Genomic DNA, 115,343 nt, shown 5'->3' on the forward strand with positions numbered 1-115,343 from the left:
AATTCCGCCATAACTTTGGTCAGCGCTGCCGTCAATGTGGTTTTGCCGTGGTCAACGTGTCCGATGGTGCCGACGTTAACGTGTGGCTTGCTACGGGAAAATTTCTCTTTGGCCATGTGAATAAACCTTTAAAAACATTCAAATATCTGGAGCCCATAACCGGATTTGAACCGGTGACCTCTTCCTTACCAAGGAAGTGCTCTACCTACTGAGCTATATGGGCAGCGTCACAGAATTCTTTTTTGGAGCGGGTGATGGGAATCGAACCCACGTGATCAGCTTGGAAGGCTGGAGTTCTACCATTGAACTACACCCGCAGAACTTCAAAAAAAGTTGGTGGAGAGGGGAGGATTCGAACCTCCGAAGGCAGAGCCGGCAGATTTACAGTCTGATCCCTTTGGCCGCTCGGGAACCTCTCCGATAACGAGTTAGTCGCACATTATCTTTTATTAAAAACACCCTGTCAAGAAAAGATTAAGCAGATAACCTAAAAAAACCAGTCCTATGCATTAATCCTGTTCATTACCGCGTCGATTTCGCCCGCCGCCAATTGCGGCACAAAATCTAGCCCGGTTTTGATCGCAGCATCCAGCAAATCCGATTCCTGCCTTGACGGCGCGGACAACACAAATTCAGCAACCGCCTTCCCTGCTGGAGGCCTACCTATTCCCAATCGCAAACGATAGAAATCTTTCGTACCCAAATGCGCAATGATGTCGCGCAAACCGTTATGACCGGCATGACCACCGTCTTTCTTCAACTTGACGACGCCCGGATTGAAATCAAGCTCGTCATGCACAACCAGCAATTGCTCCGGCTGTAATTTATAATACTTCAGCAGCGCACCAACCGACTGACCGCTTCGATTCATAAAGGTCGCCGGCTTCAGCAGCAAGAGTTTTTCGGACGCGACCTTACACTCTGCAACCTCACCAAAAAACCGGGCCACCTCCGTGAACGCCACCCCGCACTCGCGCGCAAGATAATCCACAAACAAAAACCCGGCATTGTGCCGGGTCTTCTCGTATTGCCGCCCTGGATTTCCCAAACCAACAACAAGCTTTATCACTTTTTCAATCAGACAGCCGATTCGTCTTGACCTGCTTTACCAGCCATCATCGACACAACCGGCAAGTCATGCTCGGGACCTTGAGCCAACGCCACAATCTCGACGCCCGCAGGCAATACGAGATCCGAAAGATGAATCGACCCCCCAACATCCAGCTTAGCCAGATCAACCGCTATAAACTCAGGCAATACACCCGGCAAGCACGAAACTTCTACATCAACCAGGGAATGCGCCGCAACGCCGCCTTTTTTGCCGCCAACAGAGGTGCTTTCGTTGATGAAATGCAACGGAACATGCACCTTGATTGCTTCGGACATGCTAACTCTCATGAAATCGAGATGCATGACCTGGAATTTTGCCGGATTACGCTGCACGCCCTTCAAAACCGCTTTTTCGGTTTTACCATCAATCGTGACATCGAGAATATGAGAGTAAACCGCCTCATGCTCAAGATGCTTGATCACTTCATTATGATTCAAAACCAGCATTTGCGGGTCTTGATGACCACCGTATATCACCGCCGGCACACTGCCCTGGCGACGCACATTTCTTGCCGCGTTTTTTCCCGACTGCCCACGAGCCTGAGCAACAAATTCAAATACGTTAGACATTTTTCTTAACCCCGCGCTTCAACGCGCAAAACTTTATTCTATCAATCGACATACAGCGAACTGACCGACTCACCGACCGCAATGCGCCTGATCGTTTCAGCTAATAACTCGGCGACGCTAAGCTGCCTGATTCTCCCCAGCGCCTCAGCCTCGGGCCGCAAAGGAATCGTATCGGTCACCACCAACTCATCCAGGACTGAGCGCTCGAGATTCGAGATAGCCGCCCCCGACAACACGGCATGCGTACAATACGCAACCACCTTGATTGCGCCATGGTCTTTCAACGCCTTCGCCGCATGACACAAGGTGCCCGCCGTATCAACAAGATCATCGACCAGAACACAACTGCGCCCATCAACATCGCCAATGATGTGCATCACCTCGGAGACATTGGCTTTCGGTCTGCGCTTGTCGATGATCGCCAGATCCGCATCATCGAGCCTTTTGGCTAACGCCCGCGCTCTTACAACCCCACCAACATCGGGCGACACCACCATCAATCTATGATATTTCTGTCGCCATACATCACCCAACAAAATCGGCGAGGCATACACATTATCAACAGGAATATCAAAAAAACCTTGAATCTGGTCAGCATGCAAATCGACTGTCAACAAACGATGCGCACCCGCCTGCTCGATCATTTTCGCAACCAGCTTCGCGGTGATCGGCACCCGCGCCGAGCGAGTCCGCCTGTCCTGCCTGGCGTAGCCGTAATAAGGGATCACCGCAGTGATTCTTGATGCCGACGCCCGCTTCAACGCGTCGATCATCACCAACAACTCCATCAAGTTTTCATTATTCGGCGAACAGGTCGGCTGGATAACAAAAACATCCTTGCCGCGGACGTTTTCTCCAATTTCGACAGCGACCTCTCCGTCGCTAAATCGACCCACGCTCGCCAAACCGAGCCGCATATTGAGCTTTCTTACAATACCTTCTGATAAAGCCAGATTGGCATTTCCGGAAAACACCATCATTGCGGATTCATTCATTTTTTATCACTCCTAAAATGAACTCGACTTGATGCGGGAAAATGGCTGGGTCGCAAGGATTCGAACCTTGGTATGCGGGGATCAAAACCCCGTGCCTTACCGCTTGGCGACGACCCAATAATTATGAAATATTTTTTACAGCCCGCAGCTTCGCATACAAAGGAGACTCATTAAGCCCCTTGACCAAATAGCATTGCCATTTGCCTGCAAGCGCCTGATATGCGCTTTTCGCGGACTGCTCCGAATTAAACTGCGCAAACACACAAGCCCCTGTCCCTGTCAGCCTGCCTTGCGCAAATTCGGACAAAGCAATCAAAGCTTCCCCAACTGCTTTATAACGCCGACCCACAACATCTAGACAATCGTTTTGACATTGCCCGGCGATAAAGTCGGCCATTTTGATTGATTTACTATCTCGTGTCAAGTTTTTATCCGAAAAAATTTCTCCGGTATTCACATGGCAATCCGGACGGATTACGACAGTCCAGCATTCAGGCACTCGAATCGGCTCCAGCAGCTCGCCAACACCCTCGCCCCAGGCTGCCTGACCGAACACAAAGACCGGCACATCGGCGCCCAACCGTAAGCCAAGATGCATCAACCGCTTTATCGGCAGACCTAGCCCCCATAAATGATTCAGCGCCACCAACGTCGTTGCAGCGTCCGAACTACCGCCACCTAATCCGCCACCCATCGGCAATTTTTTTTCGACTTCGATCGCAACCCCTCCTGCATAACCGGTCTCAGCTTTTAGCAATCGCGCCGCCCTCACCGTCAAATCATCCGATTCCGCCACGCCTGGCAGCGTTCGAAAAAGACTGACCCGATCTTCACAGATCGGATGAAAAGTGATCCAGTCGCACAAATCGATGAACTGAAATACCGTCTGCAACAGATGATAGCCATCGGCGCGTCGCCCGATGATACGCAACATCAAATTCAATTTTGCCGGCGCGGGCCATTTCTCCGCCCATGCCGACAAATTAGTGTGCATTTCTGCCATTGAGAGTCCATTGATCGATGATCAGTTTTAATTTGACTCGGTCATTCGCGACCGACATTTTACGCGGCAACAGCAACTGTCCGACCGGCTGCATTGCCTGGAACGCAACCGTCCAGCCTGACTGCTTGAAGCCGCTATCGGCGTCTTCCACATCCTGACCGGGCTCAGGCAGACCGAGCACCCAGTAACGTAGCGAAGCGACCGGCACAAACACGCCCAATTGCCGATTGATGAAACCCTCGGGATCGCCAGACGACTCGACCTTGCCGTCGCCCTGCGCCACCGTGACGACATTGCCGGCCAGATGAATCATGACAGCCCCCTGCCCCAACGGCCCCGACAACTTGATTTGTTCGTCATCACGCTGATGCGCCCAGGCCAGATCGGCAGTCCAGGAATCGCGCTCGCCCGTCAATGCAACCCGGCCTTCCAACGACCACGGCTCCAGGCGATATAGCTCCTGATTTATAGCTTTTGAATAAGATATTTCGGGCGGAACCGCAGTGAATAGAGCACAGCCCGGCAGTGCGGCCGCTAACGCCGCGCAAAGCAGCCATTTTGCTTTTTCCTGCACCCGCGCGAACCCTTTCCATCCAACATCGGAAGAGCAATAGATTTCGTTCTGCATCATCAATACGCGATCAGGCCGATCATTCCGCGCGGTTCAATATTCTTTGCTTGAAATCGAGCAAATATTCGTCATCCGGCGCAGCCTTAATAGCTTTGTCGAACAACTGTCTCGCCTCGTCTTTTCTCCCCAAGGCCCAGAGCACTTCGGCGATATGTGCAGCAATCTCGTTTTCTCTCTGTTTCGCATAAGCCCGCTGCAGATACTCTAAGGCTTTTTGAGCATGACCCTGCTTGAACAACAGCCATCCGTAGCTATCCAGAATAACCGGCTCATTAGGCTGCAGTCTCAAAGCATGCAGCAAATATTTCTCGGCTTCGTCCAGACGCGCTGGAAAACTCAACAGCGTATAACCAAGCGCATTTAGCGCTTCCGGATTATCCGGGGATTGCGCGAGAATTTTTTTCAGATCGGACTCCAGCACATCCAGTTTGTCGATCCGCTCGGCGAGCAATGCACGAGTGTAGAGTAACTCCTTGCTGTCCGGCTGCTCAGAAAGCGCCGCAGTCAGGACATCATAGGCTTCTTGATAATGTTTCTGCTGATTCAGCAATTCCGCCTTCATCAGCGTAATACGGATCCTTTCCTTTGGAAAACTGTCTTGCATAGACTCCAAACGCGAAATAGCTTCATCATACTGCTTGTCATGCGCGAGCAGATTGACCGCGGCGACGCCCGCCTCGAAATTGAAAGGCTCCGCTCTAACCTGATCATACCAGTTCAGTGCTTTTTTAATGTTATCGCGCTTTTCCTCCAGCTTGCCGAGGTAAAACCTAGCCTGCTCCCGCCATTCGTTTTCATCAAGCAGTTTCTTCAAAATCCTTTCGGCTTCGTTGTCCCGATCCAACTGCATATCCACCAGAGCCAACGCGAGCCAGCTTTCAAAATCCTTCGGATCTTTTTCAACCAGTGCTTGATAGACCTTGCCTGCCTCATCGTACTCACCGGTCTTGATCAACAGCTGCGTCAGCATTTTGCTGATTTTTTGATTGTCTGGATATTTCAGATGGACGTTGCGCAACAAGCCAACCGCTTTCGGCAAATCGCCAGACAATACCGCAATCTGCGCCTGGAAAGCCAACGCCTTGTCCCAATCAGGCTGAAATTTCAACGCCTGCTCGACCTTTTTTTCGGCAAGATCCTGATTTTTCATCTGCATCGCGATGATCGACTGGAGATAATAAATGATCGCCTGATCCGGTTTCTTGACCGACAACGCTTCCAGCGAGTCGTAAACGACCGGCAGCTTGCCTTCGCTTTGGAGTGCGTTTGCAATTTCCAGCACCGCGCTCTCGAAACCGGCCGGATCGCTGTCCAAAATTGCGGCCAGATGTTCCTGCGTTTTTTGTTGGTCCCCATCCTTCAAGCTGGTCAATACCGCGAGTTTTCTCGCGGTAAGATTCCGCGGCTCCTTTTTTAGCCATAACGCCAGCGACTTTTTTAATTTTTTCGCATCCTTCAGATACATCGCGATCATCGCCGCCCTTTCGGCAGGCTTCGGATCCTTGACCCGCTTAGCCGCTTCGATATAACCTTCATAGGCCAGTTCGTACTGCCCGCGCTGACCGGCAATCTCCGCCGACATCAGCATAAACAGTACGTCCTGGTCGATTTCTGTTTTCGCCTCGCTTTGTTTCGGGAGTTCTTTTTTGATCGACTGAGCGGAAGCTGCCGGCGTCACGGGCTCTTGCGGTTTTTCTGGCGAGCTGGCGCAACCATTGAGTAGAATAAGGGCTAACACCGCAAACAATCTAAAAATTAACACAAAAACGTCCTATAATTCGTCAGGCCTAAGATTATAAGGAAAATCGGATGATTCACGCATCTAAATTTATTCCTATCGGCTCAAGTAAAATACGCTAATCACATCTGCATAGACACACGAATGAATGTAAAGCTCAATCCGGCAGCCGCCGTTTGAAATTATCGATAAAACCATGACGCTTCTTGCCGTAGGACTCAATTACAATACCGCCCCGCTTGCGGTCCGCGAACGCCTGGCTTTCCCTACCGAAATACTGGATTCGGCCTTACAGGAACTGGCGCGCCTCCAAGAAATCCGTGAAGTGGCAATCCTGTCTACCTGCAACCGCACCGAGTTTTATTGCACGACCGATTCGCCGGACGGGCAGATATTGGTCGATTGGGTCGCCAGCAGCCGAGATATCCGCCCCGCCGACTTCGCGCCGTATTTATATTGCCATACCGACACCCAATTAATCCGCCACATGTTCCGCGTCGCCAGCGGACTGGATTCGATGATTCTTGGCGAACCGCAGATTCTCGGACAAATGAAAACCGCCTATCAGGCCGCGCTCGAAGCCGGCACGATAGGCAAACAACTCGGCAAGCTGTTTCAATCGACCTTCAGTGCAGCGAAGAAAGTCCGCACCGACACTGCGATCGGCTCGAGCCCGGTTTCGGTCGCCTTTGCCGCAGTGCAAATGGCGCAGCAGATTTTCGACAGCCTCAGCGATCAAACCGCGCTGTTGATCGGCGCCGGCGAAACCATCGAACTGACCGCCCGACACCTGACACAGCAAGGCATCGGGCGCATCATCATCGCGAACCGCACCTATGATAAGGCGCATACGTTGGCGATGCAATTCAACGGCTTTGCGATCGCCTTATCGGAACTGCCGAATCATCTGGAAGAAGCCGACATCGTGATCTCCTCGACCGCCAGCCAATTGCCTATCCTCGGCAAAGGCCGTGTCGAGAGTGCACTGAAAAAACGCAAACACAAACCGATGTTCATGGTCGATCTAGCCGTGCCGCGCGACATCGAAGCGGAAGTCGAACAACTCCGGGACGTTTACCTTTACACCGTTGACGATCTGAAAAACACGATCGATCAAAACATGAATTCTCGCCGCCAGGCCGCCGAGCAAGCCGAGGAGATCATCGACACGCAGGTCGGCAATTTTCTGGCCTGGTTGCGCGCGCAAGGCGCCCAGACGACGATTCAGGATTATCGCCGGCAGGCAGAACAGATTAGAGAAGAAGCTTTGCAAAAAGCGCTCGCCATGTTAAAAAATGGCGCGCCGCCCGAAGAAGCATTGAACCGGTTGGCCCATAGCTTGACTAACAAGCTGATTCATACTCCGAGCGCGCAAATAAGAGCCGCTGCCGAAAACGAAAGACACGACCTGATCGCCGCGGCTCGCGAAATTCTGAAATTACAACACTCTCAATGAAAGACTCCATCAAACTCAAACTGGAAAATCTAAGCGAACGTTACGAAGAAATCGCCTCCCTCCTCTCCCAACCAGAAGTTCAAAACAATCAAAAGCAGCAGCGCTCATTGAGCCAGGAATACGCACAGATCGGCCCCCTGGTCGATTGCTTTCGGCGTTATGAACAGGCCCAAACGCAGCGCCAATCCGCCCAGGACATGGCCAATGACAGCGACCCGGAACTGCGCGAGATGGCTCGCGAGGAAATCCGCGACGCGGAGGCGCTGATCGAAGCACTCGAACACGAACTGCAGATCCTGTTGCTGCCGAAGGATCCGAACGATAACCGCAATATCTTTCTCGAAGTACGCGCCGGCACCGGCGGCGATGAAGCGGCAATTTTTTCCGGCGATCTTTCCCGCATGTATCAGCGCTATGCCGAACGCAAGGGCTGGCAAACCGAAGTGATCAGCGAAAACCCCGGCGAGCATGGCGGCTATAAAGAAATCATCCTGCGCGTCTCCGGGCGCGACGTATATTCGCAATTGAAATTCGAATCCGGCACACACCGGGTACAGCGCGTTCCCGAAACCGAATCGCAAGGCCGCATCCATACCTCGGCCTGCACGGTCGCGATCATGCCCGAAATCGATGAAGTCGATGCGATCGATATCAATCCGGCCGACCTACGTATCGACACCTACCGCTCGTCGGGCGCCGGCGGTCAGCACGTCAACAAAACCGAATCGGCGATCCGGATTACCCATATTCCGACCGGCGTAGTGGTCGAATGCCAGGACGAACGTTCGCAGCACAAAAACCGCGCCCGCGCAATGTCGCTGCTGCAATCGCGGCTGCTTGCCGCGGAGCAGGAAAAGCAAAGTTCCGAACAGGCCAGAGCGCGCAAATTGCAGGTCGGCTCAGGCGACCGCTCCGAGCGCATCCGCACCTACAACTACCCGCAAGGCCGCCTGACAGACCACCGCATCAACTTGACCCTTTACAAACTCGACGACATCATGGAAGGCGGTCTCGAACAAGTCGTACAGCCACTGATCAGCGAGCATCAAGCGGAACTTCTGACCCAACTGGGCGAAGACTAAGCCGGATGACCACGATAGCAACGTTACTCAGGGATGCGGTCGCCATACTCGCTGCCGGTTCCGACTCGGCCGCGCTCGATGCGGAAATCCTGCTGAGCCTCGCGCTGGACAAGCCCAGGTCATATCTTCGCGCCTGGCCGGACCGAGAGCCGGTGGCGGATCAAATCGAGCGTTTCAATGCGTTGCTTCAGCAACGGCATCAAGGTGCGCCGATCGCCTATCTGACCGGACGCCGCGAATTCTGGTCGCGCGACTTTCAGGTTACCCCCGACGTGCTGATTCCGCGCCCCGAAACCGAACTCCTGATCGAAATCAGCCTGACCCTGCTTCCGAAAGATCAACCGGCGAAACTCATCGACCTCGGCACCGGCTCAGGCATCATTGCGATCACGCTGGCCAAGGAGTTGCCGAATGCCGAAGTGACCGCGACCGATTTGAGCCTAGCCGCGCTGAAGATCGCCAAACACAATGCATCAGAACATCAAGCCGATCGTATTCGCTTCATTCATAGCAACTGGTTCGCCTCGGCGCCGCCGGAAAAATTCGATCTAGTAATCAGCAATCCGCCTTATATCGCCGAAAACGACAGCCACCTCGATCAGGGCGATTTGCGCTTCGAACCCAGATCCGCGCTAACCGCGCCGCACCAGGGCCTCGCCGACATTCAAACGCTTGCAAGCGACGCCCGTCCTTACCTGAAAACCGGCGGCCATCTCCTGGTCGAACACGGTTACGATCAGGAACACGCCGTGCAGTCGATTTTTCGGAATTTGGGTTATGATAGCGTGCAAACTTATAAAGATTTGTCCGGGCGGCCCCGGGCAACGTATGGAAGAAATCGATAGGCGAAAGGCAAAAAGCTGAAGCAATATCCCTTTCGCCTTGTCCCTTTCACCTTTAGCTTGAATTCGCCATGCACGCACAAGAAGAAATCCACATCCCGCGCAAACTCGCCCAACAATTACTGCACATCGCCCAAAACTCTCCTGACGCCGAAATTTGCGGACTGGTCGGAGGCAAAAACGGCGTCCCGACGACCTGCTATCCGGTCTCAAATGTTGCCGATCACCCCGAACAGCGCTTTCTGCTCGACGCCAAACAGCAAATCGCCGCGATGGCCGCAATGCGCGATCAGGACGAACAACTCTTTGCGATCTATCATTCGCACCCGGCCGCACCCGCGCGCCCATCATCGACAGACCTCGAACAGGCGGCCTATCCCGAAGCGCTGTATCTGATCATTTCATTGAATACCAAAGGCATACTCGAAATGCGCGGCTTCAAAATCGCCGCGAAGAACGCGACAGAAATCCCCTTGACGCTAAGCGAAAATTAGCCGGACAGCCAATTCTAATTCGTCAAATTTTGCCACTCACGCCAGGAACAAGCATTCCGCAGCATGTTTGATTTCTACACGAACTTTTAGATTCACAAAGAAGGGCATGGAGGAAATCAAGCAACCTTTAAGTCCTTCCTAACTGCCCTTATTACTGCGCCAGATCGAAAACAGCAGCCAGAGGCCGCCGAGAAAGGCGAAGATGTAACCAAAGAACCCCAAAACCGGCAGGCTGAGGATTGCGTTTTCGCCTTTGACGGTCATGATGATCGAGGTGCCGATGATCAGCGCGGCGGTCACGATGCCCATCGTCAGCCGGCTGATCGCCACGTCGATCTTGTCGACATACTGGCCGATACCTTTCACGTTGATATCGACCTGGATCGCGCCTTTCCGGGAGGCTCTGAGCAACTGGTGCAGTTCTTTCGGAAATGCGGACAACAGATCGACGATGCCGATCAGATTGCGCCAGCCGCGCTTTGCCATCACATCCGGCCGGTAGCGGTCCGCCATCAATTGTTGCAGATAGGGCGCGGCAAACACCAGCGTATTGAAATCCGGATCGAGATGGCGGCCGAAACCGTCGAGCGTGACATAGGCCTTGATCAATAACGCCAGATCCGGCGGCAGCGTCAAATTGTGATCGCGCAGGATCGCCAAAAGATCGCCCAGCATCATTTGCAGACTTAAGTCCTTCAGTGAACGCGAACTGTATTGATCGACAAACGCGTCGATTTCGATCGCCAGAGCCTGCTCATCGGTCTTGATCACTCCGGACCAGTCCTCGAGAATTTCGACGACTTTCATCGGCATCCGGTTGACCATGCCGTATAAAAACGTAATCACCTGTCCGCGACGTTCTTCGGTCAGCCGTCCCATCATGCCGAAGTCGATGAAGGCAAGCCGGTTATCCGGCAGATAAAACACATTCCCGGGGTGAGGGTCGGCATGAAAAAAACCGTCTTCCATGATCATTTTCAATACGGCCTTGGCCCCGCGTTCGGCGAGCAATTTTCTGTCCAATCCGGCCCGATCCAAAGCAGCCAGATCCCGGCCTGGAATACCCTCGATATATTCCTGCACATTCAGCCGTTCGCCGGTCAATTCCCAATGGATGGCGGCAATTTTGATGTCCTGGTTGGCGGCCAAATTGCCGGCAACCCGTTCGGCGTGGCGGCCTTCCGCGGCAAAATCGAGCTCGCCCCGGAGCGATTGCGAAAACTGCCGAAAAATCTCGCGCGGATGATAGCGGCGGAGTTCCGGCACATCGGTCTCGATCACTTCGACGACCCGATTCAACAGCCTCAAATCGGCCTCGATGATACGGCGAATGCCGGGCCGGCGAATCTTCAGGATTACCGGGGTGCCGTCCTTAAGAATGGCCCGATGCACTTGCGCCAAGGAGGCTGCGGCCAGCGGCTCACGGTCGATAGCCAGGAAGATTTCGTCAATATCGCCGCCGATGTCTTCCTGCAACTGCGGAATCAATTCGTCGAATGGAAGCGACGGCACTTCATCCAGCAACTTTTCGAATTCCGCGATATAAGGCGGCGGAAACAGATCCATCCTGGTAGCGAGAATCTGCCCCATCTTGATGAAGGTCGGCCCGAGATCCTCCAGCACGCGCCGTACCCGGTGCGGGGTATCGAGAACCGCATATTCCTCGACGCGTTGCCAATGCAAGGTTTTGCCGAGGCGTTCCAGCGCGCGCCCGACGCCGAGCGCATGCACGAGCCCTCCGAAACCGTAACGGATCAGCACCGTCGCAACATCCTGAGCCCGGCTTAAGTCCTTGGCCGCATTGATCAATTCCCACAACATGGATTTATGTTTTAATCTCTATTTCTATTTGCGAGGCTTTTCAGGATTGAGGCTCTCGGCGATCCCCGCCAAAAACCCGGAGGCTATTTTCGCCAGCGCCGAAGTCGTTACCGCTGCGCCGGTCATCACGGCTTGTTGTCCGGAAATCCTGAGATTATCGAGGCCCTCCAGAATGATTTGGCTTTGCTTTCCGACCGCCGTGCCGTTCGCCCGTGCATGGGAGAGAAAATCCCTGGCTATTTTGGATGCGGTCTCATTGCTGTGCCGGCCAACCGTTTCGATCGTATCGAGAAACAATCCCTCCAGGCTTTTCAAATCTTCGGCCGCCCGCTTGAAATCGTGGCTGGAAAACTCATCCACATTCGCCGCCGCCTCCTCGATCGCCAGTTTGGAGGCTTCGGCGGTTTTTGTCAGGGCGTCGTCCAGCGCCTCGGTCGATTGTTTGAATGCGTGTTTGGCCGGATCGTAGTGATGGCTCAAGCCGTCGCTCATGCCTTTCAGCACGGATTCCATCACGTCCTTGATGTTGTCGATATCCAGCGTCCGTTCGGTCAAAGCCTTCAGCGTAATGCTTCTAACCCGTTCGTAAATGTCGACTCCGGATTCGACAGTCTCACGGACTTCTTTTTCAACTTGCTGCATCGTATCGTTCATGGCGTATCTCTCTGCTAATCGAAAAATGGAAAATTATTGTCATGATTAGAAATGGCCTTTTCAGCAAGGTTCCGCGGCAAAGGCAGGTGTCAACTTCTCACGCCTGGAGCCCGGCTGTAACTATCGAGCAGATTCAGATAATTTGAGCGCTCGAAAATGCCGGGATTCGCGCAGCGTTGCTTGCTCAGTTGTCCCTTCAGTTCATGCAGCGATGCTACTTCATGCCGGATCAGCCAATCCCGCAAGCCGTTTTTGATCGTGCCGAGATAGGCCGGTCCGTGCTCAAGCAAGACCGAGCACAATTGCGTCGCGTCCGCACCCGCCAGGATCAGCTTCAACGAATCCTCGACGGTGCGCACGCCGCTGGTCGTCGCGATCGACAGTTTGACCTTGCCGTACAACAGCGCGACCCAACGCAATGACAATTGGCTATCGGCGGAACGCGACCATTGCAACTGCGAAGTGACTTGCATATTATCCAGATCGATATCGGGCTGATAAAAACGATTGAACAGCACGACACCATCGGCTCCGGCCTGTTCGAGCCGCTTCACGAAATGCGCGAGACCGGTAAAATATGGCGACAATTTCATCGCGATCGGTATGGAGACCTGCCGGCGCAGTTCGCTTAAAAGCTCCAGATAACGCGCCTCGATCTCGACGCCGGATTCGTCAATGTCGGCGCTCAGATAATATACATTCAATTCGAGCGCATCGGCGCCGGCCTCCTGCAGCGCTTTGCCGTGTTCGACCCAGCCGTCCAGCGACACGCCGTTCAGACTCGCGATCACCGGAATGGTCAACGACTGTTTGAGCCTGGCCAATTGCTCCAGATACTGGTCGAGACCGTGCTGGTAGCCGCTGTCGACAGGCAAAAAGCTGTCGGCCTCGACATGCCCGATGCTTTGGTTAATCAGAAACCGGGCCGCTGTTTCTTCCTGCTGCCGCAGCTCTTCCTCGAACAATGAATACATCACGATCGCTCCGGCCCCCGCATCTTCGAGCTTCTTTGCCGAATCGAGACTGCGCGACAGGGGCGAGGCCGAGGCGACCAGGGGACAGGTCAGTTTCAGGCCCAGATAGTCGGTGCTTAAATCAATGCCGCTCATGCTTTTTCTCCTGGGTTTGCGGGCTTGCCGGCCGCATGGCTTGGCGCATCCCCCGTCTTCGTGAAAACCTTATCCGCGAGTTCGCGGTAATGGCGGTAGCGCGCGTTCACGTCCTGCTGCGATTGCTGCAAGAATCGTTCCGAATCTTCCGGATGGGTCCGACTGAGCAGGCTGAAGCGCGCCTCGGTCAGCGCATAATCGCGGAACGGCAGCGACGGTTTCTGGCTGTCGAGCTGCAACGGATTATTGCCTTCCCGCTCCCGGCGCGGATCGTAGCGGAGCAGCGGCCAATGCCCGCTGCGCACCGCCATGTCCTGCTGGCGGAGATTGTTCGACAAATCGACGCCGTGCGCGATGCAGGGACTGTAGGCGATGATCAGCGAGGTGCCCGAATACGACTCGGCTTCCAGGAACGCGCGCAGGGTTTGCGTATCCTTCGCGCCATAGGCGACCTGCGCGACATAGACCTGTTCATAATCAATCGCCAGCCGCGCCAGGTCTTTCTTCGGAGTCGATTTGCCGCCGGCCGCAAACTTCGCGATCGCGCCGCGCGGCGTCGCTTTCGACATCTGGCCGCCGGTATTCGAATACACCTCGGTATCGAGCAGCAGGATGTTCACGTCGCGTCCGGACGCGAGCACATGATCAAGGCCGCCGTAGCCGATGTCGTAGCCCCAGCCGTCGCCGCCGATGATCCAGACGCTGCGTTTGACCAGCGTATCGGCGACGCCGAGCAGACGCGCCGCGGCATCGTTGTTTAGCGCTTTCAATCGTTCCTTCAATACTGCAACCCGCGCGCGCTGTTCGTAAATCCCCGCCTCGCCGCTCTGATCGGCGTTCAAGATCGCGTCGGTCAGCTCCGCGCCGATCTCGCCCCGGAAACCTACCAGCAACTCCTCCGCATATTCCTTCTGCTTGTCGATCGCGATCCGCATGCCGAGACCGAATTCGGCATTGTCCTCGAACAGGGAATTCGCCCAGGCCGGCCCCCTGCCCTCGCTATTCCGGCTCCACGGCGTGGTCGGAAGATTGCCTCCGTAAATCGACGAACAGCCGGTCGCATTCGCGACCACCATCCGGTCGCCGAACAGTTGCGTCGCGAGCCTGATGTAAGGCGTTTCGCCGCAGCCGGCGCAGGCGCTCGGAAACTCGAACAGAGGACGCAGATGCATCGCCTCCGGAATCTTGTTGTGATGCAGCGCGCCGCGCTCGAAATCCCGGATGCTCTCGAAAAACCGCCAGTTGACGCTTTCCTGTTCGCGCAGCGGCGGCTGCGGGGCCATGTTGACCGCCTTGCGCTCCGGCTTCAAAGGATCGCGGATCGGACAGACGTCCACGCACAGGCTGCAACCGGTGCAATCCTCCGGCGAGACCTGATAGCTGATCAACAGATTCTCGAACGCTTTGCTCTTGACCGGCACCCATTTGAACGTCTGAGGTGCGTCTTTGACCTGTTCCGGTGCAAAAACCTTGCTGCGGATCACGCTGTGCGGGCAGACGAACACGCATTTGCCGCACTGCGTGCAGAGGTCGCTTTCCCAGACCGGAATTTCGAGCGCCAGATTGCGTTTGTCCCAAACCGAGGTCGCGGTCGGAAAGGTACCGTCGGCCGTTAAAAAGCTGACCGGCACCGCATCGCCCCGGCCGGCGATGATTTCGCCGGTCACATTTTTGATGAACTCGGGAGCGTAGTCCGGCACCGGAGTAGGGATTTCGAGTTGGCTGGTAGCGTCGCCCGGCACCGCAATGCGGTGCAGATTGGCCAGCGCCGCGTCGATCGCGTTCAGATTAGCCGTGAGTATCCGTTGGCCGGCCTTCTGATAGGTTTTTTGCACGGCCGCCTTGATCGCGGCAATTGCCTCATCCTTCGGAATGATCTCGATCAACGCGAAAAAACAGACTTGCATGATCGTGTTGATCAGGCGCCCGAGTCCTGAAGCCTCGGCGATCGCATACGCATCGATCGTATAAAACGCGATCTTTTTCTCGATCATCGCGGCCTGCATCGACCGCGGCAGCGACGACCAGACCTGACCGGCGGGCAGCGGCGAATTAAGCAAAAATACGCTGTCCGTAGCAGCCTTGTCGAGCATCCGGTAACGCTCCAGAAACACCGACTGATGGCAGGCGACAAAACCGGCCTCGTCGTTGCCGATCAGGTAAGTCGACCGGATTTTTTGTTTGCCGAAGCGCAGATGCGACACGGTCACCGCTCCGGATTTGCGCGAGTCGTAAACGAAATAGCCCTGCGCGTAACCCTGCGTCTTGTCGCCGATGATCTTGATCGAATTCTTGTTCGCGCTGACCGTGCCGTCGCTGCCCAATCCGTAAAACAGCGCGTTGACCGCCTGTTTCGAGATGTCAGTGCGGAAACTTGCATCCCATGGCAAACTGGTATGACTGACATCGTCATCGATGCCGATCGTAAACTGATTTTTCGGCTGCGGATTGTCAAGTTCGTCGAAAACGGCCTTGGCCATGCCGGGCGTGAATTCTTTCGACGACAGTCCGTAACGGCCGCCGATCACTTTCGGCAAAGTGGCGAAGCGTGGCTCGGCACTCATCGCATTTTGTGCGAGCGCGGTCAGTATGTCCTTATACAAAGGCTCACCGTCCGCACCGGCTTCCTTGGTGCGGTCCAACACAGCAATACCGCGCAGCGTCTTCGGCATTGCTTCCAGCAAGGCCTCGGCACAGAAAGGCCGAAACAGCCGGACTTTGATCAGGCCAATTTTTTCGCCGCGCGCCACGAGATGCTCGACCGTTTCCTCGACCGTTTCGCAGCCCGAACCGATCAGGATGATCGCCTTTTCGGCGTCTTCGCGGCCGACATATTCGAAAAGCCGGTAGCGGCGGCCGGTCAATTCTGCAAAGCGGTCCATCGCGTCCTGAACGATGCCGGGCATCGCTTGATAGTAAGGGTTGACCGTTTCGCGCGCCTGGAAATAGATGTCCGGGTTCTGCGTCGAACCGCGCAGAACCGGATGCTCCGGGGACAAGGCTCGCCGCCGGTGCGCCTCGATCAATTGATCATCGATCAGCGCACGCACCGTTTCCAGAGCTATCGGCTCGATGCTGACGATTTCATGCGAGGTCCGAAAGCCGTCGAAAAAATGTACGATAGGTATCCGCGCCGCCAGCGTCGCGACCTGTGCGATCAGCGCGAAATCCTGCGCTTCCTGCACCGAATTGGACGCCAGAAACGCAAAACCGGTGGATCTGGCGGCCATCACATCGCTGTGATCGCCAAAGATCGACAGCGCCTGGCTCGCCAGCGACCTGGCCGCGACATGGAACACCGCCGGAGTCAGTTCCCCGGCGATTTTGTACATGTTCGGAATCATCAACAACAAGCCTTGCGACGCGGTGAACGTGGTTGCCAGCGCGCCGTTCTGCAGGGCGCCATGTATAGCGCCGGCCGCTCCCGCTTCGCTCTGCATTTCGATGATGCTCGGCGTCGTGCCCCAAAGATTCTTGCGCCGCTCGGACGCCCACTTGTCTGCCAATTCGCCCATCGGCGACGCCGGCGTTATCGGATAAATCGCAATTACTTCACTGGTCAAATACGCGATCGTGGCGGCGGCTTCGTTACCGTCGATCGTGGTTTTGGTCTTTTGCATACACATTACCTGATCATCATAAAGGCCTTGACTACCCAATTCCACATCGATTGTACTCTAAATGCCCTGACTCGGCTTTCGATAAATCAAGAGCCAGGCGTCTTGCCTGAAGTAGGCTGAGGTGTTTTTCGATACGGTCATGAAAAATGGTAGAATGGCCGGTTCTTTCTTTAGATTTCATCCGAACGCTTAATGACCACTGTCTCCAAACTGGCTGTCGAATCACTGAAGCTGCATATCGATCTGACCGGCGTCGACCTACAGGCATCGTCTGTGCGGCATGCGCCGATACTGGGGCAAGCCCGGGCACAATCGGCGCTCGAGTTCGGCGTCGCGATGACTCGTCACGGCTATAATATTTATGTAATGGGCGAGCCGGGCCTTGGTCGACTGTCGATGATCAGCCAGCATCTGGACGCGCTCGCCGAAAAGCAACCGGCCCCGTCGTCCTATGCCTATGCCGATAATTTTCAGAATCCGCGCGAGCCGGTCGCGATCGAATTGCCTCCGGAATATGGCGCGACATTCAGCGCTGACATCGAACAATTGATTGACAATCTGCTCGCGACCTTCCCGGCCGCCTTCGAAGGCCCGACTTATCAACAAAAAAAGACCGCAATCGAGCGCCATTTCAACCAGTATTACAACAATGCGATCGATCTTGTCGATCAGAAAGCGCTGTCGATGAGCATTGCGCTGTTCCGGGAAAGCGAACAGATTTCGTTCGCGCCGATCCGCGACAACAAAGCGCTCGACGACAATCAGTTCACGCAATTGCCGCAGGCCGAACGCGACATCTTTCACAAGCAGGTCGAGGAGCTTGAGGAATATTTGAGCGATGTGCTGCTCGAATTGCCGCAATGGCGGAGGGCGCTGGTCGAAAAGATCAAGCAGCTCGATAACGACACGATCAGTCAGGCGATTGAGCCGTTGTTCGCCGAACTGAACAACAAATACCAAAATATCGATGATGTGATCACTTATCTCGCCGAAATCGACAAAAATCTGCGCAGCACGATTCCCGAATATCTGATGCCGGGACGGACGGTTGATCCCCGCGAATTTGCGAATCGGAAGCTGGTGCTAACCGAACTCTATGCGCCGAATATCCTAGTCGACAACAAGATCGAACACGGCGCGCCGGTCATTCACGAACCGCATCCGATCTATCAAAACCTGTTCGGACGTATCGAGTATGTCAGCGAACAGGGCACGCTAGTCACTAATTATCGGCGTATCTGCGCGGGCTCCTTGCACCGGGCGAACGGCGGCTATCTGATTCTCGATGCGGAAAAAATGCTGAACTACCCATTCGTCTGGGAAGGTTTGAAACGCGCACTGCAGGCGGGAAAAATCGAAATCGAATCACCCTATTCGGATATTGGCATCAATACAATTACCCTGAAGCCGGAAGTGATTCCGCTGAATGTGAAGGTGATTCTGGTCGGTTCCCGGCACATCTATTATCTGCTCGAGGAACTGGACAGCGAATTCAACGAAATGTTTAGAATCCTGGCCGATTTCGACAGTTACATTGCGCGCGATGCCAGCACAATGCAGCAGTTCGCTCTGTTAATGAACCGTCATGCGAGGGATTCCGGCGCGAAACCGTTGACCCGGACCGCGATCGAAGCGTTGATCGAACACAGCTGCCGACTGGCCGAAAATCAGCATCACTTTTCCGCGCACATCACCGATTCGCTCGACATCATCGGCGAGGCGAATCTATTCAGCATGAAGGCGAATCTTGACCGCATCGACCGAGCACAGATCGAACAAGCGCTGGCCGCGCGCGAATTCCGTAATGGCCGCATCGCCGAGATCATGCTCGAAGAAATGCTCGACGGCACGATCCTGATCGATACCGAAGGCGAAGCGATCGGCAAGATCAACGGTCTGACCGTGCTCGAAATCGGCGGCAGCAGCTTCGGCGCGCCGGCGCGGATCACCACGACCGTGTATCCGGGCTCGCGCGGCATCGTCGATATCGAAGGCGAAGCGGAACTCGGCCTGGCGATCCACTCGAAAGGCGTGATGATCCTGACCGGCTATCTCGGCCATACCTACGCGCAACAGTTTCCGCTGGCGATTTCGGCCAGCATCGCGATCGAGCAGTCCTACGGTGAAATCGACGGCGATAGCGCCTCGCTGGCCGAACTGTGCTGCCTGATTTCGGCACTGACCCGCACGCCGATCAAACAGTCGTTTGCATTGACCGGTTCGATCAATCAATACGGCGAGGTGCAGGCGATCGGCGGCGTGAACGAAAAAATCGAGGGTTATTTCAGGCTTTGCAAGGCGCGCGGCCTGGACGGCCATCATGCGGTGATCATTCCCGCCGCTAACAAACGCAACCTGATGCTGAAGCAGGACGTGATCGATGCGGTCGCGCAAGGATTGTTTGCCATTTATGCGGTGTCGAGCGTCGATGAAACGCTCGAATTACTGACCGGCCAACTGGCCGGCACGGTCGATCATGACGGTAATTATCCGGAAAACAGCATTAACGCCAAAGCCATTTCCATGTTGAAGGAAATTTCGGATATGGCGAATGCCGATGAGGAGAAGGGCGAAGGTGCCTAGTAGTAAGAAGGGCGAGCCAACGCCCCCCTTTTCATTTAAATTTTGGCTCGCATTTGATAAGGCGCTTCATAGTCATTGTGATACAAAAACTGTAAACCGGCGTCTACATTGCGATCGATGAAGCCGCCATTCAAATCCCACAACACAGTCACTTGCGTACATTTTTGCGGATGCACGCGAATCTGCAAATAATCGGACAGCAGCCAAATCATGTAGAGACCGGCGCCGTTTTCCCTGGCTTCAATACCTTCTTCCATCGCCTGCGCCAAACTCTTGAAAAAAATGCCGGGCGTCAAGGTTCCCCAATAATCGGTAATCATTAGCCCGAGAATATCGCCGCCCCGCGCGACATCAACACTGATTTCCTCAAATGTCGACAATTCCCTCGCTTCGCCTTTAGCATAATATGGCATTCCGCTGCTGTCGCGGGGCGCCGAGTACAAGCTGTTTTCGATCATTTCGTCCAGCACGGCCAACAAGGCGTCGAGAATATCGTTCGACAGATTATCCTTTTCCCTAAGCCAGGCATAAACGGATTCGGCAACGGAAGTATCGTGATCGGTATGTTTCAATTCGAAATGTCGATATTCGGACTTGCCGGGCATCAGCGCATACAAATCGTCATCGAGCGATTCGTTATGCTGGTTCAAAAGACGGTTCCAGCCCAGCTTATTACAAAACTCGTTATGCCGAGGCAGAATCCGGCAAATACGATCCTGATCAAAGTGTCCGGGAAAACCGGAATAACCGTCTTCAGTAAAAAATGCAATGGTGTCCTTCGCCGCCTGGGCAACCGGACTCTCGCTGCGGCAGTACAGGGATTCCGGCATACGAATAATATTGCCGGCTTCGCTGTTTCCGATGCCGCGATTCAGCGGATCATCCCCAGCCGCCAGGACTTCTTCCGACATCCGGGCGTTGAATTGCAGCACTTTGGCGGCAGGCCGTTCCCCAGCCGGCTTGCGCTCGAAAGCCTCAGACGCGGTGATCAGAAACATGGCCGGCTTTCCGGAGGCGGGCTCTTCGATCACCGTCATTTCCCACACCATAGGCATTTTTTTACCTGAAGAAACCAACATGGGCGCTTCGATTTGAGCCCGCGTACCGATCGCGCCTGACATCATGCCGTTAAACAGCGTCTGCAATTCATGCCGCCGATCGGCCGGAATAAAACGCTCAAAAAAACCGCAGCCCTTGATTTCGTCGCCGCCCCAGCCGCTATGCAGTTCGGCATGGCGATTCGCCAGCACCACGTTGCCGTCCGCATCCAGACCGAAAATATGGACCTGCGCGGTATCGATCACCTTGTCCGCCAGAATTTTTTCCTGCCGCATTCGCAATGCGCTTTCCTGCAATTGTTTCAGTAACGGCTGCAACAACAAGACGCCGATCATCACCAAGGAACCGAGCGAAACGGCAAACATCCAGTGCTGTTTGTTCGCGGTATCGCCGAGCATGGATTCGCTTTGCCGCAGATGTAGCGAACCGACGCTGCGCATTTCCTGCAACAAACGAGGAGACAAAGAGTCAAGCAATTGACTCAGCTCAGGATGGTGACTGCTCAATTGCTGTGCCGGGATCTTTTGCAGCTTTTTGGCGGCCGCGGTATAGTCCTTCAGCAGCGTATCCAAGGACTTGTTCCGATTCGCGCCCGGTGCGGCATGCGCCTGTTCCAACCGGTCGAGGCCGCCGAGAATCTTTTCGTCGCTGGCAAACGCGGCATTACTGTCATCCGCGATGGCTTTCCTGATCAAACCCAGGTTGATCGTCTGAACGGTTTCCGCTTGTTCAGCGCTCGCTTTAACCCGCGCCAGATTGCCTTGCTGATCGCGAATCCCGAAGGCCATCATCAAATAAGCGATGGTCACCGCTCCGCCCAACACATACAGCACCTGCATGGAATGTTGCAGCAATCGGCCGGGAACTCGTCGAAAAATGTCTTGCATCGGGTTTTCTCCAGTCATGTGTTATCGTCCCCACGTATAGAATGATTCGCCGGTTTATCCGGTTCTCCGCACGGATAGCCCGGCATGACCAGCACAGGATGCTTTTTTCAACACACTAAATATGCTTGCCCTGCCGAAAAACCTAAAGAAATTCTCGAGCTTTTTATTCAACGAATAGCAGGGAAGCAACGTGTGTCAAAAGGGCGGATGAATTCGAGCATCACTGCGTGACTGATAACAAAGATAACGCAAAATAATGTTTTTGCATGAACTTGACGGAAGCCGTGCAAATCAGCGATGGAAAAGGCGACTCCGTGCAGGGCAACATTGTCGACGCAATGCTGCCGCAGAGAAAGGGCAAAAAGCTATGTTTTCAATACATTATGGGTGATGCGCGGTATGTCCGGCATGCCTCAGACAGCCTTACCTACTGCAAATAATGTTTTGGTAATGCGAACTATTGCATACAATTGATGCATCAGAGGTTGCGGAAAATTATCGGTTGCCGACGTCGAATGACTCGTAACAGGTTAGAGCCTGGCCATGCCATCGCCCGCATGCAAGCGAATAAGATAAGAGGCATAGTTAGGAGATGCCGCTTAATAAACGCCCCGTTTAAATGATCTGAGCCGCATCAGCCGATTGTCGGGAGTGCTTCTGCCTACATGCCTCAGCCTGCCTGAGGCTAGGCGCGCGATCTACATATTTTGAATATTGTTGACCAAATCGCCAAAATAGGCGATCAACTGGTGCAGATAAGCGATCATCTCGTTTACCCACGCCTGCATCATCAGATAGTGATTGTGATGCTTGAAATGTTGGTCCAGATAAAAACCAAGCCCACGGTAGAAGGTGTTGATGCCCATCACCACCATGATCATCGCCGCGGCCTTGTACATTAGGCCGCGGATGTTCGCCTTGATCTTGCCGAAGGCGAGGCTGATGAACAACATCATCGGCAGGGTGCCGGCGCCGAACGCGAGCATCAGCGAGCCGCCTTCGAGAACGCTCGCCGCGGTGGTCGCCTTGACCGCCATTGCAAAGGTCAATGGGCATGGCATCATGCCGTTCAACACACCAGCCAACATCGCGCCGCCTAGCGGGCCTTGTTGCCTGGAGGTTGCATAGCCTTTGCGCAGCCATTGCGCGGGCAGCAAGCGAATCGAGCCCTGCCAGGGCAGCCAGCCCAGAATGCCGAAGGCGAGGCCGATCACCACGATGCCGATCAGCATCTGCAAGATGCTCTGGATTTTGCCGAACAGGCCGCCGGACACCAGCACGAACCCGAGCAGCGCGGCGGTGACGCCTATCAGGCCATAGACCGAGATGCGCGAAACCTGATACATCAGATACGGCCAATACGAGCGCTGCTTGCCCGAATTCATGAAATAGCCGGACACCAGCGCGCCGCACATGCCGAGGCAATGGCCGCTGCCCAAAAAGCCGGCGATGAAGGCAAGCGTGTAATCGAAGCCGCCGGCCGCGTAGGCGACCTCGGCCATGCCGTGCATCGCGTCATGCCCCATCGCCGCATGGTCCATCATTGAATGATCCATCTTGAAATCCTATTTTTTACTCAAGCGCAATGAATTCAGGATCACCGACAGCGAACTCAAGGCCATCGCGGCGGAGGCGATCATCGGATTCAGCTTGCCGACCGCGGCGACCGGTATCGCGACGGTGTTGTAGCCGAAGGCCCAGAACAGATTCTGTTTGATGATGCGGATCGTATCGGAGCTCAACTCGATCGCATCGGTCACTTTGGTGATGTCACCCTGAGTCAGCGTCATGTCGGCGGACTCGATCGCAATGTCGGTGCCGCTGCCGATCGCAAAGCCGACATTGGCGGCAGCCAGGGCCGGCGCGTCATTGATGCCGTCGCCAATCATGCCGACCTGTTTCCCTTCCGCCTGCAGGCGCTGGATGATCGCGAGTTTCTCTTCCGGCTTCGCATTGGCGATCACGTCGAGGATACCGACCCTCGCGGCAATGAACTGCGCGGTTTTCTCGGTGTCGCCGGTCGCCATCACGGTCTCGACGCCGAGCCGGTGCAGGCGGGCGATCGCCTCGGCCGCATTCTTCCTCGGCTGGTCGGCAATACCGAACACCGCCGCCTCTTTTTGATTGACCGCCATATAAACCGGCGTCTTGCCCTGTTCGGCGAAGTCACCGGCCGCGGTTTCCAAATTCCGCACGTCGATGTCGCGCTGGCGCATCCAGGCCAGATTGCCGAGCAGCAGGGATTTGCCGTCGACTTCGGCTTCGATGCCGCGGCCCGGTTCACTGTAGAAATGCGAACATTCCTTGATTTCGATGCCCTGCCCGCGCGCATACTCGACAATCGCCCTGCCGAGAAAATGTTCGGAATTGTGCTCGGCCGAGGAGGCCAGCATCACAATTTTTTCCTCGCCCAGCATCGAGACTTTCAGCAGATCGCTGACTTGCGGCTTGCCTTCGGTGATCGTGCCGGTTTTGTCGAATACGATCACGTTCAGCTTCGCCGCAATTTCGAGGCTTTCGCCGTTGCGGATATAAATGCCCTTCTTCGCGGCCTGACCGGTGCCGACCATGATTGACGCCGGGGTCGCGAGGCCCAGTGCGCACGGGCAGGCGATCAACAGCACGGTGATCGCATTGCCGAGCGCGAAACCGAACGGCGCGCCCAGCGCCATCCAGCCGGCAAAGGTCAACCCGGCAATGGCCATCACCGAGGGCACGAACACCGCGGAAATCTGATCGACCTGTTTCTGGATCGGCAGTTTGGTCGATTGCGCCTGATCGACCATGTGCACGATGCCGGCCAGCACCGTATCCATCCCGACCGCGGTCGCGCGGACGCGGAGTACACCGTTGCCGTTCACGCAGCCGCCGATTAACTTATGACCGATATCCTTGATCACCGGCATGCTTTCTCCGGTCACCATCGATTCATCGACAGACGAAATGCCTTGCACAACCTCGCCGTCGGTCGGAATCCGCTCGCCCGGCCGCACCAATAATATGTCGCCGACCTGCACACTTTCGACATCGACAATGAATTCCTGGTCGTCGCGGATCAGTGTCGCGGTCTGCGGCTGCAGATCGACCAGTTGCCGGATTGCTTCGCCGGCCTTGCCCTTGGCCCTTTCTTCGAGATAACGGCCGAGCAGCACGAACACAATGATCGCGGCGGCCGCTTCAAAATACATGTGGCCGCGGCGTCTGAGGAATGACGATAAACTGAAGGTATAAGCCGCCCCGACGCCGAGCGCGATCAGCGTATCCATGTTCGCGGCCTTGTGCCTGGCTAGCCTCAGCGCCTTGTCAAAAAACGGTTTGCCGGCGCCGAATACGACCGGCGTCGCGAGCAAAAACTGCAGCCAGTGCAACGGCCGCGACCTCGCCATGCCCATGCCCAGCACGATCACCGGCGTACTGAGCACGGCCGACCACCCGAACCGCCGCCAGGCCGACCGGATTCGCACTTGTTCCTTTTCGATCAGTTTCTTGCGCTGCGACAAGGTATCCATCGCATAGGCTTTGTAGCCTAGGCTGGCAATCTTCGCCGAGACTTCGTCCCGGTTCAATTGCCCCTGCACAGTCAGGGTTTCGGTCGCAAAATTGACGCTGGCTTGTTTGACCTTGGGATCACGATTGAACACCATTTCGAGCAGTAGCGCGCAGGATGCGCAGGTCATGCCTTCGATTGCGAGATCGACGTCCTGAACTCCGCCCGAAAAATCGACTTTTGTACGAGGACTTCCGGACTGCGGCCTGCTAGAGAGATTGCCGAGCACCGCATCCAGCATCAACAGCAGATTCGCCTTCGGCAGGCGATTCGGATCGAACTCGATCACGACCGAACCGAGCGCGGGCGTGGAACGCACCCGTTTGATTTCGACGCGTTTTTTGAGCAGAATTTCAAGAATGTAAGATCGCTCATCGTCCTTTTTCAGCATCGGCGCCACGACGCGGACCCGCCTTTGCAGTTGATGCAGCAATTGAAAATGTCGGTAAGCCGGCGATGCGTTATCGCTCATGAGTCTTTCCTGTACCAATGCATTCAGGGTTACGTTCGAACAGCGTCGGTTACTTCGGCCGGCGCGAACGCATCAACAAATAAATCATATAAGACACCGCCAACCATTCGTAGCGGTATTTGAACGGCCTGGGAATCCACTCCTTGGTGATGTGATCCCAATGCAGCCTGATCAGAAAAAGCACCAAAATGTCATTCAAAAAATCGATGGCCATCTTTTCCGGATCATTGAAGAATTTGCCCGGTTTGGCGAGCCCTTTGCCGACGATCTTCGCCGCCTGCAAAGTTTCCTTCGCATCGTCGTATTTGCGGCTGAACCAGCGGGAGACCTTTAAATTTTTGAATCGGTTTTTGACGCGTTGTTTGGCAAGCCGCACCGCTTTCGGTTTGGCTTCCGCAAGCGCTTGCTTCTCCAGTTCGCCGACAATCCGGAATAACAATTTGCACAGGCTTTTAAAATCGTGCACCGTTTCCTGATAACGGATAGCCAGTTTTTTCTGGCTTCGATAGACCTGAACGCGGTAAACACCGTCCGCAGCCAACAGCCGTCCCGTCAACGCTTCCGCTATCTGTTCGTTACAAAACGCGGAAGGTATTTCAAAACGCACGTGCTCTGCTCCCCGATAGCGTAATACAAACTCTTTTTGAATAGCCATAAGTCAAAAAACACTCGGATGAGACAAAAACGGGTGATTCCCGAATCAACGGAAATCACCCGCCCCTGCAAAAATAAGGGAAAAGAAAAGCCCTGCGGCGCGTCAGCTTTCTTCCTTGGTCTCCGCAACGATGTCTTCCAGATTTTCTTTTTGCTGCAATACAAAATCCTTGCCGGAATCGATCGCCTTGTTGGCGCTCGCGATGATCTGTTTGCGGTATTTGTACACACAAACACCGGCAACCACGCCGGCTCCAAACACCAAAACGGGGTATTTCGCTAACTTACTCATCAATTTTGCTCCTGTATGAACGGTGACGGAAGCCATAGAGCCTTTCATAATTTCCCGGCCCATGGTGTCCTTAACTTTACTCATTTCCTTCATCATGCCTTTGCCATGTACGTGCGTCATAACAGCACTCCTCTTTATCATTGAATCCAATATATTCGCCAACAGGCAAATGCCCCGCGGCACCCAATGGTGCCGCGGGCGTCAACTTCGCCAAAAATCTGTTTATTAGGGATACGGACCGGGTTAGAAAAATTTCCCGAATTCAGGAACCTGTGTTTGTACGCGCTTTACGGAAACCATCTGCTAAAGCCTCTTCGGCCGAATTCCAGTCCAAAATTTTCGAACGCACGCACGAATAATACGTAACTCAATCGTTTCGATCCGCCTCATCGACAACACTAAGCACCACATCTTCATGCAGCATCTGATAGATACCCATGCAGCCTTCGCAACAAAACTCCTTGTCGCCTTCCTTGGTGCGCACCTTGAAACCTGGGGTCAACACAGGCAATCCGCAAAGATCGCAAGCCTTATCGATTCCGCTCATATCAATATCGATTTACTATAGGGTAAGAAAATGCTACTAAACTCGGCAGCCAGACGCAATGCATTACTGAAAAAATTAGCCGAAATAAAAAGAGCCCGATTCGCAGAACCTTTGCGGTGTGCGAATCGGGCAGAAACGACAATGAAGAGTAGTGAAAAATCTATGGTGCGGGACAAAGCTAAAAATAAATTGCGGTTTGATTCGCCAAGCTCCGTCGAGCAATCATTCACCCTGCAACCGAGTATTATTGCGGCACCGCTCATCCGCGGACGATTTTAGCCGCCTCGCATTAGGCGGCTAGGGCCAGCCGCCTTTGCTTCAGCCTTAGCTTCTGATCGCCTGGTGGCCGGCTTTCATCACCGCCATTCTGAGCGCGCCGGTCAGGCTCGCACCCAACCCGATGCGGGTCGCCAAGGCCGGAATTAGAATCATCGACGCCAACGCGAGACCGGTTCCCAACAGCAAGGCGCCGTTATTGCCGGAGGTTTTTGTGTTTTCGGACTGTGCTAATTGTTGACTCATTGTTGTGACCTCATCAAGAGTAATGCTGCTTCGCCAAATCTATAAATGCAGAATCAGTGCCAAAACACCAAAAGAGTCTTCAAATTTTGAAGGCGTTTGTCCATAACCCGCTGAAATGTGTGGTTTAGCTGGCGTTGGACTCAATCTGGCTAGCGCAATCCTGAATGACAGGCCGCTTCCGTCATCCGAATATCTACGCAAATCCCTTCCATTTTTTCGCTAATAAGTGATTTGACATATTTCAAATGTGTTAAATAACATAGTTTAATTAATAGGTGAACTCGCGGGCGATATGCTCCTTGCAGTTCAGGCAATCAGCCTCACCTTAGCAAAGCCGCCGTTTTGGGTCCGCAGGTTAGTCACCTGCCCTTGATAAATCCGCGCGGACACGCCGAGAATCCTATCACGATAGGCAAACAGCCGATAATCGGTCTTGAAAGCCTGCTGATCTTCGCCCAACGTCAACGAAGGCGGAATCCGCTGCTGAATCAATATATCATCGAGAACGAGTTCGGCCAGCTTATGTTTGGTCAGCTTTTCGCCGACATAGACGCCCCGGCTCGCATAGCCGGTCTCTGGCTTGAAAACCCATTGTTTGCGCGTGCGCCAGGCTTCCTCGGGCGTCAACGATGCCAGCAAACGGGTTTCCGGTACCGTCTCCGCCAAGATCGAGAGTTCCGCTTCCGGGAGCCCAAAGTCGCGCATGATCGCAGGCTGACACCACAGCATCATCCGCCGCTTGTCGGCCAGCAAACCGTATGCACGGGGATTCGGGCTCAGGCACACCCGCCCCTTCAGATAGGCCGCGCGGATGTTTTCGACCGCAGGGGATTCCAGATAAAAGTCGCAGTGGCGGTTATAAATCATCTCGATGCGCTTGCCGGCGAAATAAAGCCCGCCATCTTTAGCTTCAATCTCCGCGGGATCGGCGATCACCGCATCGATACCCGCTTTTTTGAACAAAGCGGCAAAAACCTGCATTTCGGAATTGAGCGGCTGCTCGGCTGGGTTCTCGTCGAGAATCGCAAGGGTTTCGGGGCGCGCCGAGGGATCGTTCAGGTAGCGCGCATAGTCGTCGAAAAAGGTTTTGAGCAGCTTCGAACCCAGACGGCCGGAAAATTCGGTCGCTTCGATATCATGGCTCAAGTTGGCATACCAAATGCCGCCGGCATTGGTATTCACTTCGATTAGCTTCGGCCCGGCCTCGGCCAGATGAAAATCGTAACCCATCATCACCGCATGATGACCGGGGTTGAAACGCGCGCTGGCCGGCAACACACTCTCCAGATGCCCCTGATAAGCGGGATTTTCGCTCAACTTGTGCAATAGGCGAGCGACCCGGATCATGCGCCGTAAATCCCGGCAAGACAAATCGGCGGAATAGGGGCTAACAGGAGGAGATGATGGATTCATTGCCCTCTCGGCAGGATGGAGGAATTGACAAACAACAAAGGCGCGCATTCTACCGAAAATGCGGGGATGAGTTTGGAAAAAGCTTCTTTCTCGTCATCCTGCAAACTGAAACTCACTGTCGCCATAATAGACTCTCTATCTGTTGAAACCTTCAGAAAATTATTGGCTCTGACTGGAATATCGCAATCGATTCAAGCACTATTGACAAGCCGTTGCCGAATTTTTACACCTTTTTTATTTTTGATTGCGTACGCTATTCTGCAACCAAACCGCTCGATCCTGGGATAACTGTTTACTGCTGAGTCCCGATATTGATCGGTTAAGAGGAACTACGGAAACCCACGAGGCCACGTAGCTTTGCAAACCGTACTGATCTTAAGAGGACTTGTATGGACATTATTTTTATCTTGCTCAGCGCAGGGTTTTTCCTGCTGACCGGTGCATTGGTCTACGCCTTCGAAAAATTACGGAGTTCGTCATGAGCTGGCTTTATTTCCTGAGTGCAAGCATCGCGCTGGTGATTTTCTTTTATCTTGTTTTTGCGTTGTTTTTCCCGGAGAAATTCTGATGACAAACAATGGCTTTTTACAAATCGCGGTATATCTCGTCACTTTGCTGGTGCTGGCGAAACCGCTCGGTTGGTACATGGCCCGCATTTACCAGGGCAAGCCGATGGGACCGATACGCTGGCTATTACCGATCGAAAAACTGATCTACCGACTTACCGGCGTCAAGCAAGAGCAGGATATGCGCTGGACCGAATACGCCGCCGCCCTGCTGGTTTTCAATCTTCTCGGCCTGCTGGCCGTGTTCGCATCGCAAAGACTGCAATCGTATTTGCCGCTCAATCCACAGCATTTGCCGGCAGTCAGCCCGGATTCGTCTTTCAACACCGCGGTCAGTTTTGCGACCAACACCAACTGGCAAGGCTACGGCGGTGAAACGACGATGAGCTATCTGACCCAGATGCTCGGGCTGACCGTGCAAAATTTCGTCTCGGCGGCAACCGGCATGGCGGTATTGGTCGCTCTGATTCGCGGTTTCATCCGGCGCAATTCGGATACGATCGGCAATTTCTGGGTCGATATGACTCGCAGTACACTGTACATTCTGATGCCGATGTCGCTGCTTTTGGCTTTGGCTCTGGTCGGGCAAGGCGTCGTGCAGACTTTCAGCCCCTATCAAAGCGTCGCATTGACCGAAGCGGTCAGCTATGAACAGCCCAAAAAAGACGGCTACGGGCAACCGGCGCTCGATGCCGCGGGCCACGCTGTCTCCGAAAAAATCATGGTGCATGAACAAACGCTGGCGCTCGGCCCTGCGGCCTCGCAAGTGGCGATCAAACAGCTCGGCACCAACGGCGGCGGCTTTTTCAACGCGAACTCGGCGCATCCCTTCGAAAATCCGACGCCACTTTCCAATTTCCTCGAAATGCTGGCGATTTTGCTGATTCCGTCCGCGCTTTGCTACACCTTCGGTATGATGGTCGGCGATACCCGGCAGGGTTGGGCAATTCTGGCGGTGATGACGATCATTTTTATCGCGCTGGTTTTCGCAACGGTAGCCGCCGAACAGCGCGGCAATCCGCTCCTGACGTCTCTCGGCGCGGATCAGGATCCTTCGGCCGCACAAGCCGGCGGCAACATGGAAGGCAAGGAAGCCCGCTTCGGCATCGTCAATTCGGCGCTGTGGGCGGTCGCGACGACGTCGGCTTCGAACGGTTCGGTCAATGCGATGCACGATTCCTTCACGCCGCTCGGCGGTATGATACCGATGTGGTTGATGCAGCTTGGCGAAGTGATTTACGGCGGCGTCGGCTCCGGTCTCTATGGCATGATCGTATTTGCGATCGTTGCGGTGTTCGTGGCCGGCTTGATGATCGGCCGCACGCCGGAATATTTGGGCAAAAAAATCGAAGCCTATGAGATGAAAATGGCCGCGGTCGCAATCCTGATTCCGCCGCTGATGGCATTGGGTGGCACGGCCGCCGCGGTGATGATCGATGCCGGCAGAAGTTCGATCTTCAATCACGGAGCGCATGGCCTCAGCGAGGTGCTTTATGCGTTTTCCTCGGCCGGCAACAACAACGGCAGCGCTTTCGGCGGGCTATCCGCGAATACGCCTTTTTACAACGTCATGTTGAGCTTAGCGATGCTGTTTGCACGCTACTGGCTGATCGTGCCGGTGTTAGCGATCGCAGGCTCGCTGGCCGCGAAAAAGATCGTGCCGATCAGCCCCGGCACCTTGCCGACGCACACGCCGCTGTTTGTGGCGCTGCTGATCGGCACTGTATTGATGGTCGGCGCATTGACCTTCGTTCCCGCATTGGCGTTGGGGCCGATCGTCGAACACCTGCAAATGACAAAATGATTGTTGGGAGAATTTGATGCGTAAAAAATCCGTTTCCACTTCGTTATTCGATCGGCAGATTTTATCAGGCGCGCTGCTCGATGCGTTCCGTAAACTTACTCCCCGACAACAAGTCAAAAATCCGGTGATGTTCGTCGTTTATATCGGCAGTCTGTTGACGACTTTTTTATGGATACAAGCCCTGAGAGGCCAAAGTGAAGTCGAGCCGGCCTTCACCCTGGCGATCGCCTTATGGCTCTGGTTCACGGTCTTGTTCGCCAATTTCGCCGAAGCGGTGGCCGAAGGCCGCAGTAAAGCCCAGGCGGCGTTTCTCCGTAGCGCCAAACGCGACATCGCCGCGAAAAAGCTCGACGAACCGCGTTATGGCGCCAATTACAGCAAGATTGCCGGCTCGACGTTGCGCCGCGGTGATATTGTGCTGGTCGAAGCCGGCGATTTCATTCCCGGCGACGGCGATGTGATCGAAGGCGTTGCCTCGGTCGATGAAAGCGCGATCACCGGCGAAAGCGCGCCGGTGATCCGCGAGTCCGGCGGCGATTTCAGTTCAGTGACCGGCGGCACCCGCGTATTGTCGGACTGGCTGGTCGTCATGATCACCGTCAATCCGGGCGAAACCTTCCTGGACCGGATGATTTCGATGGTCGAAAGCGCCAAACGCCAGAAAACTCCGAACGAAATCGCCCTGACAATCCTCTTGGTCGCCTTGACGTTGGTATTTCTGCTCGCGACCGTAACCCTGCTGCCGTTCTCACTGTATAGCGTCGAAAGCGCCGGTTTCGGCAAGCCGATTTCAATCACCGTGTTGATCGCGCTGCTGGTGTGCCTGATTCCGACCACGATCGGCGGCCTATTGTCCGCGATCGGCGTCGCCGGCATCGGTCGGATGATGCAGAAGAACGTAATCGCAACTTCGGGCCGCGCGGTCGAGGCTGCCGGCGATGTGGATGTCTTGCTATTGGACAAAACCGGCACAATAACGTTAGGTAATCGACAAGCTTCAGCCTTCATTCCAATCAAAGGCGTGAATGAGAAGAATTTGGCTGATGCCGCGCAATTGGCTTCACTCGCCGACGAAACGCCGGAAGGACGCAGCATCGTGATCCTCGCGAAACAGAAATTCGGTTTTCGCGAGCGCGACGTGCATGCATTGGGCGCGACTTTCGTCCATTTCAGCGCCCAGACGCGGATGAGCGGCGTCAACCTGGAAGCGCGGCAGATCCGCAAAGGCGCGGCCGATGCGATCCGCGCCTATGTCGAAGAACAGGGCGGCAAGTTTCCTCAGGAAATCCAAACGCAGGTCAATGATGTCGCGCGCCGCGGCAGCACCCCGCTGGTTGTCGCTGAAGGCGCGCTCGCGCTGGGCGTGATCGAACTGAAAGACATCGTCAAAGGAGGTATCAAGGAACGCTTTGCGGAACTGCGCCAGATGGGCATCAAAACGATCATGATCACTGGCGACAACCGCCTGACCGCTGCCGCGATCGCGGCCGAGGCGGGCGTCGACGATTTTCTCGCCGAAGCGACGCCGGAAGCCAAGCTCAAGCTAATCCGCGAGCATCAGGCTGACGGCCGCCTGGTCGCGATGACCGGCGACGGCACCAACGATGCGCCCGCCCTTGCCCAGGCCGACGTGGCCGTGGCCATGAACAGCGGCACTCAGGCGGCCAAGGAAGCCGGGAATATGGTCGATCTGGATTCGAATCCGACCAAGCTAATCGAAATCGTCGAAACCGGCAAGCAAATGCTGATGACGCGCGGCGCGCTGACTACGTTCAGCATTGCGAACGACGTGGCGAAATATTTTGCGATCATTCCGGCTGCTTTTGCGACGACTTATCCGGCGCTGAACGTCTTGAACGTGATGAATCTTGCGACGCCGGACAGCGCAATTCTGTCGGCGGTGATTTTCAATGCTCTGATCATCATCGCGCTGATTCCTCTGGCTTTAAAAGGCATCAGTTACAAACCGGTCGGCGCCGCCATGCTGCTGCAAAACAATTTGCTGATTTACGGCGTCGGCGGACTGATCGTGCCATTCATCGGCATCAAGGCAATTGATTTGATTCTGGTCGGACTGGGGCTGGTATAAAGCCGCTGATGACTGGCAATTGTTGTAGTTTCGTAGGATAGTCGCGTCTTGATGGGTTTCGCTATCGCTCTGCCCATCCTACGCTATATCAAACATTAGGAGTAGAACATGTTTAAAGTTATCAAACCGGCAGCGATGATGTTGGTCATGTTGACCTTGCTGACCGGCGTCATTTATCCCGCGCTGGTAACGGGCCTCGCGCAAGTGCTGTTTCCCGGCCAGGCTAACGGCAGCATTATCCGGAATAGCCAGGGTAAAGCGTCCGGTTCGGCGTTGATCGGACAGCCGTTCAACAACAGCAAATATTTCTGGAGTCGGCCTTCGACTACCGCCCCTTATCCTTATAATGCAGGCGCTTCGAGCGGATCCAACCTGGGGCCGACCAACCCTGCCCTGGCGGAAGCCGTTAAAGCCAGAATCGAAGCTTTCCAGGCGGCCGATCCGGACAACAAATCCCCAATTCCGATTGATCTGATCACTGCTTCCGGCAGCGGACTGGACCCCCACATCAGTCCGGCGGCGGCTGAGTATCAAGTCAATCGTATCGCCAAAGCCCGCCATATCGATCCTGATAAATTGCGGGAAATGGTACGGTCGCATACCGAAGGTCGGCAATGGGGTTTTCTCGGAGAACGGCGGGTCAACGTGCTCGCATTGAATCTGGCTTTGGATACCATCCGGTAGAGAATGGGTTCCGCGATGAAATTTTCCCTCTACTTGATAATTCTAACCGTCTTTTGCGGAAATGTCGGCGCGGATACTCCCGATAGCCGACGCTACGTGCTGCCGCCCAGTAAAGTGCACATCGAATCATGCGAGCGAGGCGCTCTAACTTTGCATCCGGGCATGATTGAGGTACAACGCGAACTGCATTCCGACGGAAATTTTTGGATGCTTTATCAAATCTCCGTGCATGACGGCTCGGAATGGATTGTATTATGCGATTTGGCAAGCGGAAAAATCATCCGCGATGAACAAGAGTTCAGTGACGACTCTCCGCTCGAAAAAGAACCGGTTCAGTAATGTTGAAATCATGTTAAATTCGAAAGTAAGAGGCTGAATGATGGAAGACAAGACAAGAAAAAAATTTTATGTTTTTTTGCCCTGGGGACTGACTCTTGCTATCTTGGTGGCATTCTCGCTATTGCTGTTTGGCTATTATGGCGGGAATTTCAATCCTTTCGAGACGCAGTTTAAAAAGGTTAATTTGTTGTCCACGATGAAGATTCATCTCCTCGAGGCCGTTGAGGCCGAGAAGAACGCGGTACTTGCCATTACCGATGAGGCATCAGAAGATTTCGCCGCTCAAGCTCGCCAGGCCACCGATCGCGTAGAAACCAGTCGGCAGCAAATCGAATCTCTCATTCACCTGGAGAAACTCCCCCGAGAGACAGGGATGGTAAATGAGTTCAATTCTTGCTGGTCGCAATTTAAAAAATTAGATAAAACAATTCTGGACCTTGCCATTCAAAATACCAATCTTAAGGCACAGAAGATCTCCGCGACGCAATGCGCTCAAGAAATGGAGCGTTTTGAAGAGAGCTTGAATCGCCTCATCCACTTGAACATGCACGGCAACCAGTGTAACAAGGCTGTCATGCTCTCCTATGAAGCACTCACTGCCGGCCTGAAAGTCTTCGCTCTGCACAAGATCCATATTGAAGAGTCTGACGATCAAGCGATGGATCAAATCGAGCAACGCATCAAATCTTATGACGAATCCGCCGGCAAGGCCCTAGGGTCTCTTCATAGTCTTGCCGGCCTCAGTAATGTTGAAGACCTTCAGGCTGCAGAGACTGCATACGTACGATTTATGGATTTAACCCGAGAGGTTTTAAGGCTTTCTCGGATGAATACGAATATCAAGTCAGCCGAGCTATCCTTGGGGAAAAAAAGATTGATTGCTTCACAATGCCTAGAGATCCTCACCACTTTCCAGAAGACGGTCCAACCTCAGGGTGATTATTCACTCCCTCGTTCGAAAAAAAAGATGATTGAATAATTATATTTTTTACTCATTAAAATGTCTTTGTTGTATAAATAAAGACCAACACATTAATTTTATTGAAAGTTCTCAAAAATTGACATAAGAAATTACTTAATAAGATCAATCTGTTACCTATTTATGCAACAAAGTCCTTCAGACTGAATCCATGGAAAATCCGCAATTGAACTTTGTGTTTCCGGAGACCTCCATCAATCCTTCGATGGTGATGAACTGCATCGCCTACAAACACGGCAAACGCCTTGGCACAATCACGCTCGAAGCAATCAGCGACGTGCTGGCCGAGGACGGTACCTTTGTCTGGCTGGGACTTCGCGAAGCCGATAAGGCCTTGCTGGCAAAAATTCAAAAAGAGTTCGATTTGCACGAACTGGCCATCGAAGACGCATGTTCGGCGCATCAACGGCCGAAACTGGAGGAATACGGCGACTCCCTGTTCCTGGTTTTGCAAACCGCGCAACTGACCGAGGACAGCGGGGTTGCATTCGGCGAAACTCACTTATTCGTGGGCGCGCGTTTTTTGGTTTCGGTGCGCCACTCGTCGTCCTTGAGTTATGCGAAAGTGCGCGAGCGCTGCGAGCATATGCCCGAGCAGTTGAATAAGGGTCCCGGTTTTGCGCTTTACGCGCTGATGGATTTCATTGTCGATCATTATCTACCGGTAGTGCAAGGCCTGGAGCAGCGTCTCGATCAATTGGAATCTGATATTTTCGATAAGGATTTTCGTAACGAAACCTTCGCACAGCTCTATGAACTGAAACGCGATTTACTGTTGCTGCGCGGCGCGACCTTGCCCTGGCTGGACATCTGCAGCGAGTTGATGCGTTTTCACACGCACATCATCCCGAAAGACACGCGCTTTTATTTCCGCGACGTACACGACCACGCGCAGCGCATCCACCAGGCCGTCGAGGGCATGCGCGAAATGCTCAACGATGCGATGCAGGTACATTTGACGATGGCGACGGTGCGCCAGAACGAAGTGGTCAAGAGGCTGGCCGGCTGGGGCGCGATCCTGGCGGTCCCTACGATGGTGTTCAGCTTATACGGAATGAATTTCAAACATATGCCGGAACTCGACTGGCGCTATGCCTACCCGGCAACGCTCGGTATCGTGATAGTCGGCTGTATTTGGCTGCATCGCCGCCTAAAAAGTATCGGCTGGTTGTAAGGCCCAAGGATGTCAAGCGTCGCACGCCCCGATCCCGATGAACTCTTGGCCCGCGTCGAGAAGGAACAAGCGAAGTCCCGGCGCGGGCACTTGAAAATCTTTTTCGGCGCCGCGGCGGGCGTCGGCAAAACCTTTGCGATGCTACAGGCGGCGCACGAAAGGCGCGCGGAAAATCTCGACGTGATCGTCGGTCTGGTCGAAACGCACGGACGAGCGGAAACCAAGGCTTTGTTGGAGGAGTTGGAGGTGCTTCCGCCCAAGCAAATCGAGTACCGCGGCACCGTGCTGCGCGAATTCGATCTGGACGCGGCGCTGAAACGGCGGCCATCGATCATTCTGGTCGATGAACTCGCGCACACCAATGCGCCCGGATCGCGGCATCCGAAACGCTGGCAGGACATCGAGGAATTGCTCGACGCCGGCATCGATGTTTATACCGCGCTTAACGTGCAGCATCTCGAAAGCCTGAACGACGACATCGGCCAGATTGCCGGCATCCGGATATGGGAGACCGTCCCCGATACGGTTTTCGAGGAGGCCGACGAGGTCGAGCTGGTCGATCTGCCGCCCGACGAATTGCTGCTAAGGCTACGGGAAGGCAAGGTTTATCTGCCGCAGCAGGCGCAGGAAGCGATTCGGAATTTTTTCCGAAAGGGCAATTTGATCGCGCTCAGGGAACTGGCCCTTCGCCAGACCGCGCACCGGGTCGATGCGCAGATGCTCGATTACCGCGAAGACAATGCGATTCGCGAGGTCTGGCAGGTCAGCGAGCGGATTCTGGTCTGTATCGGCCCGAACACCCTGGCCGAACGCCTAGTCCGGGCCGGCAAGCGCTTTGCGGTCAGTCTGCGCGCCGATTGGATCGTCGTTTATGTCGAAACGCCCGAATTGCAGCGTTTGCCCACCGAAAAGCGTGATGCGGTGCTGCGCGTTTTACGCACTGCGGAACAGCTTGGCGCGGAAACCACAACGCTGAGTTCGCCGAACCTGAGCGAAGCAATCATCAAATTCTCCAGCGAACGCAACGTGACCAAGATCATGATGGGCAAACCGTCCCGCCGAGGCTGGCGACGCTTTGTGCTGGGCTCGGTCGTCGATACCTTGATCGTCGAGGCGCACAATATCAATATTTATTTGCTGGGCAGCCCGCACCCCCACCGGGAAGAGGAGGAAAAACTGCAACTGACCACGCGCCGCAAAGAGGTGTTGCCGGGTTTGCTGCAACGTTCGAAGACACGCAAAAAGGGCTATTATCTCGGCTATTGTTGGGCGGTCGGCGTGACCTTGATCTGCGCGGTGCTCGCCCGGCTGATGCACGGGAGTTTCGAACAATCGAACCTGGCGATGATTTTCCTGCTGGGCGTCGCGCTGATCGCGGCACGATTTGGACGCGGGCCTTCGGTCCTTGCATCGGTCCTCGGGGTGCTGGTGTTCGATTTTTTCTTCGTGACCCCCTTTCACAGCTTTGCGGTCTCGGACACCCAATATCTGGTTACACTCAGCGCGATGCTGATCGTCGCGATGCTGATTAGCAATCTGACCGCGAATGTCCGTTCCCAGGCCAAGGTCGCCGCACACCGCGAGCGGCGGGCCGCGGTACTGTATGCGATGAGCAAGGATCTGGCCGCGGCAGAGAGCGAGGCGGAGATCGTGCGCACCGCGGTACGCCACATGCACGTCGAATTCGGCAGCCGCAACGCGATACTTTTCCCGGACGCGAACGGACGCATAATCTATCCGAATGAACGAAGCATTCCAGAGTCGCTTGCAGGCGCCGATCTCAGCGTCGCGCAATGGGTCTTCGATCATAACGAAATGGCTGGACAAGGCACGACGACCTTGCCCGGCACGAAGGCGATCTATTTTCCGATCGATGCCGGCAACACAATGCTGGGCGTATTGGTGCTGGAGCCGGTCAATCTGCGCCGGGTATTTCTGCCCGAGCAGCAAAAACTGCTCGATACTTTTTTACGGTTGATCGCCCAGGCGCTGAGCCGCATTAGACTGGCGGATCAGGCAAAGACGGTGCAATTGCAAATCGAAACCGAGGGCCTTCGCAATTCGCTGCTCAGTTCTATCTCGCATGACCTCCGCACGCCCTTGGCGACGATCGTCGGTTCCGCGAGCACTCTCGCGGAAGACGACGGCAGCCTCAAAGCCGAGGATAAAATCGAATTGAGCCGCGCGATTTATGACGAAGCGCGGCGCATGTCGAATCTGGTCAGCAATATTCTCGACATGGCACGGCTAGATGCCGGTATGATTCAGTTACACAAGGAATGGTATCCACTGGAAGAGATTATCGGCACCGTGTTGACCCGGTTCGGCAATCGGACCAGTGACCGTCAGGTCAAGGTGACTTTGCCGCCCGGCATTCCAATGATTTATGTCGATGCGGTGATGATCGAACAGGTGCTGACGAATCTTTTAGAGAACGCGCTGCGCTATACGCCGGCCGGTAGTCCGTTGGAAATTACGGCTGAAATGTCCGCCGATTGGGTCGAAATTTCGCTCGCAGACCGCGGACCGGGCATTCCGGCAGGGCTCGAAAACCGACTGTTCGAAAAATTTTATCGGTTGCGCGAGGAGACTGCGCAAAGCGGCGTCGGTTTGGGTCTTGCGATTTGCCTCGCGATCGTCGCGGTGCATGGCGGCTCGATCCGGGCGCATAACCGTGCCGGCGGCGGCGCGATTTTTTCGTTCCTATTGCCGCACGAGCATCAGCCCCCGGAAATTGTACATGAAGAATAAATTGTTATGCTAAGCCCTTATCCATCATGACCGCGCTAAAACCCAAAATCATCGTGATCGAGGACGACCCGCCGATCCGCCGTTTTCTACGCACCGCACTCGACACGCACGGCTTCGAAATTTTTGAGGCCGCAACCGGAAAGCAGGGCGTGGTCGAAGCGAATATTCGCAAGGCCGATCTGATCATACTCGATCTGGGACTGCCGGACATGGACGGCGTGAGCGTTGTGAAGGCGGTCCGCGCCTGGTCCGAAATGCCGATCATCGTACTGTCGGCGCGCAGCGCCGAAGCACACAAGATCGAGGCGCTCGATGCCGGCGCGGACGACTACCTGACCAAACCATTCGGCCTCGGCGAATTGCTGGCACGCATACGCGTCGCGCTACGCCATGCTTCAATCCCGCCCGAACAAACCGAGGCCGGCGTGTTCATGACCGGCAATCTCAGTGTCGATTTAATCAATCGCCGGGTTTATAACGGCGACCAGGAAATTCACCTGACGCCGATTCAATATCGGCTGCTGACCGTGCTGATCAAACATGCCGGCAAGATATTGACGCATCGACAAATTTTAAAGGAAGTCTGGGGGCCGAACAGCATCGAAAGCCCGCACTATCTGCGGATTTATATGAGTCAGCTTAGGCACAAGCTCGAAACCGACCCGGCGCAGCCCAAATATCTATTGACCGAATCCGGTGTCGGTTACTGGTTGAAAGTTTAGAATCCGCCGGCAAACTCGCCTTTTTCGATTAAGAATATCGGAAAAAGCGAACTTCAATTATCGCCGGATTTGATAGGCAGCAGGGTTTTACCCTGATGCTCTATCTGTCTGGCCGTCTGGATGATCTTCTGGCGGTGCTTGTACGCATAGATACCCACCGCCATGCCGAGACCAAACACCACCAGCGGATAGCGCGCGACGCGGTGAATCACCTCGGTGGCGATCTGGGTGCCGACCGTGATCAACCCCAATTTAATCAAGGCGTCGGTTTTCGTGCCGAAATCTTCTTCAGTCAAAATCTCTGTTTCGTTGTGCTCGCTTTGCATGCGGTTTCCGTATGTTTCAAAAAATATCCCCAAAGCCGATGCGAGCACGAATCGCTGAGATTCTCCGCTCGCGGATCTCTACCGAACAGTTTATTCAGCAAGCCGCTTGAGATGCGCCAGAAAGTCCTCGCCGTCCATATAGCCGATAACTCGGAGTGATTTTCTTTCCCGCTGATCCGGCCCGAAAAACAGGATCGCGGGCGGGCCGACCAGCTCAAAGCGCCCGAGCAGATCCCGAGCCGCCGAGCCCTCCTCAGTCACATCGGCCTGCACCAGCACCATGGTCGACAGCGCCGCCCGCACACTGGGATCGGTAAACGTCGTGTTCTGCATCTCCAGACAGGATACACACCAGTCGGCATGAAAATCAAGCATCAACCATTGGTCTTTCCGCTCGGCCTCAGCAAGACGTTGCCGCAAATCGGCCGCGGTCTCGACTTTTTGGTAAGGCAAGGGTTCGGCCTGGCAGGCAACCGCGGCATTGCACAATACTTCCAGATAATCACGTTGCGACTTGGTCGCAATCCCGGCCAACAGCAAAACCGTATAGGTTAACGCGATGAAACCGGTAATCTTCCAAAGCTTTTTCCAACCCAGATATATGAGCGGAATAATCATCAGCAAGCCCCACAAAACCAGCATGACCGAGGTCGGCAAGATACGCCCGAGCAGCCAGACCGCAACGGCCAAAAGCCCTACGCCGAAGACCGTCTTCGTGACGTGTAGCCAGGCGCCGGAGCGCGGCAGCAATTTGCCGGCCGATGTGCCGATCAGTAGCAACGGCAGACCCATACCCAAACCCAGCGCAAACAGCGCCAAGCCGCCCAGCAGCGCATCGCCGGACTGGCCGATATAGATCAGCGCGCCGGCCAAGGGCGCGGTCACGCACGGCCCGATCGTCAGCGCCGACAGTATGCCCATCATCGCAGCGCTCAGCCAGTTGCCGCGCCGTTGCCGGGAACTGATCGAAGTGATTCGGGACTGGACGAAGGACGGGACCTGCAGGTTGAACAGTCCGAACATCGACAGCGCTAACAGCGCAAAGAGTCCGCTCGTACCGATCAGTATCCAGGGCTGCTGGAAAAAGGCTTGCAGATTTTGCCCGAACAGCCCGGCCAATATCCCGAAAACCGTATAAGTCAGCGCGGACGCGAGCACATAACATAAGGACAGCGAGAAGGCCCGCCGCGTGGTCGATTCCGCGCCGTCGCCGATCACGATGCCGGATATGATCGGAATCATCGGAAAAACGCAGGGAGTAAACGCCAGCAGCAGGCCAAAACCGAGAAAGCTCGGCAGAATTAGCCAGAATGAATGTCTAGCCAACAATCCCGCGATCCGATCCGGCTCCGCGACATCCGTCGGTTGCGCCGCGAGCGGAGCGGTCATGTCAGCGCCAGACTTGGCGGCCTCCGGCAAATCGAAGGTAACGGTCTTCCAAATCGGTAAATAACAGACGCGGCCTTCGGCGCAGCCTTGATAGCGCAGATCGATCACCAATCGGTTTGTCTTGGCGTCCAGGCGGCGGAGAGGCAACTGGGCAGTCACTCTTCCCCGGTAGATTTCGACATCGCCGAAAAATGTGTCCTGCTTGTCATCGCCTTTCGGCAACACCGGCGTTCCCGCCTCAATGCCGGCGGTTTGCGAGACAAATTTGACCTTATCCCGATACAGATAATAGCCATCGGCAATGGACCAGGAGAACGTCAGTGTCTCGGAGTTTTTGACCGCATAAGTCAATTCAAAAGCCGCATCGGGATCGAGCAATCCCGCCTCACCGACCGCGAATACCGCGCTTACCGGCCAAAGCCAGAGACAGCAAAGCAAAATCGTAAAACCGATGCTGCAACTTTGCTTTTCAATCCATGCGTTCATCGGCGAAGTGTGATTCCTATTAACATCTGTGTGAACGAGGCGGAGGGAAAATGTTCCAGTGAAGGGGATGAGCCTGGGACAAATGCCGCATATAAAGTGCTTCGGTAAACAGGAACAAATCAGTCACTCCCAGCAGCTTAACCATCGCGGATTTTTGTCTGAGGCTACCTTGCTCGGCTCCTTCGCGAATCAAGGTCTGCACGATGAGCAAGCTCAGATCGAGAACCTCAGTGCTCGAGCGATAAAAAAATAACCTTGAAATTCGCATTTCTCAATGATCACGACGGCTGACGTCAAAGTCTTTTTTGCATCGGAAAATCACGGAATGCGGACACTTTATAGAATCCTGCTGCCTGGCCATTTCTGCGTTGAGTTTATTAACCATAGTTGCCGTAAGATATGAACAGTTTTACTTCGGCAGACTCAAATAATCGAAGTTCCAAACAATATGAAATGCTTGATTTATACCATTCATTTTAAGCCGTGTCGGACATGCTTTTCATGCCCGATTTTTTTATTTTTTTGATATACCAACAACTTTGGGATTCGGCTACTGACTTTGTTGACTTGAATGCAGCCAATGAAAATTGCTCCAAAGCAGTCACCGGCGATAGTTTAACTGAGTTATGCTGACTGCTAGAATTCGACCCATAGCCGCCGGTCACACCGTTTGACTGGGACGGCAGCTATTTAGCCCAAACCGGCCTCAAAAGAAATCCTTACAAATCAGAAAATTGTTATGGGTAAATAGTTTTTAGTGATCAGCCATACACGCCAGTGCGCAAACAAGGGTGTTTGACGGCATGATAGCAACTTGACGATACACCGTCATACCATTAACCGCTCATGCGTTGTAGCTTATACGTTTCGCCTGGTATTTCTAAATCAATGCCTATTCCAGCAACAAAACGGTTCATACAATTGACGATAGCGCATAGGCTAACCGAATCGAGAAGAGCTTGTTCGTCCCATCCGACATCGAATATTCTCTGCGCATCGGTTTGGGTAATTTGATCAGGTGTGAGGGTCAATTTTTTGATGTAATGGAGAAGCGGCTTCAATTTCTCATCGACATTGGCACCGCTAATATCGGTTTGTAATTGATCGAAGATGGCTTCATCAATACCTGATTCTACTGCTTTTTCTTTGTGCGCTTTATAGAACAATTCGCACTGGTTCAATCTCGATATATAAGCGATAATCAGCACACGCATTTCTTTGCTGAGGGGTGAAAAACCGCTCTTGATGTCTTCCAGTAGTTTGAACAGCAAAATTCCACGGCGAGGATATTTTGCCAACATACCGCCGAAGCTGGTAAGGTTAGGGCTTGAGGGTAAGTATGACATGCTATCTCCATAAGGGATTCATTTCCACGAAAATTTGTTTTAAGCAAGCACCGATGCGGAATTGACTCATCCGTGTTCTGCTTTTTCGTTATGGCGTTTTATATCTTCAGTTGCTGTTCAGTTCGTACATTTACAACGAGTCCGGTAGCGACTAATGCAAACAAGCCTGAGCCGAGAAAAGCTAGATCGTAATTACCCAGTGAGCTGTGTAGATAACCCGCCGAGTAAGAAGCCAATGCCGCACCCAGTTGATGGGCGCAGCAGACCCAGCCGAACACCACCCCGACATTGTGTTTGCCGAACAGATCGGCGGTCAGTGCCGAGGTCGCCGGCACCGTGGAGAGCCAGTTCAAACCATAAACCACTGAAAACAGCATCAGCTGTTCGGTGGACTCGACATAGGGCAGCGCCATCAGCGACAGGCCGCGCAAGACATAATAAATCGCCAACAGCCTTCGTTTGTCGAAGCGGTCGCAAAGCCAGCCGGAGAATAGGGTGCCGATGATGTCAGCCGCCCCCATCAAACCCAGCGATACCGCCATCGTCATTTCTGTGAAACCATGCTCGATGCCGTGCGGAATCAGATGGGTCTGGAATAGACCGGACGTGGTGAAACCGCAAATCGCGAAACTGCCGGCCAATATCCAAAACTGGGGTTGACCCAGGGCGGCATGCATCGGACAAGGGTCTGCCGACACAGGCTTTGTCTCTTCTCCCACAGCACCGTAGGCACGCAACCTTTTTAGGATAGGTTCGTCAGCGAGTAAATAGGCCGAGAGCGGCAACACCAGCAATCCCAACAGTCCCGCCAACAGCAGAAGGGCCGGCCGCCAGCCGAAGTCGATGTTGATCTGCATTACCAGCGGCGTGAAAATCAGCTGCCCCGAGGAGAACGCCGCGCCAAGAATGCCTAGCGCCAATCCGCGCTGCTCCCGAAACCAGCGGTTGATCAAGGCCGAACCCAGCACGATTGAAGTTCCCCCGGAACCGATGCCGGCGATTACTCCCCACAGTAGATACCACTGCCAAAGTTCGCTCATGACCGTGCAGGCCCCGGCGGCCAGCGCCAGCAACGCAATGCTGGCCAAACAAACGCGCTTAGGTCCGTAGAGGTCCATCCAACGGCCCAGCCACGGCGAGGACACCCCGAACAGCAGCAGATTCACCGCTACCGCACCGCTGATTGCATCCCGTCCCCAACCAAACTCTCTTTCCAGTGCCAGCATCAAAATGCCGGGCACCGACCTCAGCGCGGCAGCCACAAACAGACACGCAAAGGTCGCCGCCAACACAATCCAGGCATAATGCAAACGGTGTGGAACGGAACGTGTCACCCCTTGCCTCATGTCGGATTTATTCCGCATCTTCAATCTGATCCAGCAGCGCGATCAGCCGCGTCACGCCTTGCAGCAGGATGCCGCCTACGCCCAGCGCGAACCAGACGCCGATCACGAAGCCCCAGTGAATCGGCGCCGCGAAGAACTCCTCCCTGAACCAGAAGGTGTGCCCCCATTCGTTGAAACCGACGCTGACCAGGATCATGAACGGGCCGAACACCGCGAGCGTCAATGGCAGCGAGATGCCTTTGGCATACAGCGGCAGCCGGGTTCTGGCATACAACCAAGCACAGCCGCCCAGGATCACATACAACGGAAAATTGAAGTAAAACTCGATGATGTGGTTGGCAGTGAACGGCGTATCCCGAATCGCCACCTGATGCCAGGAATTGTCCTGTTCGGCAAAATAGCTGCCGGCCCAATACACCGCAAAGGTGTAGATACTGATCCACATCGTCAGCACGAAATAACGGCGTATCTCTTCCTTGGGCTCCAGCCGGTCAAGTTGCTTGTCGCGCGTGAACCATAAATAGGCCCACAGTCCGGTCATTACCACCGCGATCACCGCGAGTTCAATATAAAACAACCGCATCCAGTACTGCTCGAACGCCGGCTCGGTAGAATCGAGCCCAGCTGAAACCGCAAAAGCGCCCTGATACAGGCGCAAGCCGATATACATGACGGTCAGCGCGCCGAAAGTTTTCAGGTATCTCGGCAAATCCTGCAAATACCAGGGCAGCGGATGGGCGTTTTCTGTCGCCGAGGCGATGTGTTCGGATGTAGTAGCCATGATGTACTCCTAAATAATTAACTGAATTTGGGGATGACAGCGGCGGAAATGCTGGAGATATAGCGTTTACCCAGCAAGTCGTCGTAAAGAAACAGCAGTCCGCCGATGCGGCTGTCGGCATCACGAATCAGGCCGTCGAGTTTCTCCGATTCCCAGGCCGCATCGTGGGCGACGAAGGTCAACACGCGCTGTTCGCCGGGTTGAACTGACTGCTTGTCGTCGATGTTCAGGCCGGCAGTCGTTATCGCGTCACCGTCCGGTTTGTGCCTTGCTGCGGGTAGCTCAGGATTGATGAAATGGACGTTGCCGGTGGAAAATTCGCCAATCCGCACTGCACTTTGGCTGCGGTTGTCGATTTTGATCTGCAATACCATGGCGCGTTGCGCCACGTTATATTCGGCTTTCAAGGCGTCAACATTGACCGTACCGGCATTGACCTGGGCAGGCAGCGGCAGAATCTGATCCAGTCCGGCTTGCAACGGGATGGTGTCCGGGTAGCGATTGATCTCCATCGCATTGAAAGCCAGCACCAGGACAGGCACGCCGACGAGCACCGCCTTGGCGATCAGCTTATCGTTGGTAGTGATCAGTTCGTGTTCCAGGCCTGCCTCCAGCATCCGGTAACGGCTGATGAATAACGGCCGGCGCACCCACCACAGCAGCCAAGCAGTGGCCAGCACGCCCCAGAACAGATGCCAGAACACGCCATTGCCAAAACCGAAGCTTTCCATGTCGATGATTTCGCCGTGGATGGTTTTAACCGTGTTATTAAAGTCAGCCGCTTCGCCGCCGATTTCCAGCCAGGCGCCCGGGCCCATGACTTGGCCGGCGTCCTTCAAATTGAAGAAGGGATGGATGTGGTAACGGCCCGGTAAACGCCCTTTCAGCACAACCTTGAACTCATAGTCGCCGCCCGGCTGCAAGGCCACCGAATTGGTCCAGGGCTTGCCGTTCAGGTAGCGCTCGGTGCGGATCAGCACCGGCCCGGGTGTGGAAATATTCAGAAAGGTCGCTTCCGGCTTGGGTACGCTGACAGGCCAGTCCTCGGCGACATGAAACTTGCCGCTGACGCTGACTTCTTCGTTAACGTTGAATTTTTGCGTGGACCATTGCACGTCATACCACTGTATCGTACGCATCCTAATGAACGGTTCCAGGGCTTTTTCGCCGTGCGCCAACGCCGCAGGCATCTCCAGCACGAACAGCGCGCCTATCCACAACATGGCGATGAGCCAAGGCTTGATGAGGGTTTTCATAGTAGATTCTCCTTAGATTTTAGCCAGGTAACGCACGGTGGCGAACCACTTGCCGATATACCACCACAGTACATACATCAACGAACACAGCAACGCCGAACAGAACGCCGCCAGAGGCGCCGCGTATTGACCGTAAGTGCGCAGCGTGCCGCGTTCGATGATCCGCAGGTATTCCGGCATGCCGGTGCGGATGTATTGAAAACCGAACAAATCGGCGACGGTCAATTGGCTATTGGCGTATTCGACCGGTTGATGGAACATGGCGAATATCGGCCAGTTGCTGGGATAGAACAACAACGCAAACGCCGCGCCGCCAAAGATTGCGGTGATGGTCAGACTGTTGCTCAGCATCAACATTGCATCGAGCACCATCGCGCCGGGCAGCATCGTGGCCGGCAGCACCATGTTGATCGGGAAAAAGTTCCAATAGTGATAGGCGAAGATGCGTGCTATCCAGGTTCCGATTAATAAGGCGGCGACACACAAGGTCGCGCCGAGCGGTAAACGGAATTCATCCCACAGTACGGCCTGCACCGCCGCCGGAAAGGTGATGCCCATCAACGGCGTGACCAACGGCCACCATTGCCGATCCTTCCAGTCCACCCAGAAGTCCCAGTCGCCGACGGTCAGCGCGAAATGCAAATGAAACGAGCCTATGAATAAAAACAGGGCCAGAACCAGGATCAAATAATCGTAGGCGCGGGCGAGCCTGGCTTTCTCGCCTCGGTACGGTTTGAAGGACGCGATTGGAATCTGTGCGGACATGAAAGTTCTCCTCGATGAAATCGTGATAATCGGTATGAGTTTTTCCGGACAAGCCGGGCGCGTCGCCCACATTAGATCGGTCCGTGGGGGGGGGGAATCCTAGTCGCTGGGGCGTGACGACGCGCTCGGTGGATACGATAGGTAAAAACAGCCGGGCTGTGAAATGTATAAATTTCATCGCACCATCAAGACTGTTCATGTCGCAATCGACTGAAATTAGTTACCATGTAGCAACCTTTGATAGCGGTAATCGACACATGGCTAATCTGCGTAGTTTTGATTTGAACCTTTTGCTGGCTTTCGACCTACTGATGCGGGAGCGCAATGTCACCCGTGCCGCAGAACAGATGTTCGTTACCCAGTCAGCGATGAGCCATATCCTGCACCGCTTGCGTCAGCAATTCGACGATCCGCTGCTGGTAAAAACGCCGACGGGTATGCAACCGACGGTGAGAGCATTGGCGCTGGTAGAGCCGGTGCACGCCTTGCTGCTGGAAATGGAGCGGCTGCTGGAACTTCCGCAAGACTTTGATCCTGCGGCCAGCCAGCGCCGCTTTAGCTTGGCAGCCACCGATTACATGGAGTTTTTGCTGTTACCGGATCTCTCGCGACTGATCGAGCAAGCCGCGCCCGGTATCGACATTCATGTCAAACGCACGGAATCGGCGTTTCCAATGGCGCAACTGGAAAACGGTAGTCTGGATGTGGTGCTGGGGTTTGCTTCGGTGCTGGAACCGCCGACACATCTATGCTGCGAATATCTATTCAGCGATCGGATGGCTTGCGTATTGCGCCATCAGCATCCACGAATCCACGGCGCGCCGTCGTTACAGGAGTATCTGACGGCATCACATATGTTGATCTCGCGCACCGGCAGTCAGCTTGGGGCGGTAGACGCCAAACTGACTGAACTGGGCTTGGAACGCCACATTAAGCTGATTGTGCCGCATTTTCTGTCAGCGCCGTTGATCGTCGCCCAGACCGACATGATTTTGTCGCTGCCGTACCGGATCGCCGCCCAGTTCAAGACGTTTGCGGCCCTGGACATTGTGCCGGTCCCAATCGACCTGCCGGATTACGATCTGGTGATGATATGGCATCCGCTGCGAGAAAAAGATCCGGCCCATTGCTGGCTGCGTGAGCAGATCGCTTTAATAGGCCGGAATATAGACTCGAACGAGGTGTTGATTTAACGCCCGGGCAGGCCGGCGGCCAAGGCCTTGACCTGCAATAGATAATACGGCGGCTTCGCCTGGGCGTCGCCGCCGTTCAGCGCCGCTGAGCGATGCAGGCGGTTGACCACAGCGTACAATCGGCCGTCGGGACCGAAACTGAATGAATCCACCCAGGACAATCTCGGGCATTGGGCCAATTGTCGGTAACTGCGGTTCGGGTTTATCACACCAATGGCGTTATTGGCTAGGTCGCCCAGGTAGATATTGTTGTCGTGGTCAATGCTGATGCCGTCCGAGATGGGTTTATCGCTGTAGCGCTCGACCCGGCCTGCCAATGCCTGGGTGGTCAAGGTCTCGTTGACCAAATCGGCCGCTTTGATCCTATAAAGACTGTGGCCGTGCATCGGGCCGAAATACACCCATTCGTTATTTAAGTCTTCGGTGATCGGATTGACGCCGATATGTGGCCTGACCAGATTGCCGGAGGTGGTCTTGATCTGTACCGGCACGTTGTCGATGATTAGATCGACAGGCTCCGGTATCACGCTAGTATGACCCTCAAGTACCCGCCGCGCAGCGCCGGTCGACAGATTGACGACAATCAGCGCCGCATTGCTACCACCGGCCGGATCGCTGATGAAGGCATGATTGCGGGCAGCGTCCAGAGCAAAATCGTTGACAAAAGCATCCTTAGGGGCAATTGGTCCGGGTAGGTAGATTAAGCGCTGCAGTTTATCGGTTTGGGTATTCCAGCCGACCAGCTTGGGCGTGACACCGCTGCGCATCCCGTTATCCAGCATCCAAACGACACCATTGGAATCCGAGCGTATGCCCAACACCGAGTCCAGTTTTAACGCCGACCTCGAATCGGCCGCCGCCAACTCCTGGTTGGGAAAAGGCACCAGCTTTTGATTCTTGTACTCGACTACCGTGTATTGCGGCTGATAAAACTGATGCAGGCTCATTACGATTCGGCCGCTAGGCGTGGCGGTCACATTGCCAGGCCCCTTATCCAGATTGGCCAAGATCTCGAAATTGGAATTGCCGTCGGCCATCGCCCGGCAAGCCACCAGTAGCAAGATGGCGCTAAATTTGGTTAAACGATTCATTGTAATCCCCGTCAATTGGTTGAATTCCAGCACACCATACTGGATCAATGCCGAGGTGTTAAATGATGTTTATTAATGGTGTCATTTACAAAATTTATGAACGGTGGATAGCCGTTAAGCAGGGGTTACTGAAGGGGCGGAAGAGAATGACTTTATTACTGTCCGCTCAGTACCATGGACCGGACCCTCAGCGATTTTATATTTGGTTGCTGTGACTGTCTCAAAATGGCCGACTTCTACCGATGAATAATGCCAATCACCAATGACCGCTTTACGCAGGCGACAGGTGACTGATTGCGTTATTTTGAGTGGCGGCTTTGAACCAGAATTCCAACGAAACTGCCACGCGATTCTGAATGTACATCAGCAACCGGTTCCACAACCGCTTGAATTCCCGGATCAAGCGATCATATTCGGATACTGCCGTCGGCGTCCCCTCAGCGGCGCCAGCCGTTGTAGTCGGTTTTGACGTAGGCGTGGCGTCCACGACGATAAAGGTTCCCGGTATCATGCCCATCCAGCAACTCCAGGACACTACGCCGGCTTCCGGCGGCGTGAATTCGATCACCTGTTTCCCGGGTTTCAATTTGATCCTGAGATCATATTGAGGAACGATGATCTCCTTATTGCATTCGTTCAATTGTTTGCCGTCGATCACCCATTTGACCGGAATGCCTTTGCGTAAGGTAAAACGATTCGGCGAAAAACCGGTTTTCAACACATCCATCGTAATTATTTGTTCGGTCGCTAAAGCCTGCGTTTCGGATGCCACCGGCGCCAACTTCTGCGCCACGCGCGCGACCAGCGTATTAAAATCGATGCCGGTACCGGTCACCGCCAGCCCCCGGTTCACCATGATCGCCCCCAGAATCATCACGATCACGCCCGAAACCTTCAGCAGTTTTGGCGTCAGATTAGCCGACAACAAACTGGTCAGAAAACCGAAGCTCATCAGCAGCGGCAAGGTGCCGACGCCGAAAAAAAACAGAATCGTCGCCCCTTCCAACCAACTGCCGGTGCCGGCGGCCATTACATACATCGCCTGCAGCGGACCGCAAATGATCATCAGGCCGTTTAACAGCCCGATGATGAACGGATTGCTGTGCTTGCGGTATTCCTTGCCGACGAAACGCATCAAAAACGCCGGCGCCTTGATTTGAAAATGGCCGAGCGCCGGAAACACTTCGAGCATGTGGAGACCGAACAGGATCAGAAAAATACCCGCCGCCACGCCGATTACGCCCTGCGTAAACGGCGTAAAAGCAATGACCGCGCCGAAGGCACCAAATAACCCGCCGATCAGCGTATAGGACAGCGTCTTGCCGATTCCGTACAAGAAATGCGTGCCGTAGGATTGATGTCCCTTGGCGGCGGTTTTGGCGGTATAGCTTAGAATCAGCGGACCGCACATGCCGACGCAGTGGAAACTGGTCAAAAAACCGATCAGCATAAGCAATCCATAACTGATATCGCGGCCGAGTTTCGGCATCTCGGCATGAGCCATGAACCAACTGTCGAGCCAAAGGATAAAGCCGATACCGAACAATGCCAGCGTGACCGCGGTGATTTTTTTCGCGATTTTGCCAATACGGCCCGGTCCCGAATCGGTTTGGCGAGAATCGGCGCTGTGCTTGATGGCCATCGTTATACCCGTTATCGAAGAGAGATTTTGAAGCGGCGGGCCAGCTAATAGGCTATTTCATCATACCTTTTGTTGTCGGCGCAATTGAACGTTTGCACCGCATCGATGTCTTCCGACTTAATATTTACGACCTTAATATTTACGACATCAATAGGCTTTTTTAGCCCTGTATGAAATGACGCATCAGTGTGGAGTTTACCGGCAAGCCTGGCGGCGCTCCGGCTTTTTTACATATAATTCTATTGCTGAAAATGATGACTCAATTAACCACAAACATGAATCATGAAATGACCAAACCAAAATCGGACGACGCATCAAGCCCGACGCCACAGGCCGACATGATCGCCAAAGGCGTAGCAACCGGCGTCATCGTATCGACCATCATTCATACCGGCCGCGGCATTGTCGGCGCGATGAGCAGAACCCCGATCATCATGTTCGGTCTGGGCGTCGTGACCGGCTATTTCGCGCACAAATACCGCAAGGAAATCATCTCGGTATCCCACCGCGCGGCCATAGAAAGCGGAAATTTTGTGTTACGGCAGAAAGACCATCTGCACGACCTGATCACGGAAGACAGGTAAGATGCCGATGCGCCCCAAAATTTGCACTAAGCATTTGGTTATCAATAACTTCGCAAACCCCCCATATTGTCGGGCATGCATGGCGTACTTTCTTGGCTAACCGCTCAGGATAACTTTGGAAATAGTACGCGATGCGTACCCCACAACAGCCATTAACACAATGCCGGCGACGCGCCGCATGGGAATGTGGTTTAGTTCGATTTCGGCCGTGTTGAATTCGCTGCGTCTACAACGGAGAGGATAGAATCGGATAAAGTCATTTTCGAAAAAACGACTCAGCTCAGGTTTCGCTGCGCATGAGTGATGCGACCGAGCAAACGGTTGGTAGAAATCCACGACATATGACAGGGACATTTTTCCATCCCCCATACACAAAAAACCCAGCCGTTAAGCTGGGTTTTTTGGCATATCCGGTCAGTTTTATTACAAACTTACTGATATTTATTACAAACCTACAGAGGTTGAAGAGCTTGGTCTTTGCTTTTCGCCATCTTGAGGATCCAAGCAGCCAGTCAAACCAACAATCGTCAGAGTCAGAGCCAGAAGTGCTAAAACTTTCTTCATAATAATATCCTCCACAAGGGATCAAGTTATTTTTATAGTGAGTGCGCTCAAAAAGAGCACCCGGATTTTATACCATGACTTACTAATTGATGCAATAAAACAAACCGAACGCTCGCTCAATAATTAGAGCGAAACGCTAGAAGAAGAGCTTGGTCTTTGTTTTTCGCCGTCTTGCGGATCCAAGCAACCAGTCAGACCAACAACCATCAGAGCCAGAGCCAAAACTGAAAGAACTTTTTTCATAATAATATCCTCCAAAAATGTTTACATTATTTTTATGTATGCGCCCATAAAAGCACTCGTAATTTATACCATGCCATCGGCGATCAAGCAATAAAAAATAGATTTTTGCGATACCGGCATCATATATCGTTGATATTGTTTTGAATTTCTATAGAGATAGCACCGTTTCGCCATGTGGCGATACCGACATCGCTCCACGGAGCGGAGAAATTCTTGTGCAGTTGATCATCAACCCAATGCGTTGGCGCATCGATTTTTTTCATCTTGATATGGAAAACTGTGTGATCGAGCCGCAAACCGATTTGTTGCCCCCAAAACGCGGTCACTTTCATAATGAATTTCTTCAGCCGCGTTTCGTTGATCGTCGGCGTCACCGCGATGTTCGCCCACATCGAATGCACGCGACCCCAGTTCGGCGCCAGCAACCTGCCCTGCTCGTTCACGAACGGCAGCCATTGCTCGCGGCCCTCTGAGTCGGTATAAGTAATCGCGATAATCCGGTCGTAACCGGCAAAATGATCGTGCAGATACAGCGCATGCGGCGCGATACCAAGAAAAAGCTGCGACACCGAGATCAGCTCGTTGCTGCCCTGGATCACGGCCGCCAACGCCGGATTCTCGGGTTTGTTCAACTTGAAGCGGTACAGAATGCCGTAATGAATCGTGCTGTTCAATTGCAGCAGGATGATCGCGACCAGGATTTTCGCCAGCTTGCGCGCAAAGGCTTTCGGCTTTTGCTGAGCATACAGCTCGAATACGCGATGGTAATACGTCAGATCCGGCAAAGGTTCCGCGCTGACGCAGTCGGCGGTACAAGCCACGCGCGCGCGATTATCGGCGATTTGCCGGTATTTTTTCGCGGCCAGATGATAGATGCCCGGCATTTTCAGCGCCAAGCCCAGAGGGCTGAGGTAACGCATCTTGATCAGTATCTGGATATAAGTGTCCAGCCCGGCGTAGAGCCGGTTGTTCCGGTCCAGCGCATAGAGATCGGTCAATAGCACCTCCTGGCTCAACGCGTTTAGCGCCGGGTACTGTCCCGCATTGTCCTGCGCGCCTTTGAAGTCGATGCAGCGGAAAATATCGAAATGATTCAGGATCAGCACGGTCCGGTTGCAGAGCGGGCACAGCTGGTCATAAAACACGGTCAACAGAGGCTCTCCGGCCGTCACGATCCGGCCGATCCTGCGCCACCAACTGAACGGCACCAGCAGCGTGTAAAAGATCAGCATGCCCATCCCGAACGGATAGATGTTCAACGACAGCGTGATGCCGAGGTGCAGGCCGATGCCGGCGAACAGATAAACCGGGCGCAAGCGGCTCCGGTTGAAGAAGAACAAAAACGTGAACTGGAAAACCAGGATCGTATAACCGATCGCCTTGACCAGAGCTTCCTGATTCAGCAACCACGACATATCCAGCGCGGATACATAATAAGGCTGCGTCGAAGGCAGCCAGGAGCCCAAACCGTTGCGCCAATGTTCGGCAAACAGCTTATGAATCGCCGAATCGAAATACAAAAAGCCAAGGCAGACCACGACCGGCAGGTAATAGGCCAACGCCGAAACCATAGGTTTAGTGTAACTGCGGTAATGCCGAAACGGTGTGCTGAGCTTATAGCGCAGCGCGTCGATCGCAAACGCGCGGTCACCCGGCATGAACAGCAGGAAGAAATTGGCGCCGGTCATGAACATGTCGAAACCGCCGTCAAAATCGCGTTGCATCGGCGTGAAATTGACGAACACGATCCAGAACAGATAATTTGCCAACAGCGAAAACCGATAGCGGTAGCCGATCGCGACAAAAAAAGCGACCAATGCCCAAAGGCCGAGAAAAAACGGGATCGTCGGAAATTCGACATCGATATAGGGGATCGGATCGAAAATCAAATGATTAAAATAAATTAAAAACAGAACTTCCTGAAGCGTAACCAAGCCGTAAAAAAACCGGAATAAGCCGATGCCGGTCGCGGGAACCTGCTTGGCGTGCAGGCGATTAATCAGCGAGAGAACAAATTGAAACATGCGGATGATAGGATTGATCGAAACAACCCGCTACAATGCCAAGAATTGATCGAAACATCAAGTCCACAATAAAAGAAAGGTTATCAAAGAGAGCGAAATATAAGGATTAGTCAACAGCTCAGGTAAGGACATCGCCGCAATAAGCATATTCAAAACAGCACCGGAGCGTGTCAATGAAAAAGATATTGGTCACCGGCGCGACCGGACAAATCGGATCGGAATTAACGCTGGTCCTGAGGGATCAATACGGCGCGGAAAACGTGATCGCAGCCGCCTACAATCGGCGGTCGTCCACCGAGTTGCCGGAATCGGGGCCTTTTTACGGGATCGATGTACGCGATACCGATAGCATCGAACAGATCGTCGCCGATCATCGTTGCGATACGATCTTTCATCTCGCCGCGCTGTTGTCCGCGGTCGCCGAAGATAGGCCGCAGGAAGCCTGGGACATTAACATGAACGGCCTGATCAATGTGCTGGAAGCCTCCAGAAAGCACCGGTGCTCGGTGTTTTTTCCGAGTTCGATCGGCGCTTTCGGTCCCGGCACGCCGGCAAATGATACGCCGCAGGACACGATGCAGCGGCCGACCACGATTTACGGCATCACCAAGGTGTCCGGCGAACTGCTATGCGACTATTATTACCGCCGCTTCGGCGTCGATACGCGCGGCCTACGTTATCCGGGGCTGATTTCGAGCAAGGTGCTGCCGGGTGGAGGTTCGACCGATTATGCGGTCGAAATTTTTTATGCGGCCTTAACCGCCCGGCATTACGACTGTTTTTTGAGCGCCGAAACGCAACTGGACATGATGTACATGCCGGATGCGATCGACGCCGCGATCCGGCTGATGAACGCGGACAACAACACCCTGCGCCACCGCAATGCCTTCAATGTAACCGCAATGAGTTTCACCCCTGCGAAGCTCGCGGCCGAAATCCAAAAGCATATTCCCGACTTCACGATCGCTTATGCGATCGATCCGGTGCGCCAGGCCATCGCGTCCTCCTGGCCCAGGCACATGGACGACAGCGCCGCCCGCGCCGAATGGGGCTGGCAACCGCGCTTCGACCTCGCGGCGATGGTCCGGGATATGCTTGAAAAAATCGCGGTCAAAATACAAAACGGTTAACCGGAGGTCAATATGTCGCTGACAAAAATTGAAACGCTGCTGCACGCTAAAGTCAATCAACTACAACTTCAGGGCATCGGCAAGGGGCACGAGAAAGTGGTGGCCGGTATCCTGCCGGCGGCGGAAGGTTTCGGGCCGCGTTATTTGCTGGAAGGTTTCGGCAATAGTCCATATCTGCGCATGAATTCGAATGCCTATCTGGGCCTTGGACTCGATCGACGCGTGATCCGCGCCGAGGCCGAAGCGGTCGAAACCTTCGGCGCGGGCCCCGGCGCGGTTCGCTTCATCAGCGGCACCTACCGTCCCCATGTCGAGCTTGAAAAAAGGCTGGCCGAATTTCACAGCCGCGACGCCGCGATGCTGTTCAGCGCAGCCTATGCGACGATGCTCGGCGTGCTGCCGCAGTTGATCGCGGAGGATACGCTCGTGGTCAGCGATGCCTTGAATCATAACTGCATCATCAACGCGATCCGGCTCGCCCAACCGGCCCGCAAGGAAGTGTTCGCGCACGGCGATCTCGTCGCGCTGGACAAAATCCTGGCCGCTTATCGCGGCCAGGTCAAGCGTGTCTGCGTGGTCGTCGATGGTGTCTTCAGCATGCGCGGCGATCATGCGGAACTCGGCAAAATCGGCGCGATTTGCGGCAACTATGATGAGTCTTATGAGCAAGGCGTCATCACGCTGGTCGATGATTCGCACGGCGTCGGCGCTCTCGGCAGGACCGGGCGCGGAACCGAGGAAGTCGCCGGAGGCAAGGCCGACATCTTAGTCGGCACGCTCGGCAAGGCTTTTGGGGTGAACGGCGGCTATGTCGTCTCCAGCGCGGCTGTTATAGCTTATCTTAGGGAAAGCGCGCCGTTATACATCTATTCGAATCCGATCACGCCCGGCGAAGCGGCGGCGGCTCTGTCCGCCTTGCAGATCGTCGACAGCCGGGAAGGCGTTAATCTGTTGGAAAGATTGCGCGGATTGAGCCTCCGCCTCAGGTCCGGCCTAGAGCGCTTAGGCTTTGAGACCCTGCCTGGCGAACATCCGATTGTGCCGATTTTGATCCGCGACACCGGCAAAACCTCCGCCCTGGTCGAGCATTTGTTTGCGCACAAGATTCTGGCGACCGGCCTGAATTATCCGGTGGTCCCCAAAGGCGAGCAGGAAATCAGGCTGCAGGTTTCCGCCAATCATACCGAAAAGGATTTGGACTATTTGCTGGAGTGCTTGGCGAAATTCAAATACTGACCCTGCCGAGTTGATTTAATCGCTCAAACAACAAACGGATGCGGCAACATATTGTTACGATCGATTGCGTCGTATAATTGAAATAAATTTCTCGCTAACTTGCCGTTCCAGAATGGCTCGATTAACATTGCCTGCAGGGTTAGCTCAATCAACATCAACTGCTCCAAATTTAAAAGCGGACAAGATCCATGAAACCATTTTGCAAACCGGGCGTTTTCGGCAGTTTCTCGGTTAAACCAGCGAAAATCCACAATTTTTGTCTGATCTCGGCGCTGACGGTGCTGGTCGGATGCGCGGCCACGTCCGTCTCCGAACTGAACGATTCGAAAGCGACGGCCGGCTACGATCCGAAAGACACCGACAAGCTGTTCGTGGTCGATTGCCTGTTGCCGGGACAGGTACGCAAGCTCGGCGCGCGGGCGATGTATTTGACCGCGCGGCGGCCAATCCAGACCACCGCGGGCGATTGCGAAATGCGCGGCGGCGAATATGTCGCATATGACCGCGCGAATGCTGCGTCGTCGTTGAAGATCTGGTTGCCGCAGGCGCAGCAGGGCGATCCGGAGGCGCAGGTCAAGGTTGGCGAAATTTATGAAAAAGGACTCGGCGGCATGGCCGACCCCAAGCTGGCCGCAGAGTGGTATTTGAAAGCGGCCGAGAAAGGCAATTCGCAGGCACAGATCAACTTGGGCTATCTGTACGAAAAAGGCCTCGGCGTCAAACAGGACAAGGCGACCGCATTGAACTGGTACCGCAAGGCATCGGGACTGGCCAACTCCGATTTGCAATTTTCCAGCGTCATCGAGGCCAACTACCAGCAGCAATTGACGCAATTGCGCGAAGAATCGCAAGGCTACAAGGAAGAGGCGGAAAATCTGCGAACTCAACTGGACGCCACTCGACAACAATTAACCGAACAAAAGCAGCAATCGCGAACGATCGAAAGGCAACTCGACGAAACCCGCAACCGATTGAATCAGGAAAAAGGTAAGGCTAGCCGCAACGAAGGTCTCATCGAATCGCTGCAACAGGAAGTCGAGACCAAAAAGTCGCATCTAAAAAACCAGCAACAGCAGGTCTCCCAACTCGAAAAACAATTGAAAGCCGAAGAGCGGCAACTTAAGAGCCAGCCGAAATCGCAAGTGATTGCACGTCAGGAGCCGAAACAGGCGCCCGCCACAGAAGAATCCGAGCCGGTCGAAGAGTCTCAAGTCAATACTTCAGAGAATAATCTGGCCGAAATGGAAGCGCGCCTGAAAACGCTCGAAAGCCAATATCAGGCCAGTTCCGCGCAAATCAACATGGAGGTCAATACGATCGAGGAGAAAGCCAAACAGGCAAGCAGCACGCAGGAAAAACTCGCTGTCGAGACCTTGCGTACCAAATTGTCCGACTCCAAGAGCCATCTGCTCGCGCAGGGCGGACAAATCAAGGAACTCAAAAACGCAATCGCGAAAGAAAAGAGCAATCTGGCACAGCCGTTAACGCTCGCGAAAGCGGGCCCGTCGATCGAAATCCTCGATCCGCCGGTCAAATTGACCCGGGGAACCGAGCCGAGCTTCCGTCTGCGCTCGGCGACCAAAATCAAGGAAATCATCGGCAAGATTTCATCGCCCACCGGATTGAGAAGCTTGCAGATCAATGAATTGCCGGTTCAGCCCGACAAGGATGGAGTCTTCAAATCCGAAATCCCAATCGCATCGGCTTCAACCTCGGTCAAGATCGTCGCTACCGACAAACAAAACCGGCGCAGTCTGATTTCCTTCAATCTGCTGGCTCCGACGCAATCCGCCGCGCAAACATTTGACGAAGCGCCCGAAAGCATGACCTCGAGCACCTACCCGTCGGTCAATTTCGGCAAATTTTATGCGCTGATCATCGGCAACAACAATTATGCGAGCATGCCGACTTTGAATACTTCGGCAAACGACGCCAAGGCGGTTGACGAAGTCCTGCGCTCGCGCTACGGTTTCCAGACGAAACTGTTGATCAACGCGAACCGGCATCAAATCATGACCGCGTTCAATGACCTGCGTCAGAGCCTGACCGACCAGGACAACCTGTTGATTTATTACGCCGGGCACGGCGAAATCGACAAAAGCGACGAAAGCGCCTACTGGCTGCCGACCGACGCCGAACCGAACAACACCGCGAACTGGCTGTCCAGCTTCAATGTGACCCAATACCTGAATGTGATCCCGGCCAGGCATATCCTGGTGATCGCCGATTCCTGCTATTCGGGCGCGATGACGCAGGGCGCGATTGTACGTCTGCCGAAGGACATGCCGGAGGATAAACGCGAAAAATGGCTCAAGTTCATGATGAACCGCAAAGCGCGCACTGTGATGACGTCAGGCGGCGAGGAACCGGTGCTCGATTCCGGCGGCGGCAATCACTCCGTCTTTGCGAAGGCGTTGCTGAACGCGCTGAAATCGAACAAGGGCATGATGGTCGATTACGAACTGTTCCGAATCGTTTCAGGACAGGTCAAAAAATCCGCATCGATGGTCGGCTTTCAACAGTCGCCGGAATATTCCGCGTTGCAGCATGCTGGTCATGAAGGCAGCCCGTTCTTTTTCGTTCCGAAAGGCTAACCCATTCCCAAGCCGTTATGACAGATAAAAGCGCCGACGATATTACCGATGACGCAACCCGGATTGCGCCGAGGCCGGCCAATAGTCCGAAAACCGGGCCGACGGGCGCAAGCCCGCATCGGCCTATAGCGGAGACTGACGAGACGATCGTGACCCCCATCAAGGCGGGCTTGCCACCGTCCGCCGCGGCAAGCGCTTTCGGCCTGGACGCCGACACGCTGGTCAGCCCGTCCGCTCGCACCGCGCCGCCGACCGCCACCTCGCGCACCGCCAGAACCCTCGGTTTTAGCACGGAATCCCCTTCGGCCCCGCTGGCCGTCGGCTCGGTGATCAAAGAACGTTTCGTGCTCAAGGAAGTGATCGGCTGCGGCGGCATGGGCACCGTATTCCGAGCAACCGACCTGCGCCGTGAGGAAGCCCTCGACGAAACCCCGGATGTCGCGATCAAGGTGTTGAATGAAGGGTTCCGCGAAGACCCCGAACTCTTCATCGCGCTGCAAAGAGAAACCAAAAAAACCCAGCAACTGGCGCACCCCAACATCGTCACCGTCTATGACTTCGACCGGGACGGCAGCAATGTGTTCATGGTGATGCAAATACTGGACGGCCAGTCGCTCCGGCAATACATTCGCGAACACGCGCCCAACGGCCTGCCGTTCAAGAAAGCCTGGCCGATTATCAAAGGCCTGGCGCTGGCCCTGGCATATGCGCACAAACACAACATCATCCATTCCGACTTCAAACCCGGCAACGCCTTCATCACGGCCGACGGCAATGTGAAGGTGCTCGACTTCGGCATCGCCTGCGCGGCGGCCCGCACGGACGCCACCCATGACAAAACGGTTTTCAATGCCCGGGATCTCGGCGCACTGACGCCCGAATACGCAAGCCTCGAAATGTTCGAAAATCAGCCTCCAGACCCGCGCGACGACATTTATGCGCTGGGCTGCGTGGCCTACGAACTGCTGACCGGCAAGCATCCTTTCGGCAAGATTGCCGCGCCGAAAGCCTGCGAAGTCAATTTGCAGCCACCGGCAATTCCGGGTTTGAAGCGGCAGCACTGGAACGCGCTGGTTCATGCGCTCGCCTTCAAAAAAGAGCAACGTACGCCTTCGGTCAATCAGTTCATCAATGAGTTCGAACCGCGCGCGAAACTCCCCTGGATTTTATCGGGCGTCACCGCGCTGGCCTTACTCAGTGCGGCGGGCGCTTATGTCTATCTCTATTACAATGTCGATCCCTTGGCCGAAAAGGTCATTGCGCTGACGCCGGAACAGGAACTCAAGGTCAAAGATCTGTTGGAACTCGCACAGATTCACTACGACGTCGGCTTCATCACCGCGCCATCCGGCAGCAATGCGTTATGGGCCTACCGTCAGGTGCTCGAAATCGATCCGTATAATAAACCCGCCAAGGCCGGGCTCGAAAAAATCGCGAATCTCTGCGAACAACAGGCGGAAGAATTGTTCCAACAAAACAATATCACCGAAAGCTTGGTCAAGATCGAAGAAGGGCTGGAAGCCGTGCCTAAACATGACGGCTTGTTGGCATTGAAAAAACAGATTATGGAATTGCAAGGCCGCCAGTAAAGCGCCCGCATCCGAACGGAAATGCCCGATGCGTCGCCTTATATTGCTTTGCTGGCTGCCGCTTTTATCGGCCGGATGCGCCGCCCCCGAAATCCGGCTGGACCGGGAAGCCGAGCGCCTGGGTTTGACACGCTCCCTCGTAAAAGGCACGGACTATCAACACGTCGTTTATCGGAATCGGGCCGGGTTTCAAAACGGTGAGTTGCACGTTTATCTGGACGGCGACGGCTCGCCCTGGATTCACCATCAACTGATTGCGGACAATCCTACGCCGCGCAATCCGCTCGTGCTCAGATTGATCTCGCAGGACCCGTCCGCATCGCTTTATCTGGGCCGCCCCTGTTATCATGGTTTCGGGACAAAGCCGCCCTGCACTGCTGAACTCTGGACCCTTCGACGCTATTCCAAAACCGTCGTCGATACGATGACCGCCGCGCTCAGGGAACTCCGGAACGCCTTGCATCCCCGGAAGACGGTGTTGATCGGTTTCAGCGGCGGCGCCGCCTTGGCGATGCTGTTGGCCGAACGCATGGACGGTTTAAGTGGCATCGTCACGATCGCAGGCAATCTGGATCCCGATGCCTGGGCAGAGCGGCATCACTATTCGCCTCTGACCGGTTCGGAAAATCCGGCAAAGCATCCGCCCCTATCCGACAAGATTTTTCAACTGCATCTGGCCGGCGCAAAAGACACGAACATTCCGCCGGATTTGATCCGGGCTGCCGTTCAGCGTCAGCCATCAGCAACGTTTATTGTACTGCCCGACGCCGATCATGACTGTTGCTGGGAGAAGCTCTGGCCGCCCATCCTCGAAACGATCAAAGCCCGGTAGTATTGATGCAATAGCGGCTATGTGGCAACGCAATGCATGGCGGCTTCTCGTCAGGAAGCGTTTAGCCCGGTTTGGCCACAGCCGACAGCAGCGGCGGATTAAACTTGAAGCCGAAATGTTTCGGATCCTCCCCGATCACCGCGGCCGAGAAGATATAAAAGACATAATCATAGGTCTCTTTCGGAATCTGGTATTGCTGGATGAATTTCCAGAAATTCTTGTCGCGCGGATTGTCCGGCATTTTTTTGATCATTTCCCTGACCCGGTTTTGCCCGTAATTGTAGCTCGCGATCACCAGCAAGCCGGAGGCCTGCGCCTCGGTGCTGTAGATCAGTTTCAAATATTTGGCGCCGGCGCGGGTCGCCTGATTGAAATCGAAGCGCTGATCCTGTTCGTCATAGTTCCGGGTCGCCGCCAGCGGTCCTGTCTTCAGCCCGAAATCCTCGCCAGTCGAAGCCAGCAGCTGCCAGGCGCCTTTGGCGATACCGAAACGGGTCTCGGGACCGACCGCCATCGTATCGTAGTTGCTTTCCTGCAGCGGCAGATAGATGAAATGCAGCGGCAAACCTTCCTTGTCCAAAGCCGCCAGAATCGCCTGCGCGTATCCATTGTTCTCGAGCGTCGCCATCGCCTGCGGCATTCTGGATGAAGCCTGCCAGTATTTGATATAGCGTCTGACTTCATCGACAAAATCATCGGGCAGTTCCAGTTCGCTCTCGCCGAATTCCCGCGCGACTTTGGCGATCAATTCTTCTTCATAGCGCGCCGCGGTCGGAAAACGGATACGCAAAGATTCGGCCTCTTGCACGTATTCCTGATATTTGGCTTTCATACCTTGCAGGCGTTTGCGCTCCTGCGCCAACCGCCGGCTTTCTGCGGCGATCTTTTCCTGTTCGGCTTTGATACGTTCCTGCTCTGCCTTGATGCGCTCCTGATCGGCCAACAACTTATCCTGTGCGAGCGTGCTGATCATTTGCTCAAGCAGTTGGGCGCTGGATTCGATCGTGATTTCGGAGCGCGACAGGCTGACTTCCAGCGTCTTGATATCATAAAACAAATCGATCGCGAGCGTGCGCGCATTCGACAAGGCAATCCGCTGGTAAGTCACCACACAGGAAGCAATTAAAAACAGCACTGCCAACACCGAAATCCATTGATTGTATTTCTTGCTGCGAACCACCCGATCTTCGCGAATCAGCGTGCGCACCATCCGGGTGTATTCGCCGGCATCCTCGGCTTCTTCCGTCGACATCAGCCGGTTCCTGACCGCTTCTCTGGATAACTGGCGCTTATCCGTCGCCTGTTGTGTTTGTGTCGGTGTCGTTGAGGAAGGCGGCGTCGCCGACACTGGAATTTCGCCCGGTTTAGGCAGTTCGCTCAACCCTGGTTGTCCGGCCGCCTGGATTTTCAGAAAAATCCCGGCATTGCCCAATTGCACCAGAGCCGGCAGCGTCAAGCGGGTTTCACGTTCCAGGCGCAAGCCATCGATAAACACGCCGTTAGCGCTGTTCAGATCAACCAGCCGCCATTCACCCCGCTCCCGTTTGACCTCGATATGATGGCGGCTAATGTCGCCGCTTTCCAGAACCACCGCATTATCACGCCCGCGCCCGGCGGTGAATCCTTGCATAAAAAAATAGTCCTTCAGCGTTTTTCCGGAACCGTCCTGGACAAAAACCTGCAAGCCGGGCCGAAATATCACGGTCCGGTCCGCGTCCGGCGCTGTCGGAGGCGGGACGGGCGGCTTGAAAACGGTTTTATCGTCCTGCATCGAATCCGCCGGCTTGACTTAATTGAGGCATGATAAAGACGTTCAGTTGAAATACTCGCATCGAGGAATCACACGCATGATTTGATGCCTTGCACGGTGAGATAGACTGTTTTAAAAATCAATGGCTCCAAAACCCCTGCAAGACAGTGGTTGGATCGGCGAGCGATTGAAATCTTGCCAACCGTGCGATATTTCCGCTGCGGTGACTTAGAAAAGGCATGACTCCCAAAGCCAGAATTTTCTCCATGGCGCGGTCGTTCAGACAAACTTCCGCGCAAGGCAAAAGCTTAGCATTGCCATCCTGCTTGAAAATATACGCCGGCAAATCGTCGATTTGCAGGTGATCGCCAGGCTGCATCGAACCGCCATTTTCAAGATAGGAACGCCCGAGCAGCAGCGCACAATAAAATACCGGATTGGCCCATAAAAAAAACTCGTGCATAAACGGCTGTTCGGCTTCCTCAAACGCGAAAGACTCCACCGGATCGGTCTCGCGCCCATACGGCAATCGCGACAAAATCCGGGGCAGAACCAAGCCGATCCACGGCGCCACCGGGCTCTGCCGAAGCGCATCCCAACGTTTTGCCGCTGCCGGCGCCATCTCGGCCCAATCATGCGGATCGGGCGACTCGGCCAGTGCGCCGCATCCCAAAAGCACGGGGTCGGCCGCCGCGATAAAGGGACCGCCGGCTTTAGCCGCCAATAGCCCGCATGCCGCCAGCAAGGCGACATCTTCGGGGCTGTTGCCGAACGAAAAGTTGCCGATCACGACAGACCAGGGTTCGCCGCCGAAGCCGCCGGCATTTTGGTCCACCAGCAAGCGATACAGCCCGGAGCGGCTCAAGTTTTCTCCCGCAGCGCTCACCTCGTCAAACAATTCATCCTTGCTGACATCCAACACATGCAACGATAAATTTTCACCCGTCTCCAGATTTGCAGCCAATGCCCACAGCGCCTTCCAGGCCGCTTCGAGCGCCTGAAAATCCGGATGATGCAGCAGCTCCCGCATTTTGGCGCTCAACGCCTCGTCCACTGCATTGAGATAGATATCCTTGAAGGGCGGCGCATCGGCAACGATATGTCGCGCGACAATCTGTTCGAGGGTGTTTTCCACAATCGATTCGGCCCGAACCTTCGCCTGCTCTTCGCGATCAGCGCCTTGCCCTCCGAGCAACCGCTCAAAGGTCATCTGGTCGTCTTCGTCTTTTGTCCGCCCCACATCGGACACCGGCTTTTCCGTAGTGACCTGCATCATACCGCGCAACTCTTCAGCTGCCTGCGTAAACGTCGCGGCATCGCTCAATCGATCTCTGATCCGCGCGAGCTCCCGAAATAGTTCCAGGTTTTGGAACAGCGTATCGGGATGAAAGTCTTCCATCTGTCGAAACGTTAAGTCCACCTCGGTATCCAGTTGCAAATGCAGACGGGGGGCGATCCGCGCCATCACAGCGTCGAAATTATCGATGTCAACGCGCAGAATCGAATGCCCCTCAAGACCTTGCCGATATGGGCTTCGTCCACTGAAATCGCCCAGGACAAGAATACGCATCGACTCCCCATCCGACCTTTCTGATTTGAAATCCGCTTCTGGCTTAGTAAACGCAAATGAAAATCTCGTTGTTTCGGACATCATTTCACCATTCTGACTTGCTTAATATTTGTAAATGGCTTCATGGTAAGTCGCGCGCCTTAACCTGGGAAATTTGCTTAACAAATGACTGCTAAAACCCAAATCAGGTTTTCGTACCGGTTCCACGCTTTATCCAAAACATAAAGCTGTTTAAATTCACATACATTAAACTCTTTATTAAAAAATTGTTCAAAGTTTTTCACGCGCGGCCCTTACCACGACCACCGAAATATTATCCCGACCGCCTCTGCTTTCCGCTTCGTCAACCAGCTTTTGCACAATGTCGCGAGGTGAATCCGCGCCACAAAAAAACGCGATATCCGCATCGTCGAGTTCTTTGATCAAACCGTCGCTGCATAAAATAAACAGATCCCGCTCGGCGATTGTTCCTTCGCCTCCATCGATTTCCAACAATCCATCCGCACCGACCGCGCGCGTAATGACATTGTCATGGGCTGATGCGGGCAAAGCCTCGGATGCGTCGTATCCCAGACTCGTCAATGCCGACGACAAAGAATGATCCCGAGTCAGTTGCTCGAGAATACCTTGCCGGTACCGGTACAAACGGCTATCCCCAGCCCACAGGTAACGGAAGCGGTTGCCGGAAACCAACAGCACCACGATCGTGCTGCCGATGATTTGGCCATTGCCCCGGCTTTCGGCCAGATGCAGCAGATCGCGATTGACCGCTTGCAGGCTCGATTCGACCTGTTCACAGTAGCGATCAATATCATCGATGCGGGGAATTTTCGCCAGGGCGGTTACCAAGGCCTGACTCGCGACATCGCCCGCGCTGTGCCCGCCCATGCCGTCGGCCACCGCCCACATCCCGGCATCGCACCTATCCAGAATCGCATCTTCATTGAGCTTTCGGCGCCCCCCGACCACACTGAGTCCGGCACTTTCCGCTACCCAGTCTTGACCGGCCGGCGGTTTACGCTCACGATTGTTCCTGCCGACCGTGATCTCTTCATCCTCTCGAACCGGATGGCTTGTATTTTGCCCGTTTGCCGGCGCCTCGGGCGCGGCGGTTCGTTCCGATGCGATGCCGTCCGTCTGAGGAAAACCTTCGCCCAAATGCATGCTGGAAAACTGCCATTGGCGGCTCGGCCATACACCGTTCAGAAATCCGGCGAAAGCATCGATCGGCGGCATCCCATCGCACAATAGGAAGGAAGTTTTGGAATTTTCAATGTCAGTTGACCGCCAATAACTGCACCGCTCCAAAAAACGGCTGCCGAACTCGCCGCCTACCTCGCGCAAAGCCTGGGGCGTATCCCGGGAATTATCGAGCCGGAAGAGAAACGCCTGCCGCGCCGAAGCGGTGTCGATGCCTGTCTGGCCGTAGCGAATCGGCCGCGCCGAGATAAATTCGCCGAGGCGCAAACGCTCGATACGGGCATCAAAACTGTCCAGGTCGAAATCGTAGTCGAGCGTGGACAGCGCCAACTGCGACAACGCATCGAACCAGCCGCAATCGGGTTCGAACAAATCAGTCAACGGCCAATGGTTGACTTTCGCAGCCAGCGTCAACGGAAAATAGCGACCTACCCGGTCAACGCTCGGCATCATCACCCCGGCCCAGGCATCGTTGCCGCACTGCCCTTCAGCCAACGCGAACTCCCAGATCGGGCTGTACAAAAAAGTCTCCAGCCAAGCTTCCCCCAACTGCTCGCGGCTGGCGGTCAAGCCGGCCTGCAACCAATGATCCCAAGGCTCGATGAACTGTCTCGGCAAACGCCGGAACAAAAAATCGCCGTGACTCGGAAGCTTGCCGTAAAAACCCGGCGCGGCATCCGGCTGGCTCACAAACCTTCCGGACAGCGGAAACCTTGCATTTCGCGCAGATTGAACGGATTCATCACACTGGCCGCACGCAGTTCATAACGCGCGCTCATGCCTTCCAGCTGAAACGTCAGATTGAATTTTTCCGGCGCAGCGGTCGGTTCGATCGTGGCCTCGTCGAGCAAGCGAAAGAAAGCCCAGGTTCCTTCCTTGCTGCGGCTGGTCTGGTGGCCGTCGAGGGTTTCAAACACGATCCGCACGCCTTGGCTCGGCGTCGGCCCCGGCCACTTTAGACTGGCTGCCTGTTCCGGGCCGTGCCGGTAAACCGCTTCCTGGCCTTCGATTTGCAAGCGAAAAGTGCCGACATTCGGATCCAGCGCCTGCGGTTTCAATTCGAATTGCACCTGCGGCGAAGCGCCTGCCGCGAAAAAGGCATCGCGAATTTTGGCGGCCAGTTGAAAGCGGCGGATCGATTCCTGCGAGAGCCCCAATGGCTTTTCTGCCGTCATTTCTGTCCAAACGGGCTTGCTGGTATCGACGAATGGCTTCAGATTCGCTTGAAAAAACTGGTCCATCAGACCGGACGGGGCGAAGATCTTCGCGAAATCGGCCAGCAAGACATCCTGATTCGCGCCCGTATTGAACGGGTAACGGCCTGTCAAAGCGGCTTTACATGGCGAAGCAACGCCGGTCTTGACCATTTCGCTCAACTGGCCTTTGGCGGCCGAGGACAACTTCTGGCCGCCGCTGCTGACGATGATTTGCAGCCAGCCGTTCAACGGCGCCGGCAGGCGAGCAAATTCGAGTTGCGCCTGTTTCAACACGTCCGTACCGCCGCCGCTGAACAGGCTGGCCTGATTTTGCAAGGCCTGGCCGCCGGTGTTGGCGCTGCTCAATTGCAAAAAGTAATCGCGCAGACTTTTCAGTTGCTGCAAAACCGGCTCCAGCGCAATCGGCTTGTCCGGACCGCCTCGCACCAGATTGTTCAAGGGCTCGAACTGCACTTCCGCCGCGATCGCAGGATCAGGCCCGCTATCGACGCCAGCTGCGTTTTTGGCCATCGCGAGCAACTGCGAGGTCTTCGCGTCCGGCGACTTCAGCGCATTGCCGACCGCTTTCGCGATCGAATCGCTGGCCTCCTTGCCGAGCCGGCTGAACGATGTATTCGCATCGATGCCATCCAGCAATTTGCGCAAAGGGCCGTCGGGCCGGGATAAAATATCGAGCATTTGCGCCATCTGGCTGGTCGTCAACGCGGGCTGCAACTTCAGCTTTGCAAGCAGATCCGACCAGACCGTCTTATATTCGTCGATATAGAGTTTCTTCAACTCAGCGTGCAGTTTTTCGACCTCCGCGACTTCAAGCCGGGTCTGGCTGCCCAATACCCAATTCTGCTCGACCGCATCCTTTACGAAATCGCGGCTTTTGGTCAAAAACAGTTCCTTATAGCCGTAGCCGGTGAATACGGCGGGGATGCTGTATGACGAAAAATCCTTGCCGTCCGACAACGCAAACACGCGCGCGCCATCAGCGCCCAACTCCTTCCCCAATCTGAAATCATGCGCTTGATCGAGAGTCGCTTCCGATTTGAAGCGGGAGTAAATCTGACCTATCAACGGCACTTGCATCAGTTTTCCGCGCACCGAATTCACAAAATCGTCGTCGATCCGCGCCGGATCAAGTTGTAATTTGAGCAGGTTGTCCAAATGCCGGACCAATTGGGCGACGGTCTCGGGATCGCTCGCATATTGCCGGTCCCAGTCCGCGCGAATCCAGGTCATCGCTGTTTCCGGCGCCATCCGGTCGGTCTGATTGAACATCAGATAAACCTTCAACAACTCATACAGCACGTCGAGTTTATTGCCTTCAGCACTCTGCATCCGTTCTTTCAGCCGCAGCATGATCGACGGCAGAAAATACTCGCGCAGCATCGCATCGTAGGCATGATGGGCGGCCGCCTGTATTTTGTCGCCCTGCGACAGGCCGAATCCCATCATCGGACCGCCGTCCCGATAGACATCCACGATCGCCTGCAGAATGTTCAGCCGCGGCAGCAACATCTGAAAATTATCCTGGGTATTGCTCGCAGACAACTTGATCGATCTATACTGTGCGATCTGCTCTTCGACCTTTTCGAGCGCGGATCGGTTATTGAAATAACTGATCGTCCACAGAGAAATCACGGACAGAAAGACCAGTCCCGCACCGATGTAGGCGCCTAGCTGCAACCAGCGCGTGCGCTTTTCCAGCTTCGGGTCCTGGCCGGCCAGTTCCGCTTCCGGAAACAGCACGTCTTGCAATAATCGGGTTAGAAAGTAACTCTTGCCCTGTCCGCTGTACATCGGAACCACCTGCCGGTCCAGGTGGAAAGCGCCGGCCAAAATACCCAGCATTCTGTCGATCGGCGTGCCTTCTTGAGTCCCGCTGGTGAAATAAACGCCGCGCAGCAGCACCGGCTCTTCGTAACGGTTCGCTGCGTATGTCGCCTGCAAGAAATCCAGCATCGCGGGCTTCGCCAACGCCATCTGCTGCGGAAAATCCAGAATACTGGCTCGCCGCCGTACGTCGCGTTCGTCCTGAATACGCCCGAGCGTCCGGTGCTGCAAGCGCTGAAGCAATTCGTCATAAGCAGTCGCAAAACGCGCCGACACATCAGGGTCGCCGCTCAAGGTATCGGCGGAAAAGGTTTCACCCCATACCTGAGCGCGCTGTTCCTGCGTCAGATCGGCGAAGAAATCATTGAAACCGGCCACCAGATCGGCCTTGGTAAACATCATATACACCGGCAGGCGCACGCCGAGATGTTGATAAAGCTCATGAATCCGCGAGCGCACGGCCTTGGCGTGAAGCAGGCGCTCCTGCTCGGACTGCTGCAACAAATCCGAGAGGCTGGTCGCCACGATGACGCCATTCAACGGCCGGCGCGGACGGTATTTTTTGATCAGCGCCAAAAAACCCGCCCAGCCGGCCGCATCGACCGCCTTGTGGCTTTCCTGCATCGTGTAGCGGCCGGCCGTATCCAAAAAAACCGCATTGTCGGCGAACCACCAGTCGCAATTGCGGGTTCCGCTGACCCCTTTGATCGCGGGTTTGCCGAGTTTTTCGGCCAACGGAAAATGCAGGCCGGAATTGACCAGTGCGGTGGTTTTGCCGGAACCGGGCGCGCCGATGATCGCATACCAGGGCAACTGATAGACGAACTGGCCACGGGATTTACCGTCGGCGCGCGATTTTTTCAACACTGCGAACGCTTCCTCGAACCCCTTGCGCAGCGTATCGACCTCATCGGCCGAGGCCGTCGCGATAGGGTCCGCATCCGCCGACACCAATTGTTCGACCAGTTGTTTTTCGGCGCTGCCGGCGCGAAGCTGCATGGCCAGCCGAAAAATCACCCAAGTCACGAACAATCCGACAATCACCAGCGTCCTGGCGAGCACCGATTCCAACGGCACACTGCCGGCGATCGCGATCAACGGTCCGGCCAGCCATATCAGGCAGCTGAGGGCCGCCAAACCCAAAAACTGGATGACCCACTTATTCGTAAAAATTGCCTTGAGCTTTCCCATCTGTGCTCTCACTGAATCTGTAAATCGACGCGGCGATTGATCGCCCGGTGTTCCGGCGTGTCGTTGGGTACCAACGGTTCGCCCTCGGCCCGGCCTTCAAAGCGTATCTTTCCGCCCTGCGTCGCCAGATCATTCAACATTTCACTGACTTTTTTGGCTCTCGATGTCGACAAATGCCAATTGGATGGAAACCGCGCCGAGACGATCGGCTGATCGTCGGTATGGCCAATGACCAGCACATTGTCCTTGCCGGCCGCGAACTCGTCGGCGATTTTTTTCAGCATCGGCAGGAACTCGGGCTTCAGTTGATCGCTGCCGGAGGCGAAGGAATTGCGGATTCTGATCAGCCTGTCGTCGACGACCTCGACCATGTCCTTGGCGATTTCGGTGGCAAGTATCCGTTTAAAGCGTTCCTTGCGGTCCGGATCGGCGGGCTTCACGACCGGTGCCGGCATCGTCGCGCGCGCAATCTCGATCGGCTGTTTGGCAAGCGCGAACAACTCTTTATAATCCTGGTCCGAGCGGGCATTCAACGCCAACACGAAACCAATGTAGACCAGAATCAACAGTACGCCCAGTACCGCGCCGACCACCCAGAGCGGCACATAACGCACCAGCGCATTGCGCACATCGGTCAGGCCCCGCCAGCGCGGCGACAATTCGCGTTCGCCGTCGCCCTTCACCCGCTGGATCAATTGATACAATTCGGCGCGGTATTTTTCGAGTTCATTCACGCCATTCGTCAGCACCCGATATTTACCTTCAAATCCAAGGCTGATAAACAGATAGGCCAACTCAATCAGCGCCAGATTTTGCGCTGGCTGTTTGACCAGCGCAGCCACAATATCGAAAAACTTCTCGCCGCCCCAGGCTTCCCGGTGGAAGGAGATCAGCAAACTCTGATGCCCCCAGTTGCTTTGCGATCCCCACGGCGTATTCAAAATCGTTTCATCCAGAAAGCTACAAAGCGCGTAACTGGCCATGCGGGTATGATCGGCGCTGACGCCGGATTGCAGCAGGCGATTTTCGAACAGGGTCACCTCGCTGGTTGCGCGCTGGCGCAGTGCATCGACCGCCGGATACATCGCGGTTTGTCTTAGCCGGCCGGCCAGCGAAATCAGCGGCAATGCCGCCGCGACGATCGGGTTTTCCTTGAATTCGGCGGCGGGCAATTCGACCGCGGCGGCCGGCCGGTAGGCCGGAGTCGGCGAAGTTGGAGATACCGGAGAAGAGGTAGATAACGGTGTGCTCTGCGCTACCGGCGGCGCGGCTGCCGGCCGCCGGCCTCCCGGCATCGGCCGAATAATCGTGCGGTCGCTCTCATCGAAAGGTCCTGAAGGATCGTTTGGATTCATGCCGTTCAACCTTTTCTAATTGCCCAAAACTCAAGTTCCAGTTCCGGAAAACTGCCGCCGATATGGATAGCGAAGCCGCCGGAAGCAGACATCTTCGCCCACAATTCGCTTTGCTTGTTCAGCTCGAAATACGAATAGCCGGCATGATAAGGAATCTGCCGAGGCGCAACCGGCAAAGCCTGGATCGCAATGCCGGGCAAAGCCGAACGCACCAGCAATTGAATATCTTCGACCGGCCCGATTTTGACTTGCGGCGGAAAATGACTGCGAATCAATTCCGAAGATACCTGGGCCTTGGCCGCGAGCACAAAAATCGCGCCTTCCAGCAACGTCAACTCCGGACGTTTCGCGACGTATACGCCCGGTCTGGCTTCCGCCAACGGCAATTGCACCGCATTCTGCTCCAGCACCATACTCAAGAGGCTTCGCAGTTCGTCGATCAACGGTATGAAAGTCGCTTTCAGATCGTCGTGCCTGTAGTCGGGGAAGGCGGCCGGCCGTTTGTTCGGCCGGTAAAAAGTCGCCAATTCGCCGGCCATTTGCAGGCAAAGCTGAAAAAAATCTTCCGGATGCATCGCCGAAGCATTGGCCAGATGCGCCAACAACGGCTCATAACGGTTGATCAGTTGCAACAGCATAAAATCGGCAATTTCGGCCACGCCGCCCTGACCGCTGCCGGCCACCCTTCCCGCCAATGCTTCGCCGCGCGTATGCAGCAAGCCTTGCAATTCTCCGGCGAATCCGCCCAACAGCCCGGCAGAAACGCAGTGCACGGCGGGAGGAATATACTGCTTGTCGAGGATCACCGTTTTATCGGCACGCACTTCCACGATCCTGGCGATGCCCAAGCATACATAACCCGAACGCTCCTGGCTTGCGCACATCAGCCGCGGTTTCAGCGCGCCAATCTGCACATCGTAGCGGCCGTCGGAACCGCTGTTATGATCGCGGACCTGACGCTCTGCCAGACGATAACGCGCCATATTGTCCGGGAAAGCCTCGCTATCGACTTCGGTGGAATCCGGCCTACGCAATGGCAACGCCAAATAGATGATGCTCGCTTTCTCATTCTCCGGCACATCCAACGGCATCGGCAGATCATCGTCCTGAGGCAAATTGAACGGCGTGCCGTCGGGAAATACGCCTCTGCACTCGCTGAGGCCGACCTTGCCGATCGCGAGGCAGCCATGGTCGAGTTTCAGGCTCGCAAAACCCCAGGAATAGGGACGTACGCCGAGCGACAAGCCATGCAACAGGCTTTCGAAATAACGGTCATGCTGCTGGAAATGCTGAGGCCGGAGAAACATGCCCTCGGACCAGACTACCCTATTGTGTTCAGACATATTTATGGTTCTCGGCAGGAATGCGGAAGTGTGTCATCGTTTTGGCGAGCGGCTCAACAATTGCATCTGCTGCTCGTAGGCATCGCCGAACGCATCGCCGAAGAAATCCTCCTGGGCCGCGGCTTTCAGCTTCGGATACTGGATCGTATAGTGCTCCCAGCATTTGGCTTTTTTCTGAAATTGCAAACCTTCGCCTTGCGCTTTTTCGATCAATTCGGGATCGAAAAAGCGCAGGATGTCCGCCAACGCGGCCTGAATTCCGGCGGTCATCGCCATCTGATGGTTCATTATGTCGGCAAAGCCTTCGCGCACCGCTTCTTTCGGAGTCAGAAAACCGGGATTCGTCGGTGATAAAAGCAGCCTCATCGCGTCATCGGCATTCGGGGTAAACTTCAATGGGTTATTATCGACCGAACGCATCGTGGTCACCGAAACGCGAAACTGACTTTTCAATTCCGCGCGGGCGCGCAGCACGCACATCAGCCCATCCACCATGCTGCGCAGCAATTCGCCCGATGTTCGGAACAGCGCCGGCCACTGGTCGGGAGGCAAAAAATGGGCGTCGTCGATACCCGCGCCGGCTAAAAACTCACGAATCAATTCGCTGTCCGACGGCACGGTTTTATGGGGCTCATGCGCACGCTGAGGCGCTTCAGCCGGAGCCGCCGCAGGCATTGGAGCGAATGCCGCAGGACTCTGCGGGTTGATGCCGCCGGCAACTGCCTCCGGCGCGAATTGCGCGGTTACGACGGGTTGGCGAGCATGGCCGGTCGCATCGAAAGAACTCTCCTGGAAGGGAGGAATCGGCTCGGACGGCGTTTTCAAGTCCGCATGATCGGTTGCGGCGTCGGCGAATGGGGAAGCCGGTAAATCCGAATCCGCGCGCGACGCGACTGCGGCCGGAGCGAAATCAGGCCCCGGCTTGCTTTGCTCGGCAAAAAAATCACCCGGCAATTCAGGGAAATCAGGCGGAAGCGACGAGCTTGCCGAGGAGGGCGCTCGGCTTATCGGCGCGGTATGGGGACTCGACAAATTATCCAGGGTCGATAGCAAATCGCCGAAATCCAGATCATCGGTGACGTTTTCCTTAGCGGATGCAGCGCCCTGCGGTTCCGGTGGCGTAAAGCTTTGATGAAAAATCGAGGCATCGGGCTGCTCGATGAAACTTTTCTGCAAATCGGCAACCGGCGCCGGCCTTTGTTGCGCGGCAATCGGACCATCCAAAGGACCGCTACTCGCGAAATCCAACTGCCGCACGGGTTCGGCATAAGGTTGAGAAAACACCGCCGCGGGCTCGATAATCGTCACCTGCAATTCGTATTCACCGATGCGCAGCCTTTCGCCGTTTGCCAAAACCGCCCGGCTTTGTTGCAGCAACTGATCTTGCTGTTCCAGGAAGGTGCCGGCGGCGCTGCTGTCCTGAATAAAATACTGCCCGCCCTCGTATAGAATCTCGGCATGCCGACGGGAGATATATTTTTCCGGGTCCGGCAACACTAGCTGATTGTCCGACGATCGGCCGATCGATCCGCCCCGCGCTTCGAAGCGCGCGCTGATCTCCTCGGCCGGCGGCATGCCCTTATAGCTAACCGCTTTAATGACCAATGTCATGCTCGTACCCACCGGGGAAATGACGGCGGCGCAATCAAGGCCGCCGATGAATCAATTGAAGTATTTAGAGATGCAATCAGGGACATCGCTCAAGAAAAATGGGCTGTCGTTAAAAAATACTTATGATACAAACATTGCCGCATTTTCAACAAGCCCATTTCCTACGGCTCTTTTTTAACCGGTTTAACCGGCTCGACGAGCACTTGATTCGCTTGCAATTTGATCTCCACGGCGTGCGTTTGATGGGCAGTCACCGGCAGTGTTGCGCGCCATTGCGCGGTATCCAGTTGCCTGAACGCGGCAAACACCCCCAATGCTTTTATGTCGGGCTCCAGTTGCAGCGATAAGGTCTGCTGATCGTTCGGCTTGATCAACAACTCCTGCTTGCGCGCCATGTCGGCAGACAATGTCGCCTGATCCTTATCGAATAGCGAAAAAAAGTCGGCGGAATTGAAGCCGCTGGCTTCCCGTAATTGATAAATCCGCAGCATAACCGGCGCTCCGGCCCCACTCGCATCCGCATTCACATCGGCAGCGCTGATAATTTTCAAATTCACGAGGGTCGGCGGTGCGGGCTCGGCGACGGGCGGGCGCAGAGGCTCGCTACCGCAGCCTTGCAGTAATGCGAAAGCCAAGATCAACAAGAAGCCTGATCGGATCATTCATTCATCTCCTGTTTTTAATTAATTAATCCGTTTTTTCGAGTGCGGCATTTATACCCACGGCAATAAAAGCACCATGGATCAATTGATCATCACGATCCCCCCTTTCAACGTCAGCATGCCGTCGCCATTTACGGTGGTCATCGGGCTTTTGACGTCCACTTTGGTATCACCTTGAACAGTAACCATAAGCCCCTTGATCGTGATACCGCTCTGATCTATTTTTATACTGTTTGAGCCAACCTTGAGTTCGATCGATTGCCCCGCCTCTTCCGTGATAGTGCCGGCTGTGACCTTGACCGTACGATTGCCCGTTTTCACCTCTACACTATCATTGCCGGTTTCAATTACAACCGTACGGTTGCCGGTTTTTACCGTCAGGCTGTCGTTGCCCTGATCGAGGGTCACTGTCCGGTGATTGTAGATGTCGATCGTCTGATCGCCTTGATCCTTCTTGTCGAAGCCGATCTTATGCACGTCATTGTTTTCGACAATCCGCGTAAAGTTTTTTTCGGCATGCATGTAAAGCTCTTCTTCGCCTTTTTTGTCCTCAAAGCGGATTTCGTTGAAATTCTCAGTACCGCCCTCCTTACTGCTACGGGACTTGATCCCGCTCTGGGTTTTGTTTGCTTCTAACTCATACGGCGGCATTTGCTCGGCGTTATACACTCGTCCGGTCACGATCGGCCGATCAGGGTTGCCTTCCAAAAAATCCACGATCACTTCCTGACCGATGCGAGGAATATGCATCGCTCCCCAGTTTTTACCAGCCCAGATCTGAGCGACGCGAACCCAGCACGAACTGTTTTCATCCTTATTACCCAAGCGGTCCCAATGAAACTGGACCTTGATCCTTCCGTATTTGTCGGTATAAATTTCTTCGCCGGACGGGCCGACAACGATCGCGGTCTGCACACCCTGAACGATCGGAATAGGTGTCATTCGGGGTGGTCTGAACTGGTTTTCCGCTTTCGCGGGAAGAACCCTGTAAGCGCATTCGCATTGCGCTTCGCAATCGGCAATCCCGTCCGACTCATAGCCATTGTTCTGAATCTGAAGATTCGACGAAACAATTACATATTCGCGATTTTGATCCGCCACCGGAAAATCGGCCAACGTAAACTTCGTCCCGACCGCCAATTGACGGGCGTTTCCTCGCGCCGATATTTGTTCGAATTGACTGCGCAATTCTTCCATGCGCACTGCGGCGTAGTGATCGCCGTCAACTTTCTTTTGATAACCGCCCGGATAATCATAAACTTCTTTGCCTGCTTCGTCGTGCGCTCCCGGCATGGACGACTTCGACGTTAAATCGGTACTTGGAGCCTCAAAATCGAAATCATCCAATTCGTAATTGCCTGGCTGTATTTCGTGATTCAAATCCCATCCATAGATGTGTCCTTCCTTTCGTTGTTTTTCATTCGCTTGATGAAAATAACTAATATTTGCATTTCCTGGCGCATTGCTTTGCAACCCTATCGAATCGCACAGCACGAGGGTATGGATCTCGCCGATATGCGAGAAATAGTAATAAATCCCCTCGTCCTCCATGAGCCGGCTGATAAAATCAAAATCGGTTTCGCGGTATTGAACGCAATATTCACGTTGCACATAAGTGCCGGCAAGCTTTTCTTCGATGTCCGAAACCCCGTGTTCGCCGAGGATCAGTTTGACAATTTCCGGCACAGTCTTTTGGGTCGGCATGATCCGGCAGTTGCTGCGCCGGGTTAATAACCAGGCCTTGGGTTTTATCGTTGCCCGGTAATGATAAAAACGGCCCATCATGCCGCACCGGCTAGCACGCGTCACCATGCCGGAGAGAGAACGCTGCCCGCCTTCCAGCAAATGCAAGCTAACGGTCATTTTTTTGCCCAGCAACTGCTTCAAATCAATATCTTTTTTTTCGCTGAGCAGATCCAGCTCGTATTCGAACAACTGACTGAGTTGTTCGCTGCCGGACGCGCGCCACAGAAATAAGTCATTTTCGCCTAAGGGCGTTTTAACCGAAGCAACACGGCCAGTTTGAGAAATGGGCATAAACAATTCCTGATCAATTCGGCTTCAATTTTTGCCAATACCACTAGATTATGGCCCCTCAAAATCGGCCATCTGATACGTTGGGAGATGTGCTAAACCGACAGTTTCTAACCGATCAAAACATTGAAACAACCCAAAATAATCACGCCGCCATGCGCTGTCGAATCCCCCAATCGGGCTGCGGGCTTTTTGCCGATCAATACCGTAAAGGAACCGAGAACGATCGAATCGGGCGGCCCGACGCAGGTCGCCATATCGCCGACGCGGGCCGCGGGGAGGTTACCGATCAGAACCGTCGGCTCGCCTGGCGGCAGAATCGGGCCGCCGACGTGAGGGACAGGGCCGTTAAACATCGGACAAACATGCATATCGGAAATACGCGCGGCGGGTTGGCCCATCGTTTACACTCCTAATTCAGCCTTGCCAGGGACGGCCGTTGCCGCCATTCGCAATATCGACGCCCTGTTCCAGAAAATACCGATATTTTTCCGGCACCTTTTCCGGCTCGCTCAACACCGCCGCCAGCATCACCGCGCCTGCCACCGCCTTGGATGCCAGATTTTCCGGCGGAATTACCGGGGAAGCGTTTTCGGGCGCCATGCTGCCGTCGCTCCAAAATGCCGCCATCGCCGCCCATGAAGCCGGGCCGTCAAACGAAGTAGCTTGCGCCGCCGCATCCGCCAAACGACGATTGGCCTCGGTGGGCTTATAGACCCATTGCTCTGCGGCTTCGAGTGCATTAAGGGATGCCGGCGGCGTGCCCTGACCCATCATGCCCCGCGTACAAATACACGCCCACCACGTCGCCTCGCGTTTGGGCAAGGCGCGCGCGAGAAAACGCACCGCGTCGGGATATAGCTGGCGTTCCAGCAAGGCGTTCAAAAACTCCACCGGCGCGGGGTCGGATTCGAGGCACCTGATCGCCTGCGGATCGAGTTCGATATCCCTACAAATCTCCGCTGCTTTCGGCACAGCGACTTTCTTTAATGAATCAAAACCCGCCATCTGCTTTTCATCACACTTTGACTTTTCAAACCCAGCGAAACCGTACTCCGCCCGCCCCACACCGCCGCATACAAATACGGCAGGAAAATGAATGGGGCGACTTTAGCATAGAATCAAGCGGCAAGCCATTACCAGATGGCTCTTCCGTACGAGTGCCGCATGGAGGACCGGACCGTTTCGCCATGATATCCTCGTGTATATGCTAGCCTACCAAGCTACGATTGTTCAAAAAACTCATGCTCCAGCAACTTCGCATGCGCTGCGGCCAGCCTTGCGATCGGGATGCGCGGGGCCGAGCACGAAACATAATTCAGTTTGATATGGTGACAAAAGCGGATCGATTGCGGATGGCCGGCCTGTTCGCCGCAAATGCCGATTTTGATGTCCGGCCGGGTGCGGCGTCCGAATTCGGTGGTCATCTTCATCAGCTGGCCGACGCCTTTAACATCGAGCACTTCGAACGGATTGTCCTCGAGCAGACCGACCTCGTTGTATAACGGTAAAAACTTGTTTTCCGCGTCCTCGCGGGAAAAAGAGAAGGTCGCCTGGGTCAGATCGTTCGTGCCGAACGAGAAGAATTCGGCCACCTCGGCCAGTTGGCCGGCGCGCGTGCAGGCGCGCACGGTTTCGATCATCGTGCCGAATTTGAAATTCAATGTCAACCCGTAGCGGCTTTCGGTTTCCTGCCGCACTTCGGCGACAAATTCCTTCACGCGCTTCAATTCCTCCGCGGTAATCACTTGCGGCACCATGATCTCGGGCGCAATTTTCAGGCCCTGTTGCATGCAGAGCGCCGCCGCTTCCAATACCGAACGAATCTGCATTTTGTAGATTTCAGGATAAGACATGCCGAGGCGTACGCCGCGATGGCCTAACATCGGATTCACTTCAGACAGATCGCGGACTTTTTTCAGCATCAACTGTTTTTTCGCGATCGCCTTGCTGATCACGTCCTCGCTCAACACATTGAACGGTGCGGGCAACACAGCGTGTCCGGACAGGGTTTCGAGCGTGACGCGCTGGCCCTTGATCATCGTCTCGTATTTGCCCAAGGCCAGAATTTCGTCCTCCAGTTGATTTTCGCTGGGCAGAAATTCATGCATCGGCGGATCGAGCAGACGCACGGTGACCGGATGCGGCGCCATCGCGGTGAACAGTTGCACGAAATCCTCGCGCTGGATCGGCAGCAGCTTCTCGAGCGCGGCGGCGCGGCTTTCCGGGTCTTCGGCCAGAATCATGTCGACGACCAGCGGCAGGCGCTCCTTGGCGTTGAACATCCGTTCGGTGCGGCATAGGCCGATGCCGGCCGCGCCGTAAGCGAGCGCCTTCTTCGCGCCTTCGGGCGTGTCCACGTTCGCGTACACCTTCAGTTCCGCATAGCTGTCGGCCCAGGACAGCAAGGTCTGCAATTCGGACGATACGGTCGGCGCGACGGTCGGGATCTCGCCGAGATAGATCAGGCCGCTGCCGCCGTCGATGGTCAGGATGTCGCCCTCGCGGATCAGCACGTCGCCGACCAGCGCGCGCCGCGACCGCACGTCGACCTTGATGTCCTCGGCGCCGGCGACGCAGGCCTTGCCCATGCCGCGCGCGACCACCGCCGCATGCGAGGTCTTGCCGCCGCGGCTGGTCAAAATGCCCTGCGCGGCGAAGAAACCGTGGATGTCTTCCGGCTTGGTTTCCTCGCGGACCAGAATGATTTTTTCACCGGCCTTGCCCATCATCGCGGCGGTGTCGGCATCGAAGACGCATTTGCCGCAGGCCGCGCCCGGCGATGCGGGCAGGCCTTGCGCGAGCGGCGGAATCTTGTTGTGCGGGTCGAGCTGCGGATGCAGCAATTGTTCGAGCAGTTCCGGATTGATCCTTAGCAGCGCGCGCTCCTTGCTGATCAAGCCTTCCTTGACCATTTCGACCGAGGTTCTGACCATCGCGGCCGCATTCATCTTGCCGCTCCGCGTTTGCAGGCAGTACAGCACGCCGCGCTCGATCGTGTATTCGAAATCCTGCACTTCGCGGTAATGCTGTTCGAGCTTGTCGCGCAGTTCGGTCAGCTGGCGGTACAGATCCGGCATCTCTCGGGTCAGCGCCTGCACCGGCTTCGGGGTGCGGATGCCGGCAACCACATCCTCGCCCTGCGCATTGACCAGATATTCGCCGTACATCTCGTTCGCGCCGGTGCCGGGATTGCGGGTAAAGCCGACGCCGGTCGCGCAGTCGTTGCCCATGTTGCCGAACACCATCGTGACGATGTTCGCGGCGGTGCCATTCGCCATCTTCTCGGTGATCCGGAATTCGCGTCGGTAATCGACCGCGCGTCGGCCCATCCAGGAGTCGAAAACGGCCTTGATCGCGAGTTCGAGCTGCTCGTACACGTCCTCCGGAAACGGCCTGCCGGTTTCCTCCTTGACGACCTGCAGGAACAGGCCGCTGATCTCCTTCAGATGGTCCGCATCCAGCGCGACGTCGGCCTTGATGCCGGCCTGCTTCTTCACGTGGTCGAAATGCACATCGAATTTGTCATCCGCAATGCCGAGCGCGACCTTGCCGAACAACTGGATGAAGCGGCGGTAGGCGTCGTAGCCGAAACGCGGGTCGTCGGTTTCCTCGATCAGGCCTTGCAGCGTCTCCCGGTTCAGGCCGAGATTCAAAATCGTATCCATCATGCCCGGCATCGAGATCGCCGAGCCCGAGCGCACCGAAACCAACAACGGCCGGCTGTTGCCGCCGAAGCGCTTGCCGGTCGCCTGCTCGATGGCTTCGATATGGCGTTTGACGCCACCCATCAGGCCGTCAGGCAAGCGGTGGTTGCGAAGATAATCCAGACAGGCCGCGGTCGAAATCACGAAACCCGGCGGCACATTCAGCCCGATTTGAGTCATCTCGCACAGATTCGCGCCCTTACCGCCGAGCAGCACCTTGTTTTTGCCGTCGCCGTTTTGAAATGAAAAGATGTATTGCGTTGTCATCACGAGCCTCCTTTCGGGTCCGAATAAATGCCTAAGAGCGCGGCTAAGCGCACGTCAAACCCGACTTCTTTCTTCGCTTCGCGTATCGCCGCCAATTCAACCGAGTCGGCGGCAAGCTGGCGGTGACGGGTTTGGTCATGGCTAAGCTTATCCGATGAGGTAATGATTGTAACCCGGCGTATCCGCTTACGGTCAAGCTGGTTTCTGAATTGCCGCCGGTTAACCGATCCCTTTGATAGAGAGTGTCTTGTTAAATTTAAATTGATACAAAGGATGCCTCCTTCGTTTCAGGACTTTGAATGACTACCATCGTTCTCGATTGATGGGCTTGGTACATCAGCCCATCCTATCCATCTTAAACCTTAACCATGTACATCCCGAAACAATTCAAAGAGGAAAACCCCGAGCGTCTCGCGGCGCTGATTCGAGACTATTCGTTTGAGATGTCGGTCACGACTCCTGACGGTACACCGTTTGTCAGCGATCTGCCCTTTCTTTTGAGCCCTTCCGCCTGCAATCACGGCAAATTACTCGGCCACATGCTTATATTTCCCCCGTATGGCATGAATCGACCGGCATCCCAACCTGGAATTACGCCGTGGCTCATGTTTATGGAAAAACGCGGCCGATTGACGACAAAAACCGAACGGCAAAGCTGCTTGAACAGTTGACTCAAGTCCATGAGTCGCAAATGCCGAGCCCCTATCAATTGGACCTTGCGGATGAACGCCGCGCGGTGTTGGTCGAGATGATCGCAGGCTTCGAAATCGAAATTACCGAACTTCAGGACAAGTTCAATCCGAGCCAAAACCGCTCGCTTGCAGAGCAACAGCGCGTGATCGAAGAGTTGAATCAATCGAAAAATTCAATTACGGCCGCCGTTGCTAAACTTATGTCTGAGTAACGGCATGCCATGCTGCCGGGGTTAACTTATTTATCGTTGTCCTGACGCATCGCAACCCCGCTAAAATTCATGGCTATGGCACAGGATGTCCCCCTAGCGCCAATATCGTGAGGTTAACTTCTAAACAGCTTTATCACTGGCACGCCATTTCTGATTTGAGGTATCTGAAGAGACGAATCACGGCTTTCTCCAACTCCGCGATAACAAATACGAACAGCCCGGCAAGCGCAACCTTCAACCATTCCTCCAGAGACAGATCGGTCGATCCGAACAAAGCCTGCATGGGTCCGGTATGGGTGTATGTGATCTGCAAGGCTGCACAGGCCGCGATGGCGATCAACGCATAACGATTGCCGAATAAACCCTCGACTGTCAAGACTGACTTGTAGATATAGCGGCTGTTGATCAGGTAGAACATTTCCGCGCCGACCAGGGTGCTGACCGCCATGGTGCGCGCGGTTTCCAGGCTGGATCCCCGGTGCATCTCCCAGAGAAAAAGGCCAAGCACGCCGACCATGAAGAGCACTGAAACCATCAAGACCCGCCATGCGAAAAACCAGGAAAGCAATGGCTCTCGAGGATCGCGAGGCCTCCTGCGCATGACGTCCTGCTCCGGGCGCTCAAAGGCCAGAGCGAGCCCCAAGGTGCTGGAAGTCACCATATTGATCCAGAGTACCTGAGCCGGCGTCAACGGCAGGACCAACTCAAACAGAATGGCCGCAATCACTACGAGGGCTTCGCCGCCGTTCGTCGGCAGCATGAACAGGATGAATTTCTGGATATTGTCGTAGATCCCTCTTCCCACACGAACGGCGTTGCCGATCGTGGCGAAATTGTCGTCAGCCAGCACCATATCCGACGCTTCCTTGGCGGCCTCGGTCCCTTTCTGCCCCATGGCCACGCCGACATCGGCCCGCTTCAGCGCCGGCGCGTCATTGACGCCATCGCCGGTCATGGCGACAACCTGACCCGCCGCCTGCAATGCCTGCACCAGACGCAGTTTATGCTCCGGGCTTGCCCGGGCGAATACGTCGACTTCCAGCGCCACGCCGCGCAACTGCTGGTCATCCAACGCTTCGATTTCGGCTCCGGTCAAGCCTGGTTTTCCCTGGCCGATCCCAAGCCGGGCGCCGATGACTTGCGCCGTTTCGACATGGTCGCCGGTGATCATTTTGACTCGAATGCCGGCGCTGGCACAGGCGCCAATGGCGGTGATCGCTTCTTCTCGCGGCGGATCGATGATGCCGACCAGAGCGAGCAGGATAAAACCGTCTTCCAAATCCGAGAAGTTCACCTCACGCCGTGACTCCTCGACCCATTTCGCGGCAATCGCCAGGACGCGCAGACCGCTTGCGGCGAACTCCCGGGCGCAGCGGCGCCAGTAGTCGGCATCCAGCGCCGTCTCCTTGGCCGCCCGGAAGCTGCCCTGGCGGTTGCACATCTTCAGGATGCGTTCGGGCGCGCCTTTGACATAAATATATCCGCTGCCTTCATGATCGTGATGGAGCGTAGCCATCAGACGGTGCTCCGATTCGAAAGGGATGGCGTCGGTACGCGGCAATGTTTCGCGTTCCCATGAGGGATTGGCGCCGACCTTGGCAGCCAATGTGAGCAAGGCGCCCTCGGTGGGATCACCCACCATTTGCCAGGAATCGTCGTCGAGCCGGTGTAACTGTGCATCATTGCAAAGCACGGCGGCGCGGGCTATTTCGGCCAGCTCGGGGTAGTCGTCGGCTGTTATTGCCGCCCCCGCCAAATAAATGCCGCCGTCGGGCGCATACCCCACGCCGCCGATATCGAACAGATGCTCGGCGGTAGCCACTCTTTGCACAGTCATTTCGTTCCGGGTTAATGTGCCGGTCTTGTCGGAACAAATGACCGTGACCGAACCTAGTGTTTCCACTGCCGGCAGATGCCGAATAATGGCTTTGCGTTTAGCCATGCGGCGCATGCCAAGAGCGAGTGCGATGGTCATGATCGCCGGCAGTCCTTCGGGTATGGCCGATGCGGCTAAAGCCACGGCCATCATGAACATTTCGGCAGGAGGATGCCCATGCAACTCCACGCCGATCACGAATGTCGCCACGGACAATAAAACAATGGCCAGCGCCAACCAGTGTCCGAATCGGGTAATCTGCCGCAGCAGCGGCGTTGTCATCGTCCGGACCTGGGCCAGCATGGAACTGATCCGTCCCAGTTCGGTGCGAACGCCGGTCTCGACAACAACCGCTGTCGCCTGGCCGGAGGTGACCAGCGTGCCCGAGTACAGCATACCGTTGCGCTCGCCAAGCGGGGCGTCGTTTGGCACAGGGCTCGCGGTCTTTTCCCGCCCTTCGGATTCACCGGTTAGAATGGCCTCATTCACACGCAAACCTTTGCCAGCGATAAGCCGAAGATCGGCGGGCACTTTGTCTCCGGAAGCCAGCACCACGATATCGCCCGGGACCAGATATTCGGCTTCGATCTCCGCGCGCTTGGCATCGCGGATCACCGTCGTATGCAGGGAGAGCATGCTGCGGATGGCATTCATGGCCTGTTCCGCCTTGCCCTCCTGGATAAAACCTATGATTGCATTGACAACAACAGCGGCGAATAGTACGCATGTATCGACCCAATCGCCCAACAATGCCGTCGTTCCGGCGGCCACCAGCATGATATAGATCAAGATGTTGTGAAATTGCAGCAGAAAACGCAATAAAGCGGAGCGTTTCCGAGGCGGAGGGAGGCGATTGCGTCCGAAACGTTTCACGCGCAGCGAGGCTTCGTGGGAAGACAGGCCGTGATGACGATCCGCGTCAAGACGCTTGATTACATCGTCAACTTCGAGTGCGTGCCAGTTGGCTGTGGATTTGTCTTTAGACATTGGTTCTCCAAATAAGCGCCCAATCATCCTTGAACGATTGGGCAAAGCATCAGATTGATAGTCGATTATACATAGAAGGCGCAAAGCCATGAGAGGATAAACAAACCTAAGCGTCTGCTTCTTCTATAGAACACGGCAATGTGCAGCTTGCGATGATTTCCATCTTGCTTGTAAATCATCACGTCGTGTGTAGACGATTCGCTCCAGCCGGTTCGCACTTAGCCAGCGATTCACAAGCCCGCCCAGCCAACCGAAGGACATCGCATAGGACATGATGTCTTCAAGCTGAATGCCGTTTTCCTTTTCAGTCAGACAGACTTCATGGCTCCAGAATTTGAAGAGCTCGATACGCTGTTGATAAACGAAGCGTTTCGGCTCGTCGCATTGGCTGACTTCGGAAAGCCATGCCATCGGAATGCCGAACACGGCCTTCATCCTATAGCTGATCAATAAGCCGGCATAAATTTTTTCGGGCACATTGGAGGTGATTTCGACATGGAAAAAAGCCGGCGTAATATCGTTCAGATGATGGAGAGAGGAAAAGAAATCCCATGCCTCCTACACGGTCATATTCAGCTTTTACCGGCGATACAGTTGATGAATTTGCATGCTGACGCGTTACCCTCAGTTTCCTCAGATTTTTCTGCTCAGAATTTAGAACGGATCAGGCCATCGAACCGATGGTTTTGCGGAAGCGGCCCAGAGCCAGCACGAAGAAGACGCCGCCAATGCCGATCAGCGCAAGAAACTCGGGCCAGACGATACTTAAACCGGCGCCACGGTAAAGAATGGCCTGGGCGAGCGCGACGAAGTGCGTGGTCGGTGCCGCCAGCATCAGGTTCTGGACCAGTTCGGGCATGCTCTCGCGCGGGGTGATGCCGCCGGACAACATTTGCAGCGGCAGCAGGATGACGAGCATCAGCATGCCCATTTGCGGCATCGAGCGCGCCACGGTGCCGAGAAAGATCCCCATCGAGGTGGTCGCGAACAAATGCAGCGCCATTCCCAGGACGAAAAGCCCGATCGAGCCTTCGATCGGCACTTCAAGCACGCCCTGCACGACGACGGCCAGCGATGCCGTCGCGACGATGACCACGATCAGGCCCATGGCCCAGACCTTGGCCGTCATGATCTCGAACGGGGTCAAGGGCATCACCAGCAAATGCTCGATCGTGCCGTGTTCGCGTTCGCGAATCAGCGCCGCGCCGGTCAGGATGATCGACAGCATGGTGATACTGTTGCTCAGTTCCATCACCGCCCCGAACCTCACCGAACTCAGGTTCGGATTGAAGCGGGCGCGCACTTCGAGTTCGGCAGGCAGGGTCGCGACGGCTCGATGGCGCTGCACGAAGGCCGTCACCTCGCCGTTGACGATGTTCTGGACATAGCTGTTGCCGATAAAGGCCTGCGACATGCGCGTGGCGTCGACGTTGAGCTGGATCGAAGGCGTCCGCCCGGCCAGCACGTCGCGCTGGAAATCGGGAGGGATGTCGAGAACGAAGGTATACAGGCCCGCGTCCATGCCGGGGTCCATGGCGTACTGGTCGATAATCGCCGGCGTCAGGAAATGGGGCGGAAAGAAGGCATTGATGATACGTGACGACAATGGCGAATGATCTTCGTCAACGAAGGCGATCGGGGCCTTGTGCAGCGATTCGGGCAGGCTCTTCGCGGTCAGGTAGACCTGGACGGTGAAGGAGAACACGATCAACACCATCATCAGGTTGTCGCGCCCGAGGCTGCGCAGCTCCTTGACGCCGAGATGAAATATATTCAGCCAAGTCTGCACGCCTAGCGCTCCTGTTTCTTCAGCAATAAGATGCTCAAACCGAGAATCACCGGAATGGCGAGGGCGAGCGGCAGCAACGAGGAACCCAGCTCGGAGAAACCCAGTGCCTTGGAAAAGGTGCCGCGGCAGAGGGTTATGAAATGCGTGGTCGGAAAAATCTCGCCGACGAAGCGCGCCCCACCCTCCAGCGACGAGACCGGGTCGATCATACCCGAAAATTGCCGGGTTGGAATGATGGTGGCGACCGAAGTCGCGAATACGGCGGCGATCTGGCTGCGGGTGAAAGCCGAGATCAACAGCCCCAAGCCGGTGGAGGCAGTCACGTAAAGCAGCGCGGCCAGGGTCAGCAGCAGGAAGCTACCCTTGAGCGGCACGCCGAATACGAACACCGCCAGCGCGCAGACGAGAAAGAAGTTGATCATCCCCATCGCGATGTAGGGCAGTTGCTTGCCGACCAGGAACTCCAGCTTGGTCACCGGCGTGACGTACAGATTCAGGATTGAGCCCAGCTCCTTTTCGCGCACCACGCTGAGCGCGCTGAGCATCGACAGAATCAGCATCAACAACATCGGGATCACGGCCGGCACGATGGCCGGCAGACTCTTGACGTCGGGGTTGTAACGAAAGCGCGTCTCTATCGCCATGAGTCCCGCCGGCACATGGCCCGTCGCATGCCGGCGCGCCTGCTCCAGCAGCCAGACCTGGTGCATGGCTTGCACGTAGCCAATCACGTTCTCGGCACGGGTCGGCATCGCACCGTCGACCCAGGCGCCGATCTTGACGTTATCGCCGCGCTCGAGATCGCGCGCGAAGTTCGGCGGAATCTCGATCGCCAGGCTCAGTTCGCCGCTGCGCATGCGCCGGTCGAGTTCGTCGTAATCGGCGATAGGCGGCTGGGCGATGAAGTAGCGCGAACCGCCGAGGTCGAGCGCGTAGTTGCTGCTGAGTAGGGTCTGGTCGCGGTCGAGCACGGCAAAGCGCAGATCCTCGACATCCATGCTGATGCCGTAACCGAAGGTGACCATCAGCAGCAGGGTACCGAACAGGGCGATCAGCCAACGAATCGGGTCGCGGCGCAGTTCCATGGTTTCGCGCACGGTATAGCTGAACAGCCGCAACAGGCTGAAACGGGGGTGCGGCGAGACTTGTTCCCTCTTCCCTATTGCAGGCTTAAGGATACCCGTTTCCCGGCGGGTATGACAGCTTGTGCCAGCAATCACATTTGCATCCGAGGCAGTGTCCACCGGCGCATCGTCAATTCCGCTCGCTTCCTTCAGATAGTCGATGAAGACCGCTTCCAGAGAGGCATGGCCGCTGCGCTCAATCAGCGCGGCGGGGCTGTCGCTGGCAAGCACCTTGCCGGCATGCATCAGCGAGATCCGGTCGCAGCGCTCGGCCTCGTTCATGAAATGGGTTGAAATAAAGATGGTGACACGATCGCGGCGAGACAGGTCGATCATCAGTTCCCAAAAGCTGTCGCGCGCGACCGGATCGACGCCGGAAGTCGGCTCGTCGAGAATCAGCAAATCGGGCTTATGGATCACCGCGACCGCCAGCGAAAGGCGCTGCCTGATACCCAGCGGCAAGTTGTCGGGCAGGACGTCCATCACCGGTCCAAGCCCGAAGCGATCGGCCATCTCGGTCACGCGGAAGGGAATTTCAGCTTCGGGCAGGTGGAACAGCCGGGCGTGCAGTTCCAGGTTTTGCCGCACGGTCAGTTCGGAATACAGCGAGAACGCCTGTGACATGTAGCCGACGCGCCTCCGCGTGTCCAGATTGCCGGCGTCGACGCTCCTGCCGAACAGCAAAGCATCGCCTGCGCTCGGTTGCAGCAGGCCGGTCAGCATTTTCATCGTGGTCGACTTGCCGCAGCCATTGGAGCCGAGAAAGCCGAAGATTTCGCCGCGCTCGATGCGCAAACTGACGCGATCGACCGCGACGAAATCGCCGAAGCGCATGGTCAGATCATGCGCCTCGATCGCAATTTCCGGCTCGCCCCGGGTGTCCCGCGCCGGTATCGCGATTTGCTTGTGGCCCAGGCGCTTTTCCTCCGGCAGTAGCCGGATGAAAGCCGCTTCCAGCGTCTCCACACCGGTTTTTGCGCGCAGTTCCGACGCCGTACCGGTGGCCAGGATTTTGCCTGCATCCATCGCAACCAGCCAGTCGAAGCGCTCTGCCTCGTCCATGTAGGCGGTCGAGACCAGCACGCTCATGCCGGCATGGCGCGCGCGCAGGCGATCTATCAGCGCCCAGAACTGGGCGCGCGACAAGGGATCGACACCGGTAGTCGGCTCGTCCAGCACCAGGAGTTCGGGATCGTGAATCAGCGCACAACACAGCCCGAGCTTTTGTTTCATCCCGCCCGACAGTTGCCCGGCAGGTCGATCGCGGAAAGGGCTCAATCCGGTGCTATCGAGCAGTTCGGCGATGCGTAGATGGCGTTCGGCTTGCTCGTGGCCGAACAGGCGGCCGAAAAAATCGACGTTCTCGAATACCGAGAGCGTAAGATAGAGATTCTTGCCCAGTCCCTGCGGCATATAGGCGATACGCGGACAGACCGCGCGGCGGTGCGCCGCATCGCTGATGTCGCCGCCCAAAACCTCGATCGTGCCTTTCTGCATTTTCCTTGCCCCGGTCAACAACGACATCAAACTGGACTTGCCGACGCCATCGGGACCGATCAGGCCGACGATGCGGCCGCTCGGAATATCCAGACTGAGGTTGTCGAGGGCGAGATTCCTGCCGTAGCGCAAACTGACACCCTGCATGCTGACGACAGGTCCTGCAGGCGTGAGGCCGTTCATTTCAACAACTTGATCGCAAGTTCGGCGGGCCATTCGGCGGCCGGGTCGATTTTGACATAGGCCATGCCGGGCAAACCGGTCTTGACCTGTTCGAGATGCTGTTTCAATAGCTCGGGAGCGATTCTCGCACGCACGCGGAACATCAGTTTCAGGCGTTCGCTCTCGGTCTCGACGGTCTTCGGCGTGAACTGGGCGACACTGGCGACGAAGCTGGCCTTGGCTGGAACCACGAGATTTGGCGCGGCATCGAACACGAGGCGGATTTCGCTGCCGAGCGCCACCTTGCCGGCGGCCTCGGTAGGCAAAAAGAACGTCATGTACACATCGGACAGATCCACCATGTTCAGCACCCGTCCGCCGGCATCGAGCACCTCGCCGGGTTCGGCGACCCGATATTGCACGCGGCCGTCGCGCGGTGCCTTCAGTGCGCGGTCGTCGATATCGGCCTTCAGACGTGCGACGGTCGCCTTGGCCGCCTCGATCAACGACTGCGATTGCACTACCTGTGACCTCGACGCCTCGATGCCGGCGCGCGCGGCCGCGACCTGCGCCTCGGCGGCCCTGACGGCCGCCTCCGCGCCCAGCACCCGGGCGCGATTATCGTCGACTTCCTGCTGCGGGATGGCGCCTTCGCCGACAAGCCGCTGCGAGCGCTTCAAACGCTTGCGGGCAACATCGAGTTCGGCTTGGCGTTGGGCGACGACCGCCTGGGCGGCTAGGCGTTCGCTCTCGCGTTGAACCACGATCGATTTCGCGGTCAGATAGGCGTTTTCGGCCTGACGCACCTGCGCCTCCGCCTCCGCCTGCTGTGCCAGCAGCACGTCCGAATCCATCCGCGCCAGCAGATCGCCGGCCTTCACGAAGTCGCCTTCGTGCGCCAAAATCTCGATGACCCGCCCGGGCGTCTTGGTGGCAATGTCGATTTCGGTCGCTTCGATACGGCCATTGCCGGAAACGATGCCCGCCGGCAGCCCGTTCGGACGCAAGCTCCACCAGACGGCTGCGGCCACGATCACGGCTCCCGCAAGACCCCAGGTCAGTATCGATTTTGTCTGTGCGCCCATCAATCCTCCCGGCAAGTTTCAGTTATGTCGATATGGCGTTCGCGCCGCCGCCCAGCGCCTTGTACAGAGCGATCAGATTCGTGGCGGTATCCGCCTCCGAGCGGGCCAGATCGATTTCGGAGACATAGAGCGCGCGCTGCGCGTCCAGCACGTCCAGAAACGAGCTGACGCCTTCCGTATAGCGCAAATTCGACAAGCGGACCGACTCCTTCAGGTCGGCCACCGTGCGGGCGAGCGTCTGCCGCCGGATTTCTTCCTTCAGGTAGCGGGTCATCGCGGTCTCGGTTTCCTGCAGCGCCTCCAGCACCGCCTTTTCATAGCTCAGATAGGCTTCCTTCTGCTTAGCATCGGCCAGATCGATGCCGGCGCGGATGCGGCCGAAATTCAGCAAGGGCTGCAACAGGTTCGCGGCGGTGCCGTACGAGAACGCCGCCGATTTGAACAGTTGTTCGATGTCGGTGTTGCGAAGCCCGACAAAGGCCGACAGCGACAGCTTCGGAAACAGTTCCGCGATAGCAGCCCCCTGCATCGCGGTAGCGGCCGCGAGATTGCGTTCGGCGACGCGAAGATCCGGGCGATGACGTATCGTTTCGGCCGGCGAAGACAGAATCTGGACCGCCGGCGCCGCCGGCACCGCGCCATTTGCATTCAGCTGCTTGTCCAGGGAACCTGGCCTGCGCCCGGCCAGCACTTCGAGCTGGCGCAAGGCCGCCGTCAGCCGGGCTTCGAACGCCGGAATCTGGGATTCGGTGGCGAACGTCTGCGCCCTCGCCCGCACCACGTCGTGTTTCGTGCCGACGCCTTCATCGTTGAGCCTTTCGGTCAGACGCAACGTTTTCTGCTGCGATTCCAGGTTTGAACGCGTAATTCTGAGCTGGTTCTGAAGGCTCCGGTATTCGACATAGGTGCGCGCGATTTCGGAAGTCAGCACGACCTGCGACTGGCGATACTGCTCGGCTGCGCCTTCCAAATCGGCGGAGGCGGCCTCCAGGCGCCGCTGCTGACGGCCGAACAGGTCGATTTCCCAAAGCGCATCGAAGCCGAGTTCGAACAGGTTGAACTTGATACCGGGCGCGAATCCCGGAAACGGATTCTCGTTGCGTTGCGCGCCGGCGGCCACATCGACTTTCGGAAACAGCTCCGCGCGCGTGCTGCGGCGCTCGGCGCGTGCCTGATCGATACGGGTCAGCGCGATCTTGATGTCGAGGTTTCCGGCCAGCGCCTCCGCCATCAGGCGGTCCAGCTCGGCATCGCCGAAACTCTGCCACCAACGTTTCAACGCTTCGGAATCGACTGGCTTAGCACCCGCTCGCGCCGGTTTCAACCCGGCGGCTTGCCAGCGCTCGGGGACGCTTAGCGCGGCTTCCTTGTAATCGGGGCCTACCGCGCAGCCGGCCAAGCCGGCGGCGATCAAACATGACGCGAGACTACGCTTCATAGCAATGTCCCTTCAGAAACAAAGTAACGGCGGCATCGATCATACCTGCCTTGTCGGCATCATTCAATCCGTCTTGTAGCCCGAGCAGGCAGCGAAAATGCTCGTCTCCCTTCAACATACTCAGAAACAGCCGGCTTGATCTGTCGACATCGGCCATTTGCAAGGCGCCGCAGTCAGCCAGCTCGGCAAGGTAGGAAGCCAGTTGTTTCAGAACCGGCTCGGGGCCGGACCGGTAGACCAGAGCCCCCAATTCCGGAAAATTTTGCTGCTCGGAGATGATCAGCCGGTAAAGCTGCAGCGATTCGGGCGCATAAATCAGGTCGACGAGCGCGCGGGCTATCTTTTTCAGTCCGACTTCGGGGTTTTGGCTACAGTCCTGCGAGCTGGCGAGCGTTCCGAGCAGGGATGTGCACTGTTCGGCGATCACTGCCGAAAACAATTCCTGTTTGCCGCGAAAATGACTGTACAAGGTCGGCTTCGAGACCGGCGCGGCCTCGGCGATCGCTTCCATGCTGACGCCGCTGTAACCGTGCGCGAGAAATGCCTGCCGAGCGGCGGCAAGAATGGCTTGCCGTTTGGATCTGGAAGGATGAGTCATGCTGGTATCAGAGAAAAATTGATTGCTTGGGGAGCTGTTTCGCGACTAAAATAAACTAAACCGTTCAGTTTAGCAATCTTCAATTTATGCGCACTCCCTTTTACAAGACACCGATGTTCTTGATCGCCCTTCTTCTGCTGGCGGCATCGGCCGGCGCCTTTTACTGGCTCAAGGCCGTGCATCCTTTCGAGAGCACCGACAATGCCTATCTGAAGTCACACATGAGCCTGATCAGCCCGAAGGAAAGCGGCTATGTGAAGGATGTCTTGTTTGAAGACAACCAACACGTGAAGCGCGGCGACCTGTTGGTCATGATCGACGACCACGATTTCCAGGCCAAAGCCGCGCAGGCCGAGGCGCAGGTCCTGCTCGAAAAGGCGAGCGCCGTCACCCTGGAAACCGACAAACGGGCACAGGAAGCGATGATCCGCCAAGAGCACGCGAACATCGCTTCCGCCGATGCGAGCGTCGAAAAATCGGCCAGGGATCTGAAGCGCTTTACGAACCTCGCAAAAGAAGGTGCCATTTCCGCGCAAAGCCGCGACGCGGCCGAATCGGCCTACAAACAGGCCAAGGCCGAGCGTGACAAATTCGCTTCCGCTAGGCAGGGTGCCGAAAGCCGGCTCTCTACGCTGGATGCCCGCATCAACGAAAGCCGTGCCCGCCTGAAAGCGGCGGAGGCGATGCTCGAACTGGCCCGCATCGACCTGGCGAATACCCGCATCGTCGCACCGCTCGATGGGGTGATCGGCAACCGCAGCGTGCAGGTCGGACAACTGGTGCAACCGGGCGGCGCGCTGGCCTACCTGATTCCGGGCGACGGACTGTTTGTCGAAGCCAACTTCAAGGAAACTCAGATCGCCCAGATGAAAGCGGGACAGGCAGTTGAAATTCGGGTCGATGCGGTTCCCGGCCGCGTTTTCGAAGGCATCGTTGACAGTTTCGCGCCGGCTTCCGGCTCCGAATTCAGCCTGCTGCCGCCGGAAAACGCAACCGGCAATTTCACCAAGATCGTGCGCCGGGTGCCGGTGAAGATCAAGTTCCGTGCGGGCGCCGATTTTGACGGCCTGAGGCCTGGGCTCTCGACCACGATCAAGGTCAGAGTGCTGTAAACGGTCATGTCTGTCAGTGAATCATTACCCAACCGTCCTGAAGACAAGCCGCATGCATCGGCAAAAATAAAGATCGAAACCCCACCGGATGGCGAGCTGACGACCCAGCAATGGCTCGGCTTCACCGCGATGGTCTTCGGTATTTTCATGGCGATTCTGGACATCCAGATCGTTGCGAGTTCTCTGGAGCAGATTCAGGCCGGGCTGTCGGCGACCAAGGACGAGATCACCTGGGTACAGACCGCCTACCTGGTCGCGGAAGTCGTGATCATCCCCCTGTCGGGCTGGCTGGCGCGCGCCTTTTCCACGCGCATTTTGTTCGTGCTGTCCTGCGGCGGTTTTACCCTGATGAGCCTGTGCTGCGTGCTGGCCTGGAATCTGCCGTCGATGGTGGTGTTCCGGGCCTTTCAGGGCTTGTTCGGCGGCGCGATGATACCGACCGTGTTTGCGGTGATCTACACCTTGTTTCCGCCGCGCCTGCAACCGGCGATGGTGATCGTGGTCGGCATGGTGGTGATGGTTGCACCGACCGCGGGGCCGGTGCTGGGCGGCTATCTGACCGAAGTCGTATCCTGGAAGGCGCTGTTTCTGATCAATCTCGCGCCGGGCGTGCTGGTGTGTTTGGCGACCTGGCAGTACGTCCGGGTCGATGAACCCGAGTGGGAACTCTTGAAAAAAATCGATTTTCTCGGCATCGTCTACATCGTGGTCTTTCTCGGCAGCGCGCAATTCGTGCTCGAAGAAGGCGTCAAGGAGCAATGGTTCGAGAGCCGGGAGATCGTGTTCTTTACGCTCGTCGCGGTCGCCTCGGGCATGGCGATGCTTTACCGCGAACTGACGATAGATCATCCTATCGTCGACCTGTGGGCGTTCCGCAATCGCAACTTCACGGTCGGCTGCACGCTCGGTTTCATACTCGGCATCGGCATGTTCACGCTGATGTTTCTAATGCCGGTTTATCTGGCCAGCGTCAAGGGACTGAACAGCCTGCAGATCGGCCAGTACATCATGGTCACCGGCATGTTTCAGTTGCTGTCCGCCTTCGTCGCAGGCCCCTTGGTGAAACGCATCGATTCGCGGCTGATGCTGGCGCTGGGTTTGTCCGGTTTCGCGCTGGGCTGCTGGATGAACGGCAATCTGACTTATGAATCCGGCTACTGGGAGTTTTTCTGGCCGCAGGCGATTCGGGGCTTTTCGTTGATGTATTGTTTCCTGCCGATCAATTCCCTGGCTCTTGGCACCTTGCCGCCGGAGGAAGTCAAGAATGCCAGCGGGCTCTACAACTTGACGCGCAACCTGGGCGGCGCGATCGGTCTCGCTGTCGCGAATACGCTGATGATTCAATTGAACAAGGGCAATTACGCGGCACTGCGCGAACATGTCACGGCCGCGTCGCCGGAAACCCGGGCCTTGCTCGGCGGATTAAGTCAACGCCTATCCGGCGCCGGCCTGCCCGATGCCGACTTGGCCGCACTGAAGCAGCTTTACGGCTTAGCGATCCGGGAAGCCGAAGTGTTGACGCTGAATACGATGTTTCATATTCTGGCCGTGGTGTTTTTTGGCACGCTCTTGCTGATGCCGTGGGTCAGCAAGGTCTCGGCTGACAACGGAGCAAGCGGCGGCGGGCATTAAGGAAAAATAACAACCCTGAGCAGGCGGGGTTTGCGTAAAGGAAGGGAAACGGAGGAATGAGAAAAAACCTACCGGGAAGCGCGAGGCCTCCCGATAGGATTTCAAGCAAAAATTAAAGCAAACCTTTCAGCGCGGTGAAGTCTTGCAGCGCTTTTCTCAACAGTTGCTCGGCTTCCGGAATATTGCCGGCTTTGGCAGCGTTACGCGCGTTTTTCAATACAACGTTGGCACGACTGCGAGCGATGTCCACTTTGTCGTTTGCGTTGATTTCTTTACTCATATCGCTTGCTTCCTTGGTCAAGCTGGCGATTACTTCAGCGTCTCCGCCAGTGGTAGCCGACGCAAGAGCCGCTTCAATTTTCTTAAGGGTCAAATCAATCGCTTCTTTTGGTGCATAAACGATACGGCCGTCAGAAGCTTCCGCCATCGCAGAGGTAGAAAAAACTCCCATAGAAGCGCCGACCATTGCAGCAAGTACGATTTTGTTCAAGATTTTCATAGTTATTATGTCCTCTGTTTTGTAGTTATTCGATTGAGCAAACAATCACTGACGGTAATACAACGGTAATGAATTGTTCCGCTTGCGATTCTATCACAATTTATAATTTTTTTAACAAGCCTCTGTGCAAGATAGTTGCGGCTGTAGCCACCGAAAACAGCGGTCACGCGCTCGCAAATATCCGGCAAACACTTGGTTAACCAAGCAAATTCTACCTTGATAGCTGTTTGAAACAAACTGCCGCTTTCTCTAGCGTGTCATTCAAGTCCTGCTCGTTGTGCGCGGCCGACACGAAGCCCGCTTCGAACGCGGAAGGCGCGAGATACACGCCTTCCCCCAACATCGCATGGAAAAAGCGCTTGAAGCGATCCTGATCGCATTGCATCACATCGGCAAAGCGTGTCACCTTGTCCTTGCCGCTGAAGAACAGTCCGAACATGCCGCCGACCGCGTTGGTCGTGAAGCCGATCCCGGATTGATCCGCCAAGGCCCGTAAGCCGCTCATCAACTTTAGGGTTTTCGCGCCGAGCGCTTCATAGAACCCCGGCTCTTGTATCAATTTCAACGTCGCCAGGCCAGCCGCCATCGCAACCGGATTGCCCGACAAGGTACCGGCCTGATAAACAGGGCCCGCCGGCGCCAAAAACTCCATGATCTTGCGACTGCCACCAAACGCACCGACCGGCATGCCGCCGCCGATCACCTTGCCCAAGGTGGTCAAATCCGGCCTGATCCGGTAAACGCCTTGCGCGCCTTGCAAACCGACACGGAAACCGGTCATCACTTCGTCGAAGATCAACACGCTGCCGTATTGATCGCAGACTTTCCGCAACGTTTCGAGAAATCCTGGCGCGGGCGGAATGCAGTTCATATTGCCGGCCACCGGCTCGACGATGATGCAAGCGATCTCTTCGCCGATTTGCGCGAATAACTCGGCAACCGCCCCGCTGTCGTTGTAGGTCAAGGTGACCGTGTTTTCCGCGACCGCCGCCGGTACGCCGGGCGAACTGGGCACGCCGAAGGTCAGCGCGCCGGAGCCGGCCTTGACCAGCAGCGCATCGGAATGGCCGTGATAGCAGCCCTCGAACTTGACGATCTTGTCGCGTCCGGTGTAGCCCCGGGCCAGCCGGATCGCACTCATCGTCGCCTCGGTGCCGGAACTGACCATGCGCACCATCTCGATCGACGGCATCAGCTCACAGACTGTTTGTGCCATGCGCGTCTCGATTTCGGTCGGCGCGCCGAAACTCAGGCCCTTTTCTGCCGTAGCCTTGACTGCCGCGATCACCTCGGGATGCGCATGTCCCAGAATCATCGGCCCCCAGGAGCCGACATAGTCGATATAGGCCTTGCCTTCACTATCGTAAATATAAGCGCCTTGCGCCCGCTCAATGAAGATCGGGGTGCCGCCGACGCCGCTGAACGAACGCACCGGCGAATTGACGCCTCCCGGAATCACGTGTTTTGCTTCGGAAAAAAGGGTTGCTGCTTCAGTCATGTTGATCGTTTTGAGGTTGAAATATATGGGCTTAACGAATCGGCTAACTTTAGCATGATTAGCCCACGCCGTTGCCACCGATTCGCGATCGCGAAAAAATTAATTCAATGAGACTTGCATTTTTTGCCGATCCCAAAGATAATAGCCGACTCACAGCCGCCAAGGCTGAATTATGGTAATCGTATCGGTCCTCTCGCAACGATACGCTGCAAACCCCGCCAGGTCCGGAAGGAAGCAACGGTAGCAGCAGATTCGTGTGCCGGGATGTGGCTGGTGCGGTTACCGCCCTACTCGCTTTCTATGTCTTTACGAGCCTGAAATGAATTACCAGGTTCTCGCCCGCAAATGGCGCCCGCATAATTTCTCCGAAATCGTCGGTCAAGAACATGTCGTCAAGTCGTTGATCCACGCCTTGCAACATGATCGCCTGCATCATGCCTATCTGTTTACCGGCACCCGCGGCGTCGGAAAAACCACCCTGGCCCGTATTCTGGCCAAGGCCATCAACTGCGAAAATCTGCAGGATTATAATCCCTGCGGCGCCTGCAAGGTCTGCCGGGACGTCGATGAAGGCCGTTTTCTGGATTTGATCGAAGTCGATGCCGCCTCGCGCACCAAGGTCGAAGACACCCGCGATTTGCTCGACAATGCGCAATATGCGCCGAACCAGGGCCGCTTCAAGGTCTATCTGATCGACGAAGTGCACATGCTGTCCGGCCACAGCTTCAACGCGTTGCTCAAAACGCTCGAAGAACCGCCCGCGCATGTCAAGTTTCTGCTCGCGACGACGGATCCGCACAAGATTCCGGTCACCGTGCTGTCGCGCTGCCTGCAATTCAACCTGAAACGCTTGTCGCAGGACCAGATAAGCGGCCAGATGGAATTCATCCTGAACCAGGAAACAATCGCCTTCGAAGCCCCGGCCCTGAAACTGCTGGCGCGCGCCGCCGACGGCAGCATGCGCGACGGCCTGAGCCTGCTCGATCAGGCGATCGTCCACGGCAACGGCAAGGTCATGACCGATGATGTCGGTTCGATGCTCGGCGTGATCGCACAGCAACCGATCGGAGATATACTGTGTGCGCTGGCCGCGCAGAATGCGTCAGGGCTGTTGCAAGTCATCGCCGATCTAGCCGATTTGTCGCCCGATTTCGGCGGCGTGCTGCGCCAGTTGCTGCAAGCCTTGCATGCGATCGCGGTGCTGCAACAGGCGCCGGTCCATATCGATGCAGGAATCGACAGCGAACTGATCGCGGCAATGGCGGCCAAACTGCCGCCCGAAGACGTGCATCTTTACTACCAGATCGGCCTTCTCGGTCAAAAAGACCTGGACCTCGCCCCCGATCCAAGAAGCGGTTTTGAAATGGCGCTGCTGCGCATGCTGGCGTTTCGGCCGGCCACACAAAACACCGTTCAAGAAACGCGCCCTCAACCTACCGCCAAAGCGGCGCCGGTCAGGCCAGCGCTCGAACCCGTTGCCAGCCAACCGGCGCGCGAAGAACCCCGCACACCAACCGCAGCGCAGCCCCTACCCGCATCACCCGCAACCGACAATTGGCCGGACATGATCGCGGCGATGCGGCTCGAAAGCATCACCAAACAACTCGCGCAACAGTGCGCCTTGCACTCGATCGACGATCATGCCTGCACGCTGCTGTTGGACCCGGCGTATCAAACCATGCTGTCGCCAATGCGCGCCGAAAAGCTGCAAGCCGCGCTTCGCAGCTTGCGCGGCAAACCGCTCAAACTGACGGTCCTGATCGAAAAACCGACCACCGAGACGCCGGCCGAGCAATTGCTCAAGCAGCGCGAAGACCGGCAACAGACCGCGGTCGATGCGATCGAAGCCGATCAAAACATTCAGGCACTCAAAGAACATTTCGGCGCACGGGTCATTCCCGGCACCATCGAACCCGTTTAATCAAGGAGAACACTCATGAAAAATCCTCTCGGTAGCATCATGCAGCAAGCCCAGAAAATGCAGGAAGACTTCAAACGCGCAAAGGAAGAAATCGAAGCGATGGAAGTGACCGGTCAATCCGGCGGCGGCATGGTCACGATTCTGATGACCGGCAAGCGCGAAGTGCGCAAGGTCACGATCGATCCGTCGCTGCTCGGCGACGACAAGGACATGCTCGAAGACCTGGTCGCAGGCGCAATCAATGACGCAGTCAACAAGGTCGCCAAAATGAAGAAAGAAAAAATGGCCGAAATTACCGCCGGCCTGCCCTTGCCTCCCGGCTTTCAAATGCCGTTCTGAGCATGCGTGACAACGGCCTCCTGGGCCGCCTGATCCAGCATCTGCGCTGCCTGCCCGGCGTCGGCCCGAAGACCGCGCAGCGCATGGCCTTCCATCTGCTGCAAAAAGACCGCCAAGGCGCGCGCGCGTTGGCCGAAACGCTGCTACTGGCGATCGACAACATCGGCCAATGCGGCAACTGCCGTACTCTGACCGAAAAGCCGCTCTGCGACATCTGCGCGAATCCGGCCCGCGACAAATCGCTGGTATGCATCGTCGAAAACCCTTCCGACGTATGGATCATCGAGCAAGCGGCCATCTTCAAGGGCCTGTATTTCGTGCTGCACGGCCGCCTTTCCCCCTTGGACGGTATCGGCCCCGGCGAGCTCGGCCTCGATCAACTCGAACAGCAACTGGCCGCCGGGCAGATCAAGGAACTGGTGCTGGCGACCAACTCGACCGTCGAGGGCGAAGCTACCGCCTTCTTTATCGGCGAACTCGCCCGCAAGCATCACGTCCAGGCCAGCCGCATCGCGCACGGCGTGCCGATGGGCGGCGAACTCGAATTCATCGACAGCGGCACGCTGCTGCATGCATTTAACGGGCGCAGGACGATTTAGCTCCTTCGTCCGAGTATTTCAAGCTTAGCCTGGTACGCTGGACGCACCTTATCAAAATACAGATAACTTGCAGCCCAAAAAGACACCAGATTAGCGACTCCAATCGCCATCAATCTCCAAATCGTTATAAAATGCAGCCAGCGATGACATGCCAAAAGACACCCGCATACCAAGATTGACCCTACCGACAGCACAAGGAAAAACCATGACGAATTGTTTATTCTGCAAAATGGTCGCCGGCGACATCAAACCTGATGTGGTTTACGAAGACGACACCGTAATGGCGTTTCGCGACATCAATCCGCAAGCCCCCGTCCACATCCTAGTGATTCCGAAACGCCACATTGCCACACTGAACGAGATCGACGACACCTTATTGGAGGGACAACTGCTGCAAACCGCAGTCAAGCTGGCCAAGCAGGAAGGCATCGCCGAAGACGGCTACCGAACGCTGTTCAACTGCAACCGAAACGGCGGTCAGGCGGTTTATCATTTGCACTTGCATCTGCTGGGCGGACGGGCGCTGCATTGGCCGCCGGGCTAATTCAGCACCCTAACTTAGACGGACGTTAACCATCGCAGATCAAAATGCAGGGCATGCATAGCTTTTTTATTTACCACGAACGTCAACTCGATTTTGAAGCCGAGTTTTTCTAATACTACAAACCGGAAAACTCGACTTCGTATCCGGTAAACTTGCGGATATTGATCACCCCGGCATCCAACATCAGATACTGTCCCTTAATGCCGTGCAGAACGCCCGCTACTTCCGGATTTTTGTCCAGATTGAACGAAGCGACCTTGACCGGGTAGCGGTCTACCGGATAACGAATATCGACGCCGGACTGATCCGTCAAAAAATCGATCGCCTTGTCGCCGAAGCGCGCACTAATTTCATCCAGCTCTGACCTGCATACATCCCTCAACTTATCGCGTTCGGCCTGAAGGTCGATCGGGCTGACCTGATTCTTCAGCATTTGCTGCCAACTGGTCTTGTCGCTGATGTGCTTGGCAAGGATCACTTCGATCATGCCGGAGACATGGCGCGACGGCACGCGGAAGATCGGCAGGGCCTGCACCGCGCCCTGGTCGATCCAGCGCGTCGGGATTTGCGATTGGCGGGTGATACCGACCTTAATGCCGCTCGAATTGGCCAGATAGACGATATGCGGCTGCATGCAGAACTGCTCGCCCCAGGCCGGCTCGCGGCAGGTGCCGGCCGCGTAGTGGCAGGTTTCCGGCTTCATGATGCACATGTCGCACTGCGCCAGCTTGATGAAGCAGGGATAGCAGTAGCCCTGGTTGAAACTTTTTTTGGTCGCCTTGCCGCAATGCACGCAAAAAATGTTGCCGGTATGGCGCAACCTGATCGGCTGGCCGAGCAAGGGGTTCAACTCAACACTCTGGTCGCCGAGCGGGAGGCGGTATTGCACCGTTTGCTCCAGCTTCACCTGCATTTTATCCAATGCTCCCAACATCCTTTGCCTCACTCGGTTTTCAAATAGCCGTCGGTATTGTGCGCGACCCAGCGTTCGCCCCTGCCTTTCAACACTTCTTTCTTCCAGAACGGCGCTTTCGATTTGAGCGCCTCCATAATGTATCGGCTTGCATCGAACGCATCGCCGCGATGCGAAGTCCACACCGCGACCAGCACGATCGGCTCTCCAGGCCCAATCTCGCCGACCCGGTGCACGACCAGCGTATCGATCACCGGCCAGCGCTCGACGGCTTCCCGGACGATTTTTTCGAGAGCTCTCTCGGTCATACCGGGATAATGTTCGAGGATCATGCCGGCGACATCATCGCCTTCGTTGAAGTCGCGCATCGTGCCGACAAATAGGCTCGTCGCGCCAAATTTGCCAGCCATTTGCCCGGATTCGTCTTGATAATCGCGCACTTCGGACCACGGATCGAAGGACTCGGCAGAAATTTTGATCAACACGCTAGCCTCCGGTCACCGGCGGAAAGAACGCCACTTCATCGCCTTCTTTGACGAGGCTGTCCCAATCCGCATAATCCAGATTGATCGCAACCAGGATTTGCTCCGGCGGCGACAGCTCGGGAACGCATTGCCGCCAAAGCGCTTTCGCGGTAATAGGTTCGGCGATCGTCACCCGCTCTTCCGAACGCCCGACTCGCTCCTTCAGACTGGCAAAATAGCGAACTTTGATTGACATAACCCTTCACGCAATGATAAAAAATCAGCCCTTGTGCTCCCACGGGAGCGTTTTAATCAGTCATTCTACCGAATTGTGACGCATACTCCACATTTTAATCAGGCCGGCGAAGCGATCATGGTCGATGTCGGCGAAAAAGCCATCACCCAGCGCACTGCGATTGCAGAGGGTTATATCGAGATGCAGTCCGCCACCTTGAGCATGATCCTCAACGGCGAACATAAAAAAGGCGACGTGCTGGCCGTGGCCAGAATCGCCGGCATCATGGCCAGCAAAAAAACCTCCGATTTGATCCCGCTGTGTCATCCCCTGCCGATTACGCATGTGGCAGTCGAATTCAACGCCGAGGCGGAACATAACCGTATTCGCTGCCAGACACTGGTCAAGACCAACGGCCAGACCGGCGTCGAAATGGAAGCGCTGGCCGCCGTGCAAATCGCGCTGCTGACCATTTACGACATGTGCAAGGCGACGGACCGCGGCATGACCCTGCAGGCCGTGCGCCTGATCGAAAAAGACGGCGGCAAGTCCGGTCACTGGCGACGTGACTAACGCTCCCCACCGCTAACGCAGTATTTCTCGTAGGCTCTGTCTGACGCCTTCCAACTGATCGCGCAATTGGACCCGGAAGTGTATTTGTCGGCCGGACTTCGGTAAAAACCCCCTGCAATTGCAGAAAAAGCGGCCTGAGTTAGGCTATCGGCTTTCGGCAATTCGGGCTGGATTTGGTAAACTAACCGCAGAAGGCTTACATCGCCGGATTTGGCGGCTGAGCAAGACAATCGTCCAACCGTGACGGAAGAAAAACCATCCTCAAAGAATACCCTGTAGCCACCATGCCGGGTTAAGGTTACGCCTACCCCGACCTACAAGACTGAAACAAAAAGCGAGTACTCCATGCCGATAACCGTAAAAGAACTAGCCGTGCTCTGCGGAGCCCGCATCGAAGGCGGTGATGCCGACCAAACGATCCATTCCGCTGCCGACATCAGCTCCGCGAAGGCGGGTCAGGTCACGCAATTGACCAGCGCCAAATACGCCGTGCATCTACAACAATCGGCCGCATCGGCTTGCTTGATAGGCGAAGAATTTACCACTCAGGAAGTTCCCGAATCATTAGCCTTGCTGGTCTGCAAGGATCCCGAACTCGCCTTTATCGAAGCAGTCAAACACCTGCATCCCGAGCGCGTCTATACGCCCGAAATCGCACCGCAGGCCGTGCTCGCAAACGATGTGACGCTGGGAGAATCGGTTTATATCGGCCCTTATGCGGTGATCGGCGAGTGGACGGCCATCGGCGATCACAGTGCGATTCTGGCGGGCGCTTATCTCGGCAGCAATGTCAAAATCGGCAAACACTGCCGCATCCATCCCTATGCGGTGATCTACGATGACGTCGAAATCGGCGATCATGTCACGATCCATTCCGGCGCGATCATCGGCGCGGACGGCTTCGGCTATAAATTCAGAAACGGAGCGCATGTCAAGGTGCCGCAAATCGGCAATGTCAGAATCGAAGACAACGTCGAAATCGGAGCCAACACCTGCATCGACAGGGGAGCCTTGGGCAGCACCGTAATCGGCACAGGATCCAAAATCGATAATCTGGTGCAGATCGGCCATAACAACAAGGTCGGACGGCATGTGATCATGTGCGGTCAAACCGGCGTCTCGGGCTCGTGCACGATCGACGACTATGCGATTCTGGCCGGCAGTTCCGGTATCGCGGATCATGTCACAATCGGCAAGGGTGCAGTGGTGTTGGCGCGCTCAGGCGTCGCCGGCGACATTCCTCCCGGCGCGCAATATTTCGGCAGCCCGGCCAAGGATAAAAAAACCGCTTATAAGGAGCAGCTGGCAATACAGAAATTGCCCGATCTGATCAAGAAGATCAAAAAGCTGGAGGAAAAATTGCTGGAACTGGAGAAGAAGCCATAATCGTCAGGCTAATATCGCTTTTGCATGCGGAACTGATCTAGCAGCGACCTACCCTACATCCCGTCATCGGGGAGAGCGGCGCGCCGTAAAGCAAAGTTCTAGGGATTAAAATTCGATAGGCCACAAGACGTTTTTCCCGAAACCAGGAAAAAGCGGAGTAGTCTATCGGGAGGACTTCATCTGTTCCTGCGGGGCCGGCGGAATCAGATCAAAAATAAGGTTGAGGAGGGGGATTTTTTCGAGAAAGGAGTTACCCCCTGCAGGCAAACGCCACCAGGGGGTACTATTTTTTTATTTTTCGGTAACGTTGCTTGTTTTTCTTTTTGATAATGCTTGATCGATTTCAGCATTACTTGCAGCAACGGCGCCGCTTTGGAGGTGCTTCGTTTCGTCTTTCTTCAGCAGTACAACCAACAGGATGATTGACGCGATGGCAACGCCAACGATGATCCAGGTGTTATCTTTTTCTTGTGCTTCAGCCATTTTTAAATCCTCTATAGTTATTAATGTTATAAGCCCCTCTCCTCAAGAGAGCAACCCATCAAAAAAATTTTAACGAGCCGGTTGTCGGTTTATATCTGAACAACGGCGTAATTTTTATCATGATATAAGGCCTTGTGTCAAAGCCATATGAAAAAAAAATCCAACTTCGCCTGTTTGCAGAGCCACACACTGAAAAGAACGGCCCATCTCCACACCCAACAAAAAATCATAATATGTTGAAATATATTGTATTTTTTTATAAAGACACAACCTTGTACTGACGCATCGAGCAAACCCGAGAAGACGCTCTCCGCATTTTTTCGGCTTAGAAGGGCGACAATGCGGGGGTGCCTTTTACCCTGCCGTTTTCAGGGTTTTGACAGGATTTATGCGCCAAATCGGGCGCCGTTACTTGCCGCAAAAAAGCCGACTAATCAAGGCATGACCGCAGTATCTTTAGGGCAATTCTGCTCGGAATCCGGCATCTTGTGGAGCTTGATGTCAGGATAGCTCTTTTCCAGGGCCCGTAGGCTTCCGGCAATCGCTTCGGCACCGGCAATCAGCGCATATTTTTGCCGCTTATTCTTATAACGCGGCGAGACAACCGAATCGACGCCCTTATCGAGCAGACTTTTTTGCATTTGCAAAGCATTCTCTTCCCTGTTAAAAACACCCAACGATATCTGTCCCTTCTGCTCGCCCGCCGACAACGGCCAGACCTCTCCGAGACCCCGCTCGCGCAACATATGCATAGCATCTTTCGTTGCTTCCTCGCCGCCCGGGGAATGATACAGAACCAAATAATCGCTGATCACTTTGCCCTCTCGAAATACCGGCTTCATTCGGCCCTGAGCGCCAGCAACCTGTTTTTGCCAGACGCTCAGGCTTTGCTCATTCGGAAACGGCCCCGCCTCGTAGCAGACGAGGTTGACAGCGTTTGCATCTTCAGTGTCATTCTGCTGCTTTTGCTCTGCTTCGGCAGGCGTTTTTCGAATGGCCGGGACATCGGCTTTCAATGGCGCATTTTCGATGCTGACGACACTGCCGGATGGCGTTTCCGAATCAGGCATCTTCTGCTGAGACAACGAAGTCTCTTTGGCCGCACTCTCCACGATTTCCGTCACTGGGCGTGTCGATTGACCGGGGCGACTTTCCAGGCAGCTTGGATCGGTATCGCGCAACGCTCTGAGAAGAATTTTCGGATATTTTTGTCCCAACTCGCCCAGACGGACCGCAACGGCGCCTGGACCTGTAAAGAAGGCATATTTCTGACCCGCATCCTTGAAACGCGGCTTTACGACAGCCTCGACGCCCCTGCCCTGCAAGTCTTCTTGCATGCGCGCGGCCTGGGCTTCACGGCGAAACATGCCGAGCGAAATGTAGCCCTTATACTGACCTGTGGCGAGTGGATAGGCGTCACTGATGCCCTTATCCCGCAAAGCTTGCATAACGGATTTCATGTCCTCCGGACTGTCTGCTGCCGGGAAAAGCACCAAATAGTCGGCGACTTCCTGCGCATTGCGTATCACCAGTTTCATGTTTCCATCAACTTCGCCGACCGCTTTGCTCCAGGCCTTAACTATTTGCTCATTCGCAAAGGGGCCTGCCTCAAAACAGGCAAATGTATTTTGCTGCACCGGGGACTGCATTGCAGCCTCAGGCGTTGCCGCGATCTTTTGCAGGTTGCTTTGATTCGGAACCGTCGCGGCAAGAGTAGTCCGCGCTGCCGCCGGCGGCTCACTTTTTTGCTCACTCACCAGCACGATCTTCTCCTGGAGCATCGCCGCATCTGGCGCGGGCGTTTCAGCAACCTGTTCGTATGCGCCACGATGATGCTCATACATCAATAATGTCAGATTCGCCAAAAGCACAAGAAAAAAGGCTGTTTTCATAGGCATTATTCCAAGAGCAAAGACAGTCCGCGGAGCACTAGATCGTTATCGATCCGGCTGGCACAGCCGAGCTGGCCCGCGATCAGCGATGCATCGCCGCCAGTCAATAGCAACCCGCAGTGTTCTGACCGCGCGGAAAAAACATGTTCGATCAGACCGGCCGCAGCAGCCAGCACGCCGCTATAAATGGCAGCAGCGGTATGATTGGCGGGCCCCGCAGTAAAGGCCGAATCATCATAGCCCAACGCCTCGGTGCCTCCACTGAGCGATTTTTTCATCAGTTCCAACCCGGGGCAAATCATGCCGCCCAAGTGACGGCCGCTCTCGTCGAGCAAATCGACTGTTATCGCGGTCCCGCAATCGACAATGCATACTGGCAAAGTGTAATGACGGCGCGCCGCCAGCAAGGCCAGCCAACGGTCAACGCCGAGTTTTTCGGGCTGCAGGTAAGCATTGGTGACGCCAAAAGCCTGTGCCTCCGATTTTGCTTCGAGGACGGCAATGCCGGGCCATAAAGTACTCGCCGCCGAACGCACGATCCCGGCAAGCCGGCGGGCGCTGACACAGGCGATAGCCAAATGGCCCGGCCTTGGAAGGTCACGCCAGATTTCGGCCAAACGTCCCTCGGTCAGCGTATGATTTAACAGCGCAATGCCTACGGCAAGCCCGCCTTGATCCGAAAGCGCCCATTTCAGGCGGGAGTTACCGATATCGACGAGCAGATTCACGGAAATGTTCGCCTAAAACTGACTTCGCCGGAAGCAAAGGCGCGGAGCTTTTGCTCCGCATCGCGCAGCAGCAAAAATCCTTGCGCGTCGATGCCTTCCAGAGTTCCATCGAATTGCTGCGCTCCGATAAAGACGCTGGCCCATTCGCCGCGCAAACAATCATAATCCCGCCATTCATCCAGATAGGCTGAAAGTCCAGTTTGCTCAAACTCGGCCAGCACCGCAAGCAGTTGACCGATCAACTCACCAGCAAGTTGATTTCGACCGATGTGTTGGCCGCCAACAATGCGGCAGAGGTCAGTCCACGGCTGTTCGATAGCCACCGCCTCCTCCTCCGGCAAAAACAGATTCAGGCCAATACCGGTCACCGCATAACAGGGTCCTTCATTTTCGCCCGCTACTTCGATCAGAATGCCGCCCAGCTTTTTGCCTTCGCTGTAAATATCGTTCGGCCATTTCAGACCGGCATTAACGATGCCGTGACACCGTAATGCCCGGACTACCGCGACGCCGATCGCCAGACTCAATGCCGAAATCGCGGCGGGCCCATGCTGAAAACGCCATAGGATCGACAACAGAATATTACTGCCGTAAGGTGAAACCCATTGCCTGCCGCGCCGGCCCTTTCCGGCGATTTGCCGTTCCGCAAGGCAGACATGGCCCGAAGGCGCGTTTTGCCTCGCCAGGCTGCTCAGGTAGGTGTTCGTGGAGTCGATTTGATCATGAATTTCCAGTCTGGAAATCTTTGCTCGGCTTTTGTCGTCGAGATGACCAAGGATTTTAGCGCTGTCCAAAAGCTCTATCGGCCGAGACAAACGATAGCCCTTACCGCTGACTGCCGCATGCCGCACACCCAAAAGCTCCAGTCCGTTCAATTGTTTCCAGACCGCGGAGCGGCTCACGCCCAAAGCCGTTGCGAGTTCGGCGCCGGAATGAAACTCACCGTCAGCCAATAGGGCCAGGATTTTTTTTTGGCTGTCGGAAATCAGCACGGGCGTATTGCCGCGCTCGGCCATGAAGCTATTGATCGATATACGCGCGTCAAACCTTTTGCTCACGAATCTGCGTTATTTGGCGTTTGATCACATGCTTGATCAACAGTTCGCGGTCCTCTTCCTTCATGTTCAAGTAATCGACGCTGACGACATACGGGTAACGCTGATCGTTCGACGGATTCTGCCGGCATTGAATGACCCGGCAGCAGGTCGTGACCAGAGCCCGCGACGCCGGCAACAGAATCTTCACTTCCAGAAAATCGCCTTCATGCAAGGCTTGTTCGCTGCCGAAGGCAAGGCCTGACGCACTCAAATTCACATGACAGGAATTTTTTTCCCTGACCAGGGCATTCTGCTGCGACAGGCACTCTGCCAGCATGTCGGCCTTGTAATTGAGCAATTTCAAATACTCCGCAACATCGGATTGCGTCGCCTCGATCCGCGTCAAGACAGCATGCATTTCATGCTCAAGCGCGTCCATGATCTGAGGCAAGGCATCGCTGGTCAGCACATTTTCGTCAATACGACTGGCTTCGCTCGCCTCCTGGCGAGCGATTTTTCGATAATAGAGATCGACTTCATCGTTGACACGAAAAAATCGCCGTCTGTCTACGGCTTCCGGCATGGCGCTTTGGTCTCCTCAAAATTTCCCGCCTGGCTTGGGTCGAAAATATTAAAATACGGCACAAATAACGTCCACCCCGCGCCAAGCACGAGTACAATACCGCTATCAACCGCGCAGGTCCCGATCAAAAATCGAGGTCGTCTTCGTTAAAATCGCCCAACTGTTCCCTCAGACTCTTTTTTTCCCAATACATTTCGATTTTTCTGCGCGCAGCCATCTTTTTCACGGCCTTCTCATCTTCGGTCGGAAACGAGATGTATTCATCGATCAGATGCAGTTCATAATCTTCAATCTCGATATCGGCGTCGCGCTTACTTTTTTCGATTTCGGGTTCGGCTTTGGGGGATTCCGCTGCGGATGGCTGTGTGTCTTTCGTCATAAGAAAATCAGCTGTTAAAAATGCGCTTTATAATTATCTAAAAGACAGTTGTAAAGAAAAAATAATTATTACAGCAATTCTATCCAATGCGAGACTTTTTGCCGAGAGGACGATTGCAAATGTATCAAACATCCGATATTCGCAGTCGCAATGATATCAGGGTGTCCAGCCTGCAACGCTTGCAGCTTCGAATCGCGTAATTTTACGGCCAAGCCCGGCTGCAACAGCGAATACATGCCGGCCGAACCGCAACACAGATGCGCATCGACAACCGGAGTCAATCGATAACCGATCTTTTGCAGAATCGCTTCGGGTAACCCTTTGAGCCGCTGGCCGTGCTGCAAAGTGCAAGGCGATTGAAAGGCGATGCGCTGGCTGCCGGCCTGAAATGAAGACAAATCTTCACCAGCTAACACTTCCGCAATATCCTTGACCGCCGCCGAAAAACGCGCGGCTTTTTCGGCATAGGCGGGATCATTGTTGAGCAACCGGCCGTAATCCTTTGCCATCAAGCCGCAACCGGACGCGGTCGAAACGATCGTTTCAATACCTTGCCGTAGATACGGATCACACGCATCGATATTTTTGCGCGCCAGATCGAGCGCCCTTTCATGCGCCGACAAATGATAAGGCAATGCGCCGCAGCAGGCGCCACTTTTCACTTGCAGCAACGAAATGCCTAGCCGGTCCAGCACGTTGGCAGCCGTCAAATCGATCGTCGGCGCCAGCGCAGGCTGAACGCACCCCGGCAGAATCAGCATTTTGCGCGCATGCTGGGCCGCCGGCCAAAGGGCTTGCGGCGTTGCGGGCGGAATTTTGTTGCTGAAATATGACGGCAACAACGGTCTGAGCCGACGCGCGATTTCCAACAGCACCGAAAACCGGTTCCGATAGGGAAATACTCGGATGATGACATAACGCTTCAAGCGATCGAAAAAAGCCCGCCCCGCCTGCCGCTCGACAATGCTTCTGCCCGCATCCAGGAGATACCCGTACCGTACGCCGGAAGGACAAGTCGTTTCGCAGGCTCGGCAAGTCAGGCAACGGTCAAGATGCGTCTGCGTCAACCGCGTCGCAGGCTGGCCTTCGAGCACCTGCTTGATCAGATAAATGCGCCCTCGCGGGCCGTCCAGTTCATCCCCCAGAAGTTGATAGGTGGGGCATGTCGCATTACAAAACCCGCAATGCACACAGGCGCGCAAGATTGCTTCCAGTTCGCCGCGCTGTAATACATCGACATGATCTGCGAAACGGGTATGCACTACCAATCCTGGTATATTCGCTGGGGATTGAACAGACCATAAGGATCGAACGCCTGTTTGATGTGTTGATTCAATTGCTTCAATCTTCCGGTCAACGGGTGAAATACCTCACCGCTGCGATTTTGCCTTTTAAACAGCAACGCATGTGCACCCGCCTGTTCCGCCGCCGCAAATACCGCCTCGGCCGGCTCAGCCGTTTTCAGCCAGCGTAAACCGCCCCCCCAATCATAAACCCAGTCGCCCGCGAGCGCCAATGGTTTGGTCGCAGGCGGCAAACTCAAGCGCCATACATTCATTTCGACTTGGAAAAAATCGAGCTGATGTTCGTTCAACTCTTGCCAATAAGCGCTATCGGCCGCCCCGGCATCGCCGCCGATACGCGTCGCGGCTGTTTTGACCGCCTTCTCGGCGCCGGACAACCTGACATGCAACTCGCGCCCATCATAACTAAGGCCGGAAACCGGCAACGGACCGGAAGCCAGCGTCGTCATTTTGGCCAGCGCATCGGCAATCGGCAATTCAAAACGGCAAGTCCATTCGGCATCGGGACGCGGCAGCACTTTCAACGAAATTTCGAGCAATACGCCCAGCGTGCCGAGGGCTCCGACCATCAGGCGCGACACATCGAAACCCGCGACATTCTTGAACACCTCGCCCCCGAACGACAGCACCTCCGCCTTGCCGTTGATAATCTTGCAGCCGAGTACAAAATCGCGGGCAGAGCCCGCAAAAGGCCGCCGAGGCCCCGAAAACCCACAGGCAATAGCGCCGCCCAGGGTGGCCTTTTCGCCGAAATGCGGCGGTTCGAAAGCGAGCATCTGGCCTTGTTCGGCGAGCGTCTGTTCGAGTTCTGTCAACAACATGCCGGCGCGCGCAGTTACGACCAGTTCGGACGGATGATAATTGACAATACCGCGATGACCGTCAATGCATAATGGCTCGCCGGAAGCCTCCCTCCCGTAAAAAGCCTTACTACCGCCGCCGGTGATTTTAAGCGGCGTTTTGGCCATCAACGCTCGTGCAACGGCCTGTTGCAGCCTTTGGGTATGATCGTTGGAGACAGCGGTCACGGGGAGACAGTGAAGGCCAGTTTGAGACTTTTCACCCTACAAACAGTTGATATTGGCAATACGCGAACGGTTGCCCGAATTGGGCACGATCAGTCTTTCACCCAGCCGTCCCTGAGCGTAACGGTCCGGTTGAACACCAGATTGCCGTCCTTACTGTCCTTATCGAGACAGAAGTAACCGATCCGTTCAAATTGGAAGCGGCTTTCGGGCAAAGCGTCGATCAGGCTCGCCTCAACCCGGCAGCCGGTCACGACCTGCAACGAGTTCGGGTTCAGCGCATTCAGGAAATTTTCTTCATTGTCCGGTTGCGGAACCGAGAACAAGCGGTCGTATAGACGCAGTTCGGCCGGCAGAGAATGCGCTTCGGATACCCAATGAATCACGCCTTTGACTTTGCGGCCTTCGGGATTCCTGCCGAGCGTATCGGGGTCGTAGGTGCAGCGCAACTCGACGATATTCCCGGCATCATCCTTGACCACTTCGTCGCAACGGATCACATACGAACCGCGCAAACGCACTTCACCGCCCGGCACCAAACGCTTGTATTTCGGCGGCGGATTCTCGGCGAAATCGTCGCGTTCGATCAACACCGTTTTCGCAAAGGCGACGGCCCGTGAACCGAGTTCCGGCCGTTGCGGATGATTGCCTATGCCCAAATTTTCGATTTGCCCGTCCGGATAGTTCGTGATCACCGCACGCAACGGCTCCGATACCGCCATCACGCGCGGCGAGTTTTGATTCAAATCCTCGCGGATGCAGTGCTCGAGCACACTCATCTCGATCCAGGAATCTTTTTTGGTCAGGCCGATCCGTTCGCAAAAATCGCGGATCGCGGCCGGCGTGACCCCTGCCCTTCGCAGCCCTGCGATCGTCGGCATGCGCGGATCGTCCCAGCCCGAGACATGCTTTTCGGTGACAAGTTGATTCAGTTTGCGCTTGCTGACGATCGTATATTCGAGTTGCAGGCGGGCAAATTCGATTTGCTGCGGCCGCCAGGGCGTGTTCAGTTGCTCGAGCACCCAGTCGTACAAAGGTCGGTGGTCTTCGAATTCAAGCGTGCACAACGAATGCGTGATGCCCTCGATCGCGTCCGAAATACAATGCGTGTAATCGTACATTGGATACAAACACCAGTCGTCGCCGGTGCGTTGATGATGCACCCGGCGAATCCGGTATAGCGTCGGATCGCGCATGTTGATGTTCGGCGACGCCATGTCTATCTTCGCGCGCAACACATATTGCCCATCCGCATAAAGTCCGTCGCGCATGCCCTGGAACAAGGCCAGGTTTTCCTCAATCGAACGACCGCGATCCGGACTGTCTTTGCCCGGCTCGGTCAACGTCCCGCGGTAGGCGCGGATTTGTTCGGGCGTCGAACTGTCGACGTAAGCCTTGCCGTCTTTTATCAATTGCACCGCATAATTATAGAGCTGTCCGAAATAGTCGGATGCATGCCGCAGTTCGGTCCACTCGAAACCGAGCCAGCGCACATCGCGCTTGATCGCTTCTACATATTCATCGCTTTCCTTTTCAGGATTGGTGTCGTCGAAACGCAAATTGCAGGTGCCGTTGTATTCGAGCGCCAGTCCGAAATTCAGACAGATGGATTTGGCATGGCCGATATGCAGATAACCGTTCGGCTCGGGCGGAAAGCGGGTCGCGACCTTGCCATTGTGTTTGTTGGTTTTGAGATCGTTGTTGATGATGTGGCGAACAAAATTGGCCGGCGGCGTATTATCGTTAATGGACATGAACTCTTGGCTTTAGGGTTATATGCGCGTTGTGCCGATTAAGCAAGCCCGCGCTATCGGAATGCTTTGGACAACCGCAAATGCTACTTGATTTGCTAGACACAGTAAAGACAAAAGCCCGAAATCGTTGATGTGCGCGAAGTATTAAAGGCATCAAACGAACCTCCTGGAAAATGCTGCTCAATTTCGCATTATCAACTGGCCAAAGGTTGGCAGGTTGTTTGATCTTCGTAAAGCGGCTTGGGCATACCCGTGAAATAACCTTGCGCATAATCGACTTGCAAGCCGTTAAGGGTTTGCAGGATCACCTGATTTTCAACAAATTCGGCAATCGTCTTTTTGCCAAGCACGTGACCGATATCATTGATCGATTTGACCATCGCCAAATCGACCGAATCATGCTCAATATCTTTCACAAAAAAACCGTCGATTTTCAAAAAATCGACCGGCAGATGCTTGAGATACGCAAATGACGACAAACCGCTGCCAAAATCATCCAGTGAAAACTTGCACCCGTATTCTTTCAAACGCTTCATGAAATCGGTTGCGAGGGTCAAATTCGCAATGGCCGCGGTTTCGGTAATTTCAAAGCAGACTTTGGCAGGCGGCATGGACGTTCTGGCAAA

At 55.4% G+C, this 115,343-nt stretch carries 93 protein-coding genes, 4 tRNA genes, 1 other RNA gene and 2 pseudogenes (1 of these 100 running past the window's edge); 32 read left to right on the plus strand and 68 right to left on the minus strand.

Annotated elements, in window-relative coordinates:
* The 11 genes from U2W12_RS16540 to U2W12_RS16590 form a co-directional block, all read right to left on the minus strand.
* On the minus strand, window positions 1-116 hold a 116-nt coding region (locus U2W12_RS16540), incomplete at its 3' end, for a GTP-binding protein (protein WP_326498850.1).
* A 31-nt stretch (window positions 117-147) separates the two neighbouring features.
* Window positions 148-223: transfer RNA gene (locus U2W12_RS16545), tRNA-Thr, on the minus strand.
* A 20-nt stretch (window positions 224-243) separates the two neighbouring features.
* Window positions 244-317: transfer RNA gene (locus U2W12_RS16550), tRNA-Gly, on the minus strand.
* A gap of 17 nt (window positions 318-334) precedes the next feature.
* Window positions 335-419 (minus strand) — tRNA-Tyr (locus U2W12_RS16555).
* An 83-nt stretch (window positions 420-502) separates the two neighbouring features.
* On the minus strand, window positions 503-1,069 hold the full coding sequence (gene pth, locus U2W12_RS16560; protein ID WP_326501801.1) for an aminoacyl-tRNA hydrolase: 567 nt from the start codon (window positions 1,067-1,069) through the stop codon (window positions 503-505).
* Window positions 1,070-1,077: 8 nt separating this feature from the next.
* The gene (locus tag U2W12_RS16565) at window positions 1,078-1,680 is read right to left on the minus strand and encodes a 50S ribosomal protein L25/general stress protein Ctc (protein WP_326501802.1); all 603 of its coding nucleotides are present in this window, start codon (window positions 1,678-1,680) and stop codon (window positions 1,078-1,080) included.
* Between the two features lie 41 nt (window positions 1,681-1,721).
* Window positions 1,722-2,660: a ribose-phosphate diphosphokinase gene (locus U2W12_RS16570; protein ID WP_326501891.1), complete on the minus strand. Its 939-nt coding sequence runs from the start codon at window positions 2,658-2,660 to the stop codon at window positions 1,722-1,724.
* A gap of 57 nt (window positions 2,661-2,717) precedes the next feature.
* Window positions 2,718-2,792, minus strand: a tRNA-Gln gene (locus U2W12_RS16575).
* A gap of 4 nt (window positions 2,793-2,796) precedes the next feature.
* Complete coding sequence (ispE, locus tag U2W12_RS16580; RefSeq protein WP_326501803.1) at window positions 2,797-3,678, minus strand: 4-(cytidine 5'-diphospho)-2-C-methyl-D-erythritol kinase; 882 nt, start codon at window positions 3,676-3,678, stop codon at window positions 2,797-2,799.
* On the minus strand, window positions 3,659-4,309 hold the full coding sequence (lolB, locus tag U2W12_RS16585; RefSeq protein ID WP_326501804.1) for a lipoprotein insertase outer membrane protein LolB: 651 nt from the start codon (window positions 4,307-4,309) through the stop codon (window positions 3,659-3,661). The genes ispE and lolB overlap by 20 nt, the downstream gene beginning before the upstream one ends.
* Window positions 4,310-4,328: 19 nt before the next feature.
* Window positions 4,329-6,071 (minus strand): tetratricopeptide repeat protein, encoded by a 1,743-nt coding sequence (locus U2W12_RS16590; RefSeq protein WP_326501805.1) that lies wholly within the window; start codon window positions 6,069-6,071, stop codon window positions 4,329-4,331.
* A gap of 172 nt (window positions 6,072-6,243) precedes the next feature.
* On the opposite strand from U2W12_RS16590, the gene hemA reads away from it, so the two are divergent.
* The 4 genes from hemA to U2W12_RS16610 all read left to right on the plus strand — a co-directional run bounded on the left by hemA (window position 6,244) and on the right by U2W12_RS16610 (window position 9,921).
* Window positions 6,244-7,503 (plus strand): glutamyl-tRNA reductase, encoded by a 1,260-nt coding sequence (gene hemA, locus U2W12_RS16595; RefSeq protein WP_326501806.1) that lies wholly within the window; start codon window positions 6,244-6,246, stop codon window positions 7,501-7,503.
* Window positions 7,500-8,585, plus strand: a complete 1,086-nt coding sequence (gene prfA, locus U2W12_RS16600; RefSeq protein ID WP_326501807.1) for a peptide chain release factor 1 — start codon at window positions 7,500-7,502, stop codon at window positions 8,583-8,585. Before hemA ends, prfA begins: the two co-directional genes overlap by 4 nt.
* Window positions 8,586-8,590: 5 nt before the next feature.
* Complete coding sequence (prmC, locus tag U2W12_RS16605) at window positions 8,591-9,430, plus strand: peptide chain release factor N(5)-glutamine methyltransferase (RefSeq protein WP_326501808.1); 840 nt, start codon at window positions 8,591-8,593, stop codon at window positions 9,428-9,430.
* A 68-nt stretch (window positions 9,431-9,498) separates the two neighbouring features.
* Window positions 9,499-9,921 carry a M67 family metallopeptidase gene (locus tag U2W12_RS16610; RefSeq protein WP_326501809.1) on the plus strand — a complete coding sequence of 141 codons (423 nt, stop codon included), beginning with the start codon at window positions 9,499-9,501 and terminating at the stop codon, window positions 9,919-9,921.
* A gap of 138 nt (window positions 9,922-10,059) precedes the next feature.
* On the opposite strand, the gene U2W12_RS16615 is transcribed toward U2W12_RS16610, so the two are convergent.
* From U2W12_RS16615 to nifJ, 4 genes are all read right to left on the minus strand, one after another.
* On the minus strand, window positions 10,060-11,742 hold the full coding sequence (locus U2W12_RS16615; protein ID WP_326501810.1) for an AarF/UbiB family protein: 1,683 nt from the start codon (window positions 11,740-11,742) through the stop codon (window positions 10,060-10,062).
* A gap of 24 nt (window positions 11,743-11,766) precedes the next feature.
* A complete protein-coding gene (locus tag U2W12_RS16620) occupies window positions 11,767-12,396 on the minus strand; it encodes a DUF6781 family protein (protein WP_326501811.1) in 630 nt (209 codons plus the stop codon).
* A gap of 89 nt (window positions 12,397-12,485) precedes the next feature.
* On the minus strand, window positions 12,486-13,505 hold the full coding sequence (locus tag U2W12_RS16625) for a dihydroorotate dehydrogenase-like protein (protein WP_326501812.1): 1,020 nt from the start codon (window positions 13,503-13,505) through the stop codon (window positions 12,486-12,488).
* On the minus strand, window positions 13,502-17,125 hold the full coding sequence (nifJ, locus tag U2W12_RS16630) for a pyruvate:ferredoxin (flavodoxin) oxidoreductase (protein ID WP_326501813.1): 3,624 nt from the start codon (window positions 17,123-17,125) through the stop codon (window positions 13,502-13,504). The genes U2W12_RS16625 and nifJ overlap by 4 nt, the downstream gene beginning before the upstream one ends.
* Window positions 17,126-17,317: 192 nt before the next feature.
* Here nifJ and U2W12_RS16635 point away from each other — a divergent pair, with 192 nt between their 5' ends.
* Window positions 17,318-19,708, plus strand: coding sequence for an ATP-binding protein (locus U2W12_RS16635; protein ID WP_326501814.1), 2,391 nt, complete (start codon window positions 17,318-17,320; stop codon window positions 19,706-19,708).
* Between the two features lie 35 nt (window positions 19,709-19,743).
* Here the strand turns inward: U2W12_RS16635 and U2W12_RS16640 are convergent, their stop codons facing one another.
* From U2W12_RS16640 to U2W12_RS16675, 8 genes are all read right to left on the minus strand, one after another.
* Window positions 19,744-21,654, minus strand: a complete 1,911-nt coding sequence (locus tag U2W12_RS16640; protein WP_326501815.1) for a PAS domain-containing protein — start codon at window positions 21,652-21,654, stop codon at window positions 19,744-19,746.
* Between the two features lie 698 nt (window positions 21,655-22,352).
* Window positions 22,353-23,210 carry a sulfite exporter TauE/SafE family protein gene (locus U2W12_RS16645; RefSeq protein ID WP_326501816.1) on the minus strand — a complete coding sequence of 286 codons (858 nt, stop codon included), beginning with the start codon at window positions 23,208-23,210 and terminating at the stop codon, window positions 22,353-22,355.
* 9 nt (window positions 23,211-23,219) lie between these two features.
* Complete coding sequence (locus U2W12_RS16650; protein WP_326501817.1) at window positions 23,220-25,673, minus strand: heavy metal translocating P-type ATPase; 2,454 nt, start codon at window positions 25,671-25,673, stop codon at window positions 23,220-23,222.
* Between the two features lie 49 nt (window positions 25,674-25,722).
* The gene (locus U2W12_RS16655; RefSeq protein WP_326501818.1) at window positions 25,723-26,328 is read right to left on the minus strand and encodes a hypothetical protein; all 606 of its coding nucleotides are present in this window, start codon (window positions 26,326-26,328) and stop codon (window positions 25,723-25,725) included.
* Window positions 26,329-26,430: 102 nt separating this feature from the next.
* On the minus strand, window positions 26,431-26,739 hold the full coding sequence (locus U2W12_RS16660) for a hypothetical protein (protein ID WP_326501819.1): 309 nt from the start codon (window positions 26,737-26,739) through the stop codon (window positions 26,431-26,433).
* 247 nt (window positions 26,740-26,986) lie between these two features.
* Complete coding sequence (locus U2W12_RS16665; RefSeq protein WP_326501820.1) at window positions 26,987-27,166, minus strand: heavy metal translocating P-type ATPase metal-binding domain-containing protein; 180 nt, start codon at window positions 27,164-27,166, stop codon at window positions 26,987-26,989.
* A gap of 324 nt (window positions 27,167-27,490) precedes the next feature.
* Entirely contained in the window at window positions 27,491-27,688 is a 198-nt protein-coding gene (locus U2W12_RS16670; RefSeq protein ID WP_326501821.1) for a hypothetical protein, read from the minus strand.
* A 306-nt stretch (window positions 27,689-27,994) separates the two neighbouring features.
* The gene (locus U2W12_RS16675) at window positions 27,995-29,101 is read right to left on the minus strand and encodes a hypothetical protein (RefSeq protein ID WP_326501822.1); all 1,107 of its coding nucleotides are present in this window, start codon (window positions 29,099-29,101) and stop codon (window positions 27,995-27,997) included.
* A 478-nt stretch (window positions 29,102-29,579) separates the two neighbouring features.
* On the opposite strand from U2W12_RS16675, the gene U2W12_RS16680 reads away from it, so the two are divergent.
* The 9 genes from U2W12_RS16680 to U2W12_RS16720 all read left to right on the plus strand — a co-directional run bounded on the left by U2W12_RS16680 (window position 29,580) and on the right by U2W12_RS16720 (window position 40,209).
* Window positions 29,580-29,669: a potassium-transporting ATPase subunit F gene (locus U2W12_RS16680; RefSeq protein WP_326501823.1), complete on the plus strand. Its 90-nt coding sequence runs from the start codon at window positions 29,580-29,582 to the stop codon at window positions 29,667-29,669.
* Window positions 29,669-31,471 (plus strand): potassium-transporting ATPase subunit KdpA, encoded by a 1,803-nt coding sequence (gene kdpA, locus U2W12_RS16685; protein WP_326501824.1) that lies wholly within the window; start codon window positions 29,669-29,671, stop codon window positions 31,469-31,471. The genes U2W12_RS16680 and kdpA overlap by 1 nt, the downstream gene beginning before the upstream one ends.
* Window positions 31,472-31,487: 16 nt before the next feature.
* A complete protein-coding gene (gene kdpB, locus U2W12_RS16690; protein WP_326501825.1) occupies window positions 31,488-33,560 on the plus strand; it encodes a potassium-transporting ATPase subunit KdpB in 2,073 nt (690 codons plus the stop codon).
* 108 nt (window positions 33,561-33,668) lie between these two features.
* Window positions 33,669-34,244 carry a potassium-transporting ATPase subunit KdpC gene (kdpC, locus tag U2W12_RS16695; protein ID WP_326501826.1) on the plus strand — a complete coding sequence of 192 codons (576 nt, stop codon included), beginning with the start codon at window positions 33,669-33,671 and terminating at the stop codon, window positions 34,242-34,244.
* Window positions 34,245-34,259: 15 nt separating this feature from the next.
* Window positions 34,260-34,583: a hypothetical protein gene (locus U2W12_RS16700; RefSeq protein WP_326501827.1), complete on the plus strand. Its 324-nt coding sequence runs from the start codon at window positions 34,260-34,262 to the stop codon at window positions 34,581-34,583.
* Window positions 34,584-34,620: 37 nt separating this feature from the next.
* Complete coding sequence (locus U2W12_RS16705; RefSeq protein WP_326501828.1) at window positions 34,621-35,562, plus strand: MCP four helix bundle domain-containing protein; 942 nt, start codon at window positions 34,621-34,623, stop codon at window positions 35,560-35,562.
* Between the two features lie 151 nt (window positions 35,563-35,713).
* Window positions 35,714-36,736 carry a magnesium/cobalt transporter CorA gene (gene corA, locus U2W12_RS16710; protein WP_326501829.1) on the plus strand — a complete coding sequence of 341 codons (1,023 nt, stop codon included), beginning with the start codon at window positions 35,714-35,716 and terminating at the stop codon, window positions 36,734-36,736.
* A gap of 9 nt (window positions 36,737-36,745) precedes the next feature.
* Entirely contained in the window at window positions 36,746-39,487 is a 2,742-nt protein-coding gene (locus U2W12_RS16715; protein WP_326501830.1) for a sensor histidine kinase KdpD, read from the plus strand.
* 26 nt (window positions 39,488-39,513) lie between these two features.
* Window positions 39,514-40,209 (plus strand): response regulator, encoded by a 696-nt coding sequence (locus tag U2W12_RS16720; RefSeq protein WP_326501831.1) that lies wholly within the window; start codon window positions 39,514-39,516, stop codon window positions 40,207-40,209.
* Between the two features lie 53 nt (window positions 40,210-40,262).
* On the opposite strand, the gene U2W12_RS16725 is transcribed toward U2W12_RS16720, so the two are convergent.
* From U2W12_RS16725 to amoA, 7 genes are all read right to left on the minus strand, one after another.
* Window positions 40,263-40,535 (minus strand): hypothetical protein, encoded by a 273-nt coding sequence (locus U2W12_RS16725; RefSeq protein ID WP_326501832.1) that lies wholly within the window; start codon window positions 40,533-40,535, stop codon window positions 40,263-40,265.
* A 90-nt stretch (window positions 40,536-40,625) separates the two neighbouring features.
* On the minus strand, window positions 40,626-42,410 hold the full coding sequence (dsbD, locus tag U2W12_RS16730; RefSeq protein ID WP_326501833.1) for a protein-disulfide reductase DsbD: 1,785 nt from the start codon (window positions 42,408-42,410) through the stop codon (window positions 40,626-40,628).
* Between the two features lie 836 nt (window positions 42,411-43,246).
* Window positions 43,247-43,756 carry a hypothetical protein gene (locus U2W12_RS16735; RefSeq protein ID WP_326501834.1) on the minus strand — a complete coding sequence of 170 codons (510 nt, stop codon included), beginning with the start codon at window positions 43,754-43,756 and terminating at the stop codon, window positions 43,247-43,249.
* 98 nt (window positions 43,757-43,854) lie between these two features.
* Window positions 43,855-45,090, minus strand: a complete 1,236-nt coding sequence (locus tag U2W12_RS16740; RefSeq protein ID WP_326501835.1) for an MFS transporter — start codon at window positions 45,088-45,090, stop codon at window positions 43,855-43,857.
* Between the two features lie 19 nt (window positions 45,091-45,109).
* Window positions 45,110-45,883, minus strand: coding sequence for a bacterial ammonia monooxygenase, subunit AmoC (gene amoC / locus U2W12_RS16745; RefSeq protein WP_326501836.1), 774 nt, complete (start codon window positions 45,881-45,883; stop codon window positions 45,110-45,112).
* Between the two features lie 17 nt (window positions 45,884-45,900).
* Window positions 45,901-47,139 (minus strand): bacterial ammonia monooxygenase, subunit AmoB, encoded by a 1,239-nt coding sequence (gene amoB, locus U2W12_RS16750; protein ID WP_326501837.1) that lies wholly within the window; start codon window positions 47,137-47,139, stop codon window positions 45,901-45,903.
* A 12-nt stretch (window positions 47,140-47,151) separates the two neighbouring features.
* On the minus strand, window positions 47,152-47,904 hold the full coding sequence (gene amoA, locus U2W12_RS16755; RefSeq protein ID WP_326501838.1) for a bacterial ammonia monooxygenase, subunit AmoA: 753 nt from the start codon (window positions 47,902-47,904) through the stop codon (window positions 47,152-47,154).
* Between the two features lie 257 nt (window positions 47,905-48,161).
* Between amoA and U2W12_RS16760 the strand changes: the two genes are divergently transcribed.
* A complete protein-coding gene (locus U2W12_RS16760; RefSeq protein WP_326501839.1) occupies window positions 48,162-49,097 on the plus strand; it encodes a LysR family transcriptional regulator in 936 nt (311 codons plus the stop codon).
* On the opposite strand, the gene U2W12_RS16765 is transcribed toward U2W12_RS16760, so the two are convergent.
* Together U2W12_RS16765 and U2W12_RS16770 are read right to left on the minus strand one after the other, a co-directional pair.
* Window positions 49,094-50,188, minus strand: coding sequence for an L-dopachrome tautomerase-related protein (locus U2W12_RS16765; protein ID WP_326501840.1), 1,095 nt, complete (start codon window positions 50,186-50,188; stop codon window positions 49,094-49,096). The two genes, U2W12_RS16760 and U2W12_RS16765, sit on opposite strands and share 4 nt — an antisense overlap.
* Window positions 50,189-50,459: 271 nt before the next feature.
* Window positions 50,460-51,830 (minus strand): sulfite exporter TauE/SafE family protein, encoded by a 1,371-nt coding sequence (locus U2W12_RS16770; RefSeq protein ID WP_326501841.1) that lies wholly within the window; start codon window positions 51,828-51,830, stop codon window positions 50,460-50,462.
* Window positions 51,831-52,117: 287 nt separating this feature from the next.
* Here U2W12_RS16770 and U2W12_RS16775 point away from each other — a divergent pair, with 287 nt between their 5' ends.
* Window positions 52,118-52,414, plus strand: a complete 297-nt coding sequence (locus U2W12_RS16775) for a hypothetical protein (protein WP_326501842.1) — start codon at window positions 52,118-52,120, stop codon at window positions 52,412-52,414.
* A 926-nt stretch (window positions 52,415-53,340) separates the two neighbouring features.
* Here the strand turns inward: U2W12_RS16775 and U2W12_RS16780 are convergent.
* Window positions 53,341-55,245 carry a DCC1-like thiol-disulfide oxidoreductase family protein gene (locus tag U2W12_RS16780; RefSeq protein WP_326501843.1) on the minus strand — a complete coding sequence of 635 codons (1,905 nt, stop codon included), beginning with the start codon at window positions 55,243-55,245 and terminating at the stop codon, window positions 53,341-53,343.
* 173 nt (window positions 55,246-55,418) lie between these two features.
* Between U2W12_RS16780 and U2W12_RS16785 the strand changes: the two genes are divergently transcribed.
* The 5 genes from U2W12_RS16785 (at window position 55,419) to U2W12_RS16805 (ending at window position 62,626) form a co-directional block, all read left to right on the plus strand.
* Complete coding sequence (locus U2W12_RS16785) at window positions 55,419-56,375, plus strand: NAD-dependent epimerase/dehydratase family protein (protein ID WP_326501844.1); 957 nt, start codon at window positions 55,419-55,421, stop codon at window positions 56,373-56,375.
* A gap of 12 nt (window positions 56,376-56,387) precedes the next feature.
* Window positions 56,388-57,611: an aminotransferase class I/II-fold pyridoxal phosphate-dependent enzyme gene (locus U2W12_RS16790; protein WP_326501845.1), complete on the plus strand. Its 1,224-nt coding sequence runs from the start codon at window positions 56,388-56,390 to the stop codon at window positions 57,609-57,611.
* 188 nt (window positions 57,612-57,799) lie between these two features.
* Window positions 57,800-60,205 (plus strand): caspase family protein, encoded by a 2,406-nt coding sequence (locus U2W12_RS16795; protein ID WP_326501846.1) that lies wholly within the window; start codon window positions 57,800-57,802, stop codon window positions 60,203-60,205.
* Window positions 60,206-60,222: 17 nt separating this feature from the next.
* The gene (locus U2W12_RS16800; protein WP_326501847.1) at window positions 60,223-61,794 is read left to right on the plus strand and encodes a serine/threonine-protein kinase; all 1,572 of its coding nucleotides are present in this window, start codon (window positions 60,223-60,225) and stop codon (window positions 61,792-61,794) included.
* A 28-nt stretch (window positions 61,795-61,822) separates the two neighbouring features.
* The gene (locus U2W12_RS16805) at window positions 61,823-62,626 is read left to right on the plus strand and encodes an alpha/beta hydrolase (protein ID WP_326501848.1); all 804 of its coding nucleotides are present in this window, start codon (window positions 61,823-61,825) and stop codon (window positions 62,624-62,626) included.
* 61 nt (window positions 62,627-62,687) lie between these two features.
* On the opposite strand, the gene U2W12_RS16810 is transcribed toward U2W12_RS16805, so the two are convergent.
* From U2W12_RS16810 to tagH, 7 genes are all read right to left on the minus strand, one after another.
* Window positions 62,688-64,397: an FHA domain-containing protein gene (locus U2W12_RS16810; RefSeq protein ID WP_326501849.1), complete on the minus strand. Its 1,710-nt coding sequence runs from the start codon at window positions 64,395-64,397 to the stop codon at window positions 62,688-62,690.
* A gap of 118 nt (window positions 64,398-64,515) precedes the next feature.
* Complete coding sequence (locus U2W12_RS16815) at window positions 64,516-65,946, minus strand: type VI secretion system contractile sheath large subunit (RefSeq protein WP_326501850.1); 1,431 nt, start codon at window positions 65,944-65,946, stop codon at window positions 64,516-64,518.
* Between the two features lie 270 nt (window positions 65,947-66,216).
* A complete protein-coding gene (tagF, locus tag U2W12_RS16820; RefSeq protein ID WP_326501851.1) occupies window positions 66,217-67,836 on the minus strand; it encodes a type VI secretion system-associated protein TagF in 1,620 nt (539 codons plus the stop codon).
* Complete coding sequence (tssM, locus tag U2W12_RS16825; protein ID WP_326501852.1) at window positions 67,833-71,378, minus strand: type VI secretion system membrane subunit TssM; 3,546 nt, start codon at window positions 71,376-71,378, stop codon at window positions 67,833-67,835. The genes tagF and tssM overlap by 4 nt, the downstream gene beginning before the upstream one ends.
* Window positions 71,379-71,386: 8 nt before the next feature.
* Window positions 71,387-72,733, minus strand: a complete 1,347-nt coding sequence (gene icmH / locus U2W12_RS16830) for a type IVB secretion system protein IcmH/DotU (protein WP_326501853.1) — start codon at window positions 72,731-72,733, stop codon at window positions 71,387-71,389.
* Window positions 72,734-72,738: 5 nt separating this feature from the next.
* Window positions 72,739-74,076, minus strand: coding sequence for a type VI secretion system baseplate subunit TssK (gene tssK, locus U2W12_RS16835; RefSeq protein ID WP_326501854.1), 1,338 nt, complete (start codon window positions 74,074-74,076; stop codon window positions 72,739-72,741).
* 33 nt (window positions 74,077-74,109) lie between these two features.
* On the minus strand, window positions 74,110-75,687 hold the full coding sequence (gene tagH, locus U2W12_RS16840) for a type VI secretion system-associated FHA domain protein TagH (RefSeq protein ID WP_326501855.1): 1,578 nt from the start codon (window positions 75,685-75,687) through the stop codon (window positions 74,110-74,112).
* Here tagH and U2W12_RS16845 point away from each other — a divergent pair.
* Entirely contained in the window at window positions 75,674-75,865 is a 192-nt protein-coding gene (locus U2W12_RS16845; RefSeq protein WP_326501856.1) for a hypothetical protein, read from the plus strand. The two genes, tagH and U2W12_RS16845, sit on opposite strands and share 14 nt — an antisense overlap.
* Here the strand turns inward: U2W12_RS16845 and tssJ are convergent.
* The 6 genes and pseudogenes from tssJ to U2W12_RS16875 form a co-directional block, all read right to left on the minus strand.
* On the minus strand, window positions 75,849-76,349 hold the full coding sequence (tssJ, locus tag U2W12_RS16850) for a type VI secretion system lipoprotein TssJ (RefSeq protein WP_326501857.1): 501 nt from the start codon (window positions 76,347-76,349) through the stop codon (window positions 75,849-75,851). The genes U2W12_RS16845 and tssJ overlap by 17 nt on opposite strands.
* Window positions 76,350-76,430: 81 nt before the next feature.
* A complete protein-coding gene (locus U2W12_RS16855; protein ID WP_326501858.1) occupies window positions 76,431-78,386 on the minus strand; it encodes a type VI secretion system tip protein VgrG in 1,956 nt (651 codons plus the stop codon).
* A 107-nt stretch (window positions 78,387-78,493) separates the two neighbouring features.
* Window positions 78,494-78,784, minus strand: coding sequence for a PAAR domain-containing protein (locus U2W12_RS16860; protein WP_326501859.1), 291 nt, complete (start codon window positions 78,782-78,784; stop codon window positions 78,494-78,496).
* Window positions 78,785-78,800: 16 nt separating this feature from the next.
* Complete coding sequence (locus U2W12_RS16865) at window positions 78,801-79,391, minus strand: hypothetical protein (protein WP_326501860.1); 591 nt, start codon at window positions 79,389-79,391, stop codon at window positions 78,801-78,803.
* Window positions 79,392-79,606: 215 nt separating this feature from the next.
* Window positions 79,607-82,357, minus strand: coding sequence for a pyruvate, phosphate dikinase (gene ppdK, locus U2W12_RS16870; RefSeq protein WP_326501861.1), 2,751 nt, complete (start codon window positions 82,355-82,357; stop codon window positions 79,607-79,609).
* 14 nt (window positions 82,358-82,371) lie between these two features.
* A pseudogene (locus U2W12_RS16875) lies at window positions 82,372-82,464 on the minus strand (NUDIX hydrolase); the annotation flags it as partial.
* Between the two features lie 261 nt (window positions 82,465-82,725).
* On the opposite strand from U2W12_RS16875, the pseudogene U2W12_RS16880 reads away from it, so the two are divergent.
* A pseudogene (locus U2W12_RS16880) lies at window positions 82,726-83,261 on the plus strand (FMN-binding negative transcriptional regulator).
* Window positions 83,262-83,394: 133 nt separating this feature from the next.
* On the opposite strand, the gene U2W12_RS16885 reads toward U2W12_RS16880, so the two are convergent.
* The 7 genes from U2W12_RS16885 to U2W12_RS16915 all read right to left on the minus strand — a co-directional run bounded on the left by U2W12_RS16885 (window position 83,395) and on the right by U2W12_RS16915 (window position 93,817).
* On the minus strand, window positions 83,395-86,124 hold the full coding sequence (locus U2W12_RS16885) for a cation-transporting P-type ATPase (protein WP_326501862.1): 2,730 nt from the start codon (window positions 86,122-86,124) through the stop codon (window positions 83,395-83,397).
* Between the two features lie 123 nt (window positions 86,125-86,247).
* Window positions 86,248-86,601, minus strand: a complete 354-nt coding sequence (locus U2W12_RS16890; protein ID WP_326501863.1) for a hypothetical protein — start codon at window positions 86,599-86,601, stop codon at window positions 86,248-86,250.
* Between the two features lie 187 nt (window positions 86,602-86,788).
* Entirely contained in the window at window positions 86,789-87,913 is a 1,125-nt protein-coding gene (locus tag U2W12_RS16895; protein ID WP_326501864.1) for an ABC transporter permease, read from the minus strand.
* 2 nt (window positions 87,914-87,915) lie between these two features.
* Window positions 87,916-90,717, minus strand: coding sequence for a ribosome-associated ATPase/putative transporter RbbA (gene rbbA, locus U2W12_RS16900; RefSeq protein WP_326501865.1), 2,802 nt, complete (start codon window positions 90,715-90,717; stop codon window positions 87,916-87,918).
* Window positions 90,714-91,781: an HlyD family efflux transporter periplasmic adaptor subunit gene (locus tag U2W12_RS16905; protein ID WP_326501866.1), complete on the minus strand. Its 1,068-nt coding sequence runs from the start codon at window positions 91,779-91,781 to the stop codon at window positions 90,714-90,716. Before U2W12_RS16905 ends, rbbA begins: the two co-directional genes overlap by 4 nt.
* A 22-nt stretch (window positions 91,782-91,803) precedes the next feature.
* Window positions 91,804-93,219, minus strand: a complete 1,416-nt coding sequence (locus tag U2W12_RS16910; protein WP_326501867.1) for an efflux transporter outer membrane subunit — start codon at window positions 93,217-93,219, stop codon at window positions 91,804-91,806.
* On the minus strand, window positions 93,209-93,817 hold the full coding sequence (locus U2W12_RS16915; protein WP_326501868.1) for a TetR/AcrR family transcriptional regulator: 609 nt from the start codon (window positions 93,815-93,817) through the stop codon (window positions 93,209-93,211). The genes U2W12_RS16910 and U2W12_RS16915 overlap by 11 nt, the downstream gene beginning before the upstream one ends.
* Before the next feature lie 86 nt (window positions 93,818-93,903).
* On the opposite strand from U2W12_RS16915, the gene U2W12_RS16920 reads away from it, so the two are divergent.
* Window positions 93,904-94,929 carry an HlyD family secretion protein gene (locus tag U2W12_RS16920; RefSeq protein ID WP_326501869.1) on the plus strand — a complete coding sequence of 342 codons (1,026 nt, stop codon included), beginning with the start codon at window positions 93,904-93,906 and terminating at the stop codon, window positions 94,927-94,929.
* A 129-nt stretch (window positions 94,930-95,058) separates the two neighbouring features.
* Entirely contained in the window at window positions 95,059-96,561 is a 1,503-nt protein-coding gene (locus tag U2W12_RS16925; protein WP_326501892.1) for a DHA2 family efflux MFS transporter permease subunit, read from the plus strand.
* A 112-nt stretch (window positions 96,562-96,673) separates the two neighbouring features.
* On the opposite strand, the gene U2W12_RS16930 is transcribed toward U2W12_RS16925, so the two are convergent.
* Window positions 96,674-97,060, minus strand: a complete 387-nt coding sequence (locus U2W12_RS16930; RefSeq protein ID WP_326501870.1) for a hypothetical protein — start codon at window positions 97,058-97,060, stop codon at window positions 96,674-96,676.
* A gap of 211 nt (window positions 97,061-97,271) precedes the next feature.
* Window positions 97,272-98,558, minus strand: coding sequence for a glutamate-1-semialdehyde 2,1-aminomutase (gene hemL, locus U2W12_RS16935; RefSeq protein WP_326501871.1), 1,287 nt, complete (start codon window positions 98,556-98,558; stop codon window positions 97,272-97,274).
* A 182-nt stretch (window positions 98,559-98,740) separates the two neighbouring features.
* Between hemL and ffs the strand changes: the two genes are divergently transcribed.
* The 5 genes from ffs to U2W12_RS16960 all read left to right on the plus strand — a co-directional run bounded on the left by ffs (window position 98,741) and on the right by U2W12_RS16960 (window position 101,961).
* An RNA gene (gene ffs / locus U2W12_RS16940) (signal recognition particle sRNA small type) lies at window positions 98,741-98,837 on the plus strand.
* A gap of 40 nt (window positions 98,838-98,877) precedes the next feature.
* A complete protein-coding gene (gene dnaX / locus U2W12_RS16945) occupies window positions 98,878-100,479 on the plus strand; it encodes a DNA polymerase III subunit gamma/tau (protein ID WP_326501872.1) in 1,602 nt (533 codons plus the stop codon).
* A 15-nt stretch (window positions 100,480-100,494) separates the two neighbouring features.
* Window positions 100,495-100,818 (plus strand): YbaB/EbfC family nucleoid-associated protein, encoded by a 324-nt coding sequence (locus tag U2W12_RS16950; protein WP_326501873.1) that lies wholly within the window; start codon window positions 100,495-100,497, stop codon window positions 100,816-100,818.
* A gap of 2 nt (window positions 100,819-100,820) precedes the next feature.
* A complete protein-coding gene (gene recR / locus U2W12_RS16955) occupies window positions 100,821-101,417 on the plus strand; it encodes a recombination mediator RecR (protein ID WP_326501874.1) in 597 nt (198 codons plus the stop codon).
* Window positions 101,418-101,622: 205 nt separating this feature from the next.
* Window positions 101,623-101,961, plus strand: coding sequence for a histidine triad nucleotide-binding protein (locus U2W12_RS16960; protein WP_326501875.1), 339 nt, complete (start codon window positions 101,623-101,625; stop codon window positions 101,959-101,961).
* A gap of 115 nt (window positions 101,962-102,076) precedes the next feature.
* Here the strand turns inward: U2W12_RS16960 and U2W12_RS16965 are convergent, their stop codons facing one another.
* Genes U2W12_RS16965 through moaD form a run of 3 tightly spaced genes read right to left on the minus strand, consistent with a single transcriptional unit; the run spans window position 102,077 to window position 103,594 of the window.
* Window positions 102,077-102,895: a DUF2797 domain-containing protein gene (locus tag U2W12_RS16965; protein ID WP_326501876.1), complete on the minus strand. Its 819-nt coding sequence runs from the start codon at window positions 102,893-102,895 to the stop codon at window positions 102,077-102,079.
* An 8-nt stretch (window positions 102,896-102,903) separates the two neighbouring features.
* Window positions 102,904-103,359: a molybdenum cofactor biosynthesis protein MoaE gene (locus U2W12_RS16970; RefSeq protein WP_326501877.1), complete on the minus strand. Its 456-nt coding sequence runs from the start codon at window positions 103,357-103,359 to the stop codon at window positions 102,904-102,906.
* Between the two features lies 1 nt (window position 103,360).
* The gene (moaD, locus tag U2W12_RS16975) at window positions 103,361-103,594 is read right to left on the minus strand and encodes a molybdopterin converting factor subunit 1 (RefSeq protein ID WP_326501878.1); all 234 of its coding nucleotides are present in this window, start codon (window positions 103,592-103,594) and stop codon (window positions 103,361-103,363) included.
* 75 nt (window positions 103,595-103,669) lie between these two features.
* Here moaD and moaC point away from each other — a divergent pair, with 75 nt between their 5' ends.
* Window positions 103,670-104,146, plus strand: coding sequence for a cyclic pyranopterin monophosphate synthase MoaC (gene moaC / locus U2W12_RS16980; protein WP_326501879.1), 477 nt, complete (start codon window positions 103,670-103,672; stop codon window positions 104,144-104,146).
* A 345-nt stretch (window positions 104,147-104,491) separates the two neighbouring features.
* Entirely contained in the window at window positions 104,492-105,532 is a 1,041-nt protein-coding gene (gene lpxD / locus U2W12_RS16985) for a UDP-3-O-(3-hydroxymyristoyl)glucosamine N-acyltransferase (RefSeq protein ID WP_326501880.1), read from the plus strand.
* A gap of 291 nt (window positions 105,533-105,823) precedes the next feature.
* Here the strand turns inward: lpxD and U2W12_RS16990 are convergent, their stop codons facing one another.
* From U2W12_RS16990 to U2W12_RS17035, 10 genes are all read right to left on the minus strand, one after another.
* Complete coding sequence (locus tag U2W12_RS16990; protein ID WP_326501881.1) at window positions 105,824-106,015, minus strand: hypothetical protein; 192 nt, start codon at window positions 106,013-106,015, stop codon at window positions 105,824-105,826.
* 434 nt (window positions 106,016-106,449) lie between these two features.
* The gene (locus U2W12_RS16995; RefSeq protein WP_326501882.1) at window positions 106,450-107,907 is read right to left on the minus strand and encodes a hypothetical protein; all 1,458 of its coding nucleotides are present in this window, start codon (window positions 107,905-107,907) and stop codon (window positions 106,450-106,452) included.
* Window positions 107,908-107,912: 5 nt separating this feature from the next.
* Window positions 107,913-108,635 (minus strand): type III pantothenate kinase, encoded by a 723-nt coding sequence (locus U2W12_RS17000; RefSeq protein WP_326501883.1) that lies wholly within the window; start codon window positions 108,633-108,635, stop codon window positions 107,913-107,915.
* On the minus strand, window positions 108,632-109,627 hold the full coding sequence (gene birA / locus U2W12_RS17005) for a bifunctional biotin--[acetyl-CoA-carboxylase] ligase/biotin operon repressor BirA (RefSeq protein ID WP_326501893.1): 996 nt from the start codon (window positions 109,625-109,627) through the stop codon (window positions 108,632-108,634). Before birA ends, U2W12_RS17000 begins: the two co-directional genes overlap by 4 nt.
* A 49-nt stretch (window positions 109,628-109,676) precedes the next feature.
* A complete protein-coding gene (locus U2W12_RS17010; RefSeq protein ID WP_326501884.1) occupies window positions 109,677-110,255 on the minus strand; it encodes a PilZ domain-containing protein in 579 nt (192 codons plus the stop codon).
* A 124-nt stretch (window positions 110,256-110,379) separates the two neighbouring features.
* Window positions 110,380-110,634, minus strand: coding sequence for a hypothetical protein (locus U2W12_RS17015; RefSeq protein ID WP_326501885.1), 255 nt, complete (start codon window positions 110,632-110,634; stop codon window positions 110,380-110,382).
* A gap of 68 nt (window positions 110,635-110,702) precedes the next feature.
* A complete protein-coding gene (gene glcF / locus U2W12_RS17020) occupies window positions 110,703-111,896 on the minus strand; it encodes a glycolate oxidase subunit GlcF (protein WP_326501886.1) in 1,194 nt (397 codons plus the stop codon).
* Complete coding sequence (gene glcE, locus U2W12_RS17025; protein ID WP_326501887.1) at window positions 111,896-112,966, minus strand: glycolate oxidase subunit GlcE; 1,071 nt, start codon at window positions 112,964-112,966, stop codon at window positions 111,896-111,898. Before glcE ends, glcF begins: the two co-directional genes overlap by 1 nt.
* 89 nt (window positions 112,967-113,055) lie before the next feature.
* Window positions 113,056-114,717 carry a glutamine--tRNA ligase/YqeY domain fusion protein gene (locus U2W12_RS17030; protein WP_326501888.1) on the minus strand — a complete coding sequence of 554 codons (1,662 nt, stop codon included), beginning with the start codon at window positions 114,715-114,717 and terminating at the stop codon, window positions 113,056-113,058.
* A gap of 194 nt (window positions 114,718-114,911) precedes the next feature.
* A protein-coding gene (locus U2W12_RS17035; protein ID WP_326501889.1) for an EAL domain-containing protein crosses the window boundary here: on the minus strand, window positions 114,912-115,343 show its 3' end. It continues 2,109 nt past the right edge of the window; 432 of the gene's 2,541 nt are visible here — the last part of the coding sequence; the start codon falls outside the window, past its right edge — the gene reads right to left on this strand; its stop codon occupies window positions 114,912-114,914.

Origin of the sequence: Methylomicrobium sp. Wu6 (assembly GCF_035916875.1) — a bacterium.
Classification (GTDB): Bacteria; Pseudomonadota; Gammaproteobacteria; order Methylococcales; family Methylomonadaceae; genus Methylomicrobium.

Bases quoted from the DNA above. Each gene is read 5' to 3' on its own strand.
- U2W12_RS16565 (WP_326501802.1), bottom strand. From the start codon at position 1,680: ATGTCTAACGTATTTGAATTTGTTGCTCAGGCTCGTGGGCAGTCGGGA.
- U2W12_RS16570 (WP_326501891.1), bottom strand. From the start codon at position 2,660: ATGATGGTGTTTTCCGGAAATGCCAATCTGGCTTTATCAGAAGGTATT.
- ispE (WP_326501803.1), bottom strand. From the start codon at position 3,678: ATGGCAGAAATGCACACTAATTTGTCGGCATGGGCGGAGAAATGGCCC.
- lolB (WP_326501804.1), bottom strand. From the start codon at position 4,309: ATGATGCAGAACGAAATCTATTGCTCTTCCGATGTTGGATGGAAAGGG.
- hemA (WP_326501806.1), top strand. From the start codon at position 6,244: ATGACGCTTCTTGCCGTAGGACTCAATTACAATACCGCCCCGCTTGCG.
- prfA (WP_326501807.1), top strand. From the start codon at position 7,500: ATGAAAGACTCCATCAAACTCAAACTGGAAAATCTAAGCGAACGTTAC.
- prmC (WP_326501808.1), top strand. From the start codon at position 8,591: ATGACCACGATAGCAACGTTACTCAGGGATGCGGTCGCCATACTCGCT.
- U2W12_RS16610 (WP_326501809.1), top strand. From the start codon at position 9,499: ATGCACGCACAAGAAGAAATCCACATCCCGCGCAAACTCGCCCAACAA.
- U2W12_RS16615 (WP_326501810.1), bottom strand. From the start codon at position 11,742: ATGTTGTGGGAATTGATCAATGCGGCCAAGGACTTAAGCCGGGCTCAG.
- U2W12_RS16620 (WP_326501811.1), bottom strand. From the start codon at position 12,396: ATGAACGATACGATGCAGCAAGTTGAAAAAGAAGTCCGTGAGACTGTC.
- U2W12_RS16625 (WP_326501812.1), bottom strand. From the start codon at position 13,505: ATGAGCGGCATTGATTTAAGCACCGACTATCTGGGCCTGAAACTGACC.
- nifJ (WP_326501813.1), bottom strand. From the start codon at position 17,125: ATGCAAAAGACCAAAACCACGATCGACGGTAACGAAGCCGCCGCCACG.
- U2W12_RS16635 (WP_326501814.1), top strand. From the start codon at position 17,318: ATGACCACTGTCTCCAAACTGGCTGTCGAATCACTGAAGCTGCATATC.
- U2W12_RS16640 (WP_326501815.1), bottom strand. From the start codon at position 21,654: ATGCAAGACATTTTTCGACGAGTTCCCGGCCGATTGCTGCAACATTCC.
- U2W12_RS16645 (WP_326501816.1), bottom strand. From the start codon at position 23,210: ATGGATCATTCAATGATGGACCATGCGGCGATGGGGCATGACGCGATG.
- U2W12_RS16650 (WP_326501817.1), bottom strand. From the start codon at position 25,673: ATGAGCGATAACGCATCGCCGGCTTACCGACATTTTCAATTGCTGCAT.
- U2W12_RS16655 (WP_326501818.1), bottom strand. From the start codon at position 26,328: ATGGCTATTCAAAAAGAGTTTGTATTACGCTATCGGGGAGCAGAGCAC.
- U2W12_RS16660 (WP_326501819.1), bottom strand. From the start codon at position 26,739: ATGACGCACGTACATGGCAAAGGCATGATGAAGGAAATGAGTAAAGTT.
- U2W12_RS16665 (WP_326501820.1), bottom strand. From the start codon at position 27,166: ATGAGCGGAATCGATAAGGCTTGCGATCTTTGCGGATTGCCTGTGTTG.
- U2W12_RS16670 (WP_326501821.1), bottom strand. From the start codon at position 27,688: ATGAGTCAACAATTAGCACAGTCCGAAAACACAAAAACCTCCGGCAAT.
- U2W12_RS16675 (WP_326501822.1), bottom strand. From the start codon at position 29,101: ATGAATCCATCATCTCCTCCTGTTAGCCCCTATTCCGCCGATTTGTCT.
- U2W12_RS16680 (WP_326501823.1), top strand. From the start codon at position 29,580: ATGAGCTGGCTTTATTTCCTGAGTGCAAGCATCGCGCTGGTGATTTTC.
- kdpA (WP_326501824.1), top strand. From the start codon at position 29,669: ATGACAAACAATGGCTTTTTACAAATCGCGGTATATCTCGTCACTTTG.
- kdpB (WP_326501825.1), top strand. From the start codon at position 31,488: ATGCGTAAAAAATCCGTTTCCACTTCGTTATTCGATCGGCAGATTTTA.
- kdpC (WP_326501826.1), top strand. From the start codon at position 33,669: ATGTTTAAAGTTATCAAACCGGCAGCGATGATGTTGGTCATGTTGACC.
- U2W12_RS16700 (WP_326501827.1), top strand. From the start codon at position 34,260: ATGAAATTTTCCCTCTACTTGATAATTCTAACCGTCTTTTGCGGAAAT.
- U2W12_RS16705 (WP_326501828.1), top strand. From the start codon at position 34,621: ATGATGGAAGACAAGACAAGAAAAAAATTTTATGTTTTTTTGCCCTGG.
- corA (WP_326501829.1), top strand. From the start codon at position 35,714: ATGGAAAATCCGCAATTGAACTTTGTGTTTCCGGAGACCTCCATCAAT.
- U2W12_RS16715 (WP_326501830.1), top strand. From the start codon at position 36,746: ATGTCAAGCGTCGCACGCCCCGATCCCGATGAACTCTTGGCCCGCGTC.
- U2W12_RS16720 (WP_326501831.1), top strand. From the start codon at position 39,514: ATGACCGCGCTAAAACCCAAAATCATCGTGATCGAGGACGACCCGCCG.
- U2W12_RS16725 (WP_326501832.1), bottom strand. From the start codon at position 40,535: ATGCAAAGCGAGCACAACGAAACAGAGATTTTGACTGAAGAAGATTTC.
- dsbD (WP_326501833.1), bottom strand. From the start codon at position 42,410: ATGAACGCATGGATTGAAAAGCAAAGTTGCAGCATCGGTTTTACGATT.
- U2W12_RS16735 (WP_326501834.1), bottom strand. From the start codon at position 43,756: ATGTCATACTTACCCTCAAGCCCTAACCTTACCAGCTTCGGCGGTATG.
- amoC (WP_326501836.1), bottom strand. From the start codon at position 45,883: ATGGCTACTACATCCGAACACATCGCCTCGGCGACAGAAAACGCCCAT.
- amoB (WP_326501837.1), bottom strand. From the start codon at position 47,139: ATGAAAACCCTCATCAAGCCTTGGCTCATCGCCATGTTGTGGATAGGC.
- amoA (WP_326501838.1), bottom strand. From the start codon at position 47,904: ATGTCCGCACAGATTCCAATCGCGTCCTTCAAACCGTACCGAGGCGAG.
- U2W12_RS16760 (WP_326501839.1), top strand. From the start codon at position 48,162: ATGGCTAATCTGCGTAGTTTTGATTTGAACCTTTTGCTGGCTTTCGAC.
- U2W12_RS16765 (WP_326501840.1), bottom strand. From the start codon at position 50,188: ATGAATCGTTTAACCAAATTTAGCGCCATCTTGCTACTGGTGGCTTGC.
- U2W12_RS16770 (WP_326501841.1), bottom strand. From the start codon at position 51,830: ATGGCCATCAAGCACAGCGCCGATTCTCGCCAAACCGATTCGGGACCG.
- U2W12_RS16775 (WP_326501842.1), top strand. From the start codon at position 52,118: ATGACCAAACCAAAATCGGACGACGCATCAAGCCCGACGCCACAGGCC.
- U2W12_RS16780 (WP_326501843.1), bottom strand. From the start codon at position 55,245: ATGTTTCAATTTGTTCTCTCGCTGATTAATCGCCTGCACGCCAAGCAG.
- U2W12_RS16785 (WP_326501844.1), top strand. From the start codon at position 55,419: ATGAAAAAGATATTGGTCACCGGCGCGACCGGACAAATCGGATCGGAA.
- U2W12_RS16790 (WP_326501845.1), top strand. From the start codon at position 56,388: ATGTCGCTGACAAAAATTGAAACGCTGCTGCACGCTAAAGTCAATCAA.
- U2W12_RS16795 (WP_326501846.1), top strand. From the start codon at position 57,800: ATGAAACCATTTTGCAAACCGGGCGTTTTCGGCAGTTTCTCGGTTAAA.
- U2W12_RS16800 (WP_326501847.1), top strand. From the start codon at position 60,223: ATGACAGATAAAAGCGCCGACGATATTACCGATGACGCAACCCGGATT.
- U2W12_RS16805 (WP_326501848.1), top strand. From the start codon at position 61,823: ATGCGTCGCCTTATATTGCTTTGCTGGCTGCCGCTTTTATCGGCCGGA.
- U2W12_RS16810 (WP_326501849.1), bottom strand. From the start codon at position 64,397: ATGCAGGACGATAAAACCGTTTTCAAGCCGCCCGTCCCGCCTCCGACA.
- U2W12_RS16815 (WP_326501850.1), bottom strand. From the start codon at position 65,946: ATGCGTATTCTTGTCCTGGGCGATTTCAGTGGACGAAGCCCATATCGG.
- tssM (WP_326501852.1), bottom strand. From the start codon at position 71,378: ATGGGAAAGCTCAAGGCAATTTTTACGAATAAGTGGGTCATCCAGTTT.
- icmH (WP_326501853.1), bottom strand. From the start codon at position 72,733: ATGAATCCAAACGATCCTTCAGGACCTTTCGATGAGAGCGACCGCACG.
- tssK (WP_326501854.1), bottom strand. From the start codon at position 74,076: ATGTCTGAACACAATAGGGTAGTCTGGTCCGAGGGCATGTTTCTCCGG.
- U2W12_RS16845 (WP_326501856.1), top strand. From the start codon at position 75,674: ATGACCAATGTCATGCTCGTACCCACCGGGGAAATGACGGCGGCGCAA.
- tagH (WP_326501855.1), bottom strand. From the start codon at position 75,687: ATGACATTGGTCATTAAAGCGGTTAGCTATAAGGGCATGCCGCCGGCC.
- tssJ (WP_326501857.1), bottom strand. From the start codon at position 76,349: ATGATCCGATCAGGCTTCTTGTTGATCTTGGCTTTCGCATTACTGCAA.
- U2W12_RS16855 (WP_326501858.1), bottom strand. From the start codon at position 78,386: ATGCCCATTTCTCAAACTGGCCGTGTTGCTTCGGTTAAAACGCCCTTA.
- U2W12_RS16860 (WP_326501859.1), bottom strand. From the start codon at position 78,784: ATGGGCCAACCCGCCGCGCGTATTTCCGATATGCATGTTTGTCCGATG.
- U2W12_RS16865 (WP_326501860.1), bottom strand. From the start codon at position 79,391: ATGGCGGGTTTTGATTCATTAAAGAAAGTCGCTGTGCCGAAAGCAGCG.
- ppdK (WP_326501861.1), bottom strand. From the start codon at position 82,357: ATGACAACGCAATACATCTTTTCATTTCAAAACGGCGACGGCAAAAAC.
- U2W12_RS16885 (WP_326501862.1), bottom strand. From the start codon at position 86,124: ATGTCTAAAGACAAATCCACAGCCAACTGGCACGCACTCGAAGTTGAC.
- rbbA (WP_326501865.1), bottom strand. From the start codon at position 90,717: ATGAACGGCCTCACGCCTGCAGGACCTGTCGTCAGCATGCAGGGTGTC.
- U2W12_RS16905 (WP_326501866.1), bottom strand. From the start codon at position 91,781: ATGGGCGCACAGACAAAATCGATACTGACCTGGGGTCTTGCGGGAGCC.
- U2W12_RS16910 (WP_326501867.1), bottom strand. From the start codon at position 93,219: ATGAAGCGTAGTCTCGCGTCATGTTTGATCGCCGCCGGCTTGGCCGGC.
- U2W12_RS16915 (WP_326501868.1), bottom strand. From the start codon at position 93,817: ATGACTCATCCTTCCAGATCCAAACGGCAAGCCATTCTTGCCGCCGCT.
- U2W12_RS16920 (WP_326501869.1), top strand. From the start codon at position 93,904: ATGCGCACTCCCTTTTACAAGACACCGATGTTCTTGATCGCCCTTCTT.
- U2W12_RS16925 (WP_326501892.1), top strand. From the start codon at position 95,059: ATGGTCTTCGGTATTTTCATGGCGATTCTGGACATCCAGATCGTTGCG.
- U2W12_RS16930 (WP_326501870.1), bottom strand. From the start codon at position 97,060: ATGAAAATCTTGAACAAAATCGTACTTGCTGCAATGGTCGGCGCTTCT.
- hemL (WP_326501871.1), bottom strand. From the start codon at position 98,558: ATGACTGAAGCAGCAACCCTTTTTTCCGAAGCAAAACACGTGATTCCG.
- dnaX (WP_326501872.1), top strand. From the start codon at position 98,878: ATGAATTACCAGGTTCTCGCCCGCAAATGGCGCCCGCATAATTTCTCC.
- U2W12_RS16950 (WP_326501873.1), top strand. From the start codon at position 100,495: ATGAAAAATCCTCTCGGTAGCATCATGCAGCAAGCCCAGAAAATGCAG.
- recR (WP_326501874.1), top strand. From the start codon at position 100,821: ATGCGTGACAACGGCCTCCTGGGCCGCCTGATCCAGCATCTGCGCTGC.
- U2W12_RS16960 (WP_326501875.1), top strand. From the start codon at position 101,623: ATGACGAATTGTTTATTCTGCAAAATGGTCGCCGGCGACATCAAACCT.
- U2W12_RS16965 (WP_326501876.1), bottom strand. From the start codon at position 102,895: ATGTTGGGAGCATTGGATAAAATGCAGGTGAAGCTGGAGCAAACGGTG.
- moaD (WP_326501878.1), bottom strand. From the start codon at position 103,594: ATGTCAATCAAAGTTCGCTATTTTGCCAGTCTGAAGGAGCGAGTCGGG.
- lpxD (WP_326501880.1), top strand. From the start codon at position 104,492: ATGCCGATAACCGTAAAAGAACTAGCCGTGCTCTGCGGAGCCCGCATC.
- U2W12_RS16990 (WP_326501881.1), bottom strand. From the start codon at position 106,015: ATGGCTGAAGCACAAGAAAAAGATAACACCTGGATCATCGTTGGCGTT.
- U2W12_RS16995 (WP_326501882.1), bottom strand. From the start codon at position 107,907: ATGAAAACAGCCTTTTTTCTTGTGCTTTTGGCGAATCTGACATTATTG.
- U2W12_RS17010 (WP_326501884.1), bottom strand. From the start codon at position 110,255: ATGCCGGAAGCCGTAGACAGACGGCGATTTTTTCGTGTCAACGATGAA.
- U2W12_RS17015 (WP_326501885.1), bottom strand. From the start codon at position 110,634: ATGACGAAAGACACACAGCCATCCGCAGCGGAATCCCCCAAAGCCGAA.
- U2W12_RS17030 (WP_326501888.1), bottom strand. From the start codon at position 114,717: ATGTCCATTAACGATAATACGCCGCCGGCCAATTTTGTTCGCCACATC.